We start from the raw sequence: 109,847 nt of genomic DNA on the forward strand, positions 1-109,847 counted from the left end.
CACCTGAAATCAGCGACGGTCTGATATCAGTACAGAATCGGTGGAGCGGTAGTTCAGTTGGTTAGAATACCTGCCTGTCACGCAGGGGGTCGCGGGTTCGAGCCCCGTCCGTTCCGCCACCCTAATTAGGGGCGTAGTTCAATTGGTAGAGCACCGGTCTCCAAAACCGGGTGTTGGGGGTTCGAGTCCCTCCGCCCCTGCCAGAAAATAATCCTTTGCTTCGGCAAAGGATTTTTTTTTGCCTGAAATCCGGCACAGGCAAGAGCCTGAGTTTCATTTCTTCCACTCAAACTCCCTCATTTATTGCTTCAGTGAGTCAGGACCGGATATTTAAGCAGCTGACGAATGTGTGCCTGTTGATCGCTATTCTGCAGCCATACCGCATATAACGGTCGCACTGCGACGGGTGTGTCTGGAATAACCATCAAATCGCTATAAATGCCGTGCCAGAAATCAGGTAAAAAAGCGCAGGCTCCCGTGGTATGCAGCAATTCGCGGGTCACATGTGCTGAAGTGGTAGTTAATACCGGTACGTCATCACTGGAAAGATAACTTTCATGCTGATGGAAATCCGCGCCCCACTCGAGTTTGATGTAATCATATTTTTCACGCTTTTCAGTTTTGCGTGCGCGAAAGAGCGCGAGTGAAATATGACCGATCTGCTGACTGGTGAGTTCATCCATTTTTGGCGCTTCGGTGGTGATCAGCAAATCGAGCTGACGCTCATGTAACTGCTTGACCAGCAAATGGCGCTGAGCAATACGTGCTTCCAGATGCAGGCTCTCCCGGTTCTCGTATAGCGTCTGCAGCCAGGGCGTAAGATACGCTTCCCAGAGCGATGCACTGGCACCGATTGATAGCTCATGGTGCTGCTGGGTATGCGAAACCTCCTTTTTTGCCATCAGCCAGGTACTCATCAGGCTCTCAGCGTAGGGCAATAAGCGCTCGCCTGCTGAAGTCAGCCGGATATTATTGCGGTGACGGGTAAAAAGATTAACGCCCAGCTGATTTTCCAGCTGACGGATGCGAAAACTAACGGCAGATTGCGTGAGGTAAAGCGCTTCAGCAGCACGCCCGAAATGACGCGTTCTGCTCACTTCGAGGAAAGTTTTCAGTAATTCCGTATCCACAGCATTCTCCCAAAAAATGTTTGTCGTACTGATTTAAATGTTTTGTTTTACACTCTGTCAAGCCTATCTAATACTCCGCGCCATAAATAGCACGGCCATATGAGAATCAGGAGCGTGTAAGATGGCGGACAGCTTCGCAACAACTAATCGTTTCTTTGATAACAAACATTACCCTCGTGGTTTTTCGCGTCATGGTGACTTCACCATTAAAGAAGCTCAGCTTCTGGAACGCCACGGATACGCTTTCAACGAACTGGATCTCGCTAAGCGCGATCCGGAGACCGAAGAAGAGCGTCTGTTTATTGAAGTCTGTCGTGGTCTGCGTGAGCCGCAGACTGAGGCTGAACGTGTCTGGTCAAAATACACTGCACGTATCAAGCGTCCGAAACGTTTTCATACCTTGTCCGGCGGTAAACCGCAGATGGACACGGTGGAAGACTTCAGCGATAGCGACGATTAACATGACGGGGCTGATTTCAGCCCCGTTGTCATTCCAGGCTTTTATGCAGGTAAATCAGTAAACGATCGATACTGCGATATCCCACCGCCTCCTGCAGATGCTGACGCGTAATCTGCCGTTCACCCGCTAAATCTGCGATGGTTCTCGCCACCTTTAAGATGCGCTGCCATGCACGCACCGATAATCCCAGTGCATTCAGGATCTCCTCCAGCCATTCCGCGTCCTGCTGCTGTAACACACAATCACGGGCGATTTCCGGATTCGACAGCTGCGCATTCACCTTGCCCGCGCGTGCCATCTGTATCGCCCGGGCGGCCAGTACGCGGGCGCGCACCTGCGCGCTGGTTTCGCTGTGCTGCTGCTTCTGGCTGAGCGAGCCGCCCGGTAGCAGCGGAATCTCCAGCGACAGGTCGAAGCGATCCAGAAACGGGCCAGACAGCCGGCTGAGATAGCGCAGCACCTGCTGCGGCGTGCAGCGATTATGATTCCCCTGATAGTGGCCAGTCGGGCTGGGATTCATTGCACCAATCAGCTGAAAGCGCGCAGGGAAAGTGACTTTGGCGCGGGAACGGGAAATAGCGATTTCACCGGACTCAATCGGTTCGCGTAACGCATCCAGCGCTTTGCGCTCAAACTCGGGCAGTTCATCAAGAAACAGCACCCCGTTGTGCGCCAGCGAAATTTCACCCGGCCGCGGCAGTGATCCTCCGCCGACCAGCGCATACAACGATGCGCTGTGATGAGGCGCTCTGAACGGCCGTTTACGCCACTGATGATGTAGCGTACCGCTGCTGACCAGGCTGGCAATTGCGGCGCACTCCAGTGCTTCCTGGTCGTCCAGCGGCGGCATAATGCCGGGCAATCGGGTTGCCAGCATGGTCTTACCGGTGCCGGGCGGGCCCAGCAGCAACAGGTTATGGCCACCGGCGGCGGTGATTTCCAGCGCGCGCCGTCCCTGCTGCTGGCCAATAATATCGCTCAGGTCCTGTTGCTCGTGCGGCACCGTTTCAGGCTGGTAATGGGCGACCGTCAGCGCCGTCTGGTTATGCAGGAAAGCGCAGATCTCCACCAGATGCTTGCCCACCAGCGTTTCACCCTGTTGTATCAGGCCGACATCCTGTTGATTCTGCTCCGCTAAGACCATCTGACGCCCGGCCTGCAGTGCCGCCATGGCAGCAGGAATCGCGGCCTGAACGCCACACAGCGCGCCGTTTAGCGCCAACTCACCCAGGAACTCATAATGGGCCAGCTTATCGCCTGGCAGCTGCTCTGAGGCCGCGAGAATGGCGATAGCGATCGGCAGGTCGTAGCGCCCACCCTCTTTAGGTAAATCTGCTGGCGCGAGATTAATGGTGACGCGCTTCGCCGGAAAGGTGAAACCGCTATTGATAATGGCGCTGCGCACGCGTTCGCGGGCTTCTTTGACGGTGGTTTCCGGCAGACCTACCAGCGTCAATGCTGGCAGACCATTGCTGATATGCACTTCAATCGTCACCAGTGGAGCCTGCACTCCGAGCGCCGCGCGTGTTAATACTTTCGATAAAGACATAACCGCTCCTTGTTGCCTTTATCCTTGCTGAAAAAAATCCACACGGCGATCGCTGAAACTATCATCCCGAAGCGGTATTCAGGAAAATCGCTGCGCTTTTCATCCTGTTCATTAATTTTCGCAGCCAGATCGCAAAAGCAAAATAACGGTTGCGTCGCGGGCGTAATGAATAATTATCACAAATGCGAATAACCTTTTACTTACAAAGCGATAACGCGCGTCAGCTGCGCGCGTCATAAAATTTTCCGATGAAAATTATTGTAAATCCCCTGCTAACTATGGTAACTCTGTAGGTATTACTTCGAACTAACGAAAAAACAGACGACACATGAAAGCCCTTCTACAAGTGATTAGCCTAGTCGTGATTAGCGTGGTGGTGATTATTAACCCACCGTGCGGGGCTACGCTTGGAGAAAGAAAGGCTTAAAAATCAAGCCTGGAATTCGAAAAACCCCCGCACCGTAAGGTCCGGGGGTTTTTTTTCGACCAGACGAAATATCAGCGAATCAGCGAGGAACAGATTATGAGCAGTAGCATAAAATTCTGTTGTTCCAGCAGGAATACAGGAGAATAACCATGACAGGTGCACAGTGGGTAGTTCAGGCTTTACGCGCGCAGGGTGTCGACACAGTGTTTGGTTATCCTGGCGGAGCAATCATGCCTGTGTACGATGCGCTCTACGATGGCGGCGTGGAACATCTACTGTGTCGTCATGAACAAGGTGCGGTGATGGCAGCGATCGGTTATGCGCGTGCGACCGGCAAAACCGGGGTTTGCATCGCGACTTCCGGACCGGGCGCCACCAACCTGATCACCGGGCTGGCCGATGCGATGATGGATTCCGTTCCGGTTGTCGCCATCACCGGACAGGTCTCTTCAGCGTTTATCGGTACCGACGCCTTTCAGGAGATCGATGTTCTTGGCCTGTCATTAGCCTGCACTAAACACAGCTTCCTCGTTGAATCGCTGGATGATTTACCCTCGGTGATGGCGGAAGCTTTCGCCATCGCGCAGTCCGGCCGTCCGGGACCGGTGCTGGTCGACATTCCCAAAGATATTCAGATTGCCAGCGGTGACCTGACGCCGCACCTGTTGCCAGTTGAAGAGGCACTGAGCCATTCACCGCAGCACATTGCCGAAGCGCGCGCGCTGATGGCGCAGGCGCAAAAACCGATGCTGTATATCGGCGGCGGTGTCGGCATGGCGCAGGCCGTCCCGGCGCTGCGGGCTATGGCGCAGGAGACCGGCATCCCGATGGTTTCTACCCTGAAAGGGCTGGGCAGCGCCGAAGCCAGCAGCGATCTCTATCTCGGTATGCTCGGCATGCACGGCACCAAAGCGGCCAACCTGGCGGTGCAATCCTGTGATTTGCTGATTGCCGTCGGCGCGCGCTTCGACGACCGCGTCACCGGTAAGCTGGATACCTTCGCGCCGCACGCCAGCGTCATTCATATCGATATCGATCCGGCGGAATTGAACAAACTGCGTCGCGCTCACGTTTCGCTGCAGGGCGATCTCAACCAGGTGTTGCCGGCGCTGAGCATGCCGCTGCAGATCGACGGCTGGCGTACTGAAGTTAAAGCGATGAACGCGGAGTTCGCGTGGCGTTACGACCATCCCGGCGAGGCGATCTACGCGCCGCTGCTGCTGAAGCAATTGTCAGATCGTAAACCTGACAGCGCGGTGGTAACCACCGACGTTGGCCAGCACCAGATGTGGGCGGCGCAGCACATGCGCTTCAGCGCGCCGGAAAACTTCATCACCTCCAGCGGTTTGGGCACCATGGGCTTTGGGCTGCCGGCTGCGGTGGGCGCGCAGGTTGCCCGTCCGGATGACACCGTTATCTGCGTGTCCGGTGACGGCTCAATCATGATGAATATTCAGGAGCTGGGCACCATCAAGCGTAAGCAGCTGCCGGTAAAAATCCTGCTGCTGGATAACCAGCGTCTTGGCATGGTTCGCCAGTGGCAGCAGCTGTTCTTTGATGGCCGCTACAGCGAAACCATCCTCACCGATAACCCCGATTTCCTCACGCTGGCCAGCGCCTTTGATATTCCGGGCCAGCGCATTAGCCGTAAAGATCAGGTCGACGCCGCGATTGATGCTCTGCTGAACAGTGAAGGTCCTTACTTCCTGCATGTTGCGATTGATGAGCATGAAAACGTCTGGCCACTGGTACCGCCGGGTGCCAGCAACGCAAACATGATGGAGAAAACCGTATGAACCAGCATCAATTGTCTATCGAAGCCCGCTTTCGCCCTGAAATATTGGAGCGCATTTTGCGCGTCGTGCGTCACCGTGGCTTCCAGGTCTGCGCGATGAATATGGCGTCCGCCGTCAATGCGGAGAACATTAATATCGAAATGACCGTTGCCAGCCAGCGCTCTGTCGATTTACTGTCTTCGCAGTTAAGCAAACTTATGGATGTCGCCTGTGTCGAGATCCAGCAACAGACAACACAACAAATCCGCGCCTAGTCGCCAAAGGAAATAACAATGAGTACGAAGAAAGCAGACTTTATCTGGTTCAATGGAGAGATGGTTAAGTGGGAAGACGCCAAGGTTAGCGTTATGTCTCACGCACTGCATTACGGCACCTCTGTGTTCGAAGGCGTTCGCTGCTACGACTCACACAAAGGTCCGGTGGTGTTCCGTCACCGTGAACACATGCAGCGTCTGCACGACTCCGCCAAAATTTACCGTTTCCCGATCAAAGCCAGCGTGGATGAGCTGATGGAAGCGTGCCGCGAAGTTATCCGCGTCAATAAACTGAAGAGCGCCTACATTCGTCCGCTGGCCTTTGTCGGCGACGTGGGTCTCGGCGTTAACCCGCCAGACGGCTTCACCACCGATGTGATCATCGCTGCGTTCCCGTGGGGAGCTTACCTGGGTGCCGAAGCGCTGGAGCAGGGCATCAATGCCATGGTTTCTTCCTGGAATCGCGTGGCGCCAAATACCCTGCCAACCGCGGCGAAAGCGGGCGGTAACTATCTCTCTTCCCTGCTGGTTGGCAGCGAAGCGCGCCGCCACGGCTATCAGGAAGGTATCGCGCTGGATACCCAGGGTTATATCTCCGAAGGTGCTGGCGAAAACCTGTTTGAAGTGAAAGACGGCATCCTGTTCACCCCGCCGTTCACCTCTTCAGCGCTGCCGGGCATCACCCGCGACGCCATCATCAAGCTGGCGAAGGATCTCGGTATCGAAGTGCGCGAGCAGGTGCTGTCACGCGAATCGCTGTACCTGGCGGATGAAGTGTTCATGTCCGGTACTGCCGCAGAGATCACGCCGGTACGCAGCGTGGACGGCATCCAGGTGGGTGAGGGCAAACGTGGCCCGGTGACCACCAAAATCCAGCAGGCGTTCTTTGGCCTGTTCACCGGCGAAACCGAAGACAAGTACGGCTGGCTGGATCAGGTGAATCCATAACAAGACAGTAACGCGGGTGCAGCAGCGCCCGCGTCATTTTTCAGACTGGAGTAAATAGAGCATGCCTAAGTACCGTTCCGCCACCACCACCCATGGTCGTAACATGGCGGGTGCCCGTGCCCTGTGGCGCGCCACCGGAATGACCGACGACGATTTCGGTAAGCCGATTATCGCCGTGGTTAACTCCTTCACCCAATTCGTACCGGGCCACGTGCACCTGCGCGATCTTGGCAAACTGGTTGCTGAGCAAATCGAAGCTGCGGGTGGTGTAGCCAAAGAGTTCAACACCATCGCGGTGGATGACGGTATCGCCATGGGTCATGGCGGCATGCTGTATTCACTGCCTTCACGCGAGCTGATTGCAGACTCCGTGGAATATATGGTGAACGCCCACTGCGCCGACGCCATGGTGTGTATCTCCAACTGCGACAAAATCACCCCCGGCATGCTGATGGCCTCGCTGCGCCTCAACATTCCGGTGATCTTTGTCTCCGGCGGTCCGATGGAAGCCGGTAAAACCAAGCTGTCAGACAAAATCATCAAGCTGGATCTGGTGGACGCGATGATTCAGGGTGCGAACCCGAACGTCAGCGATGCCGACAGCGAACAGATTGAGCGTTCCGCCTGCCCGACCTGCGGCTCGTGCTCCGGCATGTTCACCGCCAACTCCATGAACTGTCTGACCGAAGCGCTGGGCCTGTCGCAGCCGGGCAACGGCTCGCTGCTGGCAACCCACGCAGATCGTAAAGACCTGTTCATCAACGCCGGCAAGCGCATCGTTAACCTGACCAAACAGTACTACGAGCAGGATGATGCGCGCGTGCTGCCGCGTAACATCGCCAGCAAAGCCGCGTTCGAAAACGCCATGACGCTGGATATCGCCATGGGCGGTTCCACCAATACCGTGCTGCACCTGCTGGCCGCCGCGCAGGAAGGTGAGATCGATTTCAACATCTCCGACATCGATCGCCTGTCACGTAAAGTGCCGCACCTGTGCAAAGTGGCGCCGAGCACACAGAAATATCATATGGAAGATGTGCATCGAGCGGGCGGGGTAATCGGTATTCTTGGCGAGCTGGATCGTGCCGGCCTGCTGCACACCGACGTACGCAACGTGCTGGGTCTCAATCTGCGCGAAACCCTCGATCAGTACGACATCATGCTGACCAAAGACGAAGCGGTGAAGAAGATGTTCCGCGCCGGCCCGGCGGGCATCCGTACTACCCAGGCGTTCTCACAGGATTGCCGCTGGGACACGCTGGATGACGATCGCCAGGAGGGCTGTATCCGTACGCGCGAACACGCGTTCTCTCAGGATGGCGGTCTGGCAGTGCTGTACGGCAACATGGCGGAAGATGGCTGCATCGTGAAAACCGCCGGCGTCGACAAAGAGATCCTCACCTTTAAAGGTCCGGCAAAAGTGTATGAAAGCCAGGACGATGCGGTGGAAGCGATTCTCGGCGGCAAAGTGGTCGCCGGTGACGTGGTGGTGATCCGCTACGAAGGGCCGAAAGGCGGTCCGGGCATGCAGGAAATGCTCTATCCGACCACTTATCTGAAATCGATGGGCCTTGGCAAAAGCTGTGCGCTGATCACTGACGGACGCTTCTCGGGTGGCACCTCGGGTCTCTCCATTGGCCACGCATCGCCGGAAGCGGCGAACGGCGGCACCATCGCGCTGGTCAAAGATGGCGATATCATTGAAATCGATATCCCGAATCGCGGCATTAAGCTGGCGGTACCGGATAACGAACTGCATGCCCGTCGTGAAGAAGAGGAAGCGCGTGGTGAAGCGGCTTATACGCCGCACGGTCGCGTGCGTCAGGTCTCCTTCGCACTGCGTGCTTATGCATCGCTCGCCACCAGCGCTGACAAGGGCGCGGTGCGCGATAAGTCTAAGCTGGGAGGCTAATCTCTGATGGCTGAGTCTCAACCGCTTTCCGCGTCGCCCAATGGCGCGGAGTATCTGCGCGCGGTGCTGCGTGCGCCTGTGTACGAAATTGCCCAGGTGACGCCGCTGCAAAAAATGGAAAAAATTTCGTCGCGTCTTGGCAACACCATTCTGGTGAAGCGCGAAGATCGCCAGCCGGTGCACAGCTTCAAGCTGCGCGGTGCTTACGCCATGATCGCCGGCCTGACGGAAGAGCAGAAAGCGCGCGGCGTGGTTACTGCTTCGGCGGGCAACCACGCGCAGGGCGTGGCGCTCTCGGCCAGCACGCTCGGCATCAAGTCACTGATTGTGATGCCAGTGGCGACGGCGGACATCAAGGTTGATGCAGTGCGCGCGTTTGGCGGTGAGGCTTACCTGTTCGGAGCAAACTTTGACGAGGCAAAAGCCAAAGCGATTGAACTGGCGGAGCAGCAGGGTTACACCTTCGTGCCGCCGTTTGATCATCCGGCGGTGATTGCCGGTCAGGGCACGCTGGCGATGGAGCTGTTGCAGCAGGATGCGCATCTCGATCGCGTGTTTGTGCCGGTAGGCGGCGGCGGCTTAGCGGCGGGTGTGGCGGTACTGATTAAACAGCTGATGCCGCAAATCAAGGTTATCGCGGTCGAGTCGCAGGACTCTGCCTGCCTGAAGGCGGCGCTTGATGCCGGCGAGCCGGTGGATTTGCCGCGCGTCGGGCTGTTTGCCGAAGGCGTGGCGGTCAAGCGTATCGGCAGCGAAACTTTCCGCCTGTGCAAAGAATACCTCGACGACATCATCACCGTAGACAGCGATGCCATCTGCGCGGCGATGAAGGATCTGTTCGAGGATGTGCGTGCGGTGGCGGAGCCTTCCGGCGCGCTGGCGCTGGCGGGCATGAAGAAGTACATCCAGCAGCACGACATCAAAGGCGAGCGGCTGGCGCACGTGCTGTCGGGCGCCAACGTCAACTTCCACGGTCTGCGCTACGTCTCTGAGCGCTGTGAACTGGGTGAACAGCGTGAAGCGCTGCTGGCGGTGACCATCCCTGAGCAGCAGGGCAGCTTCCTGCGTTTCTGCCAGACGCTGGGCGGCCGCGCGGTAACCGAGTTCAACTACCGTTATGCCGATGCCGACAACGCCTGCATCTTTGTTGGCGTGCGTTTAACGCGCGGCCTTGAGGAGCGCAGCGAGATCATCAGCCAGCTGGCTGAAGGCGGCTATCAGGTGGTGGATTTGTCGGATGATGAGATGGCGAAGCTGCACGTGCGCTACATGGTGGGCGGACGCCCGTCAAAACCGCTGCGTGAACGGCTGTTCAGCTTCGAATTCCCGGAAGCGCCGGGCGCGCTGCTGAAGTTCCTGCAGACGCTGGGCGCGCACTGGAACATTTCGCTGTTCCACTATCGCAGCCACGGCACCGATTTTGGTCGCGTGCTGGCAGCGTTCGAGATCAACGACAAAGAGCCGGATTTCGACACTCACCTCAACGCGCTCGGCTATGAGTGGCACGACGAGGCCAGCAATCCGGCATTTCGCTTCTTCCTCGCCGGCTAAACTACAGCAGGTGCCAGAAAGCATTAATCAGCGGCTCCCCGAGCCGCTTTTTTTGTACGCATACGCCAAGCTCCAGCGGCGCCACCGACTCGACATTCTCCAGCGTCAGCACGCGATTGCGCACCGGTTCCGGACTGTTTTCCAGCACCACATCCGGCAGCAGCGCGATGCCGCAGCCGAGCGCCACCATCGACACAATCGCCTCATGGCCAGACACCGTGGCGTAAATCTGCGGGTTGGCAATGCGGTGGCGGCGAAACCATAAATCAATACCGCGCCGCGCCGGCCCCTGATCCGGCAGGATAAAGGGAATCTGCGACCAGTCCGGCTGTTCCTGCGTCGCCTGGCTGCGCACCGGGCAGGGCAGCGCCGGGGCGATCAGCACCAGCGGGATCAAACCCAGTGGTGTAAAATCGATACTGGCGGGCAGCGACTCCGGGCGGCCGGCGATGGCCAGATCCGCTTCGCCGGACTGCACCATTTCAATGGCATCGGCAGCGTCGCCGGTGGTGAGTTTGATCTCCACCTGCGGATGCTCCGCGCGAAAGCGGTCGAGAATCGGCGGCAGATGGCTGTAGGCGGCGGTTACCGAGCAGAACAGGCGCAGCTCGCCGCTCAGCGACGGACCGTTCAGGTCCATGACATGGCGCAACTGCTGATACTGCAGCAGGGTCTGCTGGGCGAACTGACGCAGCCGCTCGCCGGCTTCGGTCAGCGTCACGGTGCGGTTGTCGCGCAGAAACAGCGCGTGTCCGACATCCTCTTCCAGCCGCTGAATCTGGCGTGATAATGTCGACGGGCTGACGTGCATGGCGCGCGCGGTGCGGCCAAAGTGGCAGCTTTCCGCCAGGTGAAGAAATAGTTTCAGGTCTCGTAAATCCATGCGCGTTTTGCCCTCAGCGTGATGTTGCAAATTCTGCAATGTGACGTTGTTAATATATCAATTTAAGCAACAGATTTCCTGTCATATGATGGGGTCATTCGCGGCGCTAAATCCGGCGCCGTTACTGAACAAAAGCAAACACAACATCTGAGCGGAGTACCCATGGCTAACTACTTCAACACATTGAATCTGCGCAATCAGTTAGCGCAGTTAGGCAAATGTCGCTTCATGTCGCGCGATGAATTCGCGGATGGCGCTAGCTTCCTGAAAGGTAAGAAAGTGGTCATCGTCGGCTGCGGCGCGCAGGGCCTGAACCAGGGTCTGAACATGCGTGATTCTGGCCTCGATGTGTCTTACGCACTGCGCGCTGAAGCCATCGCTGAGAAGCGTGCGTCGTTCCGTAAAGCCACCGAAAACGGTTTTAAAGTGGGTACTTACGAAGAGCTGATCCCGCAGGCGGATCTGGTGGTTAACCTGACGCCGGACAAGCAGCACTCTGCCGTTGTGCAGGCCGTTCAGCCGCTGATGAAAGACGGTGCCGCGCTGGGTTACTCTCACGGTTTCAACATCGTCGAAGTGGGCGAGACCATCCGTAAAGACATCACCGTGGTGATGGTGGCACCGAAGTGCCCGGGTACCGAAGTACGTGAAGAGTACAAACGTGGCTTCGGCGTTCCAACGCTGATCGCTGTTCACCCGGAAAACGATCCAAAAGGCGAAGGCATGGCGATTGCCAAAGCCTGGGCTGCAGCCACCGGCGGCGACCGTGCAGGCGTGCTGGAATCGTCTTTCGTGGCAGAAGTCAAATCAGACCTGATGGGCGAGCAGACCATTCTGTGCGGTATGCTGCAGGCCGGTTCACTGCTGTGCTTCGACAAGCTGGTGGCCGAAGGTCACGACGCGGCGTACACCGAGAAACTGATTCAGTTCGGCTGGGAAACCATCACCGAATCGCTGAAGTTCGGCGGCATCACGCTGATGATGGATCGTCTGTCTAATCCGGCAAAAATCCGCGCTTACGCGCTGTCTGAGCAGCTGAAAACCATCATGGCCCCGCTGTTCCAGAAGCACATGGATGACATCATCTCGGGTGAATTCTCTTCCGGTATGATGGCTGACTGGGCGAACGACGACAAAAACCTGCTGACCTGGCGTGAAGAGACCGGTAAAACCGCGTTCGAAAACGCCCCGCAGTTCGAAGGCAAAATCGACGAGCAGGAGTACTACGACAAAGGCGTGGTCATGGTCGCGATGGTGAAAGCGGGCGTTGAGCTGGCGTTCGAAACCATGGTTGACGCGGGCATCATCGAAGAGTCGGCTTACTATGAATCGCTGCACGAGCTGCCGCTGATTGCTAACACCATCGCCCGTAAGCGTCTGTATGAAATGAACGTGGTAATTTCCGATACCGCAGAATACGGTAACTACCTGTTCTCCTTCGCGGCCGTTCCGCTGCTGAAAGAGTTCATGACCACGCTGCAGCCTGGCGACCTGGGCAAAGCGGTGGAAGGCACGCAGGTGGATAACGCGCAGCTGCGCGACGTGAACGAAGCGATCCGCCAGCATCCAATCGAAGCCGTTGGCCGCAAACTGCGTGGCTATATGACCGACATGAAACGCATCGCCGTCGCGGGCTAAGGCACGCGAGACACAGTTTTCAGCACACTCAAACCCCGGCTTGCCGGGGTTTTTTTATGTCTTATGTTTGAGTGCAGAAGAGTTTCTCTCACTATTTCCCTCACCCTGGCCCTCTCCCGCTGGCGGGAGAGGGAACCGTTCGGTGCGGGCTGATGTTTCTACACTTATCTATCAACATCGCGCGGACGCTCCCTCTCCCGTTTACGGGAGAGGGCCGGGGAGAGGGCCAGGGTGAGGGACATACCGCACCATCCCCACACCGCCAATAAAAAACCCGGCCGGAGCCGGGTTCTGTCAACACGCAATCAATCACACCGCTTCATACAGCGTCTGGTGGCGCGTCTCTTTACAGGCAATCAGCGCGATCAGCGTCAGCACCGCCATGGAGGCCAGATAGAAGCCCACCGCCTGCAAGCCGTAGTTCGCATTCAGCCAGGTCGCAATATAAGGCGCCACCGAGGCACCAAGAATCGACGACAGGTTGTAAGAGAACGACGCGCCGGTATAGCGTACTTCGGTCGGGAACAGTTCTGGCAGCAGCGCGCCCATCGGGCCGAATGTCAGACCCATAATACTCAGGCCGAGCAGCAGGAAGCCCATCACCAGAATCTGCGAGCCGGAGCCGAGCAGCAGCGGGAACATCAGCGCAAAGGCGATGATCATCAGCGTAATGGTGATCATCGTTTTGCGACGGCCAAAACGGTCCGCCAGCAGGCCGGCAATCGGCACCATCACGCCAAAACCGATGACCGCCACCATCAGCATCCACAGGAAGCTGTTGCGCGAATAACCGAGGCCGACCGGCGCCGGCGCGGTGCCGTAGCTCATCGAATACACCGTCATAATGTAGAACAGCGTGTAGGTCGCCAGCATGATAAACGTGCCAAGAATGGTCGCGGTCATATGCTTGCTCAGCAGCGTACCGATAGGGATCCGCACCTGTTTCTTCTCTTTCTGCACTTTGGCAAACACCGGGCTCTCATGCAGCGATACGCGCACATACAGGCCGATAATCACCAGCACCGCAGAAAGCACAAACGGCACGCGCCAGCCCCAGTTCATGAACTGCTCATCGGTCAGCAGCCACGAGAGCAGCAGGAACGTGCCGTTGGCAAAGAAGAAGCCAATCGGTGCGCCCAGCTGCGGGAACGAGCCGTACAGCGCACGTTTCTTCGCCGGGGCGTTCTCGGTGGCCAGCAGCGCCGCGCCGCCCCATTCGCCGCCCAGTCCCAGGCCCTGACCAAAACGCGCCAGCGCCAGCAGCAGCGGTGCCGCCACGCCAATGGTCTGATAACCCGGCAGCAGGCCGATCAGTACGGTAGAAACGCCCATGGTCAGCAGCGAGGCAACCAGCGTCGCTTTACGGCCCACGCGATCGCCAAAGTGACCAAACAGCGCGGAGCCAATAGGGCGCGCAATAAAGGCAATAGCGAAGGTGGCCAGCGACTGCAGTGTGGCAACCGTAGCGTCACCCTGCGGGAAGAAGATATGCGGAAAAACAATTACCGCGGCGGTGGCATAGATATAGAAATCGAAGAATTCGATCGCAGTGCCGACCAGCGAGGCAACTACCACTTTACTGCGTGAGTTAACCGGTGTGCCGTCGTGTGGTTGGTCGGATGTTTCGGAGATGGAGGCTTGCATAACTGTTTCTTAATTGTAAATGTAAACAAAGAATCTTACGCACCTGTTTTGCCGCATTCAATGACGAAAAACCGCGTCACACCGGGCTTTGGCGGCGAAAAAGAGGATAATTTCTGAGTTACGGCAATCGGCGGCGGATGGGAAGGGGAAGCGCGGCTTTTTTGGCGTGATTCTCTGCAAAAGGGCCAAATAAAAGTGACCCTTTAGCGTTTCCTGCTGGTTTTTGCTGCTTTAGTAGCCAGCAGGAAACATTTTTTGCTGTTGCGGCAAATGTAACTGAATTGTCGCGTTACGCCGAGTGATGCGGCTGCGACATCTCGGGATCATCCTTGTATTTTGCGGTGGCGATCCACGCGGCGCAGAACAGCGTCAGACGCGCGAAAAAGTAGAAGAAGGCCATCAGCCCCAGCACCGATCCAAAGGCGGCACCGGAGGGCGACGTCGCCAGCTTCGGCAGCGTCAGCGTCATAACAAACTTGATCACCTCAAACCCAATCGCCGCCAGCAGCGTACCGCGCAGCAGCGCTTTTTTGCGTGGCTTGTGGCGCGGCAGGATCCAGAAAATCCACAGGAACAGCAGATAGTTGGCGAAGATGGAGATCGACAGCGCGATGATGGTCATCGCCGGCCGCAGCCACTCGATATCGCCCAGCCCCAGCGCATTCACGATCGCCGCCTGCGCTGCGCCGGCAATCGAGGTCAGCGACAGCGTAATCACCAGCGCCAGCATCAGGCCCAGCAGCGAAACCAGGTCGCGCAGATATTTCTTCCACCACTTTTCCTGGTCATCCGGCTTGCGTTCCCATACGTCACGCGACTGGGCGCGCACCGCTTCGCGCAGGTTACCCATCCAGTTAATGCCGGAGTAGAGCGCCAGCAGCAAACCGGTCAGGCCGACGGTTGCGCGCTGCTGAATCGCGGTATTCACGGTATTTTTCAGCGTGGTGGCCAGCGTCGGGTCGCTGATGCTGTTAACGATTTTGTTGATCAACTCAGAAAGCAGGTCCTGATTGGACGCCAGCACAAAGCCGACCGCCGCAAAGGAGACCATCAAAATCGGTATCAGCGAAAGAAATGAAAAATAGGTGATCGCCGCACCAAACTGGCTGCCGAGGCGATCGTTAAAGCGCTCCAGCGCGCGCAAAAAGTGCGCTACTGCCGGGATCGCCTGAAACCAGGCGGCAAAGCGTGAGACGCGCCTGATCGAGCCATCCACCGTTTTGTTGCCGGTTTTGATATCAATCAGCGGCTTAGCTTCAGCCGCTGAGGCTTTTGTGGTTTTGTCCGTCATAGACCTTCTGCATCCTGTTCACAGCGAAAATAAAATTATAGCCTGCCCGTTCAGGTCACGTATTCCTGCAGCACCTGACTCAGCCACTCCATAAACACCCGCACCCGGCGCGCCACGTTGCGACGGTGAGGATAGAGCAGGGAAATCGGCATCGGTTTGGCCGGGAAGTGGTGCAGCACTTCGACCAGCTGGCCGGATTCCAGCAGCGGCTGCACGCCAATCGCCGGTACCTGAATAATGCCCAGCCCGGCGATACAGGCGGCGCGATAGGTTTCGGTGCTGTTTACCGTCACCACGCCGCCGGTCTGCACGTAGTGGCACTGTTTGCCATCAAAGTACTCAAAGCCCGGCGAGGGCTGCCCCAGCTGTTGGGTATAGTGCACCATGGCGTGCTGGCCGAGATCGTCCAGCCGCACCGGCATGCCGAAGCGGGAAAGGTAGCCAGGGCTGGCGCAGTTGATCAAGGCGTGCGAGCCAATTTTTCGCGCAATCAGGCCGGAATCTTTCAGTTCGCCAACGCGCAACACGCAGTCAAAGCCCTCGCGAATCACATCAACCTGGCGATCGCTGCTGCTCAGTTCAATCTCCACGCCCGGATAGTGCTGCAAAAACTCCGGCAGACGCGGCAGGATAAAACCGGTCGCCATCGCCACCGACATATCGACGCGCAGCTTGCCGCTCAGCGTGGCAGGATCGTGCTGGAACAGGCTGTCCATATCATCCAGCATAGATAGCAAATCCAGGCAGCGATCGTAATACACCAGCCCATCCTGGGTGAGATGCACACGGCGCGTGGTACGGTGCAGCAGGCGTGTGCCCATCTGATTTTCCAGCGCCTGCAACTGGCGGGAAACGCTGCCCTTGGGTAAACCCAGACTCTCAGCCGCGCGGGTAAAACTGCCCATTTCTGCCACCCGCACAAACACCTGCATAGCGTGAATTTTATCCATGTTGTTCACCGATTGTTGTTGTTAGTGAAACAGTGCTGTGTATTCCCCTGCGTTTATAGATCAATTATTCGCGAATATCCTTAATCCGTGTTCAATTTTCCAACCGGAGCGAAACATGTCTCATAAAATTGCATTGATTACCGGCGGTAACCGCGGTCTGGGCAAGAATGGCGCGCTAAAACTGGCCGCTAAGGGCGTCGATATTCTGTTTACCTGGCGCGGTCATGCTGAAGAAGCGCAGGCGGTAGTGAAGGAGATTGAGGCGCTGGGCGCGCGTGCGGTGGCGCTGCAGCTGGATGTGGGCGACAGTAAACAGTTCGATGACTTTGCGGCGCGGGTTAAAGCAACGCTGAACGAGACCTGGCAGCGCGATAGCTTTGATTATTTAGTGAACAATGCTGGCCACGGTCATTACAAGCTGCTGGCCGAAACCAGTGAAGAGGAGTTTGATGCGCTGGTGAATGTGCATTTTAAAGGGCCGTATTTCCTGACGCAGAAACTGCTGCCGCTGATCGCCGATGGTGGACGCATCCTGAACATTTCCAGCGGTCTGACGCGCATGACGCTGCCAGGTTCAGGTACTTACGCCGCCATGAAAGGGGCGATGGAAGTGCTGACGCGCTATCAGGCGAAGGAGCTGGGCGAGCGCCGCATTCGCGTCAACATTCTGGCGCCAGGGGCGATTGAAACCGACTTTGGCGGCGGTCGCGTGCGCGACACGAAAGATCTGAACGCGCATATTGCTTCAGTGACCGCGCTGGGCCGCGTTGGTCTGCCGGATGATATCGGTGATGCCATCAGCGCGATCCTGAGCGACGAAACCGGCTGGATTACCGCCCAGCGTATCGAGGCCTCCGGCGGTCAGGCACTGTAAAAACATCGCGCTGCAACCGAATTAACGGAGCAGCGCCCGTTTTACACCTCAATCGTGCCATCAATCAGGGTGACGGTTTGCCCGCCGATCCAGATTGTCTCACCGGCAAAACGCACCACAATGCGACCGGCACGCTGGATGGCGCTGCCCTGACGCGCGCAGTAATCCTGCCGCTGGCCCTGCGCCGCCAGATAGCGTGCCAGACAGGCGTTGGCGCTGCCGGTGACCGGATCTTCGACCAGGCTACCGTTCTCGACCAGCAGCGCGCGCACCTCGTACTGCGCCTCTGCGTCCTGCGGCAGCGGGCCAAACAGGGCGATGCCGTTCACGCCCGCATGCTGCTGCAGCCGCAGTAAATCGTCCGCCTGGGTGACCACCTCCAGCACCGCCTGCGCGCTGCTCATCGGAATCAACAGCCAGCGAATCCCCATATCCGCCACGGCTGGCGTCTGGCTGAGATCGAACGCGTCACTGTGCAGTGCGCTGCTCATCAGCGCATCGCTGAACGGCGTCAGGCTGGCGTCCGGCGCGGCAAAGGCCAGCGTACCATCAGCGCCAATCTGCACCTCAACCAGGCCCACGCCGCACTCCTGCACGATCTTACCCGCTGTTTTCAGGGGCCAGCCGGCTTCCAGCAAGGCATGCGCGGTGCCAAGCGTGGGGTGTCCGGCAAACGGCAGTTCGCCGCCAGGCGTAAAGATGCGCACACGATAGTCGGCTGTGGCATCCTGTGGGGGCAGCACGAAGGTGGTTTCCGACAGATTGGTCCAGCGTGCGATGGCCGCCAGCTGTGCATCGCTCAGACCCTGGGCATCCATAATCACCGCCAGCGGATTGCCGCTGAACGCGCCTGTGGAGAACACATCCACTTGTTTAAACGCCACCTGCATGTTCGCTCCTTTCCTCATTGAGGTTGTCTGAAATCCGGATTTACATCCTGCTGATTGCTTAAGGCGTCTAACAGGACTATGAATAGATTAACAATTCTGCCAGCGGAGTCCGCTATGTTAAAAATTCTGGGCCGTAACTCGTCAATCAACGTTCGTAAAGTGCTGTGGCTCTGTTCAGAGCTGGATATTGCCTGGGAGCACGAGCCGTGGGGCGAAGACCCGCAGTCGTTGCACTCACCGCAGTTTATGGCGCTCAATCCCAACGCCATGGTGCCGGTGATCATCGAAGATGACTTCGTGATGTGGGAGTCCAACGCGATTCTGCGCTACCTCGCCAACAGCAACGGCGGTGAATGGCTCTACCCGGATAATCCGCGGGCGCGCGCGCCGGTCGATCAGTGGATGGACTGGCAGGCCACCGAGCTCAACACCTCATGGCGCTATGCTTTTATGTCGCTGGTGCGCAATTCGCCAGCCCATCAGGATCCACGCCTGCTGGCTGCCGCCGTCAAAGGCTGGAGCCACACCATGGGTATTCTTAATCAGCAGCTGGAAAAAACCGGGCGCTACGTCGCGGGCCGTAACTTTACCCTGGCCGATATTCCGGTTGGCCTGGCGGTGAACCGCTGGTTTGAAACCCCGCTCGACCATCCGGACTTCCCCGCCGTGCAAACCTATTACGAGCGGCTGACCGAACGCGAGGGTTACACCACCTGGGGCCGCAACGGTAAGCCCTGATCCTGACCCGGCGCGATACCGGTGATTTCACAGGCCAGCGCGCCGGTGCGTTTCAGTGCCCAGGTGTAACGCTCATCAAACGGATAGCAGCAGGAGAGACGCAGCGCATGGCGATAGCGATCGCTCAGCGAATAGAGCGCGCCCGGCGTGACGCAAATCTGCTCCTGCAACAGGCGATGGAACATCTCCACCGTGTCAACCTTGCCCGGCAGCTCGACCCAAAACACAAAGCCGCCGCGCGGCAGGGTAGCGCGCGTGCCCTGCGGGAAGTGACGGGCAATGATGCCGCGCGCCGCATCCAGATTGGCGGCGTAGCGACGCCGCAGCGAACGCAGATGGTGATCATAACCGCCGCTGGCGAGGAATTCGGCCAGCGTTTCGCTCAGCAGTTTTGATTCGGTCATCGACGATACCGCTTTCAGCCGCGCAATCGCCGGGTGGAAGCGGCCGGCAGCCGTCCAGCCCACGCGAAAATCGGGCGCGACGGTTTTGGTGAAGCTGGTGCAGTAAATCACCCAGCCGTCGCGGTCAAAGGCTTTGACCGGTGGCGACAGCGGCCAGTCAAACTGCAACTCGTCATACAGCCCATCTTCCAGCAGCGGAACGTGGTAAGTATTCACTAACTTCGCGAGACGCTTTTTATTTTCCAGCGGCATCACGTAGCCCAGCGGATTCTGCGCGCCCGGCATGGCGATCAGCGCCTGAATGCGCTGCTCCTGCAGCAGCATCTCCAGCGCGTCCAGCGACAGGCCGTTTTGCGGATCGGTGGGGATTTCCAGCGCCTTCAGCCCGAGTGAGGCCAGCAGCGGGAACAAAAAGAAGTAGGTCGGCGATTCCAGCCCGACGCAGTCGCCCGGCTTCGTCACCGCACGCAGCGCCAGCTGCAGCGCTTCCATGCAGCCGTGGGTCAGGGTGATGTCCGCGACAGTGAGATTCAGGCCGGTGTGCAGGCTACGGCGCGCAATCTCCTCCCGTAAGCGCTCACTACCCGGCGGAAGCGCGTAGCGACCAATGATGTCGTTATCGCGGCGAATAAGGGAGGCGGTAATGCGTCCCAGTTTCGCCGCCGGAAACAGCTCACTATCCTGCGGGCAGGCCAGCGAAATATTGGTGTAGTCGGGGTGATTCTGCGCGGCGAACACCTGCTCGATCAGTTCCAGTTTTTGCGTGCTGGGGTCATTAACGCTGGCGCTCATCGGCCTGAGCGGTCGCGTTACCGCGGGCAGCACGCCACGCACGTAGTAGCCCGACTGTGGACGGGCTTCTATCAGGCCGCGATCTTCAAGGATATGCCAGGCACTTAGCACGGTATTGATGCTGACCTGGTGCGACTGCGCCACGCGCCGGATGGCCGGCAGGCGCTTACCCGGCTTCAGCGTGCCCTGATGGATAGATTCGGCAAAGCTGTCCGCCAGCTGCTGGTACAGCGTCTGGCCGGATGAGAGAGGAAGGGACACAAAAGCCTCCGCGCGCGATAGGTACAATTTAAAATTGCCTTAACTGTATCCATCACAATAGTGATTTTGTGTCTCTGTTGCCATTGTAATTTGCGCATTAGCATGGTGTTTCGTTGATTCTCAGGGAAACGTACCATGCTCGATCCATCCTTCTTTAGCTACGTTACGGTGATGTCGATTACACCGGGTCCGAACAATCTGTTACTGGCCACGTCCGGCGTCAATTTTGGCTTCCGGCGCACGCTGCCGATGCTGTTTGGCATCCTGCTCGGCTGTGCGTTACAGATGCTGCTGGCGAGCGTGGCGCTGGAGCTGCTGTTGCACTGGATGGCGTCGGTGCGGTTGCCGCTGACGGTGGTGGGATGCAGCTATCTGCTGTGGCTGTCGTGGAAAATCTTCCGCGCCGGTGCGCCGCAGCTGCGCGAACGTCCGCGTCCGATGACCCTGCTGGGCGGCGTGTGTTTCCAGGCGGTGAATCCCAAAGCCTGGCTGATGGTCACCAACGTGGCGCTGATGTACGCCAACAGCAACGGTGTGCTGGCGGTACTGCTCGGCTTCGCCGCCCTCAACCTGCCGTGCATTTTAATCTGGGCAGCGCTGGGCGATCGGCTGCGCCATCACCTGCAGATTGCGTGGAAACGTCAGGCGTTCAATACGCTAATGGCGCTGTCGCTGGTGGCAACCACCGGCTGGATGCTGTATGACGCGCTGCTATTGAGCTGATGCTACGGCGTTGGATGGCGCGGTAAGCAGGGGCACAATATGGGGGGCTGGTCAGTTAACGAAGCCGTACGACGCACCCTGATGTAGCGGCGCGATTTATCGCGCAATGTGCAATGTATTGTGCCGCTAACAAACGCGCGCTTCCTGGTGAATAAATCCCAGGCTGAACCGTCAGGGATTGCGTCATCCAAAGGGCGACACTGTAATCAAAAAAAGAGGCCGCGATTGCGGCCTCAGTCAGGTCTGTATTTACCGGTGAAGGGACAGGCGTCGCCGCTTATTTGCCCACCACATGGGCGGTTTCACGACCTTCGTCGTTCGCGGCTTCCGGCGTGATGACCGGGGCGTAATCCAGCTGCAGCACGCGACTGGTTTCGGCCAGCACCTTCTCGGTCAGCGCTACGTCGCCGTTCAGCTTGCGGCCCCACGACGGGATTACCGCGCGGATTTTAGTTTGCCACTCTGGCGAGCGCATTTGCTCCGGGAACACTTTCGCCATCAGCTCCAGCATAATCGGTGCTGCGGTGGAGGCGCCCGGTGACGCGCCCAGCAGCGCAGAGATCGAGCCGTCGGCCGAGGTGACCACTTCGGTACCGAGACGCAGCACGCCGCCCTCTTTCTCATCATTTTTGATGATTTGTACGCGCTGACCGGCCGTGACCAGCTTCCAGTCTTCCTGTTTTGCCTGCGGCACATAAGCGCGCAGCGCTTCCATACGATCGTCATCGCTCTGCAGCACCTGATCGACCAGATATTTCACCAGATCGAAGCTTTTCAGCCCAACCTGCATCATCGGCAGCAGGTTACTGCTGTTCATCGCGCCGAACATATCCAGCAGCGAGCCCTGCTTGAGGAATTTGGTGGAGAAGGTCGCAAACGGGCCAAACAGCAGCACCTGCTTGCCATCCAGTACGCGGGTATCAACATGCGGTACCGACATCGGCGGTGCGCCCACGCTGGCTTTGCCGTAAACCTTCGCCATGTGCTGCGCCACTACGTCCGGGTTTTCCGTGACGAGGAACGAGCCGCCCACCGGGAAACCGGCGTAGCCTTTTACTTCCGGGATGCCGGTTTTTTGCAGCAGCGGCAGCGCCGCACCGCCGGCACCGATAAACAGCTGGCGCGCGGTCAGCACACGCGACTCACCGCTGGCGAGGTTGTGCAGGCTTACCTGCCAGCGCCCATCGCTCAGGCGCTTGATATCGCGCACTTCCTGACGCAGACGCAGGCGGAAATTCTCTTTCTTCTCCAGCGCGGCAATCAGCTGGCGCGTCACTTCACCGAAGTTAACGTCGGTGCCCATGTCGGTCCAGGTGGCCGCCACTTTCTGCTTGCGGTCACGCCCGTTCATCACCAGCGGAATCCACTCAGCGATCTGGTCACGATCTTCGGAATAGTTCATGCCGCGGAACAGGGTGCTTTTCTGCAGCGCCTGGAAGCGCTTGCGCAGGAAAGCCACGTTGGCCTCGCCCCAGACAAAACTCATGTGCGGCGTGCTGTGAATAAAGCTTTGTGGATTACTCAGGTTGCCTTTCTGTACGTGATACGCCCAGAACTGGCGGGAAATCTGGAAGGATTCGTTAATCGCCACCGCTTTGGCAATGTCGATGCTGCCATCCGCTCTTTCGGGCGTATAGTTCAGCTCGGCCAGCGCCGCGTGGCCGGTGCCGGCATTGTTCCAGCCATTAGAGGATTCGACCGCGACATCATCCAGCCGCTCGACCATCTCAATCGACCAGTCTGGCTCGAGATCCTGCAGCCAGGTGCCTAAGGTAGCACTCATCACGCCTGCGCCGATCAGCAGGACATCTACGTCTTTTCGTTCCTGAAGGTGTGTGCTTTCCATGCCAGCGGCGGCTAGCGCCAGATTTACCGCAGTGTTGCTCATGAGGCGACATCTCCTCTCTGTTGCCCTGAAGCTCAACAGGTTCGCAGGCGAAACAGCCACGCTTTTTGCAAGCGCGTTGCGCTATTTCTCAAAGGTTAAGACTCAGGTTTAAGCCATAGGTGTGATAACGGTTAACTGCACGTTATGCATATGCATTCGAATATAACATTCTCGTATCGGAATTAAACGTTTGTTTATTTTTTAAATGCAGAAATGATTCAGCATAAGAATTAATCAGCCCGACGGCGCTGTCATAAGGGATTTTTATCCCCTTATCAGGCAGTTATAGTAACGTAGTTGTTGCGACAGTGTGAGGGAAATGGAGAAGGTTGATTTCACAAGGTGAGCTGGATCACAAATTAACGCATTGAAAAAGATAGGTTTTAGCGAAATTGATTTTTTATGCGGATTTTATGTTGCCTGATGTTTCGCCAGGTCGTGTAAAAATAATGTTACATTTGTGTGACTTTTTATTTGGGCACCGTGTCAGGCGCCCGTCAGAAGAAAAATGCATCACGCGCACCGCTCAGCGCAGCTGGAACCAGCGGCGCCAGACGAAGCGGATAATGAAAAACTCAACGGTACCCAGCAGCAAAAACCAGACGCAGAACACCATGGTGTACAGCTGATTCACATCCTGCAGATGCAGAGCCTGCTGCAGCTGTTTTGCCAGCGCCACGCCAAACGAAGGGGCGGGCAGCAGTAGCGCCGAAAGAAAGCCCAGCAGCAGAATGCCGCCCGGGATGATCAGCGTTTCAAATGGGTTTTTCATCGCATCATTCCAAATCAGTTAGCGCGGGCATTAGCGCATAAAACCGCGGCGCGGTGCAATCCCCGCAGCAGCGTACGCTAAGAAATTTCTTCTATTCCATCCACTTAGCTGCAGAAATAGCGGCAGTTAAGAGTTATAGCCTTTGCTATACTTAAACCCATGATTTTGTTGTCTTTTTTTTGGCGGGTTGGCGTGCTAGACTGCGCGCACTTTTTCATTACTGAATCCGATATGCGGACAAAGTGCAGGCTTAATCGTCTTATTTCACCGCATTGACTGAAAACCATGACATTTATCGCAACCCTGATTCTGGCCTTTGGTATGTCGATGGACGCTTTCGCTGCAGCACTGGGCAAAGGCGCGTCGCTGTATCGTCCGGGCTTCAAAGAAGCATTACGCACAGGGCTGATTTTTGGCGTCATTGAAATGCTGACGCCGCTGGTGGGGTGGGCCATCGGGTTGGCTGCCAGCCACTACATTATGGCGTGGGATCACTGGGTGGCATTTGGTCTGCTGGGCATTCTTGGCGGGCGGATGATCATGGAAGGTTTCCGTCAGACGGCCGACGAGCCGTGCGAAGCGCCGCAGCGCCACGGCTTTATGGTACTGGCGCTGACGGCGGTAGCGACCAGCCTTGATGCGCTGGCGGTGGGCGTTGGCCTCGCGTTCCTGCAGGTTAACATTGTGCTCACCGCGCTCACCATCGGTGCGGCCACCACTATCATGGCGACCACCGGTGTGCTGGTCGGCCGCTTTATCGGTCCGGTAATGGGCAAATGGGCGGAAGTGCTGGGCGGCGTGGTACTGATCAGCATTGGCTGCACCATCCTGATTGAGCACTTAGGGCTGTTCCGTTAACGTCTGGCAGCATGGGGTGGGCGCGTTTTTGTGATCTGGTTCAAAAATAATTGCGTGAAAAATGCGCGGGCGTTATAATTTTCGCGTAATTATTCAACAATTTTTGTATCAGGTGCACCATGAAACGTTTTTTCCGCTCCGTGTTTCGCTCTTATGTTGAGACCTTCAAACACGTACCGCCGGGTGCCTTAAACTAAGCGCTCCGCCAGAAACCCTCGATAATCGCGGTCAGGGATCGACCTGTGGTTATCACCCGGCGCCGACCCCCTCTGCGCACCTCTGTCACCAAAACTCACAAACATTAATTACTTTACCCTCAGGTCATACCGCTTTTCCGTCTGGCTTTTGATAACCTGCGCGCAAATTCTCTATAACATTGAGGCCATCATGCAGCTGTGCAGTTTTTCTCTTATTGACCAGGCAAGAAAAAGTTATGGCATCGTGCAACCCGACGGCGTGATCGATCTCGGTACGCGGCTGGGCGACAGCTGTCCGGATTTGAAAACTCTGCTGCAGCGCGGTGGCCTGAGTGACTTGCAGGGATACCTGAGCGAGCCGGTGGACTATGCCTTCAGCGCGATTCGCTTCCTGCCGGTGGTGGAAAACCCGGGCAAAGTCTTCTGCGTTGGCATGAACTATGCCGATAAGCGCCAGGAGTTTGCCGCCACGCTCGACGCGCCGACGCTGTTCGTGCGCTTTGCCGATTCGCTGGCAGCACACGAGCAGCCCCTGCTGAAACCGGCGACCACGGCTGAATTTGATTACGAAGGCGAGCTGGCGGTGATCATCGGCAAGGCGGCTTATCAGGTAAAAGCCGCCGATGCGCTACAGCATGTAGCGGGCTACAGCTGCTTTATGGATGCCACGGTGCGCGACATGCAGTTCACCTGGTTTACCGCAGGCAAAAACTGGCAGCAAACCGGCGGCTTTGGCCCGTGGATGACCACCGCCGACGACATCCCGGACCCGCAGCAGCTGGCGATCAAAACCTGGCTGAATCAGCGTGAAGTGCAGAACGATACCACGGCCAGCATGGTGCATCCGGTGGCGAAGATCATTGAATACATCTCGGCGTTTAGTCCGCTGTCACCGGGCGATGTCATCATCACTGGCTCACCAGGCGGCGTGGGGAAAAAGCGTACGCCACCGCTGTTTATGTTCCCTGGCGATGAGATCGAAGTGGAAATTGAGAAGATTGGTCGTCTGCGCCACCGCATCGTCTGACACATTGCTGCGCGGTGGCGAACGTTGCACGGCCACCGCGCTACCGCTTAAATAAATATTCAACAATACGAAATGTCCCGAATTTATATTTAAATGGCGCAGATTTAGTTATCAGGTTAAATAATTATTGTTAAGTTAATTTTCCTGCGATGTATTGCATAAATATTTTTGTGATCGCTAACTAATTCCCTCGCTTTGCTATAGTTAAAATTAAAAGCAGCGGCGTATTATCGTCCACTGCCGATTCCGGCATGGAAATAAGGGATGATAATGAAAACCATCAGTCGCGAGATCATTAACGATCTCATTGACCGCGTGGGCGGTCGGGAAAATATTCTGTCACTTTCGCACTGTATTACCCGCCTGCGCTTTGTGCTGCAGGATGTCGACAAGGCCGATCCAGAGGCCATCCGCGCCACGCCCGGCGTTAAAGGATGCTTTAATTCTGCCGGACAGTTTCAGGTAATTATTGGAACCGAAGTTGACACTTATTATAAAGCGTTAGTTGAAGCACTAAATATTAGTGAAACCTCTAAGGAGCAGATTAAATCTGCGGCGCGCAGTCAGATGAAATGGCACGAGGCATTATTATCCCATTTTGCTGAGATATTTTTCCCGTTATTACCGGCGTTAATTAGCGGCGGTTTAATTCTCGGTTTCCGTAACGTGCTGGGCGATATTGCCGTGGCGGATGATAAAACCCTGGTGCAGCTCTATCCCGGTGTGAAAGGGTTGTACGATTTCCTCTGGCTGATCGGTGAAGCGATCTTCTTCTATTTGCCGGTGGGGATTTGCTGGTCGGTGGTGCGCAAGCTGGGCGGTACGCCAATCCTGGGGATTGTGCTGGGCATTACGCTGGTTTCACCGCAGCTGATGAATGCGTATCTGATTGGCAGCCAGGTGCCGGAAGTGTGGAACTTCGGCTGGTTCAGCATTGATCGGGTCGGCTATCAGGCGCAGGTGATCCCGGCGCTGCTGGCCGGGCTGGCGCTGGCGAAAATCGAACTGGCGCTAAAACGTATCGTGCCCGCCTATCTGACGCTGGTGGTGGTGCCGGTGTGTGCGCTGCTGCTGTCGGTTTTCCTCGCCCACAGCCTGATTGGCCCGTTTGGCCGTCTGATCGGCGACGGCATCGCCTTTGCGGTGCGTCACCTGATGACCGGCAGCTTCGCGCCGATTGGTGCCGCGCTGTTTGGCTTCCTGTATGCGCCGATGGTGATCACCGGCGTGCATCAGACCACGCTGGCGGTTGATCTGCAGATGATTCAGAGCATGGGCGGCACGCCGGTGTGGCCGCTGATTGCGCTGTCCAATATTGCACAGGGCGCAGCGGTGGTCGGCATCATTATCGCTAACAAAGATCGTGCTGAACGCGACCTCACCGTGCCGGCCGCCATTTCAGCGTGGCTCGGCGTAACGGAGCCGGCGATGTACGGCGTCAACCTCAAGTACCGCTACCCTATGCTGTGCGCCATGATTGGCTCTGCGCTGGCGGCGCTGCTGTGCGGCCTCAACGGCGTGATGGCCAACGGCATCGGCGTGGGCGGCTTGCCGGGCATCCTCTCGATTCAGCCACAGTACTGGACGGTTTACTCGCTGGCGATTCTGGTGGCGATTCTGGTTCCGCTGCTGCTGACCATCATCATCACCAAACGTAAAGCGGCAACCGCCATCATCAGCCAGGCCGAGGTGCAGCATGAACAGGCACGCTGAATATCCCTGGTGGCGCCATGCGGTGATCTACCAAATCTATCCTAAAAGTTTTCAGGACAGCGGGGCGTGCGGCACCGGCGATCTCAACGGCGTGATCCAGCGGCTGGATTATCTGCAGCAGCTGGGCGTCGATGCGCTGTGGCTAACGCCGATCTATGTGTCGCCGCAGATCGATAACGGTTACGACGTGGCGGATTACACCGCCATCGATCCCGCCTACGGCAGCATGGCCGACTTTGACCTCCTGCTGGCGGAGACGCACCGGCGCGGTATGCGCATGGTGCTGGATATGGTGTTTAACCACACCTCGACCGAGCACGACTGGTTTAAGCGTGCCGAAGCCGGTGAGCAGCCGTACGTCGATTTTTATATCTGGCGCGACGGGGTGCCCGGCACGCCACCCAACAACTGGCAGTCTAAGTTTGGCGGCAGCGCCTGGGCGTGGAACGAACGGCGTCAGCAATACTATCTGCACCTGTACGCGCCGGAGCAGGCCGATCTCAACTGGGAAAATCCGGCGGTGCGCGAGGCGTTAAAGCAGGTGTGCCACTTCTGGGCGGATCGAGGCGTTGATGGATTGCGGCTTGATGTGATCAACCTGGTGTCGAAGCACCAGGATTTTAGCGACGATCTGCCCGGCCATGACGGGCGGCGGTTTTACACCGATGGCCCGCGCATCCATGACTACCTGCAGGAGTTCAACCGCGATGTGTTCACGCCGCGCGGGCTGATGACGGTGGGGGAAATGTCCTCGACCACGCTGGCCAACTGCCAGCGCTATGCTTCGCTGGCGCAAAACGAGCTGTCGATGACCTTTAACTTCCACCATCTCAAGGTGGATTATCCCCAGGGCGACAAATGGACGCTGGCGGCACCGGACTTCGTTCAGCTCAAGGCAATTTTTGCGGAGTGGCAGCGCGGGATGCACGACGTGGCGTGGAATGCGCTGTTCTGGTGTAACCACGATCAGCCGCGTATCGTCACGCGCTTTGGCGATGAAGGTGCGCTGCGCATCGCCTCGGCAAAATGCTTTGCGATGTTGCTGCACGGCATGCAGGGCACGCCCTATATCTATCAGGGCGAAGAGCTGGGAATGACCAACCCTCATTTTACCCGCATTGAGCAGTATCAGGACATCGAGAGCCACAACATCCACGCTGCGTGGCTGGCGCAGGGCAAGCCGGAGGCGGCAATCCTGGCGATACTGGCCAGCAAATCGCGCGATAACAGCCGTTCGCCGATGCTGTGGGACAGCAGCGCCAATGCCGGCTTCACGCGGGGTGAGCCGTGGATAGGCGTGGCGGATAACTATACGCTGATCAACGCGGCTAACGCGCTGCTCGACAGCAACTCGGTGTTCTATGGCTACCAAACGCTGATTCGGCTGCGTAAGCGTTACGCTATCTTCACCGAGGGCGATTATCAGGATCTGGCACCGCAAGCGTCACACATCTGGTGTTATCGTCGCAATTCGCCGCGTGAAAGCCTGCTGGTGGTGGCGAACCTGAGTCACAGCGCACAGCCGCTGCTGCTGCCGGAAGTTGAAGGCAACTGGCAGGTGCTGATGAGTAATTACAGTGAGGCATCGCCGCCTGGGGCATTGACGCACCTGCGGCCTTTTGAAGCGGTGTATTACTACCAGTCGTAACGGAGAAAACCGGCGGCGCGTTTCAGCAATGAGCAGAGCGCGCCGCCAGCACTCACTTCAGCGTGCCGCATTCCGCCACGGCGAGATAATCGGTATACAGCTGCGGCGAACCGGAAAAGGACGCCAGCTGCTTCCACTCTTCATACATCTGTTTGGTATCCCGGTGCGCGCGCGCAAAGTCAGCCGCGCTGGCGGTGGCGATATCAGGCTGCGGATAAAACACATTCAGCGCCGCTTCACTCTCAATCTCCATCATCACCACATAGCCGTCCAGCCGGTTGCCGCTGTGGCCTTTCAGCAGATGAAACTTCCAGCCGGGATAATCAACGATACGCGCGGCATTCTGCGCGATGAACTGCTCAAATTCCTGCGGCTGCACGCCCGGTCGCAGCGCCAGATAGTGGGTACCGAGAATGCGCGCGGTGCCGCTGCGGGCATCAAAACGCGGGCCGCCCGGCAGCGTACTGTTAGGATTCTCTGCCAGCAGATCGAAATGGGTGAAAATCGTCGGGCGCCGCGCGAAGGTTGCCAGCTGGCGCCACTCGCTGAGCAGCGCGTCCGCGTCGGGATGCAGATGCCAGAAGTGCTCTGCCTCGGCGGTAAGTTCACCGTCATCCTGCATAAAGCGCGCGCGCTGTGCCGCATCTTTCATTTCAAACAGCATCAGGTATTGATCGACGCGCTCGCCGCGCAGACCGCGAAACAGCGTCCAGCGCCAGCCGGGATAGCAGGGCAGATGCACGCCTTTTTCGCGCACGAAGGTTTCAAACTGTTCAGCGGTGACGCCCGCTTCGGTGTCGATGGCGATATAAAAAAAGCTATAAACAGACTGGGACATAACAGGCTCCAGGCACGCCGTCGCGTGCCGTTGAGAGGTAAGGGCGGTTTAGTCGAACTGGGTATTGATGATGGCTTCTACCAGCACGCGGCCGGTGGGGGTGAGCGTGACGTAGCGGCCATCGCTGTGTACTAACTCGCGCTGCTGCAACTCACGCAGCGCACGGGCGATGGTCGGCTGGGCAAACAGGCTGACGCCAAACTTCTGCTGAAACAGCACATCGTCCAGCGGAATCAGAGTTGACAGCGCCATCTTGCAGCCGTTGATGGCCTGCTGATCCGGCGACATACCGCGCACCGAGGCGATCGGCAGCTCACCGTTATCCAGTGCGCGCTGATAATCGGCGTAGTCGGTCAGGTTAATCAGCTCCGCGCCGGCACATTTGGAGCTGCCGCCAAGGCCAATCGCTACTTCCGGCGCCTGCTGGTCGAGATCGGTAATGATCGCTTTCCACTTCTCCGGCGGTGCGCTGCGATGGTGGAAATACATGGTGGGATGTTCAAGGTAATCGCCATTCAGCCATTGCTCGGCCAGCGCGCGCATCTGATACTGCTGACCCAGACTGGGCATCGCCGCATTCTTACGCTGCCAGGCATTTTCTCCCTCCGCCGACACGCCGGTGCGGCTCTCGGCGAACGGCTTCATGTGCAGCTTGGTGAACACCAGATGCGACAGGTCAAGCGCGCGCGCCTGCTGCAGATCGTCACGCACGTCGTCCACTGTTTGTCCCAGCAGGCCATACATCAGATCGACGCTGACCAGGGCGAAGCCCAGCTCGCGCGCATCACGAATCACCTTGTAGCAGGCATCCGCGCTGTGCAGGCGACCACAGCCTTTGATCAGGCGGTCTGAGAATGACTGCGCGCCAAACGACAGTTTGCTGAAGCCCAGTTCGCGCAGCTGTGCGAGGAATTCGCGCGTCAGCGTGCCGGGCTCGCCTTCGAAGCGCAGCGTGGCCTCGCGGAAGTTGAAATGGTTGCGGTAAAAATCCATTAAGCGCCGCAGCTCATCCGGTGGCAGCAGCGAGGGCGTGCCGCCGAACAGGTTGAACTCACCCACCGGTACTTCACCCAGTGCCGGCAGCTGCGCCAGCCACAGTTTCGCCTCCTGAATGTTGCGATCGACGATATCGCGAAACAGCTCAGGCGCGCGCGGCGACTGCGGATTTACAATCACCGTGGGAAACTGGCAAAAGTGGCACTTGTAGCGGCAGGTAGGGATATACGCCCACAGATGAATTTGCGGCGCATGGCTCAGGCTGTGCTGCATGGCGCGGAAAAAATTCGGCAGCGGAAAATCGTCGATATCACCGGGAAACACATGGCAGCCAAAAGGATCATGCACCACGTATTCCAGCAAATCGGCGTTTTCCGGCCGGCTAAGCACCTCGCATATGGCCGGGCGAGGATAGTGACGATCGATATCCTGCAGGGATTGCAGCCAGGCAGCACGCATCAGAACACCCCGCCGTTTGCAAAGTAGTTATGCGCCTCACCGGATTCGCGATCTTCGCAGTAATACCAGACAAAGCGGGCGAAATCATTTTCCGTCACCTGGGTAAAGCAGGCCGGCAGCGGCGGTGGCTCGCCAATCTCTGCGCCGACGGCACGCCGCAGCGCGGCAAACAGCTCATGGCGGAATTCAAAATAGAGGCGAAACGCCGGGGTTTTGTAGCTGTGAATCGGCAGGAAATCGGTCACGCTCATCTCCAGCATTATGCTGTGAATGCGGTCGAACAGGCGTTCAGCCACCTCTGGCGTGAAGAAATCAATCACCGCGGCATCGTCGCGCAGCAGCGACGGATTCAGCAGCACCGGGAGCACCAGATTTTTTGGCACGTAATCTTTAATCGAGTAGTGCCACGCCTGCTGCGCCTGCTCTGCGCTGACATCGGTGAACGGCGTCAGTGCGGTGAGCGTGGGTCGCACATCTTTCATGATGATGGTGCCGTTATGGCCGTAGGCCACGCCTTCAATCACTTCGTGCAGCAGGTTATCCACCCGGCGGCTGTTGATCTGCACGCGCGAATTGGGCGCATACACCGGTTTGCCGCCGGCCGCGATCACCTTGATGCCAAAATCCCAGTCGTCTGACAGATGTTCAACAAACTCACCGTTTTTCAGCTGGTAAAAAATCTCGATGCCGCCCACTTCATCGTACAGCTGCTTTTCGACGCCAAAGCCTTTGCCGTCCGGAAAGCCGCCAAACAGGGAGAAGGAAGCGTGGCGGCAGCGCAGTGTTTTATCAATCTCCGCATACAGCCGCGGGCGCTCGTGAAAATCCGCGGTTTCGTAGTAGTAGTTACAGGTGCCCAGATCGCCGTTTTGCGCAATCATGGTGCCGACCAGTTCGTCGATCCACAGTGCATCAACGGTGCAGTCCGCATCGGCCGAAAGGATGTAGTGCTTGCGCTGAAAACCGCTGGCCTCGTCGCGCAGACCGGCGCGCTGTGAGGCGAAATCCATGCCTTTTTTCCGCGCCGAAGAGACGCCCTGCACCGTCTCCTGCAACTGATGAATCGTCAGCTGCGGATGCTGCGCGGCAAAGGCTTCAATCAGCGCGACCGAATTATCGGTGGAATTATTATCCACCATGATCACTTCCAGATTATCAAAATTAAACAATCCGCCAGGTGAACGCTGCTGCAATATTGATTCCAGCACCGCGTTAATACGTGCTGCCTCGTTATAAACCGGCAGCACGACAGAAATAAAACAACGGTTATCCATAGTCACTCCTTAACTACACATTAAATATCTGCCGGAAGATGTGATCCGACAGCAGGGATTTTCCTTTCTGATAATTGCGCGTGGCGATGGCGTCGCGGCGTGCGTCATCCTGTAATAAGGCACTGACGCGCTGAATAAAATCGGCATCCGGCAGGCCATCATGGCTGGCGGAAATCGCCATCAGTTCGCCTTCAAAACCGTACTGGCCATACACCTCGTGATAATATTCATAGCGGGTGGCGATATAACAGCGCTGATGGCTGATCGCCTCGCCAATCGGATTACCGTAGCTGTCGTAATCCCATGCGGTTAAAAACGACACCACATCGCAGGCGTGATAAAGATCCTGAATGGTGGTGGCCTGTGGATTACGCTCCATAAAGTCGTGATTTAACGCGCCAAAAAAGATGACGTAACGCTCCAGCTGGAACCGGCTGATTAATTCCTTTAATGCGTGATAATGCACGCTGTCTTCCAGCGGATCGCCAGCGACCATTAAATAAACGCGCTGTGGCTGATGCTGCGCGATAAGTTCACTGTTCAGCGCATGCAACAGGTGAATATCCCGATCGAGTCGCTTAGCCGGAATAATTCGCGTGGTGCGGGCAATCACCTTGTCCTGCGCCAGCAACCCAAACTGGCGGCGTAAATCTTTGCGCGGATGGCTCGGGTCAAAGGGATAGGTATTACGCATCACCTCGATTTCGACCTGATGTTCGCACCAGGCCGCCAGCTGTGAGGCCAGTGCCTGGTTCAGCGTGACGTAGGTGATATGCGGCGAGGGCTGTGGCCTGACGGCATGTGGCCAGGGCGCGCTGCCGTAACGCGATGAGGTGGATTCGCTGTTCCACATCAGGTCGTGGTCGCGCCACAACACAAACCGGCCGAGCTGTTTTGCGGCGCCGTATTGCGCAATCGCCAGATAGAGCGCGCGGGTAAAAATAATATTATCCGGCAGCGTCCCGTTCTCAATGATTAAATAATTGATATCCAGCGCCTGCCATTTTGCGCACAGCGCGTTTGCCACCGCCTGTGCCATCTTTTCCGTCTGCTGCAACAGAGTTTTTTCTGCGGCGGCATCCAGCGTCTGGCTATGGTTAATCAGCACGTCATGAATATATTGCAGAAAGGCCGGGTTATAACCTTCTACCTGACGAATTTCATCGTGCCGGACTAATGTAAAATGATGCTTTAGCGAATTGATTTCATTTTCGGAATAGGGGCGTCCGAAGTTTCCCTTATCAATTTTTATGTCGTAGCCGATATCAAGAAAGGAGGTGATTCCCTGCTCGCGTAAACGAACGGCAATTTTAGTGGCTTCTACTGTAATACCCGATAATGCCACGGCATCAAAAGAGATAAAAAGGGCCTTGCGTTGTAAATCCATTTGGTCACCACGCTCATACCTGAACATTAATAGTGACTGAACAGTAAGTTAAATTATGCGGCCAAACTTTGATCCAATCCACAAAAGTTTACTGTAGCTAATTAATTCACCTTCGTTAATGCATTAATGGATAATAATGCACTGAGGATGGTGACTTATAATATTCGTCTTTGAGTTTTGTCTTAAAATAATAACTATTACCGGTGTGTTTAGCGGTATATTTTCCTTATTTGGGGCTTAATAGTGCTGGATAGTAATTGCCATCATGCAGTTTAATTTATCTGATCAGATCCAGAATCAGGCGATAACGCGGCGGCTGGAATAGGTGTGGCGGGCGGATGAAGAAAGGGTGCGCATAACCTGCGCACCCGGAGAAGAGCATTAAGCAGAAACCCTGGTGTTACACCCCATCGGTGATCGGTTTTCTGACCAGCAGCAGGTAAGCCAGCGCGCCGACCACCGTGACGCCCGCACATATCATCAGCGCGAGGCTGAACGATTTGGTGGTATCCAGCACCCAGCCGGTAATTACTGGCGCAAAAGAGGCGAAAACGAAGCTGGCAAAGTTCTGGATACTGCCCACTGACGCCGTCATGCGCGCCGTGACGTTAGCGTGGATCAGGCCCCAGCATGAGGTACCGGCAAAGTGAATGCAGAACAGCGCCATACCAATCAGCGTCACCGCGCTGGTGGTGTCGGTGGCGCGCGTCACGAAGGTGGTAAAGGCCGCGGAGAGCAGCATGCCGCTGACAATCGACACCTTGCGCACTTTCACCGCGTCAAAACCGCGACGCACCAGTGCATCCACCACGTAACCGTTGAGCAGCATGCCTGCCGCGCCGAACAGGAAAGGAATGGCGGCCAGCAGGCCAGTGCTTTTCAGATCCAGATGATAGGTCGACTGCAGATAGCCCGGCAGCCAGGCGATGTACAGCCACGCGGTATAGTTGATGCCGCTGAAGCCAATCATCATGCCCCACATGGTGCGCTGCTTAAACAGCCCCCGCCATTCGGCGAAACTCAGCGGCTCTTTGCGTGATGCCACGCTGCCCGCCTGCAGATAGTGAATCTCTTCGCCGCTCAGTTTGTTGTTATCCCGGTCGCGATAGGTGAGATACCAGCCAATGGCGAGAAACATGCCCAGCACGCCGATGGTGACAAACATGCCGCGCCAGCCCATCACCAGCATCATCGCCGCCAGAATCGGCGGTGCCACCGAGAGACCAATCATCGACGCCGCGTTAAACATCCCCATCGGCATACCGCGATCTTTGATGTTGAACCAGTCGTTGATCACCTTCACGCCGCACGGGTTCATCGGCGCTTCACCAATGCCCAGCCCGATGCGCACCAGCACAAATTGCGTGAAGTTATGCACCAGCCCGGCCGCCGCCTGAAACAGTGACCAGAAAAACATGCCGATGGCCAGCATAATGCGCGGGCCTTTGCGATCGAGCAGCGCGCCGCACGGCAGCTGGGCTAAACCGTAGGCCAGCGAAAACGCCGACAGCAGCACGCCAATCTCGGTGGCCGATAAGCCCAGCTCCTCGCGGATGGTCATGTTGGCCACCGACAGCGAGCTGCGGTCAAGGTAGTTGATGATGGCGGCGAACAGCAGCAACAGCATGGCGGTGATTTGAATCTTACGGATGCGCGGAGAGCGCACCACATCGGCGCGCGCCGGTACATAATCCTGCCCGGCGTGCTCGGGTGCTGGCGCGGTGGTGCCGCCGCGCGTTGATGTATTTTCCATTGCAACCTCCCAGGTTCGGGTACTTATCGTTATCAGTCTTGGGGTTCCTGCGGCAGCGAAACGGGCTGCCCTAAGGGGCTGCCTTCGAGACTAGAAGTAAACCGCGGGAGATGTTGCAAACATGTTTCTGATTCGTGCGGGCGCTTATGCTTTGTGGTTTTTAATCGGTTTTTAATTGTACTGCCGGATAGAGCGGATCATCGAGTGTTTGGCGGTTCTGAGATGCGCATGCAGCGCACACAGCGCGTCCACATCCTGGCGGCTGATGAGCGCGGTAAGAATCGCCATATGCTCCTCCAGCGCGACAATGTTGCGTTGTTTCAGGTCGCTTTCATCCCATTGATAATGCGAGTGAAAAATCACAGAGATAATTTCCAGTGACTGATTGAAAAACGGGTTGTTGGCGGCGGAGAGAATCAGCGTATGCATCTCTTTATCCAGCGCGGCAAACTGGCGGTAGTTGCTGGCGATGGTGTCGCGCAGCGCGCGATGGCGATCCAGCAGATCACGCGCCTGCACCCAGCGTTCATCACCGGCGGCGAGGTTAAGAAAGCGGGTCAGCGCGTGCGTTTCCAGCATTTCGCGCAGTTCAAACAGCTTTTCGGCGTACTCCTGATCGAATTTCTTCATCCGCCAGTGGCCGCGCTTAACCGGTTCCAGCAGGTTATAGCGCATAAAACGCAGCAGAAACTCGCGCACCACCACTGGACTGACCCGCACCTGCTGCGCCAGCTGCAGTTCGGTAAAACTGTCGCCTGGCATCAGCAAGCGCTGGTTAATCAGGTTAAAAAACGCCTGCTCAAACTGCACCGCCTGTTGGTCGATCGGTGGGCTGAGTACGCTAAACCCATCCTCCTCGCAGGGATCGCGCACGATCACGTAGGTCTCAGCCACTTTTTCCAGCACGCCGCGCTGATGCAGATGCTGCAGCGTGTGCCGCACCGTGGTGCGGCTGATATTAAACATCTCGGCCAGCGCTGCCTGCGGGGGCAGCGGCGAGCGCACATGGCGGCGGGCAATGGCTTCCAGCATTTGATTGATGACGTTCTGGCGCAGATTCTGACTTCGGCTCATACGGCCCTCCGGTTTTTTATGCATTAAAAACCACGCAAAGCCCAAAAAAATCGCGCTGCCTCACACTTCGTACAGCGCAACCTCCCGCCGCGGTCGATTTTCGCCATAACTGCGTGAACAGCCCAGGAGGAAACGATGACGAACATGAAAACGCTGGTGGTCGCCGAACCGCGCAGCATGGTGTGGCAGCAGCGCAGCGTACCGACGCCTGCCGCGCACGAGGTCCTGATTAAACCGATTGCCGCCGGCATTTGCGGCACCGATATTCACGCCTGGGGCGGCAATCAGCCGTTTTTCTCCTATCCGCGCGTGCTCGGTCATGAGCTGTGCGGTGAAGTGGTGGCGCTGGGCGCGGCGGCGCAGGGTTTTCAGCCAGGGCAGCGCGTGGCGCTGATTCCTTACGTGGCCTGTCAGCGTTGCGACGCCTGCTTAAGCGGCAAAACCAACTGCTGTGAACAGATTTCAGTGATTGGCGTGCATCAGGATGGGGGTTTTTGCGAGTTTCTCAGCGTGCCGGACACTAATTTGCTGGCGGTTGACGATGTGGCGCCCGAAGCAGCGGCACTGATCGAGCCCTTTGCCATCAGCGCCCATGCGGTGCGACGCGCGGCGCTGGTCGCCGATGAGCAGGTGCTGGTGGTCGGAGCCGGACCGATTGGCCTGGGCGTCGCGGCGATTGCCGCCGCAGCCGGTGCACAGGTGGTGGTGGCCGATACCAGCGCTCAGCGGCGCGCGCACGTTGCGCAGCAGTTGCAGCTGGCGACGATCGATCCGCTGGCCGATGATTTTATCGCCGCGCTGCGCGCAGAGTTTGGCGGGCGGCTGGCCGCTAAAGTGATTGACGCCACCGGCAGTCCGGCGGCGATGAACAGCGCCGTGCAGCTGATTCGTCACGGCGGCACCATCGTGTTTGTCGGCCTGCACAAAGGCGATCTGGTGATCCCCGACACCGAGTTTCACAAAAAGGAGACCACGCTGCTGGGCAGCCGCAACGCCACGCGGGAAGACTTCGACAAAGTGCGCGCCCTGATGGCCAGCGGTCAGCTGCGAGCCGATATGATGCTCAACCGCCATTACGACTTCTCGACGCTGGCCGAGACTTTTGAGCCCGGGGTGATCAACAACCCTGAGCTGATCAAAGGCGTCATCCATTTCGCCCGCTAGAGAGAGTGTCAGGCGCGCAGCGTGGCAAAAAAATGTTGCCGTACCGCCTCGGCGTCGACGCCCAGACACAACCGCTGGGCGCGCAGGCCGGCGAATGGATCGTCGCGCGAGGTGAGGGTGCTCACGCGCTGCAGCGTCTGGCCGCGGCTGATGCCTTCGGTCACCACGCGCACCGGCGCTGTCGTCACGCTGAACGCCTGCGGCAGCGCCAGCCACGACAGCGTCAGGGTATCGTGCAGCGCCATGCCATCAAACCCCTCTTTTTGCAGGCTGTAAGCCAGATAAGGCCGGCAGATGGCACTTAACACCGGCTGATTCAGCTGGCGCACTTCCTCTCCGCTGATCAGCACCTTGTGCGTCACATCCAGCGGCAGCATTACCACCGGCAGCGCCGAGGCCAGCACCTGATCGGCGGCATGCGCATCTTTCCAGATATTGAACTCGGCGAACGGCGTCACGTTGCCGGCGTGGCCGTCGGTGCCAAACGCACCGCCCATGATCACCAGCTCTTTCACCAGCGGAATGATGTCTGGTGCCTGGTTGATGGCGCAGGCGATGTTGGTCAGCGGCCCGATTGCCACCAGGGTAATCGCGTGCGGCTGCGCGCGTACGCTATCAATGATGAACTGCACCGCGCTGTCGGCGACATCGCTATACGGGTTATCGAAGGCATCGCCGAGACCGTCTGCACCGTGCAGGGTGGCCGGTGCGGAAGGGGCCAGCGCCAGCGGACGCGAACAACCGCGATACACCGGCGCGCTGATGTTCATCTTTGCACAGAACAGCCGGGCGTTTTTTACCGCCTGGCCAACCGCGACATTACCAAACACCGTAGTGATGCCCAGCAGCCGCTGCGTGCGCGCCGCATACGCCAGCGCAAAGGCGTCATCCACGCCGATATCAGTATCAAAAATCAGGGTACGCATCGGAATCTCCTTGCTGATGATGTCTGCCACGGTAAAACATAATCGTTCCCGACGATACGGAGACGGCAGGTGAATATTGTCACCTCCGCCGCGCCAGCGTATTATCGTGCCTCTGAGGTGATGGCGTGCCACCTTATCCAACCGCCCTCTGGTTACAGACGGCTGATGACGCCTGACAACTTGCTTATCCCTGCGCGGGAGACGGCGGTGTGTCAGGTGTAGTTTCTGTCCTGCCGCGGCCCTGCGCGTATCTCAATTCAGGAGCTCCAGACTATGCTGAAGTCGCTGTTCGCGGTCATGATCGGTGGTGCCATCGGTTGCACGCTGCGCTGGCTTATCTCTTTGCGTTTCAATACGTTATTCCCCAATCTGCCGCCAGGTACGCTGATCGTTAATCTGGTCGGTGGCTTTATTATTGGCGCGGCGATGGCGTGGTTTGTGCGCAATCCGCACATCGATCCCGTATGGAAACTGCTGATCGTCACCGGCCTGTGCGGCGGGCTGACGACGTTTTCGACCTTCTCGGCCGAGATCGTGGTGTTGCTACAATCAGGAAAATACCTGTGGGCAATGTCGAGCGTGATGGTGCATGTCATCGGTTCATTGCTGATGACCTTTGCCGGTTTTGCCGTGGTGAACCTGCTGGGCTAAACGACACGCTTGAAATCACCCTTAAGAGGGGGATACTGATCAGGATGCTGTGCGGGTGGCGCACAGCCTCTGTCACCGCTTTATCCGGACGATTAAGGAGCTGTTGATGTCTGCAAACCCGAAATTCCTTAACCTGGTGCTGTTAAACGGTGAATCGGCGCATAAGCTGCAGGCGGCGCGTGCCGCCGGGTTCGATCAGGTTGAAATGTGGCGGGAAGAGGTTACTGAGCACACGGCGGCGCTGGCCGCGCAGCTAAACCTGGGCTTTACCAATCTGCAGGTGCTGCGTGACTTTACCGGCGCGCCGGACAGCGAACGGCTGCAAAAGCGCGCCGAACTGCGTGATTTCATTCGCGTCGCGCAATCGCTGGGCTGCGATACCATTCAGGCGCCGGCAACCACGCGCGAAGACTGCGTTGCGGAGCGCATTGATGAAGATCTGCGCTGGCTGGCCTCGGAAGCCGCGCGCTATAACATGCGCATCATGTATGAACCGATGGCGTGGTGCAGCGTCGACAATACGCTGCCGCTGGCGTGGCAGCGTTTGCAGCGGCTGGATCAGCCCAATATCGGGCTGGTGGTCGATCTGTTCCACATCTGCGCACGCGGTGGCGATGCCTCTCAGCTCGACGGCATTCCGGCCGACCGCATTTATGAAGTGCAGCTGTGCGATATGGCGCAGATGCCACCGCAGGAAAAGCAGGCGCTGAGCGACTATGCGCGCCATCAGCGCTTACTGCCCGGCGACGGCATCATTGAAGTGGAACGCTTTGTCGATAAGCTGAAAAGCGCAGGCTATCGCGGTCCGGTGGGCATCGAAGTGTTTAACGATCGCCTCAAAGCACAGCCGCCGGAAGCGGCCGCGCGTCAGGCCTGGCAGGCGCTGCAGCGCTACTGGCCTTAATCCTGCAGGCACTGGGCGATGTAGGCCGCTGCCTGCATCGCGCCGTGGCTGGAAATGGTGTGACCGGTGGCGGGTTCATACTGTGCGGTGACCGCGACGCCCGCGCTCTGCAGGCGCTGCGCGGCGGAGACGGTTTCGCTGAACGGGATGACCTCATCGGCTTTGCCGTGAATCAGCAACGCGGAGGCATGCGGCGGCGGCGTGAGCGCCTCGTCAAAGGCCAGGCGACCGGAGAAGGCCACCACACCAGCCAGCGGATAGCGTCCGGAGGCCAGCGCATCCAGCGCCATGATCGAGCCCTGCGAGAATCCCACCAGAATCACCTTTTGCCACGCGCCGGCCATCGCGTGCTGCGCCATCAGCTGCTGCAGCGTGGCGTCAAAGGCGTCGCGCGCAGCCCGTACGCGTGCCGGACGGTTTTCCGGCGTGATGCCGGTCAGGCTGAACCACTGATAGCCCATGGCGTGCTCAAAGGGAAAGGGCGCATCGGGCGCGGCAAATGCCACGTCGGGCAGCAGCGCTGACCAGTGTTGCCCCAGCACCGCCAAATCCGCGCCATTACTGCCGACGCCATGTAAAAACACCACTAACGCTTTTGCCATTGCCCTGCTCCTTAAAAACCGTAGTCCGCCAAATCCGGTCCCGCCGGCACGATGCCGTTGGGATTCAGCGCTTTAATCGAATAATAGCCCTGTTTGATGTGGTCGATGTTCACCGTTTGCCGCACGCCGGAGACCGCCAGCACACTCTTCAGATAACGATCGAGCAGCGGGTAATCGCGCAGGCGGCGCAGGTTGCATTTGAACAGGCCGTGATAGGCGACGTCAAAGCGTATCAGGGTCACGAACAGGCGGATATCGGCTTCGGTCAGTCGTTCACCCAGCAGAAAAGTGCGGCCATCTTTCAGCCGTTGCTCCAGCTCATCCAGCTGCTCAAACACCTCATTAAACGCCTGCTGATAGCTCACCTGGGTGGTAGCGAAACCGGTACGATAAACGCCGTTATTGAGACGCGGATAGATCGTTGCGTTCAGCGCGTCGATCTCCGGGCGCAGATCCTCAGGGTAGAGATCGAGCCGGTTGTCAGCCAGATCGCCAAAGCCGCTGTTGAACATGCGCAGAATATCCGCCGACTCATTGTTAACAATGGTCTGGGTTTTTTTATCCCACAGCACCGGCACGGTGGCGCGCCCGGTAAAGTCGGCGTCGGCGCGGGTATACAGCTGGTGGAGATACTCAGCGTTGTTCAGCGGGTCGCGATCGGCACCGGGATAATCGCCGAAGCGCCAGCCCTGCGCGCCAAGCTGCGGCTCAACCACCGACACGCTGACAATCTGCTCCAGCCCTTTCAGGCTGCGCGCAATGAGCGTGCGCGAGGCCCACGGGCAGATCAGCGCGACGTACAGATGATAGCGATCCGGCTCGGCGGCAAATTCGCTGCTGCCATCGGCGCTAATCCAGTGACGAAAGCTGGAAGTCTGGCGTACAAAGCCACCCTGTTTATCGGTGGCCTGAACCGGATGCCACTCTGCGCTCCACTTACCGTTTACCAACATCGCTCTGCTCCTCTGAAGTGATGTCAGCAGCTTACCGTGCTGTCGTTATGCTGATAATCCGGGCAAAACGGCTTTGATTGTTTCCATAATGGAAGGAATCAGCCGGGCGGATGCAGGCGGAAGTGCTCGGCCAGAAAGTCGATCAGCAGGCGGGTTTTCTGCGCCAGATGGCGCGCGGGCGGATACAGGGCAAACAGGCCCATGGCTGGCGGCGCAAAGTCCTCCAGCAGCGTGACGATTTCGCCCCGCTGCAGCGCCGGTGCAGCGATAAAACCGGGCAGACGCGCAATGCCGAGGCCGGCCAGCGCCGCCTGCAGGCAGGCTTCGGTATTGGAGAAGCACAGGCGGCCGCGAATCGGCATGCTGACGCTGTCGCCGCACGGCGTGACGAACGGCCAGTGCCACGGATCGCGAAAGTTGGTATCGCTGATGCACTGATGCGTCGCCAGGTCGCGCCAGTGCTGCGGCGTGCCGTGTTGCAGCAGATAGCCGGGCGCGGCGGCGAGGCGAATTGGCACCTCGCCCAGACGGCGCGCAATCAGGCTGCTGTCGTCCAGCTTGCCGATGCGGATCGCCATATCGAAGCCTTCATCGACGATATTCACGGCGCGGTCGGAGAAGTTGACGTCCAGCTCAATCAGCGGATAGTGACGCGCGAACGCCACCAGCACGCTGGCCAGCACCGCGGTACCGAAGGTGCCGGGTGCGCTGATCTTCAGGCGGCCGGTAGGAGAGCGGGCATTCTCCTGCACCGTGGCATCCAGCGCGTCGAACGCCTCCAGCAGGGTTTTCACCCGCTCATAATAGGCGCGGCCGATCTCGGTGGGCGACAGCGCCCGTGTGCTGCGCTTGAACAGCTGCACGCCAAGCTGCTGCTCCAGACGCGACACCAGCTTTGACGCCTGGCCGCTGCTGGTGCCGAGTCGGGCGGCGGCTCCGGAAAAGCTGCCGACTTCGAGTACGGCGACAAACATGCGATCACAATCAAGACGATCCATGGCATTTCCTGCAAGGGAAAAGGGTGAGTATACACAGGCGAAGTGAAAAATCGTGGCACGGGCCGCGACAGCAATGTACGCAGCATGGCGCAACGACCCGCTTTACATTCAGTGCGCCGCACCTTTCGCACGGCGGCAAAACCTGCTGAACTAGGCGTTCGCCTTAAGCTGGCCGGGAGCCACCAATGCCTTTGCTTCACCTGTCATCGCTGGCGGAGATCACCGCTGCCGAATGGGATGCGCTGTTACCTGACAATCAACCTTTTTTGCGTCACGCCTTCCTGCTCGCGCTGGAAGAGAGTGGCAGCGTGCGCGCGGAAAACGGCTGGCAGCCGGATCATCTGCTGTGGCGCCAAGACGGCAGGCTGCGGGCAGCGCTGCCGGGCTACCGTAAACGCAACTCGTGGGGCGAATATGTGTTCGATCACGCGTGGGCCGATGCCTGCCAGCGTGCCGGTATCGCCTATTACCCCAAATGGCTCGGCGCCATTCCGTTCAGCCCGGTGACCGGTGCGCGTCTGCTGGGCGACGAGACGGCCATCATCCCGATGCTGGAGGCGCTGCCCGATGCGTTGCAGCGGCACGGCTTAAGCGGGGCGCATATCAACTTCACCACGCCGCACGCCAACGCGCTGCTGGCAACCCAGCCGGACTGGCTGGCGCGTCTCGGCGTGCAGTATCACTGGCACAATCGCGGCTACCGCGATTTTCACGACTTTCTCGACACGCTGATGTCGCGCAAACGCAAGCAGCTACGCAAAGAACGCGAACAGGTGGTCAGCAGCGGTTTTGCGTTTAACTGGTATCGCGGCGATGAGCTGCGTGAAGATCAGTGGGATTTTGTGTATACCTGCTACGCCAACACCTACGCGGTGCGCGGCCAGCGACCTTATCTGACGCGCTCCTTCTTCAGCCTGCTGGCGGAGCGGATGCCGCAGGCGATTCGCGTGGTGATCGCCACGCTACAGCAGCAGCCCGCCGCCATGGCCTTCTGTCTGGTGGATGACGACACGCTGTATGGCCGCTACTGGGGCTGTCTGGCGGAGTTTGACCGGCTGCACTTCGAGACCTGTTTCTACCAGGGCATGGATTTCGCCATCGCCGAAGGGCTGCAGCGCTTTGATGCCGGTGCGCAGGGCGAGCATAAGCTGGTGCGCGGCTTTGAACCGCAACTTACCCACTCCTGGCACTATCTGTGCCATCCGGGGCTGCGTGACGCGGTCGGGGATTTTTTGCAGCAGGAGCGGGCAGGGGTACGCGCCTGGGCACAGGAAGCGCGCGACGCCCTGCCTTACCGGCGCGGCGATTAATCGACGCCGACAAATCCGCCGGTCTGATGCTGCCACAGGCGCGCGTACAGCCCGCCGTGCGCCAGCAGTTCGCGATGGTTACCCATCTCAACAATGCCGCCGTTCTCCAGCACCACCAGCCGGTCCATTTTCGCGATGGTCGACAGGCGATGGGCGATGGCGATCACCGTTTTGCCCTGCATCAGCGTCTCCAGGCTCTCCTGAATCGCCGCTTCCACTTCCGAGTCGAGCGCCGACGTGGCTTCATCCATGATCAGAACCGGCGCATCTTTCAGCAGCACGCGGGCGATGGCAATACGCTGGCGCTGGCCGCCAGAGAGTTTGACGCCGCGCTCGCCGACGTGCGCATCCAGCCCGGTACGGCCCTGCGGATCGGAGAGCAGCGGGATAAACTCGTCGGCGCGGGCGCGCACAATCGCCGCCTGCAGCTCGGCTTCGCTGGCATCCGGGCGACCGTACAGCAGGTTTTCGCGAATTGAGCGGTGCAGCAGCGATGTATCCTGGGTGATCATGCCAATCTGACTGCGCAGGCTCGCCTGCGTGACCTGCGCGATGTCCTGATCGTCAATCAGAATGCGCCCGCCGTTGATGTCATACAGCCGCAGCAGCAGGTTCACGAGGGTCGATTTACCGGCGCCGGACGGGCCAATCAGACCGATTTTCTCGCCAGGCTTGATGTTGAGATTCAGGCGGTTAATCACCTGGCGGCCGCCGCCGTAGTCAAAGCGCACATCCTCAAAGCGGATCTGGCCGCGCGTCACCTGCAGCTTTTTCGCCTGCGGCGCATCCTGCACGCTGAGCGGTTGCGCAATGGTATTCAGGCCATCCTGCACCATGCCGATGTTTTCGAAGATGCCGTTCACCACCCACATGATCCAGCCGGACATGTTCACCAGGCGAATCACCAGGCCGGTGGCCAGCGCGATGGCACCTACGCTGATCAGCGACTGGCTCCACAGCCACAGCGCGAGGCCGGAGGTGCTGACAATCAGCAGGCCATTGAGCGTCGACAGCGTGATATCCATGCTGGTCACCATGCGGCTGGCGTGCTGGGTTTTGTCGGTCTGTTCCTGAATGGCGTCGCGCGCGTAGCGTTTTTCCAGATCGTTATGGGCAAACAGTTTCAGGGTGGCGATATTGGTGTAACCGTCAACGATGGTGCCCATCAGCTTCGAGCGCGCCTCGGATGACACCACCGAGCGCTGCTTAACGCGCGGCACAAAGAAGCGCAGCGACAGGCTGTACGCCACAATCCAGACGATCAGCGGAATCATCAGGCGCCAGTCGGCTTCCGCGAACAGCACCAGTGAGGTCACGGCGTAAATCACCACGTGCCAGATGGCATCCACCAGCTGAACCGCCGAGTCACGCAGCGAGTTACCGGTTTGCATGATGCGCTGGGCGATACGGCCGGCAAAATCGTTCTGGAAGAAATTGAGGCTCTGCCGCAGCACATAGTTGTGATGCTGCCAGCGAATCATACTGGTCATGCTGGGGTTAATGCTTTGATGCACCAGCATATCGTGCAGCGCGATCACCACCGGCCGCAGCACCAGCGCCACCGCCGCCATCCACAGCAGAATCGGCCAGTTATCGCTGAACAGCGAAGCGGGCGTGGTGTGATTGACCAGATCGATAATACGGCTGAGATAGCTAAACAGCGCCACTTCGATCAGCGCCTGCGCCAGTCCGACAATCAGCAGCGCGACAAAACTTGGCCACACCTGACGCAGATAATAGAGGTAAAACGGCCACACGCTGGCGGGTGGGGAATCGGTGGGGGCATCCTGAAAAATATTGATAAAACGTTCAAAACGACGATACAACATAAGGCCACTCTTTCCGATCGGTGAGAGTTAACAGCTTAGTGCAACTGAACAGGGATTATCGACATGGATTTGCAGATTCGCGGACGCGAACCGGGCGATGCCGCCGCCTATCAACGTTTATACAGTCATCCCGAGGTGTATCGCTGGACCACGCAGCTGCCGTTTCCCAGCGTCGCCACCTGGCAGAAAAAATTTGAGCGGATGGACAGCAAAGGCTATATCGGTTTTGTGGCGGAAATCGACGGGCAGATGGTGGGCGAGCTGACGCTGTTTACCGAACAGCGGCCGCGTACGCGTCACAGCATCAGTTTTGGTATTGGCGTCGATCCGGCGTTTAGCGGTCGCGGCATCGGTGAGCGGCTGATCCGCACCGGTATCGACTATGCCTTTAACTGGCTGGGCGTAATCCGCGTTGAGCTGGAAGTGTTTCACGACAACCAGCGCGCGCTGCGTCTGTATCAGCGCCTGGGCTTTGAGCAGGAAGGCGTGAAGCGCAAAGCCTGCCTGCGCGAGGGCGAGTACCACGACATTATCGTCATGGCGATACTGCGCGAGTGATGGTTGCGGTCGTAAACCCACTGTAATGAATCAAAGAGTAAACATCGTGATGCTGTCGCACTACTGATTGGCCAAAATGGAATTTTTTCAAACGGAGATGCGTTTTATGGATGAAAATGATGGATTGAAAATTGCTGTATCGCCTGTGCACATGGCGGCTGTGCTATCAGACAAAAATATCAGCGAAGGAGAAACACTCAGCAATCGTCTTTTTGGTGGACTGGGACTTATCGGTGGTGTGGCAGAAATGTTCGGTGCTGGGGCTATGTGCGTGGTTCCAGAACCCACGATGTTGACCAAAGCTGGTTGTATTGTTGTCGGTACACATGGACTTGATACCATACAGGCCTCATTACGACAGGTCTGGACAGGTCGCAATGTCAGCACTGATACGTATCATTCAGCCGTGAAGCTCGCAGAAACCTTAGGGGCGGATAGCCAAACCGCCCTACATGTAGGCATGACGGTGGATGTTGCGATTCCCATGAGTTTCGCGTTTGCGGCAGGAGCCGTGCGCGTTGCTGCTGTACGCTCTGGTCGCATCAACCTGGCGGTTCATGAAGCGCTAGCGGGCAGCACTGGCGGACACACGCTTGAACGCCATATTGGTAAAACAGCTGAAGAGTTAGTTGCCAGGCTGGAACGCAGGCCCTCTCTTTACGCGACCAGTAGCTTCAGGACAGTGAATGAGGCGGAGCAGCTAATTAGTCGGGTAATCAGGGACAATAGCCACCAGATAGAAATGTGGGTAAAACATCTCCCTCCCGGAATGAATGCCAAAATGGAACTGGAGAGAATTTTTGCCACTCAGACAGGTATCATGATTCGTCGTGGTTCCCCGGACGTTATTCGCTGCTATAGGGTTCGGTTGGTGCTTCGTTTTGAGCAGTGGCATGGAAAACCCTATTTTATTCTTACTGCGTTTCCTAAGGCCTGACATGAACCGTTCAAATTTCAATGAGCTAGGCTGTTTCATTACAATATATTTTGGTCAGGACTATGACCTTATAGATGATAGTGATGAAATCGAGCCAAAAATTGATGCGTTTTTACGCAACGAGCATCCCGCCAGTTGGCAGGGACTAGCGGCGGATATTGATCTTTTTTTGAGTGAAAGTTCGGATCCAGAAAGGACATTCAAAGCGTATTTTCAGGACGAGTTTGATCCTCATTTATGGGGCACCACTGCTGTCGATTTTCTGCATAGGGTACGCACAAACCTACGCAAAGCGCTGGCTGAACAATCCGATCAGCTCAGCTAAGACCGCTGGAAGTGGCCCACCGAACCAGGTCGCTATAAATAGCGACCCTACAGGTAGCCTGTAGGGTGCGCATTCATGCGCACCAGGCAACTCAGCTCGCCACAATCGCGCCCCGGCAGTGTCCGCCGGCTACTGGCTGCGCTCGACGTATTTTTGCATATTCTCTTTGGTCACCAGCTCGAACGGGATCCACACGTGTGAAGCCACTTTCTCGCCTTTAATCAGCTTCTGCGCCACGTCTACCGAGGTTTTGCCCTGGCCGATGGCGTCCTGAAACACCGTCACCTGCATCTTATCCTGCGCCAGAGCCTTCAGGCCGTCCGGCGTGGCGTCGATGCCGCCCACCAGAATCTTTTTATTGCTCTTTGCCAGCGCCATTGCCGCGCCAATCGCCATCTCATCGTTATTGGCCGCGACGATATCGATCGCTTCACCGTTGCCAATCCAGTTGAGCATCAGGTCCATGCCTTCGTTGCGCGCATAGTTTGCTGGCTGCTTCTGTACCACTTTCATGCCCGGGTATTTCGCCACCACCTGCTCGACATCTTTGGTGCGCTGCAGCGCGCCGGCATCGGTCAGGTTGCCGATCATGATCGCCACGTTACCTTTATAGTTCGCCAGTTTAGCCAGCGCCTCCATTTGTAGCGTGCCGGATTCGCGTTCGTCCGAACCGACAAACACCACGCCGGGCGGCAGGGTTTTATCGCCCGGCGTGCGGTTGACGTACACCAGCGGAATTTTCGCCTGCTGCGCCAGTCTGGTCAGCTGTGGTGTGCTGGCGGAATCCACCGGATCGACGATGATGGCATCCACGCCGGCGCTGATAAAACTTTGCACCTGGTCGGTCTGGCGACCGACGTCGCCGCGCGCATCTTCAAACTGGGCATCCAGCCCGCGCGCTTTAGCTTCTTTATCAATGGCATGACGAATAATGGTAAGGAAGTTCTGGTCAAAATAGGCCATCGACACGCCGATCTTCTCCGCCAGCGCGGAAGCAGAACTGGTCAGCAGGCCAAGTAACAGTATCGCCTTGAGGGTTTTCATCGCAGACTCCAGAGTAAGCTGTTTATTGGAATAAATTTTTCATTGGTGTTGAAAATGGCTCAATGAAATCATTTTCAGCCTACGAGCCGGCAGCAGAGCTGGCAATCTGCTGCGTGGTAATTTGCTGTGCAGCGCACAATTTGCCCGACGCGCATGGATGCTTTGCCTGCTCATAGTGATCGCGCAAACTCTTTTCTCAGCGCTGGCGCACATTCCGCGGCGAAAGCCAGCACGGATTAAAGATTTTGTGCGCTACCGCACCCGGCTTTGTGTCAGCGACCAAAACCCGCGCCGTTTCGCCGCGCGGATTCCTTCATTCGCACAATGACCAGAGCAACACTGGCTTCCTATAGTTGCTGAACAGGGAAATCTGCGCGGTATTCCTGACCATCATCGCTTCGGGGCAGGATGCTCCTCCATCAAGGAATTCAGCCTATGTTGCAACGCAAAAACCGCAGCCAGAACAGCCACGTGCGTATCTGGATCCTTTGCCTGATTCTGTTCCTGTCAGTGGTCGCTTATGCCGATCGCTCGATCCTGTCGATCTCCGGCTCAGCGATCAAACAGGAGTTTGGCCTGTCGGCGATCCAGCTCGGCCTGATCCTTTCGGCCTTCAGCTGGGCGTATGTTATCGGCCAGATCCCCGGCGGATTGATTCTCGATCGCTTCGGCACCAAAAAGGTCTACGGCGTGACGCTGGCGCTATGGTCGGTTTCGACCCTGCTGATGGGGTTTGTCGGTGAGTTTTCCAGTGGCATGACCATGGCGCTGACGCTGATGTTTGCGCTGCGCTTCGCGCTGGGCCTGATTGAGGCGCCGAGCTTTCCCGCTAACGCCCGCGCAGTCATCATGTGGTTCCCGGGCGCAGAACGCGGACGCGCATCGTCGCTGTTTGCCTCGGCACAATACTTTGCCGTGGCGATATTCTCACCGCTCTCCGGCTGGCTGGTGTCGCGTTATGGCTGGGAATGGCCATTCTTTGTGCTCGGCGGCATCGGCGTGCTGGCGGTATTTGTCTGGGCGGGCTATATGCGCAGCCCGCGTCAGCATCCGCACGTTTCCGCCAGCGAGTTACATTACATTGAACAGGGCGGCGCGCTGGTGGATATCGACGCCGCGCAAACGCTGCGCGCACGGCCACCGGTCAGCAAAGCGATGTTCAAAACATTGCTCACCAACCGCATGCTGTGGTGCGCCTACCTCGGCCAGTATTGCACCATCGCGCTTAGCTACTTCTTCATTACCTGGTTCCCGATCTATCTGGTGCAGGCGCGCGGCATGAACATTCTGGATGCCGGTTTCGCCACCATTGCACCGGCGCTGTTTGGCTTTCTGGGCGGCATCAGCGGTGGCTACATCTCAGATAAGCTGCTGGCACGCGGCTGGAGCCTGTCGTGGGCGCGCAAAACGCCGTACATCGTTGGCATGCTGATGGCCGCCTCGCTGATTCTGGCGGCGGTGATCCCTTCCAACGCCGGCATTATCGCCATCATGTCGTTTGCCTTCTTCGGCAAAGGTGTGGCGGCGGGCGCGGGCACCTGGACCGTGGTCAGCGATACGGCGCCCAAAGAAGCAGTTGGCCTCGCCGGCGCGATCTTCAACGGCATCGGTAACATGGCGGGTTTTATCACGCCGCTGTTGTTTGGCGTGATCGTTGGCCTGACCGGCAGCTACAGCATTGGCCTGGTGTTCGTCGGCGCGCACTGTGTCGTCGCGGCACTGCTGTTCCTGCTGGTGATGGGCCCGATTGAACGCGTAGGCGATCGGTCTGAGGTTGCCGATCTGGAATCCCGATCGGAAATAAACTATGATGTTAAAAAGTGCACTTGAGCACTGTGCATGAGTGCACTATTTTACCTGCTGGTTCGTAAGACAGGCAGGGAAGCAGGATGGGTTCAATCAGGGCGTTTCGTCAGGCCTGGCTGGCACAATTTTATACCCATGGGACACCGCATGCGCAGATTCCGCGTGCGATTGAATCAGCGCTGGCGCGTAAGCTGGATATCATTCATGCCGCCACTTCGCATCAGGATCTGCGTTCGCCGCCGGGTAACCGTTTTGAAGCGTTGAAGCCGCCGCTGCTGGGTTATTATTCGATTCGGGTTAACGCGCAGTATCGGCTAATTTTCCAGTGGGCAAAAGGCGAAGCCTGGGATCTGTATCTGGATCCGCACCGCTACAAAAAATAGCGCTAACGATCCCTTCTGGCCCGCTACCCGTACCAAAGAGAGCACCTTATGAAACAAGCAATGCGCAAACCCACCAGCGTGGGGGACGTCCTGCAGTATGAATTTCTCGAACCGCTCAACCTCAAAGTGAATGATCTGGCGGAGATGCTGAATGTGCACCGCAACACCGTCAGCGCGCTGGTGAATAACAACCGTAAACTCAGCACTGAGATGGCCTACCGGCTGGCACGGGTTTTCGCCACCTCGATTGAATTCTGGCTTAACCTGCAGCGTCATCTCGATCAGTGGGAAGTGGAAAATGACGCCAGAACGCAGGAGGAGTTAAGCCGTGTCATGACGCTGAGTGCCTTTTTAGCCCAGCGCGGCACGCAGGTTGCCTGAACCTGACCCGACCAGTCACGCCGCCCTGAAGATTTTTTGCTCAGCTGCCGATATCACTCCTTACCATCCACTGATATTAAGGAGCGATATCGTGATAAAGCTGATTACCGTTGACGAGCTGCGGCCAGGCATGTTTATCCACAAGCTTGAGGTCTGGTGGATCAAGGACAAACGCATTCGCAACCAGATGCTGATCACCGATAAGCGTCAGATCGCCCTGATCCGTAACGAGGGGATCCAGCAGGTATGGATCGATCCCGAGCGGTCGGTGCGCGCGCCTGCCACGCCGCAGCCGAAAAAAGACATTCCGCAGACGCCGTTTTTCCGCGAGATGGATCAGGCGCAGTGCATCTTCAATCAGGGCAAGCCGCAGGTGCTGGCGATGTTCAACGAAGCGCGCATGGGGCAGGGCCTCGATCTTGCCTTTACTCTTGAGCTGGTGGATGAAATTGCCGGATCGATTACCCGCGAGCCGACCGCGCTGCTCAGCGTGGCGCGGCTGAAAAATCATGACGATTACACTTACCTGCACTCTATGGCGGTGTGCGGTCTGATGATTTCGCTGGGCAAGAAAATGGGGCTGGATGAGCAGCAGCTGCGGCGCGTGGGCATGGGCGGATTGCTGCATGACGTCGGTAAAGCCGCGGTGCCGCTGACCATCCTCAACAAGCCGGATAAGCTCACCGACGAAGAATTTACGATTATGCGCCAGCATCCAATCGTCGGTGCGCAAATGCTGATGGAAGCCCATGCGGATGAAGATTTGCTGGATATTGCGCTGCATCATCATGAAAAATTCGATGGCAGCGGCTATCCGCATCGGCTGCAGGGCGAAGAGATCTCGCTCTACGCACGCATGGCGGCGGTGTGTGACGTCTACGACGCGGTGACCTCCGATCGCCCGTATCGCAAAGGCTGGACGCCGGCGGAGGCGATGCACAATATGCTGAGCTGGCGCGGCCACTTTGACAGTGCGCTGCTGCACGCGTTTGTGCGCACCATCGGTATTTATCCGGTGGGATCGCTGGTACGGCTGGCCTCCGGGCGCGTGGCGCTGGTGGTGCAGGCCGGAGAAAAATCGCTGCTGAAGCCCAAAGTGCATGTGTTCTGGTCGCTGCATTCGCAGCGCGAGGTCAAACCGGAAGCGCTGGACCTCGGCGACAGCTTCTGCACCGATACCATCACCGGCGCTGAGGACAGCGGCTTGTGGCACAACGTTGACCTGAACCGCATCTGGGCGCTGGAAAGCGCCTGATCTGCCCGCGTTTTTATACTTTCTTTACGCCCGCTCTGCGCCTTTTTACCCCTTCTTTATGCCGCGCCGCGCATGCTTGCTGCACTACCAAATCCTCTGGAGGTTGCTGTGAGTGTGGGCGTGATAGCCGGCATCGTGCTGGTATTTTTATTACTGGGCTACCTGATTTATGCCCTGCTTAATGCGGAGGCATTCTGATGGCGGCGAATGCGTTTTTACTGATTGCGTGCTATCTGCTGGTGCTGATGGTGCTGGCGCAGCCGCTGGGCCGCTTGCTGGCGCTGATGGTGGCGGATAAGCCCCTGCTGGCGCGCAGCGAACGCGTGCTGTGGCGTCTGGCCGGCGTTGACGGCGCGGCGATGCGCTGGCCGCACTATCTGCTGGCCATCCTGCTGTTTAACGCGCTCGGCTTTGTGCTGCTGCTGGCGATGCTGATGGGGCAGGGCGCGCTGCCGCTCAATCCACAGCATCTGCCTGGCCTGAGCTGGGATCTGGCGCTCAATACGGCGATCAGCTTTGTCACTAACACCAACTGGCAGGCGTACGCGGGCGAAAGCACGCTGAGTTACTTCAGCCAGATGGCGGGCTTAACGGTGCAAAACTTCCTCTCGGCGGCAACCGGCATTGCGGTAGCGTTTGCGCTGATGCGCGGTTTTGCCAACCGTTCGCTGGAAACGCTCGGCAACGCGTGGCGCGACCTGACGCGCATCACCGTCTACGTGCTGCTGCCGATTAGCCTGCTGATGGCGCTGTTTTTTGTCAGCCAGGGCAGCATTCAAAACTTTGAACCCTATCATGCCTTCACCACGCTGGAAGGCGCGCAGCAAACGCTGCCGCTCGGGCCGGTGGCTTCGCAGGAAGCGATCAAAATGCTCGGCACCAACGGCGGCGGTTTTTTTAACGCCAACTCGGCGCATCCGTTCGAAAACCCTACGGCACTGACCAACTTTGTGCAGATGCTGAGCATTTTCCTGATCCCGGCCGCGCTGTGTTTTGCCTTTGGTCAGCAGCTGGGCGATCGCCGTCAGGGCCATATGCTGCTGTGGGCGATGAGCATCATGTTTGTGCTGGCGGTGGTCGCGGTGATGTGGGCCGAGCTGCGCGGCAATCCGCACTTTCTGACCCTGGGCGCTGATAGCGCGATCAACATGGAAGGCAAGGAGACACGCTTCGGCATTCTCAACTCCAGCCTGTTTGCGGTGATCACCACCGCGGCGTCGTGCGGTGCGGTTAACGCCATGCATGACTCCTTCACTGCGCTGGGCGGTATGGTGCCGATGTGGCTGATGCAGCTGGGCGAAGTGGTGTTTGGCGGCGTCGGTGCCGGCTTGTACGGCATGCTGCTGTTCGTGCTGCTCGGGGTGTTTATCGCCGGTCTGATGATTGGCCGTACGCCGGAGTACATGGGCAAAAAGATCGATGTCTGGGAGATGAAAATGACCGCGCTGGCGATTCTGGTGACGCCGACGCTGGTGCTGCTCGGAACTGCGCTGGCGATGATGACCGAAGCCGGACGCGCCGGTATGGCTAACCCTGGCATTCACGGCTTCAGTGAGGTGCTGTATGCGGTGTCGTCGGCGGCCAACAACAACGGCAGCGCCTTCGCCGGTCTCAGCGCCAACACCCCGTTCTGGAATCTGCTGCTGGGCTTCTGCATGCTGGTCGGCCGCTTCGGCATCATCATTCCGGTGCTGGCCATTGCCGGTTCGCTGGCGGCGAAGAAAATTCAGCCGGTGGGCAACGGCACGCTGCCGACTCACGGCCCGCTGTTTATCGCACTGCTGGTGGGCACCGTGCTGCTGGTGGGTGCGCTGACCTTCGTTCCCGCGCTGGCGCTTGGCCCGGTGGCGGAACATCTGCAACTTATTCAGGGATAACGGAATCATGAGTCGTCAACAACTGGCGCTGTTTGATGCGGCGCTGACGCGCACCGCGATGCTGGATGCGGTGAAAAAACTCGATCCGCGCGTACAGTTTCGCAACCCGGTGATGTTTCTGGTGTGGATCGGCAGCGTGCTCACCTCGCTGCTGGCCATCGGTATGGCGGCGGGTCAGCTGAACGGCAGCGCCGGCTTTACCGCGGCGGTCGCCATCTGGCTATGGTTTACCGTGCTGTTCGCTAACTTCGCCGAGGCGCTGGCGGAAGGGCGCAGCAAGGCGCAGGCCAACAGCCTGAAAGGGGTGAACAAGCACAGCGATGCGAAGAAACTGGCGGAACCGTTTCACGGTGCGCAGTGGCGGCCGGTGGCGGCCGATACGCTGCGCAAAGGCGATGTGGTGCTGGTGGAAGCCGGCGACATCATCCCGTGCGACGGTGAAGTGCTGGAGGGCGGCGCATCGGTCGATGAGAGCGCCATTACCGGCGAATCGGCACCGGTGATTCGTGAATCCGGCGGGGATTTTGCCTCGGTAACCGGTGGGACGCGCATCCTGTCGGACTGGCTGGTGATTCAGTGCAGCGTCAATCCGGGCGAAACTTTCCTCGACCGCATGATCGCCATGGTGGAAGGCGCGAAACGCCGCAAAACGCCCAACGAAATCGCCCTGACCATTCTGCTGGTGTCGCTGACCATTGTGTTCCTGCTGGCGACCGCCACGCTGTGGCCGTTTTCCGCCTGGGGCGGCACGCCGGTTAGCGTGACGGTGCTGGTGGCGCTGCTGGTGTGCCTGATTCCCACCACCATCGGCGGACTGCTGTCGGCGATTGGCGTGGCGGGCATGAGCCGCATGCTGGGAGCTAACGTGATTGCCACCAGCGGGCGCGCCGTGGAGGCCGCCGGCGACGTGGATGTGCTGATGCTGGACAAAACCGGCACCATCACGCTCGGTAACCGCCAGGCAACGCAGTTCCTGCCCGCGCCGGGCGTCAGCGAGCAGCAGCTGGCCGATGCGGCGCAGCTGGCATCGCTGGCCGATGAGACGCCGGAAGGGCGCAGCATCGTGGTACTGGCGAAGCAGAAATTTAACCTGCGCGAACGCGATCTCAGCAGCATGGGCGCCAGCTTTATCCCGTTCTCTGCGCAGACGCGCATGAGCGGCGTCAACGTACAGGATCGCCTGATCCGCAAAGGCGCGGTGGACGCGGTACGCCGTCATATTGAAGCCAGCCACGGCAGCTTCCCGGCTGAGGTTAATGCCCGGGTGGAAGAGGTGGCGCGCGCCGGCGGTACGCCGCTGGTGGTGGCCGAAGGCGCGCAGGTGCTGGGCGTGGTGGCGTTGAAGGACATCGTTAAAGGCGGCATCAAGGAGCGTTTCGCCGAGCTGCGCAAGATGGGCATCAAAACGGTGATGATCACCGGTGATAACCCGTTAACCGCCGCGGCGATTGCGGCGGAAGCCGGTGTCGATGACTTCCTGTCGGAAGCGACGCCGGAAGCCAAGCTGGCACTGATTCGTCAGTATCAGGCGGAAGGGCGCCTGGTGGCGATGACCGGCGACGGCACCAACGATGCGCCCGCGCTGGCGCAGGCTGACGTGGCGGTGGCGATGAACTCCGGCACCCAGGCGGCGAAAGAGGCGGGCAACATGGTCGATCTTGACTCTAACCCGACCAAACTGCTGGAAGTGGTGCACATCGGCAAACAGATGCTGATGACGCGCGGTTCGCTTACCACCTTCAGTATCGCCAACGATGTGGCGAAATACTTCGCCATCATCCCGGCGGCGTTTGCCGTGACCTATCCGCAGCTCAATATGCTGAACGTGATGGCGCTGCATTCACCGGCCTCGGCGATTCTGTCGGCGGTGATCTTTAACGCGCTGGTGATTGTGTTTTTGATTCCGCTGGCGCTGAAAGGCGTGAGCTATCGGCCGATGAGCGCGGCAGCGCTGCTGCGCCGCAATCTGTGGATTTATGGCGTAGGCGGTTTAGTGGTGCCGTTTATTGGTATTAAAGCGATCGACCTGCTGCTGACGCTGTCGGGCCTGGTGTAAGGAGAAGAGAAATGAGTCAGTTACGTCCGGCTATAGTATTGTTAGTGCTGCTTACCCTGCTGACCGGCGCGGTCTATCCGCTGCTGACCACCGGCCTGGCGCAGTGGTGGTTTCCGTCGCAGGCCAACGGTTCGCTGATTGAGCGCGACGGCGCGGTGCGCGGCTCAGAGCAGATCGGTCAGGCGTTCAGCCAGCCGGGCCACTTCTGGGGCCGTCCATCGGCCACCAGCGACGTGCCGTACAACGCGCAGGCATCAGGCGGCAGCAACCTTGCCGCCAGTAATCCGGCGCTGGATAAAGCGGTGGCGGAGCGGGTGGCTGCGCTGCGCGCTGCCAATCCGCAGTCGCCGGCAGCGGTGCCGGTGGAGCTGGTAACCGCTTCAGGCAGCGGCCTGGATCCGGATATCTCCCCTGAAGCCGCGCTGTGGCAGGCACCGCGCGTCGCGGCAGCGCGCAACATGACGCTGAAAGACGTCGAGGCGCTGATTGCGCGCAACACCGAGCGCCCGCTGCTGCCGTTTATCGGCGAAGAAACGGTGAACGTGCTGCGGCTGAATATGGCGCTGGATGATTTGCAGGGATAGTTTCAAACCGCGCGAAGAATCGCGCCGCTACAAAAATGTGCACATACCGTAGCGGCGCAATTTATTGCGCAATGCCACATTGGTGCACGCGATAAAAATGGACCTCGCATGAACGACGAATTACCGCGCCCCGATCCCGATGCCCTGCTGCTCAATCACAGCGACAGCCATCGCGGTAAACTGAAAATCTACTTCGGCGCCTGCGCGGGCGTAGGGAAAACCTACGCCATGCTGCAGGAGGCGCAGCGCCTGCGGGCGCAGGGGCTGGACGTGCTGGCTGGCGTGGTCGAAACCCACGGCCGTGAAGAGACCGCCGCGCTGCTGCAGGGGCTGGCGGTGCTGGCGCGGCGCGCCACCGGTCGGTCGCGCCATGCGGAATTCGACCTCGACGCCGCGCTGGCGCGCCATCCGGCGGTGATCCTGATGGATGAACTGGCGCACACCAACGTGCAGGGCTCGCGCCATCCCAAGCGCTGGCAGGACATTGAAGAGCTGCTGGATGCCGGTATCGACGTGATTACCACCGTCAACGTGCAGCATCTGGAGAGCCTGAATGACGTGGTGGGCGGCGTCACCGGCATTCAGGTGCGCGAAACCGTACCCGATCCCTTTTTCGACAGCGCCGATGAAGTGGTGCTGGTGGATCTGCCGCCGGACGATCTGCGTCAGCGGCTGAAAGAGGGCAAAGTGTATGTCGGCGACCGCGCCGAGCGCGCCATCGAAAATTTCTTCCGCAAAGGCAACCTGTTCGCGCTGCGTGAACTGGCGCTGCGCCGCACGGCCGACCGGGTAGACGATCAGATGCGCGCCTGGCGCGATCAGCAGGGGCGCGACAAAGTGTGGCACACGCGCGACGCGATTCTGCTGTGCATCGGTGACGACACCGGCAGTGAAAAGCTGGTACGCACCGCCGCCCGTCTCGCTGCCCGGCTCGGCAGCGAGTGGCATGCGGTGTATGTGGAAACGCCGCGCCTCAACCGACTGCCGGAAGCGCAGAGGCGCGCCATTCTGCGCACGCTGCAGCTGGCGCAGGAGCTGGGCGCGGAGACCGCCACGCTGTCCGATCCGGACGAGGCGCGCGCGGTGCTGCGCTATGCGCGCGAGCACAATCTCGGCAAAATTGTTACCGGCCGGCAGCCGCAGCGGCGCTGGCGACGCGACAGCTTTGCCCAGCGTCTCGGCGAGCTGGGGCCGGAGCTTGACCTGCTGGTAGTGGCGCTGGATGAGCCGGTGCGCGATGTGCCAGCGGCCCTGAGCGGCCAGCGTGCCAGCGGCGAGAAATGGCGGCTGCACCTGCGCGGGTGTCTGATGGCGATCGCGCTGTGCGTGCTGGTGACGTTGATTGGTCGCTGGTGGCTGGTGGAGTTTGATACCGCCAACGCGGTGATGATCTATCTGCTGGCGGTGGTGCTGGTGGCGCTGCGCTTTGGCCGGTGGCCGTCGGTGTTCGCCACGGTAATCAATATTCTGGCCTTCGACCTGGTGTTTGTGGCCCCCACCGGCACGGTGGCGGTATCGGATCTGCAATATCTGGTGACCTTTGCGGTGATGCTGGCGGTCGGGGTGATTGTCGGCAATCTCACCGCCGGCGTGCGCTATCAGGCGCGGGTGGCGCGCTACCGTGAACAGCGCGCGCGCCATCTGTATGAGATGGCGAAATCGCTTGGCAGCGCGCTGACGCCGCAGGATATCGCTGCTACCAGCCAGCGCGTCATTGAGGTGACGCTGCAGGCGCGCAGCCAGCTGCTGCTGCCCGACGAACAGGGCGAGCTGCAGTCGGCGGGTGAAAGCACCATCGGGACGCCGCCCGACCTCGGCATCGCCAAATGGAGCTACAGCAAAGGGCAACCGGCCGGTGCCGGCACCGATACGTTACCGGCGGTGCCGTACCAGATTCTGCCGCTGAAAAGCGGGGCACACTGCCGCGGCCTGCTGGTGGTTGAGCCGGACAACCTGCGCCAGCTGATGATTCCCGAACAGCAGCGGCTGGTGGAGACCTTTACGGTGCTGATTGCCAACGCGCTGGAACGCATGGCGCTGTCGCACAGCGAAGCCGCGTCACGGCTGGCCGCCGAGCGCGAGCAGCTGCGTAATGCGCTGCTGTCGGCGCTGTCCCACGATCTGCGCACGCCGCTGACGGTGCTGTTTGGCCAGGCTGAGATGCTGATGCTGGACCTCGCCAGCGAGCAGTCGAAATACGTTGGCCAGGCCAATCAGATACGCGAACAGACGCTGAGCACCATCCGGCTGGTGAGTAACATGCTGGATATGGCGCGCATTCAGTCCGGCGGGCTCAACCTGCGCGAAGAGTGGGTGGCGCTGGACGAGGTGATTGGCGGCGCGCTAAGCAGCATGGGACCGTCGCTGAAAGGGCACGACTTTACGCTGGATTTACCGCCGGAGCTGGTGCTGATCAAAGGCGACAGCGCGATGCTGGAGCGGGTGTTTACTAACCTGATCGAAAACAGCCTGAAGTATGCCGGCAATGCCGCGCAGCACGGCATTCGCGCCTGGCGCGATAAAGCCCGGCTGGAGATCGCTGTCTGGGATAACGGACCGGGTATTGCGCCGGAGAATCTGACGCGCATTTTTGACAAGTTTGCCCGCGGCGACAAGGAGTCGGCCGTGCCGGGCGTCGGGCTGGGGCTGGCCATCAGCAAAACCATTATTGAGTCGCATCGCGGGCGCATCTGGGCGGAAAACCGGCCACAGGGCGGGGCGGTGTTTCGCCTGTCGCTGCCGCTGCCGGCCGCGCCTGAAATTTCTGAAGAAGCACTGAAATAACTTCACATAAGTTCGGTTATACTCGATGGCTTGTCTGTTGATAAATGGGAACTTATGGAACGTTTTACCGAAAACCTGATGTATGCATCGCGCTGGCTGCTGGCACCGGTTTACATTGGACTTTCGCTGGGGCTGCTGGCGCTGACGGTTAAATTTTTTCAGGAAATTTTTCACCTGCTGCCCAACATTCTCAGCATCGCGGAAAACGATCTGATTCTGCTGCTGCTGTCGCTGGTGGACATGACGCTGGTCGGTGGCCTGCTGGTCATGGTGATGCTGTCCGGCTATGAGAACTTTGTCTCCAAGCTGGATATCGATGAAAGCAAAGAGAAGCTGAGCTGGCTCGGCAAGATGGATTCCGGCTCGCTGAAAAACAAAGTGGCAGCTTCGATTGTGGCGATCTCATCGATTCACCTGCTACGTATTTTTATGGATGCGCGCAACGTCGCCAATGAAAAGCTGATGTGGTACGTGATCATCCACCTGACCTTCGTGCTGTCGGCCTTTGTGATGGGCTGGCTGGATAATATGTCGAAGGTTGAAAAGAAATCGTGACCTTCACGCACGATCTGACCCATTGCACCAGGTGCGCATCAATGCGCACCCTGTAAAAACCGCAGTGCCCCGTAGGGTCGCCATTCATGGCGACCTGGCCAGTCGTACCCTGTGCAGATGAATGCGCACCCTGTAAAAACCCGCAATGTCCCGTAGGGTCGCCATTCATGGCGACCTGGCCCATTACCGCACCGGCTGTGTGCCGGTCAGCTGCGGCATCACGTCCCTGATCATCGCGAAAAAATGCTGCAGGCGGGCCGGATAATAACTGGCCCACGGGTAGGTCAGCCACACCGGCAGCGGCGGCGCCTGCCAGTCGGGCACCAGCTGCACCAGCGCGCCGCTGGCTAAATCCTCCTGCACTACCCATGACGACACAATCGCGGCGCCCATGCCCGCCAGTGCGGCTTTGCGCACCGCGTACAGGCTATCGCTGGCGAGGCGCGGGGCAATCGCCAGGTTGATCGGCTGGCCGTCGCTGAGACGCTGCAGCGCAATTTCGTTACGATAAAAACTGGTCAGCGCCAGCCACGGCAGCTGCGTCAGCTGGGCAACCTCTTTCACCGGCGCATGAGCCGCCAGCAGCGCCGGTGCCGCAACGACAAAGCGCGGCACTTCCGCCAGCAGCACCGCCACTACCGACGGATCGGTGGGCGCGCCGACCTGAATGGCGCAGTCAACGTTTTCAATGACAAAGTCCGGCGTGCGGTCGTTGAGCATCCACTCCACTGCCAGGCGCGGATAGCGCTGCAGATAATCCATCAGCGGTGCAATCAACTGATCCTGACCAAATGCATGCGGCGCACGCACGCGCAGTGTGCCGATCGGGTCGTCATTCGCGCCGGTTAACTCATCTTCCAGCGCGTGCCAGGTCGCCACCAGCTGCCGTGCCTGGGCATAGCAGCGCTCTCCGTCGTCGGTGAGTTTCAGCGCATGGGTGGTGCGTAAAATCAGTTTCAGGCCTAGCCGCTGCTCCAGCGCCTGCAGACGGCGACTCACGGTGGGCTGGGTGGTGCCGAGCTGCGCCGCGGCCGCCGACAGCGAGCCGCTTTCAACAATGCGGATAAACGTCTGCATCAGTTCGATGCGGTCAACGCTGGTGAGTGTGCTCATACGTACCATGCATAACAGTTCTGTGTCTTAGCAGTCTACCGCGTATGGCCGCAACGCGCTTTAATAAGCGCATCATCACGGGGGAAAACCATTATGTCTGCCATGTCTCAATCTTCTGCCATGCCTGCTGAAAAGCTGCCGACGCCGCTGGTGTTTACGCTGGCGGCCGGTGCCGGTCTCAGCGTGGCATCGATTTACTACAGCCAGCCGATGCTGGATATCATCAGTAAACAGTTCAATGTGGGCATTGGCAGCGTCGGTATGGTGCCGATGCTGACCCAGGCTGGTTACGCGCTGGGGATTCTGCTGCTGGCCCCGCTCGGTGACCGCCACGATCGCCGCACCATCATTCTGGTTAAAGGCTTACTGCTGGTCGCCGCGCTGCTGCTGTGCGGCTTTTCCGGCGGCATCAATGCGTTGCTGATCGCCAGCTTTGTTACCGGATTAACCGCTACCGTGGCGCAGGACATTGTGCCGGCGTCAGCGGCGCTGGCACCGGAGCGCAGCCGTGGCAAAACCGTCGGCACGGTGATGACCGGGCTGCTGGTCGGCATTCTGCTGTCGCGCGTGGTGAGCGGCGTGGTGGCGGAGTATCTGGGCTGGCGCACCATGTACATAATGGCGGCGGCGGCGGTGCTGCTAAGCAGTCTGGCGCTGTGGCGCGCGCTGCCGCGCTTTACGCCGGGCACCACGGTGAGCTATCCGCGTCTGCTGCTGTCGCTGGCGCATCTGTGGCAGCATCACCAGACGCTGCGCCGTGCGGCGCTGGCGCAGGGCCTGCTGTCGGTAAGTTTTAGCGCCTTCTGGTCTACCCTGGCGCTGATGCTGAGCGATCGCTTCCATCTCGACAGCGCCGTGGCAGGGGCCTTCGGTCTGGCCGGTGCCGCCGGGGCGCTGGCCGCGCCGCTGGCGGGCAGTTTTGCCGACCGCATCGGCCCGGCGCGTGTCACCCAGTATGGCGCCACGCTGGTGATGGTGTCGTTTGCCCTGATGTTCCTGCTGCCGGTACTGCCGGTGCCGGCGCAGCTTGGCCTGATTATCCTCAGCACCATCGGCTTTGACCTTGGCGTGCAGGCCACGCTGGTGGCGCATCAGACGCTGGTCTACAGCCTGGCGCCGGAAGCGCGCAGCCGCCTCAATGCGCTGATGTTCACCGTGGTGTTTATCGGTATGGCGACCGGTGCGGCGCTCGGCAGCCTGGCGCTGGCCCATTTCGGCTGGAATGGCGTGGTCAGCCTTGCGACGGCTGCCGCTGTGCTTGCGCTGCTGATTCGCCTCGCCAGTCGCCATCTGCAAAACTAATTCACGATCCTGTGCCAGGCTTAAAGGAGAATGTTATTTAAAAACGGAGCGTTATGAACTTCCTGGCCTGGACCGCCCTTACTGGCGGTCTGCTACTTTTGATGTCACTGGCTTCCGGCTGGATTCACCGGGGGCCGGTGACGTCTTTTGGTCTCTACCTGTTCGCGGGCATTCTGTGCGGCCCGTGGATGCTTAATCTGCTGCAAATCGACATTATCGGCCACGCCGAGCTCGCCGCCCATATCACCGAAATCACCATGGCCGCCTCGCTGTTTATCACCGGGCTCAAGCTGCGTCTGCCGATGAGCGCGCACGCGTGGCGCGTCGGGCTGCGGCTGGCATTCCCGGCGATGTTGCTGACCGTCGGCGGCATGGCCTGCCTGATTCACTGGATTACCGGCTTTGGCTGGCCGCTGTCGCTGGCGTTTGGTGCCATTGTTGCCCCGACTGACCCGGTGCTCGCCAGTCTGATCTCCGTTAACGATGCGCGCGATGACGATGCGCTGCGCGTGGCGCTCTCCAGCGAGGCCGGCATGAACGACGGTTCAGCGCTGCCGCTGCTGATGCTGGCGCTGCTGCTGATGCACCCGGGGGCCTTCAGTCTGGAGCTGCTGGGCGGCTGGGCAGCGCGCGATGTGGTGTGGGCGATTGGCGGCGGGCTGGCGATTGGTTATCTGCTCGGACGGCTGATCGGGCAGCTGGCGACCCATCTGCGCAGCGCGCATCACGACGTGGCCCCCAATGATTTCCTCGCGCTGGCACTGATCGCCCTGAGCTACGCGGCGGCGCAGTCGGTGGATGCGTCTGGCTTCCTTGCCACCTTTGCGGCAGGCGTTGGCTTACGCCGCGCCGAGCTGCGCGTGACTAAACGCTTTCCACTGGAAGATTTACCGGAAGAGAAGCGCTACCTGCCGGCAGAGGTGCTGGTCAATCCTAACCAGCGCCTCAAACAGGGGGGTGGCAGCCCGGTAAAATCGGTCGGCCTGGTGGTCGGCGATGCGCTGTCGTTTGGTGATACTATCGAACGCCTGCTGGCGGCAGCGATGATGGTGGTGCTGGGTATTACGCTGGCGCATCACTGGAATCTCACCGGCATCGGCCTGGGGCTGCTGCTGTTTGTGGTGGTGCGACCGCTGGCGGTATGGCTGACCACCTGGCGCTGCGAAATGCCGTTTATGCGGCGGATGCTGATTGGCTGGCTGGGGATTCGCGGCATCGGCAGTATCAATTATATTGCTTATGCCTGGGTGCACGGCCTGCAGGGCCCGCAGGCGGAACAGATGATGGACATGGCGCTGACGCTGGTAGTGTGCAGCATTGTGCTGCACGGCATCACGGTGACGCCGCTACTGAACTGGCGTGCTGCCCGGCAGGCGGCACGCGCGCAGCAAGACGAAACGTGATTTTCTGGAAATAACGGGAGCTTATTATGAAAGCATTGCTTATCGCCCTGGTAGGGCTGTCGCTGTCTGCCAGCGCGCTGGCGGATGATACGGATGCCGACGCGCAGGAGAATATCTACGCCAGCCAGCTGTGCCACATTGTTAGCGGGGAACAGAAAACCGGTGACATGCAGAGCTACACTGAGAAAATGAAGTCACAGCTGGCGGCCAGCCAGTCACCATCGGCCATGAACAAGCCCTCCTTCAACGAGGAAACCGCGCAGGAAGTGGTCAACGGCTGGCTGGAGCTGGGCGAAGAAGAGCGGGCGAAGCTGCGTCACGATCAGCAGCAGTGTGAGCAGACAGTGATGACTCAATTCCAGCAGCAGGATTAATTTTCCCTTCTCTTCGTGAATACGCGCCTTTTCTGGCGCGTTTTTTTATGGCTTTTTTGTACGAAATGCGTACATTATCGCCAGATTGAAACAGGACCTGCATCACATAATGAGACGCCAGCCTCCGGGCTGGCGCATTTTCCATACCGGCTACTGGGCAAGATGATTACACGGCGTCGTTTTCTGTTGGCTAGCGGAGCAACCGTACTCTCCATGACGGCGGGCAAACTGTTTGCCCGGGATGACATTATTCCGCTCTGGCCGGACGACCCACCGGGTGGCGGCGGTCCGTCTGGCCTGCTGAAAGTCAGCGCTAACGGTTCATGGACCAATATCGTTTCTCCCGCCATTCAGCGCTTTCGTCCGGAGAATCCCAACGGCGAAGCGGTGATCGTTGCGGCTGGTGGCGGCTACCGTTTTATCGGCATGGGGCGCGAAGCCTGGCCGGTCGCGCGCTGGCTTAATGCCAACGGGTATACCGCTTATGTACTGAGCTACCGTCTGCCGGGTGAAAAGTGGCAGGCCGGCAGAATGGCGCCGCTGCAGGATGCGCAGCGCGCGATTCGCATGGTGCGCGCGATGGAAAACAAGGTGCACCTGCTAGGCTTTTCGGCCGGCGGCCATCTGCTCGGCATGGCGGCAGCGCGGCCTGACTTCGTCACCTATTCACCGCAGGATTCGCTGGATGACATCCGGCCAACCGCAGACAGCGTCGGGCTGATTTACCCGGTTATCACCCTTGAAGCGCCGTATCAGCACACCCGTACTCACCAGATGATCGTGGGCAATGACGCCACGCCGACCCAGGAAGCCAACTGGTCAGTGCAAAATTACGTCACCCGCGCCTACCCGCCAACCTTTCTGGCGCAGGCGGAGGACGATCATACGTCCAACCCCCACAACACCGAGCTGATGCGCGACGCCTGCCGCCGTATGCGCGTGCCGGTTGAGCTTATTGAACTGAGCAGCGGCGGCCACGGCTTTGGCCTCGGTAAAGCCGGCACCCCCGCCGCGCTGTGGGACCAGGCGTATGTCCGCTGGCTGGATAAGCTGGGTTAATTTCTTTACTGGCGCATCAATCCAGGAGTGCTTGCAACGGCGCTGCAGTAACCCTCCGCACGAACCGTAGCGGCGCAATTTATTGCGCAAAAAAACAGCGGCGCAGCGGTCGGATTAGCGCGATAAATCGCGCCGCTACGATGTGGTGCGCTCAGCGAGCATGGCGATTGAATCAGCCCGTGCCGTCACGTCAGATTAAAATACCGGTCCCAATCGAGGAGCGCTTGCAACGGCGCTGCAGTAACCCTCCGCACGAACCGTAGCGGCGCAATTTATTGCGCAAAAAACAGCGGCGCAGCGGTCGGATTAGCGCGATAAATCGCGCCGCTACAATGTGTGCAGGATGATGGTGCAGAAATAAAATGCCGCACGAATCGTAGCGGCGCAATTTATTGCGCAAAAAACAGCAGTGCAGCGGTCGGATTAGCGCGATAAATCGCGCCGCTACGATGCGGTGCGCTCAGCGAGCATGGCGATTGAATCAGCCCGTGCCGTCACGTCAGATTAAAATACCGGTCCGGCTGGCTCGCTGCCGGCAGCGGGAAATCGTTGTTCATCGCTTTCAGATTGCGTTCGATATTCACGCACAGCGCGTCCAGCGGCAGGTGATTGGGCGCGGTGCCGAACGGATCTTCCAGTTCCTCCGCCAGTGACTCCAGCGACAAAAAGGTATACGAAATAAACACCGACACCAGCGGCGTCATCAGGTGCAAATCCGCCACCAGCGCGAACGGCAGCAGGGTGCAGAACAGATACACCGTGCGGTGCAGAATCAGGCTGTAGGCGAAGGGAATCGGTGTGCTGGCCAGCCGGTCGCAACCCCCCAGATACGCCGACAGATGGTTAAGGTTGTCATCAATACTCTGCCAGACGATATCCGTCACTAATCCCTCATCACGCCGCTGCGCCAGCCATTCGCCCATGCATAACATGATTTGCGAGGTCGGCATCGGATGGCCGAGCACCGCGGCGTGCCACGCGGGCGGCAGCAGCCGCTGCAGATCGGCCTGGGCATCGGTTTTACGCAGCCGGTGTTTCAGGCTCCAGCTAAACGCCAGCTGCAGCCCGATAAACTCCTGCACCTGTTCCGCACGCAGTCCGCGCAGCGTTTTCACCTGGCGCAGCAGCGAGCGCTGAGTGATGTGCATATTGCCCCACAGCGTGCGCGCCTCGATAAAGCGCGCGTAGCTGGCGTTATTGCGAAAGCCAAGAAAGATGGCGATCGACACGCCAATCAGGCTGAACGGTGCGGTGGTCAGGTGAATGCCGAGCGTGGAATACCAGGGATAACCCAGTATGGCGATCACTGACATCAGCAGGTTAAGCGACAGGCGGAACGCAATGCGAGACAGCACTGAGCCGTGCCAGTCAAACAACCGGAGAAACCAGTGTTGATGAGGACGTACGATCATTTTGCGATGGTGTTTTTTATGATTTTGTCGCCACAGATTACGCCCGTCGCAGGCGCAGAATCAACGCCGGTGAGCCGCTGTTTTACCAGCAAAAACGCTGCGCTTTGGACAATTAATCTATTTAAATCAAGCTTCTAAAAACGCTTTGAACAAGTTGTAAAATTCTTTGCGTTATCTCTTTGTCCGCGCTTTCTCTAAAGTTTATTCCAGCAGCACAACACACAAATTTAAAACCACTTTAGAGGAAACTATCATGTCTAAACTCGACCTGCTTGACCCACAGAACTCAACCCTGATCTTCATCGACCACCAGCCACAGATGGCGTTTGGTGTCGCCAATATTGACCGCCAGCAGCTCAAAAATAACACCGTCGCCCTGGCGAAAGCGGGGAAAATTTTCGACGTGCCGGTGATTTACACCTCGGTAGAAACGGAAAGCTTCAGCGGCTACATCTGGCCGGAACTGCTGGCGGTGCACCCGGAATCGAAGCCGATTGAGCGTACCTCCATGAACTCCTGGGAAGACGCGAAATTTGTCGAGGCGGTAGAGAAAACCGGCCGTAAAAAACTGATCATCTCGGCGCTGTGGACCGAAGTGTGCCTGACTTTCCCGGCTCTGATGGCGCTGAAAGCCGGTTACGAAGTGTATGTGGTGACCGATACCTCCGGCGGCACCAGTGTTGATGCACACGAACGTTCCGTGCAGCGCATGGTGCAGGCGGGTGCGGTGCCGGTAACCTGGCAGCAGGTGCTGCTGGAGTACCAGCGCGACTGGTCACGCAAAGAGACCTACGATGCGGTGATGGATCTGGTGCGTGAGCACAGCGGTGCCTACGGCATGGGCGTCGACTACGCCTACACCATGGTGCACAAAGCGCCGCAGCGTCAGGGCTGATTCAGCGGTAGTGCGGCAGGCGGGTTTTCAATGCGTCGATAAACAGCCGCAGCGCCATCGACTGATGCCGGTTCGGCGGGAACCACAGCGCGATTCCCGCCGACTGAATGCGCCAGTCGGCCAGCAGCTCCACTAATTTCCCCTGCTGCAGTGCCTCGCTAACGTACAGTGAAGGCACGAACGCAATCCCTGAACCGTTGATGGCCGCGCGCGCCATCAGCGCGTTATTGTCTAACGTCAGCGTACCCGGCACGTCAATCTCCAGACTTTCTTCCGCACTCTGATACTCCCAGCGATAGCGTTTGCCCCCGGGCAGGCGATGACGAATACACTGCTGCTGCAGTAAATCCTGCGGCTGACGCACCGGCGCGTGCACCGCCAGATAGTCGGGCGAGGCTACGGTAACGAAGGTCAGCGGGCCGCCAAGCGCAATAGCCACCATATCCTGCGGCACATCTTCAATCAGCCGGATGCCGGCATCAAACCCGGCGGCGGTGATATCTACCAGCGCGCCCTGGGCGGAGAAATCAAGCTGAATACCAGGATAGCGCGCGCTGAACTCGGGCACCACCTGATCCAGTAGCAGGCCAATCACCACATCGCTGGCGCTGATGCGCAGCGTACCGTACTGCTGCTGGCGGCTCAGGCTGACGTCGTGCAGCACCTCATCCATCTGATTGAGCAGCGGCGCGAGGCGCTGTAATAGCTGCTCACCGGCGTCGGTCAGCGACACGCTGCGTGTGGTGCGCTGAAACAGCTGCACGCCGAGGTTGTGCTCCAGCGTTTTCACCAGGTGGCTGAGCGAAGAGCGCTTCAGGCCAAGCAGCTCGGCGGCGCGCCGAAAGCTGCGCTGCTCGCCCAGCGTTTTGATCGCCTGCAGTTCGTGCCAGGAGGGGCGTTTCATTGGTGGTATTTCCTCACCAGGTCATGTGCGATTGGGGAGATTATGACCACCAGTAAAGCGATCTATCATCAGGTTTTCAACATGAGGAGCGCAAAATGAAAACCTGGTTAATTACCGGTGCCAGCAGCGGGCTGGGCCGGCTGATGAGTGAACGTTTACTTGAGCGTGGCGATCGCGTGGTGGCAACGGTGCGCCGCGAGCAGGCGCTGGCCAATTTGCAGCAGCAATATGGCGATCGGCTACTGGTGATGCGGCTGGATCTGGCCGAAACGGCCAGTATCGCACCGGCCATCGCCACTGCCTTTGCCCGCGTCGGGCGTATTGATGTGGTGGTAAGCAACGCCGCTTACGGTCTGTTTGGCGCGGCGGAAGAGCTCAGCGACGCGCAGATTGCACGCCAGATCGCCACCAATCTCACCGGATCGATCCAGCTGATTCGCGCCGTCATCCCGCATTTGCGCCAGCAGGGCGGTGGCCGCATTGCGCAGATCTCGTCCGAGGGCGGCCAGGTGGCGTATCCCAATTTCAGCCTGTATCACGCCAGCAAATGGGGCATTGAAGGTTTTGTCGAAGCGGTGCGCCAGGAAGTCGCCAGCTTGGGCATCGAGCTGCTGCTGGTGGAGCCGGGCCCGACCGTCACCAACTTCGCCAGCGGGCTGGATATCGCCGCGCCGCTCGACGCCTATCGTGATAACGCATCCGGTCAGTTGCGTCGGGCGATTGAAGCGGGTGACTTTGCTATATTGGGTGATGCCGGAAAATGCGTGGCGGCCACGCTGGCGACGCTGGATCAGGAAACGATGCCGCTGCGGCTGGCGCTGGGCAGCACGGCCTATCAGCACATCGAAGCCGCGCTGGAAGCCCGGCTGGCAGAGCTGCGCGCGCAGAAAGCGCTGGCGTTTGGCGCGGATGCGTAACTTTGCCGTGTCACCTGGTTGCGCAGACCGTTATTAATGGCGGTCTGCGGCTGGTTAACACGGACTGGCTGACATCGTTGGCTCTTTTATTTACCTTAACCATAAAAACGATTTTTATTTTCGTTTTTAACGATATGCTTCAACAGATATTGGCATTTATCAACAACATTGCCGGCATTTTTAAACCCCTGTTCAATCACGGCAATATTTAATACATGGTCGTCATGGTTAAACTGCATTGGTTCGGTATCGCACATGTTCCAGGCACGCGTTGTCGCTTCTGTCCAGTGATGAACGCTTTCTCCGGACCAGGCAATATTCTCTTTAAGCATTCTCACTGGGTTCCCGCCCCAGCAGCTATTGGAGTGTATCGTTTTCCCCGCCACCAGACTCATGGCACCAATTACGCTGCCGGAGTGGATCGATGAACCTTTTAAAATCATCGCGTTTTGTCCGATCCACACGTGATCGCCAATATAAATGCTACGGGAATGATTGATGCGCTGATTATCCGCAATGTTATATATCAGATGAGGATCGGCGGTTCGCATCCAGATACCAAAGGAGAGACAACAATGATTGCCAATGATGATATTTTTTTCTTCTGAGAGAATCAGCGTTAACTTTTCATTGAAGTAATTATGTCTGCCAATGAAGCAGACCGAATTTGAGAATGCAATTATTTTAACGATATAGGGTATCGCACTTTGGCTCAAATAAATGATTGAATTATCCGCCCGAAAATCCACTACGGAATCCTGCAGGACTACGCCCTCCTCACATATCAGAATATTGTTCTTACCATGAAAATTAATCTGGCTATTTATGAGTGTCGGTTCTTTACCGAGAAATTTGTTACCTTCAATAAGCCTGAGCTGCTCTGGATGTAATATTGTCATTTTTCGCTACGTGAGTCGGGATGGCCGCTTTCAAAGCGGCCTGAATCACGTCGATATTAAGCGTTGCGCATCAGAACAGCAGGCTGTGCGCCGTGGCGCGCAGCGCAATGCCGAGCAAAATGCCGGGCACGGCGAAGCGGAACAGGCGCGGAAAACGGCTGGAGAGCCCGAGGAAAATGCCGATGCCGGGCAGGTCGAAGGTCTGAATCAGCAGGCCTGCCGAGGCGTTGATGTTGTGCGCACTGTACTGCCCCTGTTCGACCAGACCAGCAACCACGCCGTAATAGGCGGTGCCGCCGGCCAGGCATTTGGTCAGCGCGGGCAGCACATACACCTCGGCGATATGCAGTTTCTGTAATAGCGGTGCCAGCAACTGCGTCAGCAGCTCAATGGCGCCGGCACTTTTCAAAATGCCCACCACCGACAAGGAAAGGATCAGCATCGGCAGCGAACCGAGCGCGAGGCGAATGGCGTCGGCACCCGAGGTGTTGATGATGGCGATCAGCCCCGGCTTCGCGTCGCTGTTCTCCACGCCCTGGTCTTCATCGCGCAGCGCGACATCGGAAAGTTTGCGGGCAAAAAAGTGATAGGTTGAGGCGGCCGCCAGCACGCCGCCGCTGATGGAGAACAGCAGCGCGGCGCTCCAGTTGAGTCCGTCAGGAATCAGCGGATAAAAGGCGTTGGCCTGGCCCATCGCGAACAGCATCGCCAGCGTGGCTGCCATGTGGCGGTCTGACGTGCCGCGCTTCTCCATGATCGCCAGCGCGGCGAGCGGTGCGGCAAAACTGACAAAATTTAACTGGATGAGTGCGAACAGCGCCAGGCCGGTAATCCCCAGCGGCTTCAGTAACGGCGTGGCGTGGCGCACGACAAAATCCAGCACGCCTTTCACTTCGAGGTATTTCATGATGAATAGCATCACCACCATGATGGGAATCAGGGTGTAAAGCGCGACGTCGACCGCGGCTTTGCCCGACTCCATAATTATGCTGATGATATTCACGTGCTGACGTCGTCCCGTTACCGCAAAACGCTGGCCACCGGGCCAGCAAAGCAAAAATCATAGCGGGTATGCGCGCTGTTGAGTAGTCAGCAAACAAAAAAGCCCCCAGGCGGGGGCTGTGATGATGGCGCTGAGGCGGTGTTAGCGCATGGTGACGAACTCTTCCGCCGCCGTCGGGTGAATCGCCACGGTGTTGTCGAAGTCTTTTTTGGTGGCACCCATTTTCAGCGCCACCGCAAAGCCCTGCAGCATCTCATCCATGCCGTTGCCGATACCGTGAATACCCACAATCTTCTCTTCCGGCCCCACGCATACCAGCTTCATGCGGCACGGCTGACGGTGCTGGGTCACGGCGGTGTACATGGCGGTGAACGACGATTTGTACACTTTTACCTGGTCGTCGCCATACTGCTCACGCGCCTGCGGTTCGGTCAGACCGACGGTGCCAATCGGCGGATGGCTGAACACCACGGTGGGAACGTTGCTGTAGTCGAGATGCTCGTCCGGCTTGTTATTAAACAGGCGTTCGGACAGGCGACGGCCTGCCGCCACGGCCACCGGCGTCAGCTCGACCGCACCGGTGTTATCACCCACCGCATAGATGCCTTTGACGTTAGTGTTCTGGAACTTGTCGACCTGAATGTAGCCTTTGTCATTCAGCGCCACACCGGTCACCGCCAGGTTGAGATTATCGGTAGCGGGCTCGCGGCCAATTGCCCATACCAGGCAATCCACCGTCTGCTGCTGGCCGTTTTCCAGCTGCAGCGTCAGGCTGCCGTCAGCATTCCTGATCACCGCTTTCGGGATCGATTCGGTGTGCAGCGTCGGACCTTCCGCCTGCATCACTTCTACCAGTGTCTCAACAATCAGCGGGTCGAAGCTGCGCAGCGGCGCATGCTGACGCACAAACAGGTGAGTTTCTGCGCCCAGCGCATTCACCACGCCGGCCAGCTCTACCGCAATGTAGCCTGCGCCTACCACCGCAACGCGTTTTGGCAGCGCCTCCAGTTCAAAGAAGCCGTCGGAATCGATGCCGTACTCTGCGCCCGGCACCTGTGGATGGCTGGGACGACCGCCAGTGGCGATCAGGATATGGTCGGCGGTAATGGTCTCGCCGTTCACTTCCACCGTGTGGGCATCGACAAAGCGCGCGAACCCTTTGATCACTTCTACCTGGTTTTTACCCAGCACATTGTCGTACGAGGTGTGGATACGGTCGATGTAGGCGCTGCGGTTTTTCACCAGCGTTGACCAGTCAAAGCGATTAACGGTGGTATCAAAGCCGTAATCCGGACCGTACAGGTGAATTGCTTCGGCGATTTGCGCCGCATGCCACATCACTTTCTTCGGTACACAGCCGACGTTGACGCAGGTGCCGCCCAGCTCTTTCGCTTCGATCAGCGCGCACTTCTGGCCATACATCGCCGCACGGTTAATGGAGGCGATACCGCCGCTGCCGCCGCCAATGGCGAGGTAATCAAAATGTCTGGTCATCCGTTGTGTCCATCTGTTGGAAGAAAACTGGCATAGAGTGTAACGCCGCTTCAGTTACCGGCGCAAAGTTTGCACCTATGTATGTAATAGGGTTGAATGCCGGCAAGGGGTTGGCTTAAAGGAACTTATCATGCACCTGACATTTCTTGGTACCGGCGCGGGCGCGCCCAGCCTGCAGCGCAACGTCACCGCCATTGCGCTGACGCTGTCGAAACGCGGCGAGACCTGGCTGTTCGACTGTGGCGAAGCGACGCAGCATCAGTTTATGCGATCGGCGCTTAAGCCCGGCAAGCTGGAAAAAATCTTTATTACCCATTTGCATGGCGATCACATCTTTGGCCTGCCGGGTCTGCTCACCAGCCGTTCGATGGCGGGCCTGACCGAGCCGATGACGCTGTACGGTCCGAAAGGATTGCGCCAGTTTGTCGACACCGCGCTCAGCCTGAGTGGCTCTTATACCGGCTATCCGCTGGAGATTGTCGAGATCGAAGCCGGTCCGGTGCTGGATAACGGTGAGTTTCGCGTCACTGCTTATGCGCTGAACCACGTGGTCGAGTGCTATGGCTACCGCATCGAACAGCATGATAAGCCGGGCTTCCTTGACGCACCGCGCCTGAAGGCGGAAGGCGTGCCGCGCGGCCCGTGGTATCAGGATCTGAAACAGGGCAAACGCATCACGCTGGAAGATGGCCGCGAGATCAACGGCGTCGACTATCTTGGCCCGGCCACCAAAGGCAAAGTGTTGGCGATCTTCGGCGATACCGGCCCTACCGACGTGGCGTTGCAGCTGGCGGCGAACGCCGATGTGATGGTGCATGAAACCACGCTGGAAGCGGCGATGGCGGAAAAAGCCAACGGGCGCGGCCACTCCACTACGGTGCAGGCGGCCAGCGTGGCACAGCGCGCTGGCGCAAAACGCATGATCGCTACGCACTTTAGCTCGCGCTATTTGTCACAGGATCGGGAAAGGCTACTGGCAGAGTGCCAGTCGGTGTTTCCGGCCACCGAACTGGCGCATGATTTTGCGATATTTGAGGTTTAGCGCTTATTCCGGCACGATTTGCGTCACGCTGTAGTGACCGGTGCCGGCGGGCACCAGTTTCTGGTGCAGCCACGGCAGCAGCTCTTCCATCTGCGCTTTCAGCTTCCACGGCGGGTTGATGACAATCATCCCGGACGCGGTCATGCCGCGCTGATCGCTGTCCGGACGCACTGCCAGCTCGATCTGCAGAATATTGCGGATGCCGGTGGCTTCCAGATCCTTCAGCATGTGCTTGATCTGCTGGCGCAACACCACTGGATACCACAGCGCATAGACGCCGGTGGCGAAACGTTTGTGACCTTCCTGAATGCCTTTCACCACATCCTGATAATCGCTTTTCATTTCGTACGGCGGGTCGATAAGGATCAGGCCGCGACGGGTCGGTGGCGGCAGTTTGGCCTTCAGCTGCTGATAACCATCCGCGCGTTCAACGCGGGCGCGCGCATCTTTACTGAACTCACTGCGCAGCAGCGGGTAATCGGTCGGATGCAGTTCGGTGAGCTGCAGCTTATCCTCGTCGCGCAGCAGATGGCGGGCGATCAGCGGCGAGCCAGGGTAATAGCGCAGCGTGCCGGTTGGGTTGAGGTTGCGAATCGCCGCCAGATAGGGCTTCAGCAGCGCCGGTGCGTCCGGCTGTTGCCAGATACGCGCAATGCCTTCCAGATATTCGCCGGTACGTTCGGCGTGCTCACCGCTCAGCTGGTAACGTCCGGCACCGGCGTGGGTGTCCAGATAGAGGAAAGGTTTCTCCTTCTCCATCAGGGCGGTGAGGATCAGGCTTTCAACGGTGTGTTTCAGCACGTCGGCGTGGTTGCCGGCATGAAAACTGTGGCGATAACTCAGCATAAAAAAGAGGGGTCCGCGGTTGGATCAATGAAGTCGAATAGATCGTGTGTGGCGCGATTATAGCCGCGCCGCATAAAAATTGCTGACGTTTTACCATCCGCTTAAGTTTTCAGCGCCCGGGTCGCTTTAGCGGAATGCGACCGGTCTGGTAGAGAACTAATTTCACTTAGGGATAATTCGACTCTCGAAATTTTACCGCAGATTAAGTAAGTTAGTAGCCGAAAACGAAGCGGTCGCGAGCGAAATGCCAGGAATGCGTCTCTGGCAAGGAAACTTTTCGGCCATGGCCGTATAATTTTTTGCTTCAAGCATCCTTAATAACTCCTGGTGACAATAATGAAAAAAATGACTGGTATCGCGGTGGCAAGCCTGCTGGCACTGGCTGGTTGCGCGAAACAACAGCCTGTTCATAGCCTGGTAACGCCGCCCGCCGCCGACGCTCAGCCGATGGCTGAATCCGCTGCACGGCCTGACGGCCAGCCGTTTGTAACCGAAGCGCCAGCCCAGCCGGCCGCTGCCTCGTTCGCTGACGATCGCGCCAGCAACATTCAGCAGTGCCGTAAAGAGCTGGATGCGATGCGCCTCTACAGCCAGGCGTCTTACGACAGCTACCAGGCGGAATTCCAGAAAATTGGCGCGCAGACCAACAAATATCTGCAGATTAAAGATTCGATTGGCGCGGATATTAACGATTTAGTCATGCCGCGCTATCAGTTCCAGATCCGTGAACTGTGCTTCCGCATTAAAACCCGTCTGTCACAGCTGATTATTCGCCAGGCCGGTTAACAATAACGGCGTAAGCCGACCCCTTTTTTAACAGCGCGACAACCTCGCGCGGTGGATGGCTTCATCTCAATTAACATATTGAGATGAGGCCTTTTGTTTTCTTAGCGGCAAGGAGCCGCGACTGGAGGTTTTGATGACACAGCGTCATCTGCTGGCGGTGCTGATTAGCGCGGCCTTACTGCTACCCGGACAGGCCGCGTCAGCGGCTGATGATGACATGCTGCGCGCGTTCAGCGAAGCAGCGCGCACCCTGCCGCCGGCACCGGCAGCAAAACCACAGCCACCTGCAAAACCGGCCGCTAAACCGGCGGCGAAAACCGTCAGCAAGGCAGAGAAAAAAGCCGCCACAGCGCCCGATCACAGTGCGGAACTGACGCGTCTGCGCGCGCGCGTGGCGGAGCTGGAAAAGCTGTCTGCGGCACCTGCGGTGAAAGCGGACGATGCGTTAAAGGCGCAGCTGGCTGCCAGCGACAAAAAACTGGCGGCGCTCAGCGCGGAGAAGCAGCAGCAGGAGAAAAACATCGCCACGCTGCAGCAGGCGCTGAAAGCGGAAAACGAGAAGGCGCTGGCGGCGCTGCAGGCAGAGAGCAAAAAGCAGCTCAGCGCCCAGCAGGCCGGGAACGACAAAAAGCTGGCAGCGCTCAGCGCGGAGAAGCAGCAGCAGGAGAAAAACATTGCCACGCTGCAGCAGGCGCTGAAAGAGGCTCAGCAGCAGCAAAGCGCCGGCAGCGCCCAGCTGACGAAACAGCTCAGTGACGCGCGCGCAGCGGCCATTCAGAGCGCCGATGCGCTTAAAGCGCTGAAAGCGGAAAACGACAAGGCACTGGCGGCGCTGCAGGCAGAGAGCAAAAAGCAGCTCAGCGCCCAGCAGGCGGCAAGCGACAGAAAGCTGGCGGCCTTACAGGCAGAAAACGAGAAGGCGCTGGCGGCGCTGCAGGCAGAGAGCAAGAAGCAGCTCAGTGCCCAGCAGGCGGAAAGCGACAAAAAGCTGGCGGCATTACAGGCTGAAAGCAAACAGCAGCTCAGCGCACAACAGGCTGAGAGCGCCCAAAAACTGGCCGCGCAGCAGACTGCAAGCGATAAACAGCTGAAAGCGTTACAGTCTCAGCAGACGGAAAGCGAGAAGAAGCTCACCGCGCTGCAGACGCAGCAGGCCGAGCGTGAAAAACAACTCGCCGCGCTGGATAGCGAAAAACAGCAGCAGGCGCACAACCTGGCGCAGCTGACGCGGGAACTGGAGGCGGCGAAGCAGCAACCGGCCGCCGCGCCGAAACTTTCTGCTCCGAAAAGCGATGCCGAACGCGATGGCTACACGCTGGGTCAGTTCATCGCCAGCAATGCGGTGGTGCAGCTGCAGATGGTCAAAGACATCGGCCTCAGCATCAGTATGGATCAGCTGATTGCCGGCTTAACCACCCAGCTGCAAAGCGGTGATTCGCTGCTTGATGGCGAAGAGATGGCGCGCCGTTACGCCACTATGCAGGCTTCCATTGGCAAAGGACTGAACGCACTGATTGAAAAAGGTTACGCGCAGCTGGACAAGAAAGTGGCGAAGCGTAAAGCGCTGAAGAAAGATCTCGGCATGCAGTGGTTTGCGGTGAAAAGCGTCAAAGGCAAACTGCTGCCGGACCAGCAGGCAGCGGTCAGCGTCCGGGTCACCACTCTGAGCGGCAAGGTAATCAACGATTTTTCACATGATCAGGTGCCGTTCAACGACAGCCTGCCGCCACTGTTGCAGGAAGGCATGTCGCTGACCGGTAAAGGCGGCGCAGTGGAAGGCTGGGCGCTGGCTAAAGATATTTACGAGCGCGAGCCGCTGCCACCGTGGGTCGCGCCGTATGATGTGATCCATTATCAGCTGACCATCAAATAACCTCTGGCCCGCCGTCTGGCGGGCTTTTTTTTCAACATTGCGCGATGAATCGCGCCGCTACCGATACGTGCACTTATTGTAGCGGCGCGATTCATCGCGCGTTTTTCTCTCTGCCCTTGCGGGTGGCATTGATTTTCCCCTCGTCTGGCCGCATGTTAGTAAAATTGCGTCGCGCCCCTGCGCGCGGCCCCACTCCATGATGAAAGGACTGCGCTTATGACCAATCCGTTACTCACGCCTTTTACGCTACCGCCTTTTTCCGCCATCAAACCTGAGCACGTGGTTCCCGCTGTAACTGAAGCGCTGAACGACTGTCGCGCAGCGGTGGAGCGCGTAGTGGCGCAGGGCGCGCCTTACACCTGGGAAAATTTAGTCCAGCCGCTGGCGGAAGTGGACGATCGCCTGGGCCGTATCTTCTCGCCGGTCAGCCATCTTAACTCGGTAAAAAACAGCCCGGAACTGCGCGAAGCCTACGAGCAGACGCTGCCGCTGCTGTCCGAATACAGCACCTGGGTGGGCCAGCACGAAGGTCTGTATCAGGCGTATCGCAACCTGCGTGAGGGCGAGAGCTACGCACAGCTGGATACCGCGCAGAAGAAAGCGGTGGATAACAGCCTGCGCGACTTTGAGCTGTCCGGTATCGGCCTCGATAAACAGAAACAGAAACGCTATGGCGAGATCGCCGCGCGCCTCTCCGAACTGGGATCGGCTTACAGCAACAATGTGCTGGACGCCACCATGGGCTGGAGCAAACTGATCACCGACGAAGCCGAGCTGGCGGGCATGCCGGAGAGCGCACTGGCCGCGGCCAAAGCGCAGGCGGAAGCCAAACAGCAGGAAGGCTGGCTGCTGACACTTGATATCCCAAGCTATCTGCCGGTGATGACCTATTGTGACAACGCCGCGCTGCGTGAAGAGATGTATCGCGCCTATTCCACCCGTGCCTCCGATCAGGGCCCGAACGCCGGTAAATGGGACAATGGCCCAATCATGGCGGAAGAGCTGGCACTGCGCCACGAGCTGGCTGAGCTGCTGGGCTTTGACTCGTTCGCCGACAAATCGCTGGCGACCAAAATGGCGGAAAGTCCGTCTCAGGTGATCGACTTCCTGAACGACCTCGCCAGACGCGCGCGCCCGCAGGGTGAAAAAGAGCTGGCGCAACTGCGTGCCTTCGCCAAAAAAGAGTTTGGCGTGGATGACATGAATCCGTGGGATCTCACCTATTACGGCGAGAAGCAGAAGCAGCATCTGTACACCATCAGCGACGAACAGCTGCGTCCGTACTTCCCGGAATCACGCGCGGTGAACGGTCTGTTTGAAGTGGTGAAGCGTATTTATGGCATCACCGCCAAAGAGCGTACCGATGTGGATGTTTACCATCCGGACGTGCGTTTCTTCGACCTGTTCGACGAGAGCGGCGAGCTGCGTGGCAGCTTCTACCTCGACCTTTACGCGCGCGAGCACAAGCGCGGCGGCGCGTGGATGGATGACTGCGTCGGGCAGATGCGTAAAGCCGATGGCAGCCTGCAGAAGCCGGTGGCGTACCTGACCTGTAACTTCAACCGTCCGGTCCAGGGCAAACCGGCGCTGTTCACTCACGATGAAGTGACCACGCTGTTCCACGAGTTCGGCCACGGCCTGCACCACATGCTGACGCGCATCGAAGCGCCGGGCGTGTCTGGCATCAACGGCGTGCCGTGGGATGCGGTCGAGCTGCCGAGCCAGTTTATGGAAAACTGGTGCTGGGAGCCGGAAGCGCTGGCGTTCATCTCCGGCCATTACGAAACCGGTGAGCCGCTGCCGAAAGCGCTGCTGGATAAAATGCTGGCGGCGAAGAACTATCAGGCGGCGCTGTTCATTCTGCGTCAGCTGGAGTTCGGCCTGTTCGATTTCCGTCTGCATACCGAGTTTGATCCGGCGCAGGGCGCGCAAATCCTCGAAACCCTGCGTGAAGTGAAAAAACAGGTTGCCGTGGTGCCGAGTCCGGAGTGGGGCCGCTTCCCGCACGCCTTCAGCCACGTGTTTGCCGGTGGCTACGCGGCGGGTTACTACAGCTATCTGTGGGCCGACGTGCTGGCTGCCGATGCCTATTCGCGCTTCGAAGAAGAGGGCATCTTCAACCGTCAGACCGGTCAGTCGTTCCTCGACAACATTCTGACGCGCGGCGGTTCCGAAGAGCCGATGGAACTGTTCAAACGCTTCCGCGGCCGTGAACCGCAGCTGGATGCGATGCTGGAACACTACGGAATTCAGGGATAAGCCTGCTTGTGAAGATCGGTTTAGTGGATGAAACAGGCGCCGGAGACGGCGCCTTATTACATTTGGCGCAGCGCTGGGGGCTGGAGCAGGACGACAGCGCCACGCTGGCGCTGGTGCTGACAGCGCAGCATCTGGAGCTGCGTAAAGTGGACGAGCCAAAGCTTGGCGGCATCTTTGTCGATTTCGTTTCCGGCGCGATGGCGCACCGGCGCAAATTTGGCGGCGGACGCGGCGAAGCTGTGGCGAAAGCGGTGGGCATCAAAGGGGATTACCTGCCCGACGTGGTGGATGCGACGGCAGGACTGGGGCGCGATGCCTTTGTGCTGGCCGCGCTGGGCTGTCGCGTGCGTATGCTGGAGCGTCATCCGGTGGTCGCGGCGCTGCTGGAAGATGGTTTGCGGCGTGGTTATGAAGATGCGGAGATCGGCGGCTGGCTGCGCGAGCGCCTGACGCTGCTGCATGTGGTCAGCCAGCAGGCGCTGAGTGATATCACGCCGGCACCGGACGTGGTGTATCTCGATCCGATGTATCCGCACCGGCAGAAAAGCGCGCTGGTGAAGAAGGAGATGCGGGTGTTTCAGTCGCTGGTGGGGCCGGATGAGGATGCCGATGCGCTGCTCGAACCAGCGCGCCGTCTGGCGAAGAAGCGCATCGTGGTGAAGCGCCCGGATTACGCACCGCCGCTGGCTGGCGTCGCCACCCAATCCGCAGTGGTGACCAAAAGCCACCGTTTCGATATTTATCCGCCGTTGTCGTAAGTAGTCACGATAGCTTAGCGGCGTGAATCATCGCGTCGCTGCAAGCCATATAATTTCATATCATGACGATGCATAGCGTGGATTGTGCATAGCCATAAGTTAACTGGTTAAAACTCATATCTTTACTGTCTTCCGCCCGGCAATTCACTCCTTCCAGACTTATGCTAACCCATCAATTATATTTCCATTGATTTTTTTGACATCGGTGTTGCTATTTTTGTGTTTTTTAATTTTAAGGGTGAAATTACTGATAAACATCCGGCTATATAAGAATTTTCCCCTAAGAGATTAATCTTATATTTTATTTAAGTTATTGATTAAATTGATTATTTATATTTTTTATCTGGATTTGTTTTGCGACATGTCTCAATAAGAAAGTGCGGTCCTTGTTGATATTATTTCCGCGTTAAGGATGGAGCTTTCATTGTGCTCTCTCATCCGGGAAATTTCTCAACGCTAACCTGGTTGTTTAGCGTGACTATTAAAATACATGGACTAAATAAATTATGAACGCCATCCCCGTTAATGTCGCCGTTGTAGACAAAAAAACGGTTGTCGAAGCGCAGGTGCTTCGCAACGGTAAAAATGGAAAACCAGTAAAAATCAAAGCCATTGCCAATGGGAAATATATCCTTGCTGAAGGTGAGAAGGGTGTTGCACCTGAAAACATCACCGTCAAGCGCGTAGGCAAAAGTCTCTGGGTTATCCTGGAGGATGGCGATCTGGATAAACCCGACCTCATCATTGAGGATTTTTTTGTCTACCCTGGTCAGTTGGTTGGTAAAGCAGAAGATAACGCTTTCCATGAATACATCGCCTCTGATGCGCGTGATGATCACGAAGCTGCAGCGCTTGCTGACGGCGATTATTCGGCGCTGGTGCTTGGTTCAGAATCCGTTCCGGGGCTGGATAATCTGCTGATTGCCGAAAATGGCCTGATTAATCCGATGCTGTTGGGTCTGGGTTTACTTAGCGCGATTGGTGCAGCGGCAGGCATCATTTATCACAATCATAAAAAAGATCACGGTAAGTCAGGTGAGGGTGAAGGCGGGAATCTGCCTGATCCGGTATTCACGCGAGGCGCAACCATTGATGCGGTGACGGATAACGTGGGCGCCATTCAGGGACCGCTAGCCAGCGGCGACTATACCGATGACGCGACGCCAACCCTGAGCGGCACCGGCACTAATCCTGGTAATACTGTTGAGATCTGGGATAACGGTACAAAAATTGGTGAAGCCATTGTCGATCAGGACGGTAACTGGACATTTACGCCAGGCACGCCATTAGCCGAAGGCGACCATAGCTTTACGGTGATTGAACGCGACAGCAAAGGCAACACCAGCCAGCCGTCCGAACCGTTTGAACTCATTATCGATCTTAAAGCGCCGGCGCAGGCTACGCTGGACAGCGTATTCGACGACCACGGTTCCCTCACCGGATTGATTGGCAATGGCGAAGCCACCGATGACAATACGCCGACCCTCTCCGGCAAAGCGGAACCGTACAGTACCGTATCGATCTACGACAACGGTGAAAAAATCGGTGAAGCACTGACCGATGCCAACGGCAACTGGACTTTCACCCCTGCAACGGCACTGGCTGATGGCGAGCATACTTTTACCGTGGTGGCTGCCGATCGTGCCGGTAACATCGGCCTGCCTTCCGCTCCTCACATCATTATTATCGATACGCAAGCGCCGGAAAATCCGGGCATTGGTGAAGTCACTGACAACGTGGGTAGCATCGTCGGACCGGTAGACAACGGCGGCAGTACCGACGACAGCACACCTACCATCGGCGGCGGCGGCACGCCGGGCGACGTGGTAACCATCATTGACGACGGCAAGCCGATTGGCAGCACTGTCGTGGGCGATGACGGCAAATGGGAGTTTACGCCGGAAGAACCTCTGGAAGACGGTGAGCATAACATCGGTATCATTATCACCGATCCGGTTGGCAACGAGTCTGCACCTTCAGATGATTACACCATTATTGTCGATACCCAGGCACCGGATAAGCCACGCATTGTTGCGGTTATCGACAATCAGGGTGAACAGCAGGGTGAACTGCAGCCGGGCGATACGACCGATGATGCGCTCCCGACCATAAAAGGCGAGGCTGAAGCTGGCAGCATTGTTAACCTGTATGACAATGGCGTGCTGATTGGCTCCGCACGTGCAGACGCCGCTGGTAACTGGGAATTTACCCCGAACAAACCGCTCAGCAACGGCGGACACTCTCTCACGGCAGAAGCAACGGACGCAGCGGGTAACGTCAGTGAACCGTCTGACAGCTTTGATTTCACGCTGATCACCGGTGGTGTGCCAAGCGCGCCGGCAATTATTGGTGTGCTTGACGACGTGGGAGATATTCAGGGCAACGTCGCGAAAAACGGTGTCACCGATGACACCCGCCCAACCGTGCATGGCACGGCACAGCCAGGTTACACCGTTTCTGTCTATGACGGTGACGTACTGCTGGGCACCACCACTGCCGATGAAAACGGCCGCTGGCGCTTTACACCGGAAGTGGACCTGGCGGAAGGTGAACATCAGCTATCCGCTACTGCTACCGATGCGGCGGGCAACATTAGTCCGCAGACCGGCGTTTATCCCATCATCATTGATACTACCCCGCCGGAAAATAGCGGTGATAACACCCTGACTGATGATGTCGGCGCGATTCAGGGTCCGATTAACAGTGGTGATACCACAGATGACGCCACACCTACCTTTGACGGTAAAACTGAGCCGGGCGCTGTAGTGATCATCCGTGATAACGGTGAAGAAATTGGCCGCGTTGTCGCGGACAAAGACGGTAACTGGACATTCACCCCGGAACAACCGCTGGCCGAAGGCGATCACAGCTTTACTGCGCAACCGGTAGATAACGCGGGTAACAAAGGCGAAGAAAGTGCGCCAGTCGACTTTATCGTCGATACCTCCGGTGTTGAAGTGACGATTATCAACGTCTATGACGATGTAGGTGAGCCAGGATACGTGCAGAAAGGCGGCGTTACCAACGATGCCACGCCAACCATTAATGGCTCCGCGACGCCAGGTGCGCTGATCCATATTTATGACAATGGTGAGCTGATTGGCTCCGCGCTGGCAAATTACAAAGGCGAGTGGTCATTTACACCAGCGGAGCCGCTGAATGAAGGCGAACACAGCTTTACCGCCACGGCGACGACCGAAGCCAATGGCGTCAGCGCACCGACCGCGCCGTTCGATCTGATCATTGATATCACTGCCCCAGGCAATGACGGCATTGACGAGGTGCAGGATGATGTAGGCAGCGTTCAGGGACCCGTTGAAAGCGGCGGCGTTACCGATGACAGCACACCAACACTCATCGGTGGTGGTACGCCGGGCGATGTGGTGACCATTATTGATAACGGCGAAACCATCGGCAGCACCGTCATCGGTGATGACGGCAAGTGGGAATTCACGCCAGAAACGCCACTCAACGACGGTGAGCACGAGTTTGAAACCGTAATCACCGATCCGGCGGGTAACACCAGCGAACCGTCCGATCCCTACACCGTTATCGTAGATACCACGCCACCCGCGAAACCGGAAATCGGCGATATCATTGACGATATCGGTAACGTAACCGGGCCAATCGAAAACGGCGGATCAACCGACGACACGCAGCCGACCATCGGTGGTGGCGGCACGCCTGGTGACGTAGTGACCATCATTGACAACGGTAATCCTATCGGCAGCACCGTGATAGGTGACGATGGCAAATGGGAATTTACGCCGGAAGAGCCGCTGCAAGACGGCGAGCACAATATTGGCATTATCGTGACAGACCCGGCAGGTAATGACTCCGCACCGTCTGACGATTACACCATCATCGTAGATACGCAGGCGCCAGAAAAACCAGTAATCAAAGAAGTTTATGACAATCAGGGTGATAAGCAGGGCGCGCTCAACCCAGGTGAGGTGACGGATGACGCTCAGCCGACCGTGCGCGGCGAAGCGGAGCCCGGTAGCCTGGTTAACCTGTATGACAATGGTAATCTGGTGGGTTCAGCTGTCACGAATGCTGAAGGTCAATGGGAAATCACCCCAACCCGACCGCTGCTGAACGGCGCGCATTCACTCATTGCGGAAGCGGTCGATGCGGCCGGTAACGTCAGCGAACCATCCGACAACTTTGACTTCATGCTGGATGCCGGCGGCGCACCGACTGCACCGGCCATCACCGGCGTGATGGATGATGTTGGCGATGTGCAGGGCACCATCGAAAAAGGCGGCGTGACCGATGATGTTCGTCCAACCATTAACGGTACCGCACAGCCGGGCAGCGTGATCACTGTGTATGCCGATGGCAAAGCGCTGGGAACCACCCTGACCGATGCGGCAGGCAAATGGTCATTCACGCCGGACAGCGATCTGGTCGAGGGCCTGCGCAATCTGAGTGCCACCGCGACCAACGCGGCCGGTAATATCAGTCCGTCAACTGGCCTCTATCCGATTGTCATCGATACCACCGCGCCAGATGCCAGCAGTGACAACCAGCTGACGGATGATGTCGGAGCGATTCAGGGGCCGATCAACAGCGGTGACACCACGGATGACGCGCAGCCAACCTTCAGCGGTGTAACCGAACCGGGTGCGACCATCATTATCCGTGACAACGGCCAGCCAATTGGCAGCGCTATCGCTGATAAAGACGGCAACTGGCGCTTTACGCCGGACCAGCCACTGGCGGATGGCGATCACAGCTTCACTGCGCAGCCGGTTGATAAAGCGGGTAATAAAGGCACGGAAAGCCAGCCAGTTGATTTCATAGTCGATACCTCTGCGGTGCTGGTGAGCATCAATAACGTCTTTGACGATGCAGGTGCTGTCACGGGTAACCTGACCAGCGGTGCGGTCAGCGATGATACTACGCCAACTCTCAACGGTTCGGCGACGCCAGACGCGCTGATTCACATCTATGACAACGGTACGCTCATCGGTTCGGTAAAAGCCAACTACAAAGGCGAGTGGAGCTTTACGCCAGATGTTGCGCTGGCGGAAGGTGAACATCACTTTACGGCCACCGCGACTAACGCTGCCGGTACCAGCGCTGAGTCGTCAGTTTTTGATCTCACCATCGATTTAACCCCGCCAGCAGTGGGCGGTATTGATACGGTACTGGATGACGTGGGCGCGGTGCAGGGCCCGGTCGACAACGGTGGACTGACTGATGACACCACGCCAACGCTGGTGGGCGAAGGTGAACCGGGCGACGTGGTGACCATTATCGATAACGGTGAAACCATCGGCAGTGCGGTAATCGACGACAGCGGCAAGTGGACCTTCACGCCGGAAACCCCGCTCAACGACGGTGAGCACAAATTTAAAACCGTGATCACCGATCCGGCCGGCAACAGCAGCAAACCGTCGGACCCGTATGTGGTAATTGTCGATACGCAGGCACCAAACAAGCCAGCCATTACCGAAGTGTTTGATGACCAGGGCGATCGCACCGGTGCGCTGAAATCGGGTGATACCACCGACGACAGCATCCCGACCGTGAAAGGCACCGCGGAAGCCAACAGTCTGGTGAAGATTTACGACAACGGTGAACTGATCGGCAGCGTGCGCGCAGATGCGCAGGGCAACTGGCGCTTTGAGCCGGGCAAACCGCTGGTCAACGGTGCGCACTCACTGACCGTGGAGGCTACCGACGCGGCGGGCAACGTCAGCGAGCCATCAGACAAGTTTGACTTCTCGCTGGCAGCCGGCGGTAAGCCAACGGCACCGGCCATCACTGGCGTGACAGATAACGTGGGTGATATTCAGGGTGCAATTCAGAAAGGTGGCCTGACCGACGATGCGCGTCCGACCATCAACGGTACCGCCCAGCCGGGCAGCATCGTTACGCTGTTGGTTGACGGCAAAACCGTGGGCAGCACGCTGGCCGATGCCGCCGGTAACTGGTCATTTACGCCAGACAGCGATCTGGCGGACGGCGTGCGTAACATCACCGCCACCGCCACCAACGCGGCCGGTAATATCAGTCCGGAAACCGGTGTCTATCCGATTGAAATCGACACCTCCGCGCCAGAAGCCAGCAAAGGCAATCAGCTGATTGACGACGTAGGCCTGGTGCAGGGCCCGATTAACAGCGGCGACATCACCGACGATGCGACGCCAACCTTCAGCGGTAAAACCGAGCCGGGCGCCACGGTAATCGTGCGCGACAACGGTAAAGAACTGGGCAGCGCGGTAGCCGATAAAGACGGTAACTGGAGCTTCACGCCGGATCAGCCGCTGGCGGAAGGCGACCACAGCTTTACCGCTCAGCCGGTGGACAAGGCCGGAAACAAAGGACCGGAGAGTGATGCCATCGACTTCACCGTCGACACCTCTAAAGTGGTGATTGCCATCACTCAGGTGATTGACGATGCGGGCAGCATTACCGGTAATCTCTCATCCGGTCAGGTCACGGATGACACCACGCCGACCCTGAAAGGCACCGCAACCGGCAACGCGCTGGTGAAAATTTACGACAATGGCCAGCTGATTGGCAGCACGGTGGCAGCCAAAGACGGCAGCTGGAGCTTTACGCCAGACGTTGCGCTGAGCGAAGGGCCGCACAGCCTGACGGCCACTGCGACTACGCCAGCACATGGCGAGAGTGAGGCCACCGCTGCCTTCGATATCACCATCGATATCACGGCACCGAACAACGCGGGTATTGAGGATGTCCGTGATGACGTGGGTGCGGAACAGGGCACGGTTGATAACGGCGGCGCGACTGACGACACCACGCCAACGCTGATTGGCGGCGGCAAGCCGGGCGACGTGGTAACCATTATTGATAACGGTGAAACCATCGGCAGTGCGGTGATCGACGACAGCGGCAAGTGGACCTTCACGCCGGAAACCCCGCTTAACGACGGTGAGCACAAATTTGAAACCGTGATCACCGATCCGGCCGGCAACAGCAGCAAACCGTCGGATCCGTATGTGGTGATTGTGGATACACAGGCACCGAATAAGCCGGCGATCACGGAAGTGTTCGACGATCAGGGCGATCGCCGTGGCCCAATCGCTGCTGGCGACACCACCGATGATGCTACGCCGACGGTACGCGGTACCGCCGAGGCCAACAGCCTGGTAAAAATCTATGACAATGGCGTGCTGATTGGCTCTGCCCGCACCGACAGCAAAGGAAACTGGAGCTTCGAGCCGCTGTTACCGCTGGCCAACGGCGCCCATGCGCTGACAGTGGAAGCGGTAGATGCCGCCGGCAACGTCAGTGAGCCGTCAGACAAATTTGAGTTTGGCCTGATCAGCGGCGGTGTGCCAAATGCGCCGGCCATTACCAGCGTAATGGATAACGTGGGGGACATTCAGGGCGTCGTGCAGAAGGGAAGTGTCACCGACGATGCGCGACCAACCATTAACGGTACCGCTCAGCCGGGCAGCCTCGTCACGCTGTACGCAGACGGTATTAAGCTGGGCTCAGTGGTGGCAGACGCCAGCGGTAACTGGAGTTATACGCCAGCCAGCGATCTGCCTGACGGCCTGCATAATATCACCGCGACTTCCACCAATGCGGCCGGCAACGTCAGCCCGGAAACCGGCGTCTATCCGATTGAAGTGGACACCACCGCGCCAGGCAACATCATCGATCCGCTGCTGAACGATGATGTCGGCCAGGTACAGGGGCCGATTCGCAGCGGTGATACCACCGACGACGCCACGCCGACCTTTAGCGGTAAAACCGAGCCGGGTGCGACAGTCATCGTGCGCGACAACGGCATCGAGCTGGGCAGTGTGGTCGCCGACAACAGCGGTAACTGGACGTTTACTCCAGGCACGCCGCTGACAGATGGCAAGCACAGCTTCACCGCGCAGCCGATCGATGCCGCCGGCAACAAAGGTCCGATTGGCGGTGCTATTGACTTTACCGTCGACACTTCTGCGGTAGTGGTGGCGCTGACCCGCGTGGAAGACAACGCTGGCAGTGTCAAAGGCGACCTGAGTTCCGGCCAGGCCACCGATGACACCACGCCAACGCTGTACGGCACCGCGACGCCGAACGCACTGGTGAAAATTTATGACAACGGCAAGCTGATTGGTCAGGTAAGCGCTAACGCGCAGGGCCAGTGGAACTTCACGCCGGGCACGCCGCTCAGCGAAGGTCCGCACGCTCTGACCGTGACGGCGACCACGGAAGCACACGGCGAAAGTGAGCCAACCAGCCAGTTCGATCTGCTGATTGATATTACTGCACCGAATAAAGGCGTGATTGACTCCGTCAGCGATGACGTCGGCACCCTTCAGGGGCCAATTGGCAAAGGCGGTTACACCGATGACACCACGCCAACCCTGGCCGGTCGCGGTACGCCAGGTGATAAAGTCACCATCATTGATAACGGTACGCCGATTGGTGAAGCCACCGTTGGCAACGACGGGCGCTGGAGCTTTACCCCGACCACACCACTCAATGACGGCACGCACAACTTTACCGTGGTGATGACCGATCCGGTGGGCAACAGCTCGGCACCGTCTGACGTCTGGCCGGTGATTGTTGATACCCAGGCGCCGAATCCGGTGGTGATCACCAGCATCATCGATAACGTTGGCAGCGTGACCGGTGAGATTAAGCGCGACGGCGTGACCGACGATAAACGGCCAACGCTGAATGGTACTGCAGAGGCCAATAGCGTGGTAACAATTTACGTTAGCGGCGTGCTGATGGGCTCGGTGAAGGCTGACGCCAGCGGTAACTGGCAACACACGCTGACGCGCGATCTGGCTGACGGCAGGCACGAGATCATCGCCACCGCCACCGACGCGGCCGGTAACATCAGCGCGCCGACGCCAGTGTGGTCGATCACCGTCGATACCGTGGCACCGAACCTGCCGTCGATTGTTCGCGTCTACGATGACGCCGGCAGCCTCACCGGTGATGTGCTGAACAACGGCATAACCGATGACAAACGTCCGACCATCAGCGGCACCGCCGAGGCCAACAGCACCGTTACCGTATACATTGACGGTACGCCTGCCGGTACGGCGCGCACCGATGCCAGCGGCAACTGGAGCTTTACCCCGGACAGCGATCTGGCGGACGGTCTGCACCGCATTACTGCCACCGCCACCGATGCCGCCGGTAACACCAGCGGCCAGACGCCGACATGGAACATTACCGTGGATACCGTAGCGCCGAACGCACCGGTAATAGTCACCATTGAAGATGATGTCGGCAGCATTAAGGGCAATATCGATAAAAATGGCGTTACCGACGACAAGCGGCCAACCATCAACGGCACCGCCGAGGCTAACAGCCTGGTGACGGTATACATTGATGGCATCGCCATGGGGAGCACCCGCGCCAACGCCAGCGGCAACTGGAGTTTTGTCCCGCTCAGCGATCTGTCTGACGGACTGCACCACATCAGCGCCAAAGCCAGCGATGCCGCTGGCAACAGCAGCGGTGAGGCTGTGGCGTGGGACATCACCGTCGATACGGTCATCAGCACGCCGACCATCGATACGGTGTATGACAACGCCGGCAGCAAAACCGGTAATGTGGCTAACGGCGGTAAAACCGATGACACCACGCCGACACTGTCGGGCAAGGCGGAAGCGGGCAGTGTGGTGACCATTTATGATGGCACCACCAAACTGGGCTCAGTGACGGCGGGGGCGGATGGTAAATGGGTGTTTACGCCGTCGCCAGCGCTGAGCAATGGTGATCATTATTTTAATGCTCAGGCAAGCGATAGAGCAGGGAATATAAGTTCCAAATCCAGTAATTGGATGGTTAATATTATGCCTGACATCAATTCTGGTAGAGAGGATTATCAAAGTCGAAATGATACGCCTTTTTATAATGGTCAGGATTATAAAATCGGTGTTATTAATTATCACGTCTATAGCATTGGCAATGCGACAGGTACTCCAGGAATATACCACTACGGTACAAATAAATTCTTGCTTATTGGTGAAGGAGGGAAGGTTAAGATTGATGTAGGCCCAACTGATAAGTTCGGCCTGTCGGGGTCAGTATTTAATGGCGGAGGATACACCCTGGATTTCTATAATCTTGAAGGTCAGCTATTAGGATCACGGACTGTTAAAGGTCAAAGTTCAACTACATATCCCGATAGCGACTACACTTGGCGTGATGCTTCTCTTAATGCACCAGATGGAGAATTAATTGGTCATGTTATATTAACTGTTAATGATCCTTATGGCCTGCAAATTGACAACTTATGGTGGGGGAATGGCACAAATACTAATTCAGTAAATAGCTTGAATAATACTGATGAGTTCTTAGTGGATAGCTCTATTCTGAGTGAAGATGCCGTTTCGATAATTGAAGATATCAGCTTTTCTCAATCAGGAGATGGCGATGTTTTCGATATGAATATCCTGGCTGAAATTGAAAAGCAGAGCATTGGTAATTGTATTGTTGAAATTTTAAATCAGAATGATTTAGGCTATGAGTTTGAAAATGTAATTATCAAAGGAGATGATTCACATATTATTAAGCTTTCTGATCTTCTTAAAGACGGCACCGATATCGGTGACTGGTCGCAGGTTGCCGGCACGATTACTCAGGGCGGTCAGGTTTACGATGTTTATCGACACAGCGGAGTGGAAGGCGAATTGCTGGTGCAGCAGGGGGTAAAAGTCGAACTGGATAATCATTAATCAGCCGTGGCTTGTTTAACCTGTTAACCATCAATATTAATCGGGTGCCCGTTTGGGCACCCGTGGAGGAGTTATGAAAACTTTCAGCCTTACCCTGCTGGCCGCACTGCTGGCCGGTTCCGCCACTTTTAGTCATAGCGCGCTGGCAGCAAAACCGTTCGGCGAACTGTATCAGCCGGTGAGCGGCGTGCCGGCATCCCAGACCCAGGTGGTGTACTACCGCACCCTTGCCCAGACGGGCAAAGACGCGGCGCACGTGTATGTCGACGGCGAATTCCAGACCGCGCTGCTGCCGGGTGGCTTCAGTGTTTTTTGCCTCAAACCGGGCAGCCACTCGCTGGATAACTACATGAAAGACGCGCCGCGTTACAGCGGTAAGCGCGCCCAGGCGTGGCGCGACAACTTTGCCGGCGGCACCACCTACTTTGTGCGCCTCGGCAACGTCACCACTGGCCAGCCGCAGGTGGTCAGCCGCCAGCAGGCCGAGCGGGAACTCAACGGGGCGCAGCAGCAGATTCACGCACTGTCGCGTGCATCATCGGTCGTGAAGTGTGACAACCTCGCGCCGCGCAGCTACAAAGACTACGTGCTGGCCGGTGACGTGCTGTTCAATTTTGGTAAATCGTCCATCGGCGATATCTCCGCCGCTGGCCGGCGCGCGGTCGGTGCGCTGATTGCCGAGCTGCAGCGCGATCGCGCCGAGCTGAAAAGCCTTGAAGTGATTGGTCACACCGACCCGATTGGTAACGCCAGCGCCAACCGCCAGCTCGGCCAGCAGCGCGCTGCTACGGTACGCCAGATGCTGATTGACGGCGGCCTGCCGGCCACGGTGATCCGTGCCAGCAGCGCGGGCAGCAGTGAACCGGTGGTGGAGTATTGTGAAGGATCGCGCGCCGCGCAGATTGCCTGTAACGCGCCGAATCGCCGGGTAGTCGTACGGGTGGCGCTGAACCAACAGCCGTAAGCGTCACTCATTTCCCTAAGCCATGTTGGAGTTGTTCTGTTATTGCAGTCTTTTGCCCCTCGGTCCGAGGGGCTTTTTTATCGGTTATTCCTCTTCCTCGTCGCGCAGCGGCACAATCAGCATATCGATATGCACGGTATTGATCAGCTGGCGCGCCGACGACATCAGCTTGCTCCAGAAATCCTGATGATGGCCGCACACCACCAAATCGACATCGTATTTTTTAATCGCGTCCACCAGCACCTGGCCGAGATCGCCGCTGCCGCTCAGGGTTTCGCTAATCGGATAACCGGCATTGGTGGAGAGCTCGCGCAGCGCGGTGTGTGTCTCTTCCGAAATACGCTTCTGCATGTCGCCGAGGTTGACGTCAATCAGCCCGGTGTAGAGATCTGAATAGTTCACATCAACGTGAATCAGCGAGATTTTTGCATCATAAGGACGGGCCAGTGATACCGCTTTATCAACCAGTAACTGGCTTTCCGGGGAAAGGTCTACTGCAATCAGGATGTGTTTATAAGCCATGATAAAACTCCTTTCTCAAGATTCTGGGGCAACCCGAATTTCTGCCGTTCGGCTGGCGTAATCCTTTGCACGTAACGGCGATGAAGCGCCACCAACCACAATGTCAGCCACGCAGGCGAATAATTGTTATATCCCGAGTATAGCCAGAGTGGGTAGCAAATGCTGCAAACCGAAGCCCGGCTGTGAGTCAGATCATGGGTTATCGCTTTTTTCGCTCGCGCTGAACGAAAATCATCGCTGGAAAAAATTTAAACAGATCTCCTACACTGAAAATGAGGGCCACTCCCGTCCGGGTAGCGCGCTCAGGTCCGCATAACAACAATGCAATTCGATTCATCTGTGGCTGGCTTATTTCCCGTGGGGCGTCTGCAGCTTTTCCCCGCTGCAGGTAACGTCATTGCGGCTCCAGCCGGGAGGGGAACATGATCAGCACTATCGCGCTTTTTTGGGCTCTGTGTGTGGTTTGTCTGGTGAATATGGCGCGTTACTTCTCATCGTTGCGCTCACTGCTGGCGGTGCTGCGCGGGTGCGATCCGTTGCTGTATCAGTATGTTGATGGTGCCGGTTTCTTTACGTCCCACGGTCAGCCGAGCAAGCAGGTGCGGCTGGTGCGCTATATCTGGGAGAAACGCTATCGCGATCATCACGACGATGAATTTATTCGTCGCTGCGAGCGGGTGCGCGGTCAGTTTGTTCTGACCAGCGGGCTGTGTTTTCTGGTGGTGGTGAGCCTGATCGCCTTAGCGATTTGGCACTGAGAAGGGGAGCGGGTTCTGTCGCGGCGCGCTATGTTGTATTCGCAACGCACCACGACAAAACCGTGCAACGCTGAAGCGTTAAATCAGCTTCAGCGCAATCCAGTACAGCGAGCCAGACAGCAAAATACACACTGGCAGTGTGAATACCCAGGCCATCGCGATATTTTTGATGGTGCGGCTTTGCAGCCCGCCGCCATCCACCAGCATGGTACCGGCAACCGACGATGACAGAATGTGCGTGGTCGAAACCGGCATCCCGGTGTAGCTGGCGATACCAATCGACACCGCCGCCGTGACCTGGGCCGACATGCCCTGCGCATAAGTCATGCCTTTTTTACCGATCTTCTCGCCGATGGTGGTCGCCACGCGGCGCCAGCCAATCATGGTACCGATGCCGAGCGCCAGCGCGACCGCCACGATAATCCATACCGGCGCATACTCGATGGTGCCGAGCAGATCGCCTTTCAGCTTATTGAGGAAGCGCTTATCGTCGGCGCTGGTCTCCGGCAGCTTAGCGGCTTTGTCCTCGGTATCGGAGATGCACAGCAGCAGACGACGCATCTGACCGCGCTGGTCAGGCGTGAGATCGCTGTAGCTCTGCAGATTACCCAGCAGACCCTGCGCACGGTTAATCGCATCGAGCGCACGGGAGCTATCACAATGGAACTCCTGCGGGCCGCCGAGCGACTCTTCCGGCGTCGGCACTGCCGGTGGCGCCATCTGCACGATGTGCGTCAGCGACTGGCCGTGCTGCTGGTAATATTGCTCCAGATGGTTCACCGCATCGCGCGTACGGGTAATGTCATAACCGGAGGCATTCATATTCACCACAAAGCCCGCCGGCGCGACGCCAATCAGCACCAGCATGATCAGGCCGATGCCTTTCTGACCGTCGTTGGCACCGTGCGAATAGCTCACGCCAATGGCGGAGACAATCAGCGCGATACGCGTCCAGAACGGCGGCTTTTTCTTGCCGTCGATCTTCTCGCGGTCAGCAGGCGTCATGTGGATGCGAGCCCGTTTTTTGGTGCTGCTCCAGTAGCGACGCAGCAGGAAAATCAGGCCACCCGCAATGATCAGACCAACAATCGGCGACAGAATCAGGGAGAGGAAAATATTGATGACTTTCGGCAGATTCAGCGCATCCACCACCGACGTGCCGGTCATCAGCGCATTGGTGAGACCAATACCGATGATAGCGCCGATCAGCGTGTGCGAACTGGACGCCGGTAAGCCGAGATACCAGGTACCGAGGTTCCAGATAATCGCCGCCAGCAGCATGGAGAACACCATGGCGAGCCCATGCGCCGAACCGACATTCAACAGCAAATCGGTTGGCAGCATATGCACGATGGCATAAGCCACGCTCAAACCGCCGAGCAGCACACCTAAGAAGTTGAACACACCGGCCATCACAACCGCCAGTTGCGCCCGCATCGCACGGGTGTAAATGACTGTAGCGACCGCGTTGGCAGTGTCGTGAAAGCCGTTGATTGCTTCGTAAAACAACACAAACAGCAGAGCAAGAACCAATAACAGGCCGGTGCTTAGGTCAAGACCAGCAAACAGATGTAGCATAAACGTTACGCCATTTTGGAGGACATGAACGCGGCGCATTATCTGCGACAACGTGCGCTATGGGAAAGAAAAATATAGCTCTTTTTTGTCTTAAATTTGTCATCCGGCAGGTAATTAATGGCAAAAAGACCGCAAAATGAGCAAGTTACAATATGACACATTTACGGCAATTTTTTGTCGCTGGCGCGAAAAGCCGCAGATCTCTACAATCAGCGCCTTTCAATCAGGTGGGTTAAGGCAGTGGAAAAGTTTGACGTTATCATTATTGGTGCAGGCGCGGCCGGCATGTTCTGCGCGGCGCAGGCCGGGCAATTGGGCCGTCGCGTGCTGCTGCTGGATAACGGCAAGAAGGCAGGGCGCAAAATCCTGATGTCCGGCGGCGGCCGCTGCAACTTCACTAATCTGTACACCGAACCGGCGGCGTATCTGTCGCACAATCCACATTTCTGTAAATCGGCGCTGGCGCGCTACACCCAGTGGGATTTCATCGATCTGGTTAATCGTCATGGCATCGCCTGGCACGAGAAAACTCTTGGCCAGCTGTTCTGCGATGATTCGGCGCAGCAGATTGTTGATCTGCTGCTGAAGGAGTGTGAAGCCGGCCAGGTGACGCTGCGGCTGCGCAGCGAAGTGCTGAGCGTGGCGCGTGACGACGACGGTTACACGCTGCAGCTGAATGGCTCGGCGGTTCGCGCGGAGAAACTGGTGATAGCCAGCGGTGGTCTGTCGATGCCGGGACTGGGGGCAACACCGTTCGGTTATAAGGTGGCGGAACAGTTTGGCCTGCGTGTCCATCCGACGCGCGCCGCGCTGGTACCGTTTACGCTGCATAAGCCGCTGCTGGAGCAGCTGAACACGCTTTCCGGCGTGGCGCTGCCGACCACCATCACCGCCCAGGACGGCACGCTGTTTAAAGAGGCGATGCTGTTTACCCACCGCGGCCTGTCCGGTCCGGCGGTGCTGCAGATCTCCAGCTACTGGCAGCCGGGCGAGTTTGTCACCGTCAACCTGTCGCCGGAGACGCCGCTGGACGATTTTATCGACGTGCAGCGCGCGGCGCATCCCAACCTCAGCCTGAAAAACAGCCTGGCGAAGATCCTGCCGAAGCGGCTGGTGGAGGTGCTGCAGGAGCTGCAGCAGATTCCGGACGTGACGCTGAAGCAGCTTAACAGCAAGCAGCAGAGCGAGCTGGTGACCACGCTCCACCAGTGGCGCGTGCAGCCTAACGGAACCGAAGGCTATCGTACCGCCGAAGTGACGCTGGGCGGCGTGGATACCACGCAGCTGTCGTCAAAGACCATGGAAGCACGTGATGTGCCGGGGCTCTATTTCATCGGCGAAGTGGTGGACGTGACGGGCTGGCTCGGTGGCTACAATTTCCAGTGGGCGTGGAGCTCGGCTTGGGCGTGCGCGCAGGCGGTTTAATTTTTTAATAGTCGAGTGGTTTTTCCCTCACCCTAACCCTCTCCCGCAAGCGGGAGAGGGAACTGACCGGTGCTGGTTGGGGAGAGGGAGCTGGGCGGTGCATGCCTATCACATTTCCACCCGCTGCGCCTTCCCGGTTAACGAATGTGACGCACTGCCTTCCCCGTCCGCAGCGGACCACTCCCTCTCCCGCTTGCGGGAGAGGGAACTGGGCGGTGCATGCCTTTCACATTTCCACCCGCTGCGCCTTCCTGGTTAACTCATGTTATGCACTGCATTCCCCACCCGCAGCGGACCGCTCCCTCTCCCGCTTGCGGGAGAGGGCCGGGGTGAGGGCAAACCCAAACGACTAAGAATCTCCCTCATTTGTCAGACTGCACTGACCGGCGCGTAGGCCTGGTCTCATTAACCTTAAACCTGCCAGTCCTTAAAATAGCCTGAGGCCGGCCGGTCAGCACAGGGGAAGCGCAGGGATGAAAGACGCATACATGGATTGGTTCATTCACCACTTTATTCAGCCGCCGCGCCAGGCGCGCGTGCGTTTGCTGGCTTACACCGGCGGGCCGGTGGCCGCGCATCAGCTGGCGAACAGCCTGCCGCGCTGGCTCAATAACGATGTGCAGCACCTGCGACGCGGCATGATGCGCGAGTACCGGGCGCAGATTAACGGCATGGCGCATTTTCCGGCGCTGGTGACGGATTTCAATGACGCGCGCACGCTGGCGCTGGGGGAACTACAGCCGCAAAGGTGTAAGATAAGGCTGGTGATTAGCCCTGCAGCCGGGAAATTTTTCCTGTTTGACCAGACAGGCGATGTATGGATAGGTTGTATCAACGTCTGATTTGCTTTGGACACGGCCATGGCAGGTGAAATTTAAGCCTGAAAGGATGCTGCTACAACAAAATTGTGTCGCGCTGTTAAAGTTAGCATTTAGTTGTTATCGGATTATTCCCTTTGGGTTAAAAACCGAGCGCTGTTAACGCAAAAAAATTTTATTAACTAAAAATGACGTCATTATGATGTTCTTGATGCGCACGCCAGCATGGCATTAAGCGATGAAAAACCGCTTCTAGCCAGGCAGTTAATTTTGCTGCGACTGATTTCACGTGGGTGAAGTCCCATCTCTCGGGCAATCAAAGACGGCTTCACTCCACGTAACAAAGCGCAAATGACGCGTTTTTCACGTATGAGGGCGTTTTTCCCGATTAACTGTTCTTCAATCGATTCAGGGTTAGCTTGCAGCAGATTATGTATTACCTGATGCAGCGTCGTTAATTTTTCTTTTTTCATTACCACATCACTGAAGTCTGCATCCAGGAGTGTACGACGCATCGCCTTAGCTTCTTCATCCAATAAAATCAACGTGCTGCCTTTGAACCATTCAGGAATGAGAAGTAACTCTGCCAGACCTGCCGCATCACGAGGCAGGTCAGTAATCACTAAATCGGCATAACTAAACATGAGCTCATCTGATATTGCTTCTGGCGCACCCTGTATCGTTTGCACTTCACATCCCGGGAGTGAACAGCAAAGCTCGTGTAAACCCGTCAGTGCAAAATTGCAGCTTAACGCAATAATGATTTTTTTTGGTTTATTATCGTCACCAGCGTTGAACAGAATATCCATTCCCATTTTTATGCTCTTATTTTATGGCGGTTTGTGAAATTTTTTACAGGGTGATTAATTGCGACATGAAGATCATACGATTAATGTTCTTACAAAGATATGGGATTGTTCATCGGTGCCGTGTAGGACGTGGCCTACGTTTTGTTATTTGATTATTATTGATTATTTGTTGAATTTATTAGTCTAATAGTTGGATAGAGAAAGTTTATATTTGGCTACTGACAGGAAATGAATCATGGCGAACTTTATCGTCGTCGACGATCATCCCATGGCGCGTATGGCTGTAACTTTTTTACTTGAAAAAGAAGGGCATACTTTAATTGCTGAAACTGATGATGGTCGCGAAGCACTCCAGCTGGTTGATCAGCATTACCCGGAGATTGTGGTGATGGATATTGATATTCACTCGATAAACGGTATTGAAGTCGTAAAAACTCTGCGCGCCAGGAGTTTTCCGGGTATTATTATTATCGTCTCAGGTAAGAATCAGAGTTTCTATGCAATACAGAGTATTCGCTGTGGCGCAAATGGTTTTATCAGTAAAAAAGACAATTTGCCGGAAATCATCACCGCAATTCGGGCGGCACAAAATGGTTATGGCTACTTTCCGTTAGCCGGTATTAATGCCCCACCGGAACAGAGCAGCACTCATCCCGATATCCGGCTGCTGGAATCGCTCTCGCCGCAGGAATTTCAGGTCTTCACTTATCTGTTGAAGGGGCTGGATAACATGCGCATCGCTAACCGCATGAATCTCAGCAATAAAACGGTTTCAACTTACAAAGGCCGTCTGCTGGAGAAATTGCACTGCAAAAGCCTGCGCGATCTCTTTGCCTTCGCCAATCGTAATCACATGGAGTAGCGATGCTGCGCCTGGTCACCCTGCTTCTGCTGCTGTTGAGCCCGCTGCTGGCCGCCCAGCCGCAGCCCGAGATATTTCAGTTGTTCAGCCGTGAAAAGCTGGCACCGATGCATATTGAGTTGAGCGGTGACGAGTGGCGCTGGCTGCGCATTAAACATGAGCTGCGCATCGCGGTATGGACACCGGAGCTGCCGCCTTACCTGATCTATCAGGAGGCTGCGGGCAGCGGCAACAGCGTGGAAGGCATCTACGCCGATTATCTGCAACTGCTGGCGCGTAATCTTGGCTTGCAGGCGGTGATGGTGCGTTATCCCAGCCAGGCGGCGGCGCAGGCAGCGGTGAAAAGCGGCGCGGCGGACGCACTGTTTAGCTCGCCGGGGCGCGAACTGCACGATGCGGCAGCCTTCAGGATGACAGACAGTTTTCTCATCAATCGTCCGGTGGTGATTGCTACTGAAAAGCAGGCCTCACAGCCAGTGCCCTATGATGCGCCGCTGCGCCTCGCCATGCGCGAAGGCTTTCTGACCGATGCACAAATCAAACAGCATTTCCCTGACGCCACCATCGTGCGTTACCCCTCCAGCCAGGCGGCGCTGGCGGCGGTAGCGAGTGGTGAAGCGGACTATGCACTCGGCAGCCTGCAGGCGGCAGCGTTTCTGATTGAGCGCAGCTATGTCAATCAGCTGGCGCTGGCCGCGATTTTGCCGGAAGACGCGCTGTACGGCAGCCGTCTGGTGGTGAAAGCCGATAATCAGCCGTTGTTGCAAGCACTGAATGCCGCCATCGCCGCCATTCCCGGCGAACAGCATCGGTTGATTTCGCGGCAGTGGACGCAGCGGCCAGACGTCTGGCGACTGCAGGATCCGCTCAGCCTGACGCCGCGCGAGCAGCAGTGGCTGCAGCAGCATACGCAGGTGAAGGTGGCGTTCAATCCGTTCTCTGCACTGCTGGCGCTGCTGGATGAGCAGGGCGAATTTCAGGGGATCAGCGCCGATCTGCTGCATCTGATCCAGCTGCGCACCGGGTTGTTTTTCACCCCGGTGCCGGCGTATTCGTGGCGTGACGGCGTACAGCAGCTGGAGCAGCATCAGGTAGCAATGCTGGCGGCGGTGGCGCAGGATGGCGGCCATCAGGAGGCGGTGCGCTTTACCCGACCTTACCTGAAGGTGCCGCTGGTGCTGCTGGTGCCGGACCAGCCTGATGCGCCGCAGGCGCTCTATCCCGGCATGAAGCTCAGTATCGTCAAAGGCAATCCGGCGCGTCAGGCGCTGCTGGATCGCTTCCCCACGCTGCAGCTGTCTGAAGTGGATAACGCCAGCCTGGCGCTGCAACTGTTGCAGGAGGGCAAGGTTGCCGGGCTGATCGATAACCAGCTGAGCGTGAACACGTTACTGGCGCGCTACGCGCAGCAGCCGCTGAAGATCGTGTCGCGCCTGGCACTGCCGCCGGTGGAGCTGAGCTTTGCCGTCAGCCGCGATCAGCCAGAGCTGCTGAGCATTATTGATAAGGCGCTGGCCGACATTCAGCCGAGCGAAATCTCGCTGATTGCCAGCCGCTGGCAGGGCACACCACAGACCACGCGCACCACCTGGCAGCTGTACCGCGCGCAGTTTTACGCCATCACTCTGCTGACCGCGCTGCTGCTGATCGCCTGTCTGGCGTGGGTTTACTATCGCGGCAAAGAGGTGAAGCATCGCCGTCGCGCAGAAGCTGATCTGCAGGCTGAACTGCGCTTTCGCGATGCGCTGCTGAATGGCCTGCCAACGCCGGTCTACGTGCTGGATCGCAACTGGAACGTGGTCAGTGCTAACGGTGCGTTTCAGCGCTTTTTTGCCGGCGTCGACGCACAGCGCCTGAGTTTTTCGCTTTACGATCAGCGCCATCCGCTGTCGCCGCTCATCAGCAAACTCTATCCGCTGATGAGCCCGGAAGCGGTCAACGATCCGGAGCTGGTGGCGCTGGCGCATAACAGTCTGTGGGGCGATACCGCCCAGGATCTGGAAATTGAGATCGAGAATGGCAGCGAAGCGCGCATGGTGCACCACTGGGCGCAGGAGCAGCGCGATGCGCAGGGCAATATAACCGGGTTGATCTGCGGCTGGCAGGATGTCACCGCCTACGAACTGCTGATGCTGGCGCTGCAGGCGGAGAAAAAGGTGGCGGATGAAGCCAACCGCGCCAAGAGTTCGTTCCTCGCCACCATGAGCCATGAGATCCGCACGCCGATCAGCGCCATCATCGGCCTGCTGGAGCTGGAAGGTCGCAAACAGCGCGACAACGAAGCCATTCAAATCGCCTACGAGTCGGCCAACACGCTGCTGGGGCTGATTGGCGATATCCTCGACATGGCCAAGATTGAGAGCGGCCAGCTGGAGCTGATGCCGGAGTGGGTCAGCACCGAGCAGCTGGTGCTGCCGGTGGTGCGGTTGTTTGACGGCATGGCCAGCGGCAAAAATCTGACGCTGCACTACCACAGTGACACGCCGCCGGGGCTGGAAGTGTTTATCGATGCCGCGCGCTTCCGCCAGGTGATCGCCAATTACATCAATAACGCCATCAAGTTTACCCACGAAGGCGGCGTGGAAGTGCGGGTGATCGGCCATGAGTGGGAAGACGGTTCGCTGGAGCTGGAAATTGAGATCGAAGACAGCGGCGTGGGCATCAGCGCTGCCGATCAGGCCAAACTGTTTCAGCCGTTTGCCCAGACCGAAGAGGGACGCAAGCAGACCGGTACCGGTCTTGGTCTGGTGATTAGCGCCCAGCTGCTGGAGAAGATGCAGGGCACCATGAACCTCAACAGCCAGCCGGGACGTGGCACGCTGATTCAGCTTAACGTAATGATGCCGGCACGCCGGGCGCGCAAGCTGCTGGAGAAAACCCGCGTGGCGCGCAGCCGTGCGCTGCCGCAGCTGAATATTCTGGTGGTCGACGATCATCCAGCCAACCGGCTGCTGCTGCGAAGCCAGCTCAGCGAGCTGGGTCAGCAGATCAGCGAAGCCAGCAGCGGCGAAGAGGCGCTGGCGCTGCTGACGCATCAGGCGTTCGATCTGATTATTACCGACTGCAATATGCCGGGCATGAGCGGCATCGAACTGACGCAGACCCTGCGCCGCAGCGGCAACGCGGTGAAAATTTTTGGCCTGACGGCGAATGCGCAGTCGGACGTGCGCGTGCGCTGTCTGGAAGCGGGCATGAACGCCTGCCTGTTTAAGCCGCTGAAAATTGACAAGCTGGCCGAGCTGCTGAGCAGCAACGAGCCAGCCGCCGAAGTGCCGGCGCTGGATTCGCTGCTGTCGCTCGAATCGCTGCGCGCCATGGTGTATCACGACGATGCGATGGTGGCGAAGATGCTGGAGAAGGTCGGCGAGGAGAGCCGCAACGATATGCAGCAGTGTTGGCGCCATTTTGATGCGCAGGACTGGCCGGCGCTGGCCTCGTCGCTGCATCGGCTGGGCGGATCGGCGCAGATCATTTACGCTGTCGAGATCGATGATCTGTGCGGGCAGATCGAGCGCGCCTGCCAAAGCGCTGAAGATCAGGAGGTCATCCGCGAAGGGCTTCTCCTGCTGGAAGAGAAGCTGGATACGCTGAACCAGTCGGTAGTGCATTATTTACAGGCGTCGTGATGGCGCGGTGCGGTAATTGAAATGCGCGATGAATCGCGCCGCTACGGTTTGTGCGGCTGGACAGTGCAGAAATCGCATCTGCAATAAATCATGATGGCGCGATTTCTCGCGCAGATATCCCTTCCATGTGATGCCGCTGATAACCGCACGGATGGTAGCGGCGCAATTTATTGCGCATTCCGCCGCGGTGCGGTAATTAAATTGCGCGATAAATCGCGCCGCTACGGTTTGTGCGACTGGACAGTGCAGAAATCGCATCCGCAATAAATCATGATGGCGCGATTTCTCGTGCAGATATCCCTTCCATGTGATGCCGCTGATAACCGCACGGATGGTAGCGGCGCAATTTATTGCGCATTCCGCCGCGGTGCGGTAATTAAAATTGCGCGATAAATCGCGCCGCTACAAAAATTTGCATCCTTTTAAATTGTTTAAAACGCCACTTTCACTCCGCTCAGCACATTCCAGTCGCTCACGCCGGGGCGATCCAGCCGCTGCTGCACCTGCAACTGCGTGCCGATCTCCACGTTTTCATGCAGCTGCCAGCTGACGTAACCGCCCAGCTGGGCGCTGTGGCGGGTGCGCTCAATCGGCAATCCGCGCATATCACCGGCATCCAGCGTATTCTGCCCGCCGCTGTGCCAGACATAACGCGCCTCCAGCCCCAGCTTCACTGACGACAGCGGCTGATAATCATACTTAATACCGCCAGCCAGGCTGAACTGCGGCGCCAGCTGATAGTTCACCTGTGCACCCGGTTGCTCGGTGAAATCCGCAATATGCAGCCACTGCACACCGGCTGCGGCCAGCGGCATCAGGCTATGCGTATCCTGCTGCCAGCGCCAGCCGGCTTCTGCGCCGATATTGCCGCTAACGGCGCTGATCCGCGCCACTTCACCCTGGGTTTCATGGCGTAAGGTGCCGCGATAATACGTCAGCCCCAGCGGTATCTCCAGCTGCCAGCCCTCAGGCGGCTGAATGCCAATCAGCGCATTAATGCCCTGGGTTTGCATACGCAGCTGGCTGCGCCCCGCCGGCGTATCCGACAGCATAGTCATCACGCCTTTATGCACGCCCGCACTGAAGGCCAGCGGGCTCTGTTCCGCTTCCGGCGTCCAGCGCGCACCCAGCATCCAGCCCTGATAGCGGTTGGTGGCATCGCAGTCGCCCTGCGCACTGCGATAGCGCTCGCCGCCGCTGTAGCCATACACAAACAGGTTGTGATGATCATCCAGACTCATCTGCCGGGCAGCGAAGTGGAAGCGGGTTTGCATGGTGTCGTTGAGGGCATACAGCATGTTGGGCAGGGCGAGGTAGGTCGGGATTTGTGGCGCGGGTGTGAGCTGTGGCGGTTCCGGCTCAGGCGGTGGAGGTGGCGGCAATATGACAACTTCGCCACGACCGGGTTCGGGTGCTGGTGTCACGCCTTCCGGTGTATCAATTAACTGAGGAATACCATTGTCTGGCTCACCGGTCACAACCACGTTTTGTAACCGGTAATACCACAAATGATGGCTGTTATTGCCGGCCAGCACGCTGGATCGCACCAGGCCCGAGGTTGCCGGATTGATCTCATCAAACCATGAGCCGCGGGCGATGATTTTCCCAAGCTGTTTAATCCCTTCGCCAGTCTGGCGGCTGACCTGCGCCATAAGCGGCAGCTCAGGGATTTCCTGGGTTGATGGACCATGAAAGGATTCCGGTGGGTGCGGAATATTCGCAGCGTTAACGTTATTATTTTGTGATGTGGAAAAGGCAGGGTAGCGCTCATCAGCAAATGCAGGAAGGCTATAACAGAACGTACTGATCACCAGCGTCAGCGGGGTAAGTTTCATATTCTCTTCCATGGATGAAAATAGCGAGAATCGTCAACCTAAAGCGACCGACTAACGTGGCAATTAAGTTTTGTCTGGTTTTTTTTCAGAAAAGCATAAAAAAGCCCGGTAAGACATGTCCCGGGCTGATGCGTGGTGAGAGCCGTGATTAAAAACTGATTTTCACACCGGCCTGCAGATTCCAGTCGCTGAGGCCTTCCTGCGTCAGGCGCTGCTGGCCCTGAAGCTGGGTGTTGAGCTCCAGATTGTCCAGCACCTGCCAGCCGGCGTAACCGCTGTATTGCAGGCTATTGCCGCCGCGTCCGGTGGCGAAGTGCGCTGCCTGCTGGCCGTCACCAATCGCTACCCGATCGCGCTGGCTGATGCGCTGCACGTAGCGCGTTTCTGCGCCCAGCTTCAGCTTCTGGTTGAGGCGGAAGTCGTATTTTACGCCGCCTGAGAGCTGCCACTGCAGCGGATTACGGTAGCTGACCTGTGCGCCGTCGCTGTCGGTGTAATCATTGATATCGAGCCACTGCGCATTCACGCCGGCCACCGGCGTTAGCGCATGCGCGCCGGACTGCCAGCGCCAGCCGCTGTCGAGCCCGAGGTTCGCGCCGCGCGCTTTCAGCTGCGTTACGTTACCGCGCAGGTCGGTGCTGACGCTGCCGCGATACTGCATCACGCCAGCCGGCACGGCCAGCTGCAGGCCCTGATCGGGCTGCCAGCTCAGTAGCGCACTGGCGCCCAGCGTATCGATGCGGGCGTGACTGTTACCGTCGCGCGCTTCCGGCGTGATGCTCAGGTTGCCCTTATTGACGCCGACGCTCAGCGCCAGCGCGGAATTAAGCGGGAAGCGGCTGCCAATCATCCAGCCCTGATAGCGGCTGTGGAAATCGTAGCCGTAATCCATAAAGCCGCCCGCGCTGTGATAGCGGTCGTCACCGGTGTAGCCGGACACAAACAGATCCGGACGCCCCTCTGCGCCCGCCTGCTGCGCACTGCTGCTGAACAGCGCTTGCAGGTTGTGCGTCACGCTGTGGAAGGCGGCGGGCAGTGAGATATAGGTCGGCACCTGCGGAATCACCGCCGCGCGCACCTTACCTGGCTCTGGCTTTGGCTCTGGCTGCGGCACCTGCGGATTTTCCGGTTCCGGCTGCGGTTCTGGATCGGGTTGCGGCTGTGGTTCGGGCTGCGGTTCCGGCTCCGGCAGATAAGGTTCGCGGTTATCCCCTTCAGCCAGCAGAATGTTTTGCAGACGGTAATCCCAGAACTGATCCCCTTCGCCCGCCACCAGACGCTCATCGCCACTGGCGCGGCCCGGTGCGAAGGCGTACAGACCGTAAGCCCAGGCACCACGCGCCACATAGCTGCCGGCCAGCTGGACGCTGTCGGCGTGCGCCTGGCCGCCGACCTGCACCAGCGACACACCTTCATTGTTATCCGCTGCGCCGTTGTGGTTGCGATCGCTATCGATCCAGCTGGCCTGCGGTTTTACCGTCAGCCACAGCGGCGCACCGTCCGGCTGTTGCAGATCGCCATCGATCAGCAGGCGATCGCTGGCGTCCTGGCGGAACGCGGAGTTCAGCACCAGCGCCGTGTCGCGCCCTTGGTGCAGATCGCCAAGGCGCATGGTCGACCAGCTGTCCGGCGCATTGTTCCAGCCCGGTGCCAGCGTGACGTTATCGGCGAGGCTGGCGTGCTTGATGACGCCGCCGCCGGAGAGCAGCGTGCCGGTGGCCATGTTCAGCGGCGTGTGCAGCCGGCCGCTCACTTCCAGCTCGCCCTGCTGCACTTCAACGCCCTGCTGGTTGCTGACGTCACCGCTCAGCGTCAGCCGGCCGTCACCGCTTTTAATCACGCTGCCCTGGCCACTGATATTGGCGCTGATGGTGGAAGCCAGCTCGCCCAGCGTGCTGACGTACTGCGCGATATCGGCAATCAGGCTGGAAGCGGTGCCGCTCAGGTTGATGTCGCCGGCCAGCGTGGATCGCCCCAGCACGTTAAGCGTGGCCTCGTCGGCCAGCGTGATGTCGCTGGTAACGTGGGCGTGCTCAGCGACGGTTAGCGCGGCGTCCTGCGCCACCTGCAGCTGGTTGATGTGATACGTTTTGTCCTGCCAGTCATTGGCAAAGAACACCTTCCCGGCATGCTCAACCTGTTCGCCGCTCAGCGTCAGCACACCGTCGGCCACCGCCAGCTGATTAAGCTGCGCGCCGCCGGCCAGCTGCCAACGCTGATGGGTGGTCACGTTGAGGTTATCGCGTGAGTCCGCTTCACCCAGCTCGCCGAGGAACAGGCGGTTATCGCCGGTGAGATCGAGATGCGCCAGCGTCTGGCTGCGATTAACGACGCGCGCGCCGCTGTCGTTGTGCAGGATATCGTCGAAGGTCAAATCGTGACCGTTAACGTCCAGCGTGCCGCCGCGGTAGCCGAAGCGGATGTTGTCAGTGCTTAACTGATCGGCGCTGTTGAGCACCACGGTCGGGCGGCCGCTGAACAGGGTGACGGTGGAGAACGCCTGTTTACGTCCCTGCGCGTCTGCCTGCTGGTCAAGGATGACCGTGCCGTCGCCGACGTTAAGCGCGCCGGGATTAATACCGCTGGCGTTAACGTGCAGCATGCCGGCGCCGATTTTGTGCAGCGCATCGTCCTGCAGGCCGTTAACCTGCCACAGCACGGTTTTGTCTTTGTCGACCTCAACGCCGCCGCCGACCCAGCTGAAGTTGCCGTCGCCTGCGCCGCGCAGGGTGTAGTCGTTAGAGAAACGCAGCAAGCCCGCGCCGAGGTTGACCGACTGCGCCAGCTCGATGATGCCACCGTCGCCGTTAAAGCGCAGATCTTTGGTGGCATTGAGCTGATCATTGCTGGCTTTGGCGGGTGCGGTTTCTGCCTGAGCCTGATCAAGCCCGTGCCATTGCCAGGTTTTGCCATCCTGCATAATGCTATCACCGCGCCATTCGAGGGTGCCGGCGCCACTGTCTTCAACATCGGTATCCCTGACGGCCGCAAGTGTTGCCTCGACATGTTTTGCATTAATTAATGTACTACCAAAGAAATAAGTATAGGTTCTGCCACCCCCGTAACCGTAAGAGTGAACAGCGAGTTGTACCCAGCGTTTATCGACACTGTCCCAGGCAAATATTGGGCTACCGCTATCTCCTCCCCGGGTACCAATACTTAACAGAGAAAAATCGGGATGGACAGGCGCGAAAATTCGCCATTTTATATAATCATCGTAGTAATTGATGACCGCGCCGGGCTTAAATGTACCACCGGTTTTATACACGTAGGCGCCCGCGATAGGTATCAAGGTTCCACTTTCAGGATCATCAATTTGCTGATAACCCGCCCCCACGCGGGCAAATGCGGTGTAGCGACTAAAATTTGCGGCAAACTGTTCATCGGTGATGTAGGGAGTTGGCGCGCTTTCAACAATCACCTTATTGATACGCGGTAAGTTAAAATCTCGCGAGGGGTCATTGTTTATAGCAATACTACGGTAAGTTGGCGAAAATTTAGCTTTATTGCCTAAGTTCAACTCTATGTAGGACTGCATATGTTTGACGCCAGTTACAAAAGATGGCGAAATAAATGAGCTAAAACCCTTATCACTGACCATACTGAAGTCCGGCATGGGGACGTTCATTAAATAGCCTTCAAAGGTGCCATCTTTACGGTAGATGGGAATATCGGTAGCGCCGACAGCATATTTCCCCCGGTTTTCGGCAAAATCGCGGTACTCCTGCACGTCAAGGTCATGGCGCAGGATCCCGGCATAGGGCGAACCGCTAAGGCTTAAGGCACCTATCAGCAGTGCCAGCTGGCTTTTTCTCATGATTTTCTTCCCTGAATAATGAAGCAAATAAAGTGGGCTACTTTATAAGCGCATCGGCGTTATTCACGCTTAAGCCTCGTCTCAATCTGCCGGAGAAAAGCCTGAAAATGGCGTACGGCATGGCGCGGTGAATCTGTTAAGATCGCGGCGTTTTCTTTTTCAGCTGGTCAATAAACCCATGTTAAAAATCAAATTCCTGCTGCCGCTGTTGCTGGTTATCAGTGCGCTGGTCTGGTGGCTGATGCCGCATTACAGCGATGAGGACAAGGCTTACTACATCGCGACCTTTTGTACGCTGACCCATGACGGGCGCGATAACAGCGCGCAGGCGATGCAGCAGATTATTGAAGGCGGTAATTCGGATTACGCGCTGCAGAAGATTCATTTCCAGTCCGGGCTGGCAGAGCATCTGCAAACGGTGTGGCAGGATTTGTCGCCGCAACAGCAGCAGCAGGCGCGGCAGGACGCGTTTGTTTGTCGCCAGTTGATGTCAGATAAGCTGCTGCCGGGCCAGCCGGTGCGCTGAGAAATAACAGGGTTTTACCGGCCGGACAGGCACGGTGCGGCGGAACATCAGCGCGATAAATCGCGCCGCAACAATCTGTGCGGTCGACAGGCACCGAAATGACATTTCGCACGTACCGTAGCGGCGCAATTTATTGCGCGATGCCTGAATGGACACGGTGCAACTCAACATCAGCGCGATAAATCGCGCCGCAACAATCTGTGCAGTCGACAGGCACCGAAATGATATTTCGCACGTACCGTAGCGGCGCAATTTATTGCGCGATGCCTGAATGGGCACGGTGCAACTCAACATCAGCGCGATAAATCGCGCCGCTACAATCTGTGCGGTCGACAGGCACCGAAATGATATTTCGCACGTACCGTAGCGGCGCAATTTATTGCGCGATGCCTGAATGGGCACGGTACAACT

At 58.0% G+C, this 109,847-nt stretch carries 88 protein-coding genes, 2 tRNA genes, 1 pseudogene and 1 riboswitch; of the genes and pseudogenes, 54 read left to right on the forward strand and 37 right to left on the reverse strand.

All coding sequences use genetic code 11. The annotated features are described in order from the left end of the window. Positions 1-42 precede the first annotated feature (42 nt). Positions 43-119: transfer RNA gene (locus CBW22_RS09140), tRNA-Asp, on the forward strand. A gap of 8 nt (positions 120-127) precedes the next feature. Beyond that, positions 128-203: transfer RNA gene (locus CBW22_RS09145), tRNA-Trp, on the forward strand. Positions 204-308: 105 nt separating this feature from the next. Here the strand turns inward: CBW22_RS09145 and hdfR are convergent. After that, entirely contained in the window at positions 309-1,130 is an 822-nt protein-coding gene (gene hdfR / locus CBW22_RS09150) for an HTH-type transcriptional regulator HdfR (RefSeq protein ID WP_031279770.1), read from the reverse strand. Between the two features lie 121 nt (positions 1,131-1,251). Here hdfR and CBW22_RS09155 point away from each other — a divergent pair, with 121 nt between their 5' ends. Continuing rightward, a complete protein-coding gene (locus CBW22_RS09155) occupies positions 1,252-1,590 on the forward strand; it encodes a DUF413 domain-containing protein (protein WP_021507919.1) in 339 nt (112 codons plus the stop codon). A gap of 28 nt (positions 1,591-1,618) precedes the next feature. Here CBW22_RS09155 and CBW22_RS09160 read toward each other — a convergent pair whose 3' ends face one another. Continuing rightward, on the reverse strand, positions 1,619-3,139 hold the full coding sequence (locus CBW22_RS09160; protein WP_058775137.1) for a YifB family Mg chelatase-like AAA ATPase: 1,521 nt from the start codon (positions 3,137-3,139) through the stop codon (positions 1,619-1,621). Between the two features lie 328 nt (positions 3,140-3,467). On the opposite strand from CBW22_RS09160, the gene ilvL reads away from it, so the two are divergent. The 6 genes from ilvL (at position 3,468) to ilvA (ending at position 10,027) form a co-directional block, all read left to right on the forward strand. Continuing rightward, on the forward strand, positions 3,468-3,566 hold the full coding sequence (ilvL, locus tag CBW22_RS09165) for an ilv operon leader peptide (protein WP_071813600.1): 99 nt from the start codon (positions 3,468-3,470) through the stop codon (positions 3,564-3,566). Positions 3,567-3,715: 149 nt separating this feature from the next. Beyond that, complete coding sequence (gene ilvG / locus CBW22_RS09170) at positions 3,716-5,362, forward strand: acetolactate synthase 2 catalytic subunit (protein ID WP_021507917.1); 1,647 nt, start codon at positions 3,716-3,718, stop codon at positions 5,360-5,362. Then, positions 5,359-5,616 carry an acetolactate synthase 2 small subunit gene (ilvM, locus tag CBW22_RS09175; protein WP_008106624.1) on the forward strand — a complete coding sequence of 86 codons (258 nt, stop codon included), beginning with the start codon at positions 5,359-5,361 and terminating at the stop codon, positions 5,614-5,616. Before ilvG ends, ilvM begins: the two co-directional genes overlap by 4 nt. Before the next feature lie 18 nt (positions 5,617-5,634). Beyond that, positions 5,635-6,564, forward strand: a complete 930-nt coding sequence (locus CBW22_RS09180) for a branched-chain amino acid transaminase (RefSeq protein WP_021507916.1) — start codon at positions 5,635-5,637, stop codon at positions 6,562-6,564. Between the two features lie 61 nt (positions 6,565-6,625). Beyond that, complete coding sequence (gene ilvD / locus CBW22_RS09185) at positions 6,626-8,476, forward strand: dihydroxy-acid dehydratase (RefSeq protein ID WP_021507915.1); 1,851 nt, start codon at positions 6,626-6,628, stop codon at positions 8,474-8,476. Between the two features lie 6 nt (positions 8,477-8,482). Further along, on the forward strand, positions 8,483-10,027 hold the full coding sequence (gene ilvA, locus CBW22_RS09190; protein ID WP_058759907.1) for a threonine ammonia-lyase, biosynthetic: 1,545 nt from the start codon (positions 8,483-8,485) through the stop codon (positions 10,025-10,027). Position 10,028: 1 nt separating this feature from the next. Here ilvA and ilvY read toward each other — a convergent pair whose 3' ends face one another. Beyond that, positions 10,029-10,910: an HTH-type transcriptional activator IlvY gene (ilvY, locus tag CBW22_RS09195; protein WP_021507913.1), complete on the reverse strand. Its 882-nt coding sequence runs from the start codon at positions 10,908-10,910 to the stop codon at positions 10,029-10,031. A gap of 162 nt (positions 10,911-11,072) precedes the next feature. Between ilvY and ilvC the strand changes: the two genes are divergently transcribed. Continuing rightward, positions 11,073-12,548 (forward strand): ketol-acid reductoisomerase, encoded by a 1,476-nt coding sequence (gene ilvC, locus CBW22_RS09200; protein WP_021507912.1) that lies wholly within the window; start codon positions 11,073-11,075, stop codon positions 12,546-12,548. A 309-nt stretch (positions 12,549-12,857) separates the two neighbouring features. On the opposite strand, the gene CBW22_RS09205 is transcribed toward ilvC, so the two are convergent. The 3 genes from CBW22_RS09205 to CBW22_RS09215 form a co-directional block, all read right to left on the reverse strand. Next, positions 12,858-14,192: an MFS transporter gene (locus CBW22_RS09205; protein ID WP_088516508.1), complete on the reverse strand. Its 1,335-nt coding sequence runs from the start codon at positions 14,190-14,192 to the stop codon at positions 12,858-12,860. Positions 14,193-14,481: 289 nt separating this feature from the next. Then, positions 14,482-15,483 carry an inner membrane protein YhjD gene (yhjD, locus tag CBW22_RS09210; RefSeq protein WP_058770904.1) on the reverse strand — a complete coding sequence of 334 codons (1,002 nt, stop codon included), beginning with the start codon at positions 15,481-15,483 and terminating at the stop codon, positions 14,482-14,484. Positions 15,484-15,533: 50 nt separating this feature from the next. Then, positions 15,534-16,433: a LysR family transcriptional regulator gene (locus CBW22_RS09215; RefSeq protein ID WP_031279769.1), complete on the reverse strand. Its 900-nt coding sequence runs from the start codon at positions 16,431-16,433 to the stop codon at positions 15,534-15,536. Between the two features lie 115 nt (positions 16,434-16,548). Between CBW22_RS09215 and CBW22_RS09220 the strand changes: the two genes are divergently transcribed. Next, positions 16,549-17,307 (forward strand): SDR family NAD(P)-dependent oxidoreductase, encoded by a 759-nt coding sequence (locus CBW22_RS09220; RefSeq protein ID WP_021507908.1) that lies wholly within the window; start codon positions 16,549-16,551, stop codon positions 17,305-17,307. Between the two features lie 41 nt (positions 17,308-17,348). Here CBW22_RS09220 and CBW22_RS09225 read toward each other — a convergent pair whose 3' ends face one another. Continuing rightward, entirely contained in the window at positions 17,349-18,197 is an 849-nt protein-coding gene (locus CBW22_RS09225; protein WP_088516509.1) for a PhzF family phenazine biosynthesis protein, read from the reverse strand. Positions 18,198-18,311: 114 nt separating this feature from the next. Between CBW22_RS09225 and CBW22_RS09230 the strand changes: the two genes are divergently transcribed. Continuing rightward, a complete protein-coding gene (locus CBW22_RS09230) occupies positions 18,312-18,935 on the forward strand; it encodes a glutathione S-transferase family protein (RefSeq protein WP_058780243.1) in 624 nt (207 codons plus the stop codon). On the opposite strand, the gene CBW22_RS09235 is transcribed toward CBW22_RS09230, so the two are convergent. Next, positions 18,902-20,392 (reverse strand): aminotransferase-like domain-containing protein, encoded by a 1,491-nt coding sequence (locus CBW22_RS09235; protein WP_058775178.1) that lies wholly within the window; start codon positions 20,390-20,392, stop codon positions 18,902-18,904. The two genes, CBW22_RS09230 and CBW22_RS09235, sit on opposite strands and share 34 nt — an antisense overlap. Before the next feature lie 135 nt (positions 20,393-20,527). On the opposite strand from CBW22_RS09235, the gene CBW22_RS09240 reads away from it, so the two are divergent. Next, positions 20,528-21,115: a LysE family translocator gene (locus CBW22_RS09240; RefSeq protein WP_058759374.1), complete on the forward strand. Its 588-nt coding sequence runs from the start codon at positions 20,528-20,530 to the stop codon at positions 21,113-21,115. A 277-nt stretch (positions 21,116-21,392) separates the two neighbouring features. Here the strand turns inward: CBW22_RS09240 and mqo are convergent, their stop codons facing one another. Together mqo and CBW22_RS09250 are read right to left on the reverse strand one after the other, a co-directional pair. After that, entirely contained in the window at positions 21,393-23,003 is a 1,611-nt protein-coding gene (mqo, locus tag CBW22_RS09245; RefSeq protein WP_021507903.1) for a malate dehydrogenase (quinone), read from the reverse strand. 526 nt (positions 23,004-23,529) lie between these two features. Next, positions 23,530-23,775: a DUF1158 domain-containing protein gene (locus CBW22_RS09250; RefSeq protein WP_010615729.1), complete on the reverse strand. Its 246-nt coding sequence runs from the start codon at positions 23,773-23,775 to the stop codon at positions 23,530-23,532. A gap of 285 nt (positions 23,776-24,060) precedes the next feature. Between CBW22_RS09250 and mntP the strand changes: the two genes are divergently transcribed. The 5 genes from mntP to treC all read left to right on the forward strand — a co-directional run bounded on the left by mntP (position 24,061) and on the right by treC (position 29,218). Continuing rightward, the gene (gene mntP / locus CBW22_RS09255) at positions 24,061-24,633 is read left to right on the forward strand and encodes a manganese efflux pump MntP (protein WP_021507902.1); all 573 of its coding nucleotides are present in this window, start codon (positions 24,061-24,063) and stop codon (positions 24,631-24,633) included. Positions 24,634-24,752: 119 nt separating this feature from the next. Continuing rightward, on the forward strand, positions 24,753-24,830 hold the full coding sequence (gene azuC / locus CBW22_RS26925; protein ID WP_125310475.1) for a stress response protein AzuC: 78 nt from the start codon (positions 24,753-24,755) through the stop codon (positions 24,828-24,830). A gap of 190 nt (positions 24,831-25,020) precedes the next feature. Next, positions 25,021-25,857: a fumarylacetoacetate hydrolase family protein gene (locus CBW22_RS09260; RefSeq protein ID WP_088516510.1), complete on the forward strand. Its 837-nt coding sequence runs from the start codon at positions 25,021-25,023 to the stop codon at positions 25,855-25,857. A 270-nt stretch (positions 25,858-26,127) separates the two neighbouring features. Further along, positions 26,128-27,570 carry a PTS trehalose transporter subunit IIBC gene (treB, locus tag CBW22_RS09265; RefSeq protein WP_058770908.1) on the forward strand — a complete coding sequence of 481 codons (1,443 nt, stop codon included), beginning with the start codon at positions 26,128-26,130 and terminating at the stop codon, positions 27,568-27,570. After that, positions 27,554-29,218, forward strand: a complete 1,665-nt coding sequence (gene treC, locus CBW22_RS09270) for an alpha,alpha-phosphotrehalase (protein WP_088516511.1) — start codon at positions 27,554-27,556, stop codon at positions 29,216-29,218. Before treB ends, treC begins: the two co-directional genes overlap by 17 nt. A gap of 52 nt (positions 29,219-29,270) precedes the next feature. Here the strand turns inward: treC and CBW22_RS09275 are convergent, their stop codons facing one another. The 6 genes from CBW22_RS09275 to CBW22_RS09300 form a co-directional block, all read right to left on the reverse strand. Next, positions 29,271-30,056 carry a hypothetical protein gene (locus CBW22_RS09275; protein ID WP_088516512.1) on the reverse strand — a complete coding sequence of 262 codons (786 nt, stop codon included), beginning with the start codon at positions 30,054-30,056 and terminating at the stop codon, positions 29,271-29,273. Positions 30,057-30,104: 48 nt separating this feature from the next. Beyond that, positions 30,105-31,511: a radical SAM protein gene (locus CBW22_RS09280; protein WP_088516513.1), complete on the reverse strand. Its 1,407-nt coding sequence runs from the start codon at positions 31,509-31,511 to the stop codon at positions 30,105-30,107. After that, on the reverse strand, positions 31,511-32,785 hold the full coding sequence (locus CBW22_RS26480; RefSeq protein ID WP_088516514.1) for a glycosyltransferase: 1,275 nt from the start codon (positions 32,783-32,785) through the stop codon (positions 31,511-31,513). The genes CBW22_RS09280 and CBW22_RS26480 overlap by 1 nt, the downstream gene beginning before the upstream one ends. A 13-nt stretch (positions 32,786-32,798) precedes the next feature. After that, positions 32,799-34,172, reverse strand: a complete 1,374-nt coding sequence (locus CBW22_RS26485) for a glycosyltransferase (RefSeq protein ID WP_088516515.1) — start codon at positions 34,170-34,172, stop codon at positions 32,799-32,801. A 400-nt stretch (positions 34,173-34,572) separates the two neighbouring features. Then, entirely contained in the window at positions 34,573-35,925 is a 1,353-nt protein-coding gene (locus tag CBW22_RS09295; RefSeq protein WP_021507894.1) for an MFS transporter, read from the reverse strand. A gap of 171 nt (positions 35,926-36,096) precedes the next feature. Beyond that, entirely contained in the window at positions 36,097-36,999 is a 903-nt protein-coding gene (locus CBW22_RS09300) for a GntR family transcriptional regulator (RefSeq protein ID WP_021507893.1), read from the reverse strand. Positions 37,000-37,134: 135 nt separating this feature from the next. Between CBW22_RS09300 and CBW22_RS09305 the strand changes: the two genes are divergently transcribed. Beyond that, positions 37,135-38,163 (forward strand): zinc-binding alcohol dehydrogenase family protein, encoded by a 1,029-nt coding sequence (locus CBW22_RS09305; protein WP_088516516.1) that lies wholly within the window; start codon positions 37,135-37,137, stop codon positions 38,161-38,163. 8 nt (positions 38,164-38,171) lie between these two features. Here CBW22_RS09305 and CBW22_RS09310 read toward each other — a convergent pair whose 3' ends face one another. Further along, positions 38,172-39,089 carry a nucleoside hydrolase gene (locus CBW22_RS09310; RefSeq protein WP_088516517.1) on the reverse strand — a complete coding sequence of 306 codons (918 nt, stop codon included), beginning with the start codon at positions 39,087-39,089 and terminating at the stop codon, positions 38,172-38,174. A 107-nt stretch (positions 39,090-39,196) separates the two neighbouring features. Next, positions 39,197-39,271: riboswitch (Fluoride riboswitch) on the forward strand. A gap of 91 nt (positions 39,272-39,362) precedes the next feature. Here CBW22_RS09310 and crcB point away from each other — a divergent pair. Together crcB and CBW22_RS09320 are read left to right on the forward strand one after the other, a co-directional pair. Further along, positions 39,363-39,740, forward strand: coding sequence for a fluoride efflux transporter CrcB (gene crcB / locus CBW22_RS09315; protein WP_021507890.1), 378 nt, complete (start codon positions 39,363-39,365; stop codon positions 39,738-39,740). A 106-nt stretch (positions 39,741-39,846) separates the two neighbouring features. After that, the gene (locus CBW22_RS09320; RefSeq protein ID WP_058775150.1) at positions 39,847-40,644 is read left to right on the forward strand and encodes a sugar phosphate isomerase/epimerase family protein; all 798 of its coding nucleotides are present in this window, start codon (positions 39,847-39,849) and stop codon (positions 40,642-40,644) included. Here CBW22_RS09320 and CBW22_RS09325 read toward each other — a convergent pair. The 3 genes from CBW22_RS09325 to CBW22_RS09335 form a co-directional block, all read right to left on the reverse strand. Next, a complete protein-coding gene (locus tag CBW22_RS09325; protein ID WP_058770918.1) occupies positions 40,641-41,246 on the reverse strand; it encodes an alpha/beta hydrolase in 606 nt (201 codons plus the stop codon). The genes CBW22_RS09320 and CBW22_RS09325 overlap by 4 nt on opposite strands. Before the next feature lie 11 nt (positions 41,247-41,257). Then, a complete protein-coding gene (locus CBW22_RS09330; protein ID WP_058759362.1) occupies positions 41,258-42,199 on the reverse strand; it encodes a glutathione S-transferase family protein in 942 nt (313 codons plus the stop codon). A gap of 98 nt (positions 42,200-42,297) precedes the next feature. Further along, positions 42,298-43,197: a LysR family transcriptional regulator gene (locus tag CBW22_RS09335; protein ID WP_088516518.1), complete on the reverse strand. Its 900-nt coding sequence runs from the start codon at positions 43,195-43,197 to the stop codon at positions 42,298-42,300. Positions 43,198-43,382: 185 nt separating this feature from the next. Here CBW22_RS09335 and CBW22_RS09340 point away from each other — a divergent pair, with 185 nt between their 5' ends. Continuing rightward, the gene (locus CBW22_RS09340; RefSeq protein WP_088516519.1) at positions 43,383-44,507 is read left to right on the forward strand and encodes a GNAT family N-acetyltransferase; all 1,125 of its coding nucleotides are present in this window, start codon (positions 43,383-43,385) and stop codon (positions 44,505-44,507) included. On the opposite strand, the gene CBW22_RS09345 is transcribed toward CBW22_RS09340, so the two are convergent. After that, entirely contained in the window at positions 44,504-46,336 is a 1,833-nt protein-coding gene (locus CBW22_RS09345) for an ABC transporter ATP-binding protein (protein WP_088516520.1), read from the reverse strand. The genes CBW22_RS09340 and CBW22_RS09345 overlap by 4 nt on opposite strands. A 63-nt stretch (positions 46,337-46,399) precedes the next feature. Between CBW22_RS09345 and CBW22_RS09350 the strand changes: the two genes are divergently transcribed. The 3 genes from CBW22_RS09350 (at position 46,400) to CBW22_RS09360 (ending at position 48,156) form a co-directional block, all read left to right on the forward strand. After that, on the forward strand, positions 46,400-46,894 hold the full coding sequence (locus CBW22_RS09350) for a GNAT family N-acetyltransferase (protein WP_088516521.1): 495 nt from the start codon (positions 46,400-46,402) through the stop codon (positions 46,892-46,894). A gap of 106 nt (positions 46,895-47,000) precedes the next feature. Further along, on the forward strand, positions 47,001-47,831 hold the full coding sequence (locus tag CBW22_RS09355) for an RNase A-like domain-containing protein (protein WP_088516542.1): 831 nt from the start codon (positions 47,001-47,003) through the stop codon (positions 47,829-47,831). Position 47,832: 1 nt separating this feature from the next. Continuing rightward, positions 47,833-48,156 carry a contact-dependent growth inhibition system immunity protein gene (locus tag CBW22_RS09360; protein WP_088516522.1) on the forward strand — a complete coding sequence of 108 codons (324 nt, stop codon included), beginning with the start codon at positions 47,833-47,835 and terminating at the stop codon, positions 48,154-48,156. Between the two features lie 129 nt (positions 48,157-48,285). On the opposite strand, the gene CBW22_RS09365 is transcribed toward CBW22_RS09360, so the two are convergent. Beyond that, the gene (locus tag CBW22_RS09365; RefSeq protein WP_021507882.1) at positions 48,286-49,200 is read right to left on the reverse strand and encodes a sugar ABC transporter substrate-binding protein; all 915 of its coding nucleotides are present in this window, start codon (positions 49,198-49,200) and stop codon (positions 48,286-48,288) included. 435 nt (positions 49,201-49,635) lie between these two features. On the opposite strand from CBW22_RS09365, the gene CBW22_RS09370 reads away from it, so the two are divergent. From CBW22_RS09370 to CBW22_RS09415, 10 genes are all read left to right on the forward strand, one after another. Continuing rightward, entirely contained in the window at positions 49,636-51,030 is a 1,395-nt protein-coding gene (locus tag CBW22_RS09370) for an MFS transporter (protein ID WP_058775155.1), read from the forward strand. A 59-nt stretch (positions 51,031-51,089) separates the two neighbouring features. Next, positions 51,090-51,389, forward strand: a complete 300-nt coding sequence (locus CBW22_RS09375) for a type II toxin-antitoxin system RelE/ParE family toxin (protein WP_059013049.1) — start codon at positions 51,090-51,092, stop codon at positions 51,387-51,389. Between the two features lie 48 nt (positions 51,390-51,437). After that, positions 51,438-51,770 (forward strand): HigA family addiction module antitoxin, encoded by a 333-nt coding sequence (locus CBW22_RS09380; RefSeq protein ID WP_058775157.1) that lies wholly within the window; start codon positions 51,438-51,440, stop codon positions 51,768-51,770. A 91-nt stretch (positions 51,771-51,861) separates the two neighbouring features. Beyond that, positions 51,862-53,025 carry an HD-GYP domain-containing protein gene (locus CBW22_RS09385; protein WP_021507880.1) on the forward strand — a complete coding sequence of 388 codons (1,164 nt, stop codon included), beginning with the start codon at positions 51,862-51,864 and terminating at the stop codon, positions 53,023-53,025. 108 nt (positions 53,026-53,133) lie between these two features. Next, entirely contained in the window at positions 53,134-53,223 is a 90-nt protein-coding gene (gene kdpF / locus CBW22_RS09390; RefSeq protein WP_021507879.1) for a K(+)-transporting ATPase subunit F, read from the forward strand. Next, a complete protein-coding gene (gene kdpA, locus CBW22_RS09395) occupies positions 53,223-54,902 on the forward strand; it encodes a potassium-transporting ATPase subunit KdpA (protein ID WP_088516523.1) in 1,680 nt (559 codons plus the stop codon). The genes kdpF and kdpA overlap by 1 nt, the downstream gene beginning before the upstream one ends. Positions 54,903-54,909: 7 nt before the next feature. After that, on the forward strand, positions 54,910-56,958 hold the full coding sequence (gene kdpB, locus CBW22_RS09400) for a potassium-transporting ATPase subunit KdpB (RefSeq protein ID WP_021507877.1): 2,049 nt from the start codon (positions 54,910-54,912) through the stop codon (positions 56,956-56,958). Between the two features lie 11 nt (positions 56,959-56,969). Next, complete coding sequence (gene kdpC / locus CBW22_RS09405; RefSeq protein WP_058775161.1) at positions 56,970-57,542, forward strand: potassium-transporting ATPase subunit KdpC; 573 nt, start codon at positions 56,970-56,972, stop codon at positions 57,540-57,542. Between the two features lie 108 nt (positions 57,543-57,650). After that, positions 57,651-60,326, forward strand: coding sequence for a two-component system sensor histidine kinase KdpD (gene kdpD / locus CBW22_RS09410; protein ID WP_058759352.1), 2,676 nt, complete (start codon positions 57,651-57,653; stop codon positions 60,324-60,326). Between the two features lie 54 nt (positions 60,327-60,380). Continuing rightward, positions 60,381-60,881, forward strand: coding sequence for a TIGR00645 family protein (locus CBW22_RS09415; protein WP_021507874.1), 501 nt, complete (start codon positions 60,381-60,383; stop codon positions 60,879-60,881). A 183-nt stretch (positions 60,882-61,064) separates the two neighbouring features. On the opposite strand, the gene CBW22_RS09420 is transcribed toward CBW22_RS09415, so the two are convergent. Then, positions 61,065-61,994 (reverse strand): LysR family transcriptional regulator, encoded by a 930-nt coding sequence (locus CBW22_RS09420; RefSeq protein ID WP_088516524.1) that lies wholly within the window; start codon positions 61,992-61,994, stop codon positions 61,065-61,067. Between the two features lie 93 nt (positions 61,995-62,087). Between CBW22_RS09420 and CBW22_RS09425 the strand changes: the two genes are divergently transcribed. The 4 genes from CBW22_RS09425 to CBW22_RS09440 all read left to right on the forward strand — a co-directional run bounded on the left by CBW22_RS09425 (position 62,088) and on the right by CBW22_RS09440 (position 66,132). Continuing rightward, positions 62,088-63,296, forward strand: coding sequence for an MFS transporter (locus tag CBW22_RS09425; protein ID WP_088516525.1), 1,209 nt, complete (start codon positions 62,088-62,090; stop codon positions 63,294-63,296). Between the two features lie 53 nt (positions 63,297-63,349). Then, a complete protein-coding gene (locus tag CBW22_RS09430; RefSeq protein WP_088516526.1) occupies positions 63,350-64,699 on the forward strand; it encodes a cation:proton antiporter in 1,350 nt (449 codons plus the stop codon). Between the two features lie 26 nt (positions 64,700-64,725). Next, positions 64,726-65,073, forward strand: a complete 348-nt coding sequence (locus CBW22_RS09435; RefSeq protein ID WP_021507870.1) for a hypothetical protein — start codon at positions 64,726-64,728, stop codon at positions 65,071-65,073. 162 nt (positions 65,074-65,235) lie between these two features. Continuing rightward, positions 65,236-66,132 carry an alpha/beta hydrolase gene (locus tag CBW22_RS09440; protein WP_058770928.1) on the forward strand — a complete coding sequence of 299 codons (897 nt, stop codon included), beginning with the start codon at positions 65,236-65,238 and terminating at the stop codon, positions 66,130-66,132. Between the two features lie 494 nt (positions 66,133-66,626). Here the strand turns inward: CBW22_RS09440 and CBW22_RS09445 are convergent, their stop codons facing one another. After that, a complete protein-coding gene (locus tag CBW22_RS09445) occupies positions 66,627-67,544 on the reverse strand; it encodes a bestrophin family protein (RefSeq protein ID WP_031279808.1) in 918 nt (305 codons plus the stop codon). Between the two features lie 253 nt (positions 67,545-67,797). Between CBW22_RS09445 and CBW22_RS09450 the strand changes: the two genes are divergently transcribed. Then, complete coding sequence (locus CBW22_RS09450; RefSeq protein WP_021508093.1) at positions 67,798-68,439, forward strand: hydrolase; 642 nt, start codon at positions 67,798-67,800, stop codon at positions 68,437-68,439. Position 68,440: 1 nt separating this feature from the next. On the opposite strand, the gene CBW22_RS09455 is transcribed toward CBW22_RS09450, so the two are convergent. Further along, positions 68,441-69,343 (reverse strand): LysR substrate-binding domain-containing protein, encoded by a 903-nt coding sequence (locus CBW22_RS09455; protein WP_088516527.1) that lies wholly within the window; start codon positions 69,341-69,343, stop codon positions 68,441-68,443. Between the two features lie 95 nt (positions 69,344-69,438). Here CBW22_RS09455 and CBW22_RS09460 point away from each other — a divergent pair, with 95 nt between their 5' ends. Next, positions 69,439-70,260, forward strand: coding sequence for an SDR family oxidoreductase (locus tag CBW22_RS09460; protein WP_088516528.1), 822 nt, complete (start codon positions 69,439-69,441; stop codon positions 70,258-70,260). A gap of 95 nt (positions 70,261-70,355) precedes the next feature. On the opposite strand, the gene CBW22_RS09465 is transcribed toward CBW22_RS09460, so the two are convergent. The 3 genes from CBW22_RS09465 to gorA form a co-directional block, all read right to left on the reverse strand. After that, complete coding sequence (locus tag CBW22_RS09465) at positions 70,356-71,159, reverse strand: acyltransferase (protein WP_088516529.1); 804 nt, start codon at positions 71,157-71,159, stop codon at positions 70,356-70,358. Positions 71,160-71,229: 70 nt separating this feature from the next. Continuing rightward, positions 71,230-72,162: a hypothetical protein gene (locus CBW22_RS09470; protein WP_058759347.1), complete on the reverse strand. Its 933-nt coding sequence runs from the start codon at positions 72,160-72,162 to the stop codon at positions 71,230-71,232. A 141-nt stretch (positions 72,163-72,303) separates the two neighbouring features. Beyond that, positions 72,304-73,656: a glutathione-disulfide reductase gene (gene gorA, locus CBW22_RS09475; protein ID WP_058770933.1), complete on the reverse strand. Its 1,353-nt coding sequence runs from the start codon at positions 73,654-73,656 to the stop codon at positions 72,304-72,306. Between the two features lie 130 nt (positions 73,657-73,786). On the opposite strand from gorA, the gene rnz reads away from it, so the two are divergent. Then, the gene (gene rnz / locus CBW22_RS09480) at positions 73,787-74,698 is read left to right on the forward strand and encodes a ribonuclease Z (protein WP_088516530.1); all 912 of its coding nucleotides are present in this window, start codon (positions 73,787-73,789) and stop codon (positions 74,696-74,698) included. A gap of 3 nt (positions 74,699-74,701) precedes the next feature. Here rnz and CBW22_RS09485 read toward each other — a convergent pair whose 3' ends face one another. Continuing rightward, positions 74,702-75,544, reverse strand: coding sequence for a 23S rRNA (adenine(2030)-N(6))-methyltransferase RlmJ (locus CBW22_RS09485; RefSeq protein WP_021508100.1), 843 nt, complete (start codon positions 75,542-75,544; stop codon positions 74,702-74,704). A 336-nt stretch (positions 75,545-75,880) separates the two neighbouring features. On the opposite strand from CBW22_RS09485, the gene CBW22_RS26490 reads away from it, so the two are divergent. From CBW22_RS26490 to CBW22_RS09515, 6 genes are all read left to right on the forward strand, one after another. Beyond that, positions 75,881-76,330, forward strand: coding sequence for a hypothetical protein (locus CBW22_RS26490; protein WP_021508101.1), 450 nt, complete (start codon positions 75,881-75,883; stop codon positions 76,328-76,330). A gap of 133 nt (positions 76,331-76,463) precedes the next feature. Further along, positions 76,464-78,203, forward strand: coding sequence for a hypothetical protein (locus CBW22_RS09495; protein WP_088516531.1), 1,740 nt, complete (start codon positions 76,464-76,466; stop codon positions 78,201-78,203). 216 nt (positions 78,204-78,419) lie between these two features. Further along, positions 78,420-80,462 carry an oligopeptidase A gene (gene prlC, locus CBW22_RS09500; RefSeq protein WP_059012341.1) on the forward strand — a complete coding sequence of 681 codons (2,043 nt, stop codon included), beginning with the start codon at positions 78,420-78,422 and terminating at the stop codon, positions 80,460-80,462. 8 nt (positions 80,463-80,470) lie between these two features. After that, a complete protein-coding gene (rsmJ, locus tag CBW22_RS09505) occupies positions 80,471-81,220 on the forward strand; it encodes a 16S rRNA (guanine(1516)-N(2))-methyltransferase RsmJ (protein WP_021508104.1) in 750 nt (249 codons plus the stop codon). Positions 81,221-81,726: 506 nt separating this feature from the next. Beyond that, positions 81,727-91,896 (forward strand): Ig-like domain-containing protein, encoded by a 10,170-nt coding sequence (locus tag CBW22_RS09510; RefSeq protein ID WP_088516532.1) that lies wholly within the window; start codon positions 81,727-81,729, stop codon positions 91,894-91,896. 73 nt (positions 91,897-91,969) lie between these two features. Further along, positions 91,970-92,860 carry an OmpA family protein gene (locus tag CBW22_RS09515; protein ID WP_088516533.1) on the forward strand — a complete coding sequence of 297 codons (891 nt, stop codon included), beginning with the start codon at positions 91,970-91,972 and terminating at the stop codon, positions 92,858-92,860. 84 nt (positions 92,861-92,944) lie between these two features. Here CBW22_RS09515 and uspA read toward each other — a convergent pair whose 3' ends face one another. Beyond that, positions 92,945-93,382, reverse strand: a complete 438-nt coding sequence (gene uspA, locus CBW22_RS09520) for a universal stress protein UspA (RefSeq protein WP_021508107.1) — start codon at positions 93,380-93,382, stop codon at positions 92,945-92,947. Positions 93,383-93,804: 422 nt separating this feature from the next. Between uspA and uspB the strand changes: the two genes are divergently transcribed. Further along, positions 93,805-94,140 carry a universal stress protein UspB gene (gene uspB, locus CBW22_RS09525; RefSeq protein ID WP_010618665.1) on the forward strand — a complete coding sequence of 112 codons (336 nt, stop codon included), beginning with the start codon at positions 93,805-93,807 and terminating at the stop codon, positions 94,138-94,140. 78 nt (positions 94,141-94,218) lie between these two features. Here the strand turns inward: uspB and pitA are convergent, their stop codons facing one another. Then, positions 94,219-95,718, reverse strand: coding sequence for an inorganic phosphate transporter PitA (gene pitA / locus CBW22_RS09530; protein WP_088516534.1), 1,500 nt, complete (start codon positions 95,716-95,718; stop codon positions 94,219-94,221). A gap of 240 nt (positions 95,719-95,958) precedes the next feature. On the opposite strand from pitA, the gene CBW22_RS09535 reads away from it, so the two are divergent. Further along, positions 95,959-97,143 carry an NAD(P)/FAD-dependent oxidoreductase gene (locus CBW22_RS09535; protein ID WP_088516535.1) on the forward strand — a complete coding sequence of 395 codons (1,185 nt, stop codon included), beginning with the start codon at positions 95,959-95,961 and terminating at the stop codon, positions 97,141-97,143. A 488-nt stretch (positions 97,144-97,631) separates the two neighbouring features. Next, complete coding sequence (locus tag CBW22_RS09540; RefSeq protein WP_141097304.1) at positions 97,632-97,985, forward strand: hypothetical protein; 354 nt, start codon at positions 97,632-97,634, stop codon at positions 97,983-97,985. A 173-nt stretch (positions 97,986-98,158) separates the two neighbouring features. Here CBW22_RS09540 and CBW22_RS09545 read toward each other — a convergent pair whose 3' ends face one another. After that, complete coding sequence (locus tag CBW22_RS09545; RefSeq protein ID WP_141097305.1) at positions 98,159-98,776, reverse strand: hypothetical protein; 618 nt, start codon at positions 98,774-98,776, stop codon at positions 98,159-98,161. A 229-nt stretch (positions 98,777-99,005) separates the two neighbouring features. On the opposite strand from CBW22_RS09545, the gene CBW22_RS09550 reads away from it, so the two are divergent. Together CBW22_RS09550 and CBW22_RS09555 are read left to right on the forward strand one after the other, a co-directional pair. After that, entirely contained in the window at positions 99,006-99,632 is a 627-nt protein-coding gene (locus tag CBW22_RS09550; RefSeq protein WP_088516538.1) for a response regulator, read from the forward strand. Between the two features lie 2 nt (positions 99,633-99,634). Continuing rightward, positions 99,635-103,258 carry a response regulator gene (locus tag CBW22_RS09555; protein WP_088516539.1) on the forward strand — a complete coding sequence of 1,208 codons (3,624 nt, stop codon included), beginning with the start codon at positions 99,635-99,637 and terminating at the stop codon, positions 103,256-103,258. Here the strand turns inward: CBW22_RS09555 and CBW22_RS26010 are convergent. The 4 genes and pseudogenes from CBW22_RS26010 to CBW22_RS27035 form a co-directional block, all read right to left on the reverse strand. After that, the gene (locus CBW22_RS26010) at positions 103,244-103,516 is read right to left on the reverse strand and encodes a hypothetical protein (RefSeq protein ID WP_141097306.1); all 273 of its coding nucleotides are present in this window, start codon (positions 103,514-103,516) and stop codon (positions 103,244-103,246) included. The genes CBW22_RS09555 and CBW22_RS26010 overlap by 15 nt on opposite strands. A gap of 173 nt (positions 103,517-103,689) precedes the next feature. Further along, complete coding sequence (locus CBW22_RS09560; RefSeq protein WP_088516540.1) at positions 103,690-105,093, reverse strand: autotransporter domain-containing protein; 1,404 nt, start codon at positions 105,091-105,093, stop codon at positions 103,690-103,692. 148 nt (positions 105,094-105,241) lie between these two features. Next, complete coding sequence (locus CBW22_RS09565; protein WP_441339110.1) at positions 105,242-108,013, reverse strand: S6 family peptidase; 2,772 nt, start codon at positions 108,011-108,013, stop codon at positions 105,242-105,244. Between the two features lie 150 nt (positions 108,014-108,163). Next, a pseudogene (locus CBW22_RS27035) lies at positions 108,164-108,910 on the reverse strand (S6 family peptidase); the annotation flags it as partial. A 178-nt stretch (positions 108,911-109,088) separates the two neighbouring features. Here CBW22_RS27035 and CBW22_RS09570 point away from each other — a divergent pair. After that, positions 109,089-109,436 (forward strand): hypothetical protein, encoded by a 348-nt coding sequence (locus CBW22_RS09570; protein ID WP_088516543.1) that lies wholly within the window; start codon positions 109,089-109,091, stop codon positions 109,434-109,436. Here the strand turns inward: CBW22_RS09570 and CBW22_RS26495 are convergent. Then, positions 109,401-109,847: hypothetical protein (locus CBW22_RS26495; protein WP_217899516.1), on the reverse strand; the 447-nt coding region annotated here is incomplete at its 5' end. The genes CBW22_RS09570 and CBW22_RS26495 overlap by 36 nt on opposite strands.

Source organism: Pantoea sp. VS1, from assembly GCF_002207995.1.
In the GTDB taxonomy this organism is placed as follows: domain Bacteria; phylum Pseudomonadota; class Gammaproteobacteria; order Enterobacterales; family Enterobacteriaceae; genus Pantoea; species Pantoea dispersa.

What these genes read in the sequence shown, in the direction of transcription:
- CBW22_RS09155 (WP_021507919.1), top strand. Translation starts at nt 1,252, where the DNA reads ATGGCGGACAGCTTCGCAACAACTAATCGTTTCTTTGATAACAAACAT.
- CBW22_RS09160 (WP_058775137.1), bottom strand. Translation starts at nt 3,139, where the DNA reads ATGTCTTTATCGAAAGTATTAACACGCGCGGCGCTCGGAGTGCAGGCT.
- ilvL (WP_071813600.1), top strand. Translation starts at nt 3,468, where the DNA reads ATGAAAGCCCTTCTACAAGTGATTAGCCTAGTCGTGATTAGCGTGGTG.
- ilvG (WP_021507917.1), top strand. Translation starts at nt 3,716, where the DNA reads ATGACAGGTGCACAGTGGGTAGTTCAGGCTTTACGCGCGCAGGGTGTC.
- ilvM (WP_008106624.1), top strand. Translation starts at nt 5,359, where the DNA reads ATGAACCAGCATCAATTGTCTATCGAAGCCCGCTTTCGCCCTGAAATA.
- CBW22_RS09180 (WP_021507916.1), top strand. Translation starts at nt 5,635, where the DNA reads ATGAGTACGAAGAAAGCAGACTTTATCTGGTTCAATGGAGAGATGGTT.
- ilvD (WP_021507915.1), top strand. Translation starts at nt 6,626, where the DNA reads ATGCCTAAGTACCGTTCCGCCACCACCACCCATGGTCGTAACATGGCG.
- ilvA (WP_058759907.1), top strand. Translation starts at nt 8,483, where the DNA reads ATGGCTGAGTCTCAACCGCTTTCCGCGTCGCCCAATGGCGCGGAGTAT.
- ilvY (WP_021507913.1), bottom strand. Translation starts at nt 10,910, where the DNA reads ATGGATTTACGAGACCTGAAACTATTTCTTCACCTGGCGGAAAGCTGC.
- ilvC (WP_021507912.1), top strand. Translation starts at nt 11,073, where the DNA reads ATGGCTAACTACTTCAACACATTGAATCTGCGCAATCAGTTAGCGCAG.
- CBW22_RS09205 (WP_088516508.1), bottom strand. Translation starts at nt 14,192, where the DNA reads ATGCAAGCCTCCATCTCCGAAACATCCGACCAACCACACGACGGCACA.
- yhjD (WP_058770904.1), bottom strand. Translation starts at nt 15,483, where the DNA reads ATGACGGACAAAACCACAAAAGCCTCAGCGGCTGAAGCTAAGCCGCTG.
- CBW22_RS09215 (WP_031279769.1), bottom strand. Translation starts at nt 16,433, where the DNA reads ATGGATAAAATTCACGCTATGCAGGTGTTTGTGCGGGTGGCAGAAATG.
- CBW22_RS09220 (WP_021507908.1), top strand. Translation starts at nt 16,549, where the DNA reads ATGTCTCATAAAATTGCATTGATTACCGGCGGTAACCGCGGTCTGGGC.
- CBW22_RS09225 (WP_088516509.1), bottom strand. Translation starts at nt 18,197, where the DNA reads ATGCAGGTGGCGTTTAAACAAGTGGATGTGTTCTCCACAGGCGCGTTC.
- CBW22_RS09230 (WP_058780243.1), top strand. Translation starts at nt 18,312, where the DNA reads ATGTTAAAAATTCTGGGCCGTAACTCGTCAATCAACGTTCGTAAAGTG.
- CBW22_RS09240 (WP_058759374.1), top strand. Translation starts at nt 20,528, where the DNA reads ATGCTCGATCCATCCTTCTTTAGCTACGTTACGGTGATGTCGATTACA.
- mqo (WP_021507903.1), bottom strand. Translation starts at nt 23,003, where the DNA reads ATGAGCAACACTGCGGTAAATCTGGCGCTAGCCGCCGCTGGCATGGAA.
- CBW22_RS09250 (WP_010615729.1), bottom strand. Translation starts at nt 23,775, where the DNA reads ATGAAAAACCCATTTGAAACGCTGATCATCCCGGGCGGCATTCTGCTG.
- mntP (WP_021507902.1), top strand. Translation starts at nt 24,061, where the DNA reads ATGACATTTATCGCAACCCTGATTCTGGCCTTTGGTATGTCGATGGAC.
- azuC (WP_125310475.1), top strand. Translation starts at nt 24,753, where the DNA reads ATGAAACGTTTTTTCCGCTCCGTGTTTCGCTCTTATGTTGAGACCTTC.
- CBW22_RS09260 (WP_088516510.1), top strand. Translation starts at nt 25,021, where the DNA reads ATGCAGCTGTGCAGTTTTTCTCTTATTGACCAGGCAAGAAAAAGTTAT.
- treB (WP_058770908.1), top strand. Translation starts at nt 26,128, where the DNA reads ATGAAAACCATCAGTCGCGAGATCATTAACGATCTCATTGACCGCGTG.
- treC (WP_088516511.1), top strand. Translation starts at nt 27,554, where the DNA reads ATGAACAGGCACGCTGAATATCCCTGGTGGCGCCATGCGGTGATCTAC.
- CBW22_RS09275 (WP_088516512.1), bottom strand. Translation starts at nt 30,056, where the DNA reads ATGTCCCAGTCTGTTTATAGCTTTTTTTATATCGCCATCGACACCGAA.
- CBW22_RS09280 (WP_088516513.1), bottom strand. Translation starts at nt 31,511, where the DNA reads ATGCGTGCTGCCTGGCTGCAATCCCTGCAGGATATCGATCGTCACTAT.
- CBW22_RS26480 (WP_088516514.1), bottom strand. Translation starts at nt 32,785, where the DNA reads ATGGATAACCGTTGTTTTATTTCTGTCGTGCTGCCGGTTTATAACGAG.
- CBW22_RS26485 (WP_088516515.1), bottom strand. Translation starts at nt 34,172, where the DNA reads ATGGATTTACAACGCAAGGCCCTTTTTATCTCTTTTGATGCCGTGGCA.
- CBW22_RS09295 (WP_021507894.1), bottom strand. Translation starts at nt 35,925, where the DNA reads ATGGAAAATACATCAACGCGCGGCGGCACCACCGCGCCAGCACCCGAG.
- CBW22_RS09300 (WP_021507893.1), bottom strand. Translation starts at nt 36,999, where the DNA reads ATGAGCCGAAGTCAGAATCTGCGCCAGAACGTCATCAATCAAATGCTG.
- CBW22_RS09305 (WP_088516516.1), top strand. Translation starts at nt 37,135, where the DNA reads ATGACGAACATGAAAACGCTGGTGGTCGCCGAACCGCGCAGCATGGTG.
- CBW22_RS09310 (WP_088516517.1), bottom strand. Translation starts at nt 39,089, where the DNA reads ATGCGTACCCTGATTTTTGATACTGATATCGGCGTGGATGACGCCTTT.
- crcB (WP_021507890.1), top strand. Translation starts at nt 39,363, where the DNA reads ATGCTGAAGTCGCTGTTCGCGGTCATGATCGGTGGTGCCATCGGTTGC.
- CBW22_RS09320 (WP_058775150.1), top strand. Translation starts at nt 39,847, where the DNA reads ATGTCTGCAAACCCGAAATTCCTTAACCTGGTGCTGTTAAACGGTGAA.
- CBW22_RS09325 (WP_058770918.1), bottom strand. Translation starts at nt 41,246, where the DNA reads ATGGCAAAAGCGTTAGTGGTGTTTTTACATGGCGTCGGCAGTAATGGC.
- CBW22_RS09330 (WP_058759362.1), bottom strand. Translation starts at nt 42,199, where the DNA reads ATGTTGGTAAACGGTAAGTGGAGCGCAGAGTGGCATCCGGTTCAGGCC.
- CBW22_RS09335 (WP_088516518.1), bottom strand. Translation starts at nt 43,197, where the DNA reads ATGGATCGTCTTGATTGTGATCGCATGTTTGTCGCCGTACTCGAAGTC.
- CBW22_RS09340 (WP_088516519.1), top strand. Translation starts at nt 43,383, where the DNA reads ATGCCTTTGCTTCACCTGTCATCGCTGGCGGAGATCACCGCTGCCGAA.
- CBW22_RS09345 (WP_088516520.1), bottom strand. Translation starts at nt 46,336, where the DNA reads ATGTTGTATCGTCGTTTTGAACGTTTTATCAATATTTTTCAGGATGCC.
- CBW22_RS09350 (WP_088516521.1), top strand. Translation starts at nt 46,400, where the DNA reads ATGGATTTGCAGATTCGCGGACGCGAACCGGGCGATGCCGCCGCCTAT.
- CBW22_RS09355 (WP_088516542.1), top strand. Translation starts at nt 47,001, where the DNA reads ATGGATGAAAATGATGGATTGAAAATTGCTGTATCGCCTGTGCACATG.
- CBW22_RS09360 (WP_088516522.1), top strand. Translation starts at nt 47,833, where the DNA reads ATGAACCGTTCAAATTTCAATGAGCTAGGCTGTTTCATTACAATATAT.
- CBW22_RS09365 (WP_021507882.1), bottom strand. Translation starts at nt 49,200, where the DNA reads ATGAAAACCCTCAAGGCGATACTGTTACTTGGCCTGCTGACCAGTTCT.
- CBW22_RS09370 (WP_058775155.1), top strand. Translation starts at nt 49,636, where the DNA reads ATGTTGCAACGCAAAAACCGCAGCCAGAACAGCCACGTGCGTATCTGG.
- CBW22_RS09375 (WP_059013049.1), top strand. Translation starts at nt 51,090, where the DNA reads ATGGGTTCAATCAGGGCGTTTCGTCAGGCCTGGCTGGCACAATTTTAT.
- CBW22_RS09380 (WP_058775157.1), top strand. Translation starts at nt 51,438, where the DNA reads ATGAAACAAGCAATGCGCAAACCCACCAGCGTGGGGGACGTCCTGCAG.
- kdpA (WP_088516523.1), top strand. Translation starts at nt 53,223, where the DNA reads ATGGCGGCGAATGCGTTTTTACTGATTGCGTGCTATCTGCTGGTGCTG.
- kdpB (WP_021507877.1), top strand. Translation starts at nt 54,910, where the DNA reads ATGAGTCGTCAACAACTGGCGCTGTTTGATGCGGCGCTGACGCGCACC.
- kdpC (WP_058775161.1), top strand. Translation starts at nt 56,970, where the DNA reads ATGAGTCAGTTACGTCCGGCTATAGTATTGTTAGTGCTGCTTACCCTG.
- kdpD (WP_058759352.1), top strand. Translation starts at nt 57,651, where the DNA reads ATGAACGACGAATTACCGCGCCCCGATCCCGATGCCCTGCTGCTCAAT.
- CBW22_RS09415 (WP_021507874.1), top strand. Translation starts at nt 60,381, where the DNA reads ATGGAACGTTTTACCGAAAACCTGATGTATGCATCGCGCTGGCTGCTG.
- CBW22_RS09420 (WP_088516524.1), bottom strand. Translation starts at nt 61,994, where the DNA reads ATGAGCACACTCACCAGCGTTGACCGCATCGAACTGATGCAGACGTTT.
- CBW22_RS09425 (WP_088516525.1), top strand. Translation starts at nt 62,088, where the DNA reads ATGTCTGCCATGTCTCAATCTTCTGCCATGCCTGCTGAAAAGCTGCCG.
- CBW22_RS09430 (WP_088516526.1), top strand. Translation starts at nt 63,350, where the DNA reads ATGAACTTCCTGGCCTGGACCGCCCTTACTGGCGGTCTGCTACTTTTG.
- CBW22_RS09435 (WP_021507870.1), top strand. Translation starts at nt 64,726, where the DNA reads ATGAAAGCATTGCTTATCGCCCTGGTAGGGCTGTCGCTGTCTGCCAGC.
- CBW22_RS09440 (WP_058770928.1), top strand. Translation starts at nt 65,236, where the DNA reads ATGATTACACGGCGTCGTTTTCTGTTGGCTAGCGGAGCAACCGTACTC.
- CBW22_RS09445 (WP_031279808.1), bottom strand. Translation starts at nt 67,544, where the DNA reads ATGATCGTACGTCCTCATCAACACTGGTTTCTCCGGTTGTTTGACTGG.
- CBW22_RS09450 (WP_021508093.1), top strand. Translation starts at nt 67,798, where the DNA reads ATGTCTAAACTCGACCTGCTTGACCCACAGAACTCAACCCTGATCTTC.
- CBW22_RS09455 (WP_088516527.1), bottom strand. Translation starts at nt 69,343, where the DNA reads ATGAAACGCCCCTCCTGGCACGAACTGCAGGCGATCAAAACGCTGGGC.
- CBW22_RS09460 (WP_088516528.1), top strand. Translation starts at nt 69,439, where the DNA reads ATGAAAACCTGGTTAATTACCGGTGCCAGCAGCGGGCTGGGCCGGCTG.
- CBW22_RS09465 (WP_088516529.1), bottom strand. Translation starts at nt 71,159, where the DNA reads ATGACAATATTACATCCAGAGCAGCTCAGGCTTATTGAAGGTAACAAA.
- gorA (WP_058770933.1), bottom strand. Translation starts at nt 73,656, where the DNA reads ATGACCAGACATTTTGATTACCTCGCCATTGGCGGCGGCAGCGGCGGT.
- rnz (WP_088516530.1), top strand. Translation starts at nt 73,787, where the DNA reads ATGCACCTGACATTTCTTGGTACCGGCGCGGGCGCGCCCAGCCTGCAG.
- CBW22_RS09485 (WP_021508100.1), bottom strand. Translation starts at nt 75,544, where the DNA reads ATGCTGAGTTATCGCCACAGTTTTCATGCCGGCAACCACGCCGACGTG.
- CBW22_RS26490 (WP_021508101.1), top strand. Translation starts at nt 75,881, where the DNA reads ATGAAAAAAATGACTGGTATCGCGGTGGCAAGCCTGCTGGCACTGGCT.
- CBW22_RS09495 (WP_088516531.1), top strand. Translation starts at nt 76,464, where the DNA reads ATGACACAGCGTCATCTGCTGGCGGTGCTGATTAGCGCGGCCTTACTG.
- prlC (WP_059012341.1), top strand. Translation starts at nt 78,420, where the DNA reads ATGACCAATCCGTTACTCACGCCTTTTACGCTACCGCCTTTTTCCGCC.
- CBW22_RS09510 (WP_088516532.1), top strand. Translation starts at nt 81,727, where the DNA reads ATGAACGCCATCCCCGTTAATGTCGCCGTTGTAGACAAAAAAACGGTT.
- CBW22_RS09515 (WP_088516533.1), top strand. Translation starts at nt 91,970, where the DNA reads ATGAAAACTTTCAGCCTTACCCTGCTGGCCGCACTGCTGGCCGGTTCC.
- uspA (WP_021508107.1), bottom strand. Translation starts at nt 93,382, where the DNA reads ATGGCTTATAAACACATCCTGATTGCAGTAGACCTTTCCCCGGAAAGC.
- uspB (WP_010618665.1), top strand. Translation starts at nt 93,805, where the DNA reads ATGATCAGCACTATCGCGCTTTTTTGGGCTCTGTGTGTGGTTTGTCTG.
- pitA (WP_088516534.1), bottom strand. Translation starts at nt 95,718, where the DNA reads ATGCTACATCTGTTTGCTGGTCTTGACCTAAGCACCGGCCTGTTATTG.
- CBW22_RS09540 (WP_141097304.1), top strand. Translation starts at nt 97,632, where the DNA reads ATGGATTGGTTCATTCACCACTTTATTCAGCCGCCGCGCCAGGCGCGC.
- CBW22_RS09545 (WP_141097305.1), bottom strand. Translation starts at nt 98,776, where the DNA reads ATGGGAATGGATATTCTGTTCAACGCTGGTGACGATAATAAACCAAAA.
- CBW22_RS09550 (WP_088516538.1), top strand. Translation starts at nt 99,006, where the DNA reads ATGGCGAACTTTATCGTCGTCGACGATCATCCCATGGCGCGTATGGCT.
- CBW22_RS09555 (WP_088516539.1), top strand. Translation starts at nt 99,635, where the DNA reads ATGCTGCGCCTGGTCACCCTGCTTCTGCTGCTGTTGAGCCCGCTGCTG.
- CBW22_RS26010 (WP_141097306.1), bottom strand. Translation starts at nt 103,516, where the DNA reads ATGCGATTTCTGCACTGTCCAGTCGCACAAACCGTAGCGGCGCGATTT.
- CBW22_RS09560 (WP_088516540.1), bottom strand. Translation starts at nt 105,093, where the DNA reads ATGAAACTTACCCCGCTGACGCTGGTGATCAGTACGTTCTGTTATAGC.
- CBW22_RS09565 (WP_441339110.1), bottom strand. Translation starts at nt 108,013, where the DNA reads ATGCAGGATGGCAAAACCTGGCAATGGCACGGGCTTGATCAGGCTCAG.
- CBW22_RS09570 (WP_088516543.1), top strand. Translation starts at nt 109,089, where the DNA reads ATGTTAAAAATCAAATTCCTGCTGCCGCTGTTGCTGGTTATCAGTGCG.